This window comes from Alistipes sp. AM16-43, from assembly GCF_003435745.1.
Lineage (GTDB): Bacteria > Bacteroidota > Bacteroidia > Bacteroidales > Rikenellaceae > Alistipes > Alistipes onderdonkii.
In genome coordinates this window covers 600,821-716,163 of sequence record NZ_QTUQ01000001.1, presented here as the reverse complement: position 1 = coordinate 716,163, position 115,343 = coordinate 600,821, and the positions used below count along the sequence as shown (strand labels likewise).

85 protein-coding genes and 1 tRNA gene (2 of these 86 running past the window's edge) are annotated in these 115,343 nt (G+C 60.8%); 38 read left to right on the top strand and 48 right to left on the bottom strand.

From position 1 onward, the window contains the following. The 4 genes from DW189_RS02920 to DW189_RS02895 all read right to left on the bottom strand — a co-directional run. Nucleotides 1–974: the 5' portion of a FecR family protein gene (locus DW189_RS02920; RefSeq protein ID WP_022333192.1), read on the bottom strand. It extends 7 nt beyond the left edge of the window; 974 of the gene's 981 nt are visible here — the first part of the coding sequence; it begins with the start codon at nt 972–974; its stop codon lies off the left edge, out of view. A 40-nt stretch (nt 975–1,014) separates the two neighbouring features. Continuing rightward, complete coding sequence (locus DW189_RS02915) at nt 1,015–1,626, bottom strand: RNA polymerase sigma-70 factor (protein WP_022333193.1); 612 nt, start codon at nt 1,624–1,626, stop codon at nt 1,015–1,017. Between the two features lie 191 nt (nt 1,627–1,817). Continuing rightward, nucleotides 1,818–6,617, bottom strand: coding sequence for a glycerophosphodiester phosphodiesterase family protein (locus tag DW189_RS14565; RefSeq protein WP_232045565.1), 4,800 nt, complete (start codon nt 6,615–6,617; stop codon nt 1,818–1,820). Between the two features lie 15 nt (nt 6,618–6,632). After that, nucleotides 6,633–8,015, bottom strand: a complete 1,383-nt coding sequence (locus tag DW189_RS02895; protein ID WP_232045566.1) for a BACON domain-containing protein — start codon at nt 8,013–8,015, stop codon at nt 6,633–6,635. A gap of 560 nt (nt 8,016–8,575) precedes the next feature. Here DW189_RS02895 and DW189_RS02890 point away from each other — a divergent pair. Genes DW189_RS02890 through DW189_RS02880 form a run of 3 tightly spaced genes read left to right on the top strand, consistent with a single transcriptional unit; the run spans nt 8,576 to nt 15,665 of the window. After that, nucleotides 8,576–12,211, top strand: coding sequence for a TonB-dependent receptor (locus tag DW189_RS02890; RefSeq protein WP_117506808.1), 3,636 nt, complete (start codon nt 8,576–8,578; stop codon nt 12,209–12,211). Between the two features lie 12 nt (nt 12,212–12,223). Next, a complete protein-coding gene (locus DW189_RS02885) occupies nt 12,224–14,056 on the top strand; it encodes a RagB/SusD family nutrient uptake outer membrane protein (protein WP_117506807.1) in 1,833 nt (610 codons plus the stop codon). A 19-nt stretch (nt 14,057–14,075) separates the two neighbouring features. After that, a complete protein-coding gene (locus tag DW189_RS02880) occupies nt 14,076–15,665 on the top strand; it encodes a calcineurin-like phosphoesterase C-terminal domain-containing protein (RefSeq protein WP_117506806.1) in 1,590 nt (529 codons plus the stop codon). A 167-nt stretch (nt 15,666–15,832) separates the two neighbouring features. On the opposite strand, the gene DW189_RS02875 is transcribed toward DW189_RS02880, so the two are convergent. The 9 genes from DW189_RS02875 to DW189_RS02835 all read right to left on the bottom strand — a co-directional run bounded on the left by DW189_RS02875 (nt 15,833) and on the right by DW189_RS02835 (nt 33,681). Next, nucleotides 15,833–17,311 (bottom strand): RagB/SusD family nutrient uptake outer membrane protein, encoded by a 1,479-nt coding sequence (locus tag DW189_RS02875; protein ID WP_174760554.1) that lies wholly within the window; start codon nt 17,309–17,311, stop codon nt 15,833–15,835. A 12-nt stretch (nt 17,312–17,323) separates the two neighbouring features. Next, nucleotides 17,324–20,869, bottom strand: coding sequence for a SusC/RagA family TonB-linked outer membrane protein (locus DW189_RS02870; RefSeq protein ID WP_117506805.1), 3,546 nt, complete (start codon nt 20,867–20,869; stop codon nt 17,324–17,326). A gap of 74 nt (nt 20,870–20,943) precedes the next feature. After that, nucleotides 20,944–21,909, bottom strand: coding sequence for a FecR family protein (locus tag DW189_RS02865; protein WP_117506804.1), 966 nt, complete (start codon nt 21,907–21,909; stop codon nt 20,944–20,946). Between the two features lie 269 nt (nt 21,910–22,178). Further along, nucleotides 22,179–23,120, bottom strand: a complete 942-nt coding sequence (locus DW189_RS02860) for a glycerophosphodiester phosphodiesterase (RefSeq protein WP_022333203.1) — start codon at nt 23,118–23,120, stop codon at nt 22,179–22,181. A gap of 85 nt (nt 23,121–23,205) precedes the next feature. Beyond that, nucleotides 23,206–25,254 carry an FISUMP domain-containing protein gene (locus tag DW189_RS02855; protein WP_117506803.1) on the bottom strand — a complete coding sequence of 683 codons (2,049 nt, stop codon included), beginning with the start codon at nt 25,252–25,254 and terminating at the stop codon, nt 23,206–23,208. A gap of 30 nt (nt 25,255–25,284) precedes the next feature. Next, complete coding sequence (locus DW189_RS02850; RefSeq protein ID WP_022333205.1) at nt 25,285–26,799, bottom strand: RagB/SusD family nutrient uptake outer membrane protein; 1,515 nt, start codon at nt 26,797–26,799, stop codon at nt 25,285–25,287. A 38-nt stretch (nt 26,800–26,837) separates the two neighbouring features. Further along, nucleotides 26,838–30,104, bottom strand: a complete 3,267-nt coding sequence (locus DW189_RS02845; protein WP_232045571.1) for a SusC/RagA family TonB-linked outer membrane protein — start codon at nt 30,102–30,104, stop codon at nt 26,838–26,840. 40 nt (nt 30,105–30,144) lie between these two features. Next, the gene (locus tag DW189_RS02840) at nt 30,145–32,697 is read right to left on the bottom strand and encodes a GLUG motif-containing protein (protein ID WP_162508160.1); all 2,553 of its coding nucleotides are present in this window, start codon (nt 32,695–32,697) and stop codon (nt 30,145–30,147) included. 387 nt (nt 32,698–33,084) lie between these two features. Then, nucleotides 33,085–33,681, bottom strand: a complete 597-nt coding sequence (locus tag DW189_RS02835; protein WP_018696008.1) for an RNA polymerase sigma-70 factor — start codon at nt 33,679–33,681, stop codon at nt 33,085–33,087. Between the two features lie 143 nt (nt 33,682–33,824). Here DW189_RS02835 and DW189_RS02830 point away from each other — a divergent pair, with 143 nt between their 5' ends. The 4 genes from DW189_RS02830 to DW189_RS02815 all read left to right on the top strand — a co-directional run bounded on the left by DW189_RS02830 (nt 33,825) and on the right by DW189_RS02815 (nt 38,555). Continuing rightward, nucleotides 33,825–34,907 (top strand): PHP domain-containing protein, encoded by a 1,083-nt coding sequence (locus DW189_RS02830; RefSeq protein ID WP_117506800.1) that lies wholly within the window; start codon nt 33,825–33,827, stop codon nt 34,905–34,907. Between the two features lie 97 nt (nt 34,908–35,004). After that, entirely contained in the window at nt 35,005–36,180 is a 1,176-nt protein-coding gene (locus tag DW189_RS02825) for a mannitol-1-phosphate 5-dehydrogenase (protein WP_117506799.1), read from the top strand. Continuing rightward, complete coding sequence (locus DW189_RS02820) at nt 36,177–37,175, top strand: glycerophosphodiester phosphodiesterase family protein (protein ID WP_117506798.1); 999 nt, start codon at nt 36,177–36,179, stop codon at nt 37,173–37,175. Before DW189_RS02825 ends, DW189_RS02820 begins: the two co-directional genes overlap by 4 nt. A 21-nt stretch (nt 37,176–37,196) precedes the next feature. Continuing rightward, nucleotides 37,197–38,555, top strand: a complete 1,359-nt coding sequence (locus tag DW189_RS02815; protein WP_117506797.1) for an MFS transporter — start codon at nt 37,197–37,199, stop codon at nt 38,553–38,555. A gap of 146 nt (nt 38,556–38,701) precedes the next feature. Here the strand turns inward: DW189_RS02815 and glmS are convergent, their stop codons facing one another. The 5 genes from glmS to glmM all read right to left on the bottom strand — a co-directional run bounded on the left by glmS (nt 38,702) and on the right by glmM (nt 44,767). After that, entirely contained in the window at nt 38,702–40,546 is a 1,845-nt protein-coding gene (gene glmS / locus DW189_RS02810; RefSeq protein WP_117506796.1) for a glutamine--fructose-6-phosphate transaminase (isomerizing), read from the bottom strand. Nucleotides 40,547–40,751: 205 nt separating this feature from the next. Then, nucleotides 40,752–41,534 (bottom strand): inositol monophosphatase family protein, encoded by a 783-nt coding sequence (locus DW189_RS02805; protein ID WP_117506795.1) that lies wholly within the window; start codon nt 41,532–41,534, stop codon nt 40,752–40,754. Nucleotides 41,535–41,538: 4 nt separating this feature from the next. Beyond that, nucleotides 41,539–42,906, bottom strand: coding sequence for a dipeptidase (locus DW189_RS02800; RefSeq protein ID WP_117506794.1), 1,368 nt, complete (start codon nt 42,904–42,906; stop codon nt 41,539–41,541). A gap of 12 nt (nt 42,907–42,918) precedes the next feature. After that, nucleotides 42,919–43,356, bottom strand: coding sequence for a copper resistance protein NlpE (locus DW189_RS02795; RefSeq protein ID WP_117506793.1), 438 nt, complete (start codon nt 43,354–43,356; stop codon nt 42,919–42,921). Between the two features lie 19 nt (nt 43,357–43,375). Continuing rightward, nucleotides 43,376–44,767, bottom strand: a complete 1,392-nt coding sequence (gene glmM, locus DW189_RS02790) for a phosphoglucosamine mutase (RefSeq protein ID WP_117506792.1) — start codon at nt 44,765–44,767, stop codon at nt 43,376–43,378. 125 nt (nt 44,768–44,892) lie between these two features. Here glmM and DW189_RS02785 point away from each other — a divergent pair, with 125 nt between their 5' ends. The 8 genes from DW189_RS02785 to DW189_RS02750 are packed head-to-tail and all read left to right on the top strand — an operon-like array spanning nt 44,893 to nt 51,979. Beyond that, a complete protein-coding gene (locus tag DW189_RS02785; protein ID WP_117506791.1) occupies nt 44,893–45,771 on the top strand; it encodes a nucleoside phosphorylase in 879 nt (292 codons plus the stop codon). A 40-nt stretch (nt 45,772–45,811) separates the two neighbouring features. Beyond that, a complete protein-coding gene (gene dnaN, locus DW189_RS02780; protein WP_117506790.1) occupies nt 45,812–46,936 on the top strand; it encodes a DNA polymerase III subunit beta in 1,125 nt (374 codons plus the stop codon). Nucleotides 46,937–46,946: 10 nt separating this feature from the next. Then, entirely contained in the window at nt 46,947–47,714 is a 768-nt protein-coding gene (locus tag DW189_RS02775) for a 3'-5' exonuclease (RefSeq protein ID WP_022333219.1), read from the top strand. Continuing rightward, nucleotides 47,711–49,555 (top strand): LysM peptidoglycan-binding domain-containing protein, encoded by a 1,845-nt coding sequence (locus DW189_RS02770; RefSeq protein WP_117506789.1) that lies wholly within the window; start codon nt 47,711–47,713, stop codon nt 49,553–49,555. The genes DW189_RS02775 and DW189_RS02770 overlap by 4 nt, the downstream gene beginning before the upstream one ends. A 10-nt stretch (nt 49,556–49,565) precedes the next feature. Further along, nucleotides 49,566–50,222, top strand: coding sequence for a redox-sensing transcriptional repressor Rex (locus tag DW189_RS02765; protein WP_117506788.1), 657 nt, complete (start codon nt 49,566–49,568; stop codon nt 50,220–50,222). Continuing rightward, nucleotides 50,219–51,046: an FAD synthetase family protein gene (locus DW189_RS02760; RefSeq protein WP_232045574.1), complete on the top strand. Its 828-nt coding sequence runs from the start codon at nt 50,219–50,221 to the stop codon at nt 51,044–51,046. The genes DW189_RS02765 and DW189_RS02760 overlap by 4 nt, the downstream gene beginning before the upstream one ends. A gap of 5 nt (nt 51,047–51,051) precedes the next feature. Beyond that, on the top strand, nt 51,052–51,465 hold the full coding sequence (locus DW189_RS02755) for an acyl-CoA thioesterase (RefSeq protein ID WP_022332075.1): 414 nt from the start codon (nt 51,052–51,054) through the stop codon (nt 51,463–51,465). A gap of 19 nt (nt 51,466–51,484) precedes the next feature. After that, a complete protein-coding gene (locus tag DW189_RS02750; protein WP_117506787.1) occupies nt 51,485–51,979 on the top strand; it encodes a GNAT family N-acetyltransferase in 495 nt (164 codons plus the stop codon). A gap of 161 nt (nt 51,980–52,140) precedes the next feature. Here DW189_RS02750 and DW189_RS02745 read toward each other — a convergent pair whose 3' ends face one another. Continuing rightward, entirely contained in the window at nt 52,141–54,024 is a 1,884-nt protein-coding gene (locus DW189_RS02745) for a thioredoxin-like domain-containing protein (protein ID WP_162851434.1), read from the bottom strand. A 140-nt stretch (nt 54,025–54,164) separates the two neighbouring features. After that, the gene (htpG, locus tag DW189_RS02740) at nt 54,165–56,225 is read right to left on the bottom strand and encodes a molecular chaperone HtpG (RefSeq protein WP_117506785.1); all 2,061 of its coding nucleotides are present in this window, start codon (nt 56,223–56,225) and stop codon (nt 54,165–54,167) included. A 176-nt stretch (nt 56,226–56,401) separates the two neighbouring features. On the opposite strand from htpG, the gene DW189_RS02735 reads away from it, so the two are divergent. Beyond that, complete coding sequence (locus tag DW189_RS02735; RefSeq protein WP_018695988.1) at nt 56,402–56,920, top strand: nitroreductase family protein; 519 nt, start codon at nt 56,402–56,404, stop codon at nt 56,918–56,920. Nucleotides 56,921–57,037: 117 nt separating this feature from the next. Here DW189_RS02735 and DW189_RS02730 read toward each other — a convergent pair whose 3' ends face one another. The 4 genes from DW189_RS02730 to dnaE form a co-directional block, all read right to left on the bottom strand. After that, entirely contained in the window at nt 57,038–58,357 is a 1,320-nt protein-coding gene (locus DW189_RS02730) for a S41 family peptidase (protein ID WP_162508161.1), read from the bottom strand. Between the two features lie 305 nt (nt 58,358–58,662). Then, complete coding sequence (locus DW189_RS02725) at nt 58,663–59,655, bottom strand: aldose 1-epimerase (protein ID WP_117506783.1); 993 nt, start codon at nt 59,653–59,655, stop codon at nt 58,663–58,665. Between the two features lies 1 nt (nt 59,656). Continuing rightward, nucleotides 59,657–59,971: a thioredoxin gene (gene trxA / locus DW189_RS02720; protein WP_018695986.1), complete on the bottom strand. Its 315-nt coding sequence runs from the start codon at nt 59,969–59,971 to the stop codon at nt 59,657–59,659. A gap of 30 nt (nt 59,972–60,001) precedes the next feature. Then, entirely contained in the window at nt 60,002–63,658 is a 3,657-nt protein-coding gene (gene dnaE / locus DW189_RS02715) for a DNA polymerase III subunit alpha (RefSeq protein WP_117506782.1), read from the bottom strand. A gap of 125 nt (nt 63,659–63,783) precedes the next feature. On the opposite strand from dnaE, the gene DW189_RS02710 reads away from it, so the two are divergent. Beyond that, nucleotides 63,784–63,993: a DUF2007 domain-containing protein gene (locus tag DW189_RS02710; RefSeq protein ID WP_055201900.1), complete on the top strand. Its 210-nt coding sequence runs from the start codon at nt 63,784–63,786 to the stop codon at nt 63,991–63,993. Nucleotides 63,994–64,167: 174 nt separating this feature from the next. On the opposite strand, the gene DW189_RS02705 is transcribed toward DW189_RS02710, so the two are convergent. From DW189_RS02705 to DW189_RS02650, 12 genes are all read right to left on the bottom strand, one after another. After that, complete coding sequence (locus tag DW189_RS02705) at nt 64,168–64,893, bottom strand: energy transducer TonB (protein WP_117506781.1); 726 nt, start codon at nt 64,891–64,893, stop codon at nt 64,168–64,170. Nucleotides 64,894–64,912: 19 nt separating this feature from the next. Further along, nucleotides 64,913–65,650, bottom strand: coding sequence for a shikimate dehydrogenase family protein (locus tag DW189_RS02700; protein ID WP_117506780.1), 738 nt, complete (start codon nt 65,648–65,650; stop codon nt 64,913–64,915). Between the two features lie 2 nt (nt 65,651–65,652). After that, nucleotides 65,653–66,594, bottom strand: coding sequence for a DUF368 domain-containing protein (locus DW189_RS02695; RefSeq protein ID WP_117506779.1), 942 nt, complete (start codon nt 66,592–66,594; stop codon nt 65,653–65,655). Nucleotides 66,595–66,717: 123 nt separating this feature from the next. Then, complete coding sequence (locus DW189_RS02690; RefSeq protein ID WP_022331681.1) at nt 66,718–67,032, bottom strand: DUF3276 family protein; 315 nt, start codon at nt 67,030–67,032, stop codon at nt 66,718–66,720. 80 nt (nt 67,033–67,112) lie between these two features. Next, complete coding sequence (locus DW189_RS02685; protein ID WP_117506778.1) at nt 67,113–68,684, bottom strand: S41 family peptidase; 1,572 nt, start codon at nt 68,682–68,684, stop codon at nt 67,113–67,115. Between the two features lie 27 nt (nt 68,685–68,711). Next, on the bottom strand, nt 68,712–70,058 hold the full coding sequence (gene hisS, locus DW189_RS02680; RefSeq protein ID WP_117506777.1) for a histidine--tRNA ligase: 1,347 nt from the start codon (nt 70,056–70,058) through the stop codon (nt 68,712–68,714). A 1-nt stretch (nt 70,059) separates the two neighbouring features. Then, a complete protein-coding gene (locus tag DW189_RS02675) occupies nt 70,060–70,542 on the bottom strand; it encodes a hypothetical protein (protein ID WP_147326488.1) in 483 nt (160 codons plus the stop codon). Nucleotides 70,543–70,598: 56 nt separating this feature from the next. After that, the gene (gene ettA, locus DW189_RS02670) at nt 70,599–72,272 is read right to left on the bottom strand and encodes an energy-dependent translational throttle protein EttA (RefSeq protein ID WP_055201912.1); all 1,674 of its coding nucleotides are present in this window, start codon (nt 72,270–72,272) and stop codon (nt 70,599–70,601) included. Nucleotides 72,273–72,430: 158 nt separating this feature from the next. After that, nucleotides 72,431–73,009, bottom strand: a complete 579-nt coding sequence (rbr, locus tag DW189_RS02665) for a rubrerythrin (RefSeq protein WP_022333609.1) — start codon at nt 73,007–73,009, stop codon at nt 72,431–72,433. A 107-nt stretch (nt 73,010–73,116) separates the two neighbouring features. After that, nucleotides 73,117–74,175, bottom strand: a complete 1,059-nt coding sequence (locus DW189_RS02660) for a CapA family protein (RefSeq protein WP_117506776.1) — start codon at nt 74,173–74,175, stop codon at nt 73,117–73,119. 8 nt (nt 74,176–74,183) lie between these two features. Next, on the bottom strand, nt 74,184–74,492 hold the full coding sequence (locus tag DW189_RS02655) for a DUF4491 family protein (protein WP_022333611.1): 309 nt from the start codon (nt 74,490–74,492) through the stop codon (nt 74,184–74,186). Nucleotides 74,493–74,581: 89 nt separating this feature from the next. Then, nucleotides 74,582–75,937, bottom strand: a complete 1,356-nt coding sequence (locus DW189_RS02650) for a DcaP family trimeric outer membrane transporter (protein ID WP_022333612.1) — start codon at nt 75,935–75,937, stop codon at nt 74,582–74,584. 389 nt (nt 75,938–76,326) lie between these two features. On the opposite strand from DW189_RS02650, the gene DW189_RS02645 reads away from it, so the two are divergent. From DW189_RS02645 to DW189_RS02615, 7 genes are all read left to right on the top strand, one after another. Further along, entirely contained in the window at nt 76,327–77,493 is a 1,167-nt protein-coding gene (locus DW189_RS02645; protein ID WP_117506775.1) for a metallophosphoesterase, read from the top strand. Further along, nucleotides 77,484–78,560: a dihydrofolate reductase family protein gene (locus DW189_RS02640; RefSeq protein ID WP_117506774.1), complete on the top strand. Its 1,077-nt coding sequence runs from the start codon at nt 77,484–77,486 to the stop codon at nt 78,558–78,560. The genes DW189_RS02645 and DW189_RS02640 overlap by 10 nt, the downstream gene beginning before the upstream one ends. Before the next feature lie 110 nt (nt 78,561–78,670). After that, complete coding sequence (locus DW189_RS02635; RefSeq protein ID WP_174760555.1) at nt 78,671–80,125, top strand: TolC family protein; 1,455 nt, start codon at nt 78,671–78,673, stop codon at nt 80,123–80,125. A gap of 15 nt (nt 80,126–80,140) precedes the next feature. Beyond that, the gene (locus tag DW189_RS02630) at nt 80,141–81,130 is read left to right on the top strand and encodes an HlyD family secretion protein (RefSeq protein ID WP_117506773.1); all 990 of its coding nucleotides are present in this window, start codon (nt 80,141–80,143) and stop codon (nt 81,128–81,130) included. Between the two features lie 9 nt (nt 81,131–81,139). Continuing rightward, complete coding sequence (locus tag DW189_RS02625; RefSeq protein WP_117506772.1) at nt 81,140–82,318, top strand: ABC transporter permease; 1,179 nt, start codon at nt 81,140–81,142, stop codon at nt 82,316–82,318. Nucleotide 82,319: 1 nt separating this feature from the next. Continuing rightward, nucleotides 82,320–83,555 (top strand): ABC transporter permease, encoded by a 1,236-nt coding sequence (locus DW189_RS02620; protein ID WP_117506771.1) that lies wholly within the window; start codon nt 82,320–82,322, stop codon nt 83,553–83,555. 144 nt (nt 83,556–83,699) lie between these two features. Next, nucleotides 83,700–83,975, top strand: coding sequence for a hypothetical protein (locus tag DW189_RS02615; protein WP_022333619.1), 276 nt, complete (start codon nt 83,700–83,702; stop codon nt 83,973–83,975). 1 nt (nt 83,976) lies between these two features. Here DW189_RS02615 and DW189_RS02610 read toward each other — a convergent pair whose 3' ends face one another. The 6 genes from DW189_RS02610 to mazG form a co-directional block, all read right to left on the bottom strand. Next, nucleotides 83,977–86,931, bottom strand: coding sequence for an outer membrane beta-barrel protein (locus tag DW189_RS02610; protein ID WP_117506769.1), 2,955 nt, complete (start codon nt 86,929–86,931; stop codon nt 83,977–83,979). Between the two features lie 152 nt (nt 86,932–87,083). Beyond that, the gene (locus DW189_RS02605; protein WP_181969287.1) at nt 87,084–87,512 is read right to left on the bottom strand and encodes a DUF4890 domain-containing protein; all 429 of its coding nucleotides are present in this window, start codon (nt 87,510–87,512) and stop codon (nt 87,084–87,086) included. Nucleotides 87,513–87,640: 128 nt separating this feature from the next. Continuing rightward, a complete protein-coding gene (locus DW189_RS02600; RefSeq protein WP_117506767.1) occupies nt 87,641–88,402 on the bottom strand; it encodes a LytR/AlgR family response regulator transcription factor in 762 nt (253 codons plus the stop codon). Beyond that, the gene (locus DW189_RS02595; RefSeq protein WP_117506766.1) at nt 88,399–89,706 is read right to left on the bottom strand and encodes a histidine kinase; all 1,308 of its coding nucleotides are present in this window, start codon (nt 89,704–89,706) and stop codon (nt 88,399–88,401) included. The genes DW189_RS02600 and DW189_RS02595 overlap by 4 nt, the downstream gene beginning before the upstream one ends. Nucleotides 89,707–89,731: 25 nt before the next feature. After that, the gene (locus DW189_RS02590) at nt 89,732–90,265 is read right to left on the bottom strand and encodes a gamma carbonic anhydrase family protein (protein WP_018695959.1); all 534 of its coding nucleotides are present in this window, start codon (nt 90,263–90,265) and stop codon (nt 89,732–89,734) included. A gap of 105 nt (nt 90,266–90,370) precedes the next feature. Then, complete coding sequence (gene mazG, locus DW189_RS02585; RefSeq protein WP_022333625.1) at nt 90,371–91,147, bottom strand: nucleoside triphosphate pyrophosphohydrolase; 777 nt, start codon at nt 91,145–91,147, stop codon at nt 90,371–90,373. A 166-nt stretch (nt 91,148–91,313) separates the two neighbouring features. Here mazG and DW189_RS02580 point away from each other — a divergent pair, with 166 nt between their 5' ends. Then, on the top strand, nt 91,314–93,473 hold the full coding sequence (locus tag DW189_RS02580; protein WP_117506765.1) for a beta-N-acetylhexosaminidase: 2,160 nt from the start codon (nt 91,314–91,316) through the stop codon (nt 93,471–93,473). A 123-nt stretch (nt 93,474–93,596) separates the two neighbouring features. Here the strand turns inward: DW189_RS02580 and DW189_RS02575 are convergent, their stop codons facing one another. Together DW189_RS02575 and pheT are read right to left on the bottom strand one after the other, a co-directional pair. After that, nucleotides 93,597–94,247, bottom strand: a complete 651-nt coding sequence (locus DW189_RS02575; protein WP_117506764.1) for a lysoplasmalogenase family protein — start codon at nt 94,245–94,247, stop codon at nt 93,597–93,599. Nucleotides 94,248–94,330: 83 nt separating this feature from the next. Further along, the gene (gene pheT, locus DW189_RS02570) at nt 94,331–96,796 is read right to left on the bottom strand and encodes a phenylalanine--tRNA ligase subunit beta (RefSeq protein ID WP_117506763.1); all 2,466 of its coding nucleotides are present in this window, start codon (nt 96,794–96,796) and stop codon (nt 94,331–94,333) included. 571 nt (nt 96,797–97,367) lie between these two features. Here pheT and DW189_RS02565 point away from each other — a divergent pair. Continuing rightward, nucleotides 97,368–98,729: a TrpB-like pyridoxal phosphate-dependent enzyme gene (locus DW189_RS02565; RefSeq protein ID WP_117506762.1), complete on the top strand. Its 1,362-nt coding sequence runs from the start codon at nt 97,368–97,370 to the stop codon at nt 98,727–98,729. Nucleotides 98,730–98,866: 137 nt separating this feature from the next. Here the strand turns inward: DW189_RS02565 and DW189_RS02560 are convergent, their stop codons facing one another. The 3 genes from DW189_RS02560 to DW189_RS02550 form a co-directional block, all read right to left on the bottom strand. Then, the gene (locus DW189_RS02560) at nt 98,867–99,766 is read right to left on the bottom strand and encodes a DMT family transporter (protein WP_117506761.1); all 900 of its coding nucleotides are present in this window, start codon (nt 99,764–99,766) and stop codon (nt 98,867–98,869) included. A 183-nt stretch (nt 99,767–99,949) separates the two neighbouring features. After that, a complete protein-coding gene (lysA, locus tag DW189_RS02555; RefSeq protein WP_026318381.1) occupies nt 99,950–101,110 on the bottom strand; it encodes a diaminopimelate decarboxylase in 1,161 nt (386 codons plus the stop codon). 48 nt (nt 101,111–101,158) lie between these two features. Continuing rightward, nucleotides 101,159–102,043 carry a UbiA-like polyprenyltransferase gene (locus DW189_RS02550; RefSeq protein WP_117506760.1) on the bottom strand — a complete coding sequence of 295 codons (885 nt, stop codon included), beginning with the start codon at nt 102,041–102,043 and terminating at the stop codon, nt 101,159–101,161. 130 nt (nt 102,044–102,173) lie between these two features. Between DW189_RS02550 and lepA the strand changes: the two genes are divergently transcribed. From lepA to DW189_RS02535, 3 genes are all read left to right on the top strand, one after another. Next, complete coding sequence (gene lepA, locus DW189_RS02545) at nt 102,174–103,964, top strand: translation elongation factor 4 (protein WP_022333634.1); 1,791 nt, start codon at nt 102,174–102,176, stop codon at nt 103,962–103,964. A 13-nt stretch (nt 103,965–103,977) separates the two neighbouring features. Further along, nucleotides 103,978–105,885, top strand: a complete 1,908-nt coding sequence (locus DW189_RS02540) for an AMP-dependent synthetase/ligase (RefSeq protein ID WP_117506759.1) — start codon at nt 103,978–103,980, stop codon at nt 105,883–105,885. 65 nt (nt 105,886–105,950) lie between these two features. Next, a tRNA-Gly gene (locus DW189_RS02535) sits at nt 105,951–106,022 on the top strand. A gap of 180 nt (nt 106,023–106,202) precedes the next feature. Here the strand turns inward: DW189_RS02535 and DW189_RS02530 are convergent. Beyond that, nucleotides 106,203–106,769, bottom strand: a complete 567-nt coding sequence (locus DW189_RS02530; RefSeq protein ID WP_162508162.1) for a DUF4251 domain-containing protein — start codon at nt 106,767–106,769, stop codon at nt 106,203–106,205. Between the two features lie 331 nt (nt 106,770–107,100). Here DW189_RS02530 and DW189_RS02525 point away from each other — a divergent pair, with 331 nt between their 5' ends. The 9 genes from DW189_RS02525 to DW189_RS02490 form a co-directional block, all read left to right on the top strand. Beyond that, entirely contained in the window at nt 107,101–108,228 is a 1,128-nt protein-coding gene (locus tag DW189_RS02525) for an acyltransferase family protein (protein WP_022333637.1), read from the top strand. Nucleotides 108,229–108,568: 340 nt separating this feature from the next. Next, nucleotides 108,569–110,062, top strand: a complete 1,494-nt coding sequence (glpK, locus tag DW189_RS02520) for a glycerol kinase GlpK (RefSeq protein ID WP_117506758.1) — start codon at nt 108,569–108,571, stop codon at nt 110,060–110,062. A gap of 12 nt (nt 110,063–110,074) precedes the next feature. After that, a complete protein-coding gene (locus tag DW189_RS02515; protein WP_022333639.1) occupies nt 110,075–110,818 on the top strand; it encodes an MIP/aquaporin family protein in 744 nt (247 codons plus the stop codon). A gap of 455 nt (nt 110,819–111,273) precedes the next feature. Beyond that, nucleotides 111,274–112,182: a tyrosine-type recombinase/integrase gene (locus DW189_RS02510; protein WP_117506757.1), complete on the top strand. Its 909-nt coding sequence runs from the start codon at nt 111,274–111,276 to the stop codon at nt 112,180–112,182. Between the two features lie 421 nt (nt 112,183–112,603). After that, nucleotides 112,604–113,095 carry a hypothetical protein gene (locus DW189_RS02505; protein WP_117506756.1) on the top strand — a complete coding sequence of 164 codons (492 nt, stop codon included), beginning with the start codon at nt 112,604–112,606 and terminating at the stop codon, nt 113,093–113,095. Between the two features lie 208 nt (nt 113,096–113,303). Continuing rightward, nucleotides 113,304–114,473, top strand: a complete 1,170-nt coding sequence (locus tag DW189_RS02500; RefSeq protein WP_117506755.1) for an OmpA family protein — start codon at nt 113,304–113,306, stop codon at nt 114,471–114,473. Nucleotides 114,474–114,516: 43 nt separating this feature from the next. Then, a complete protein-coding gene (locus DW189_RS02495) occupies nt 114,517–114,798 on the top strand; it encodes a hypothetical protein (protein ID WP_117506754.1) in 282 nt (93 codons plus the stop codon). Between the two features lie 54 nt (nt 114,799–114,852). Then, nucleotides 114,853–115,008: a hypothetical protein gene (locus DW189_RS14350; protein WP_153919227.1), complete on the top strand. Its 156-nt coding sequence runs from the start codon at nt 114,853–114,855 to the stop codon at nt 115,006–115,008. Between the two features lie 44 nt (nt 115,009–115,052). After that, nucleotides 115,053–115,343, top strand: partial view of a fimbrillin family protein gene (locus DW189_RS02490; protein ID WP_117506753.1) — the start only. 1,062 nt of this gene lie beyond the right edge of the window; the window shows 291 of its 1,353 coding nt (coding positions 1–291); its start codon is at nt 115,053–115,055; its stop codon lies off the right edge, out of view.

The window sequence follows — 115,343 nt, the reverse complement described above, 5'->3', positions numbered from 1 at the left end:
TTGCGGTAGATGACCTCGCAATGCTCGCCCGTGAGGTATTCGACGATATTGAGCACCTCTTCGAGCGAATTGGATCGCTGGTAATTGAACGTATAGCGTTTGTCGCCGTAGCGTCCCGGCACCGAAAGCCGCACGCCGAAGGTCGTCTCGATGTGCGAGATGATCTCGTGCAGCGTAGCGTCGGACATCGTCACCAGGTCATACTGGGTCAGCACGAGGTGCGAAGCGTTGACCTGCGTAATGGCGAGGTTGTCGTCCGCAGCGTCGTACAGGGCGCGCTGGTCGGGTTGCAGCGTCACCAGGTTGACCCCTGCGGGCGTCTGAAGGCGTACGGAACCGTGTTCGAGGACGACTTCGGCCTGCTGCGAACCTTCGTAGGCCTGCATGCAGAAGGAGGTGCCCAGCACGCGCACGCGCAGTTTGTCGGTGGACACGACGAACGGGGCGGCTTCGTCCCGCGCCACCTCGAAGAAGGCCGCGCCGGCCAGCTGCACGTTGCGCTGCGTCGGGCCGAAGGCTTCGGGCAGCGTCAGTTTCGTACGGGCGTTGAGCCACACATGCGTGCCGTCGTCGAGCGTGACGGTCGTCACCGCATCGCCCGTGTTCTCGTAAACCCGGTATATGTCGGGTGTCGAGAGGAAATGCCATGCCGTGCCGGCGCAAACGGCGAGCAGGACGGCGGCAGCTGCTCCCAGCGTCCACCGCACCAGTCTGCGGCGACGGGTGGATCGCTCGCCGGCGACGATACTCCCGATCCGATGGTCGGTGCTGCGCATGAACGACGCGAAGCGCGACAGGTCGGTGCTCTCCTCGAAGACGCGGCGTGCCCCCCACAGGCTCTTCAGTTCGAAGAAGTATTTGCGGTGCTCCTCCGACTCCTCCAGCCACGCGAGAAGGTACTTTTCCTCCTGTTCCGAAGTCTCCCCGGCAAAATATTTTTGTATGACTGAGTCCATTATAATCGTATCGTCCATTTGTTCTGTGTCCGTTTAGTATACAATCCACGGGAGAAATCTACCCAAGCGGATGGGAATTATTTTGTAAAAAAATGAAAAACAGCAGCAGAATCAGCTCCGATTTCGACAATTTTGCCCGCAGTTGCCTCAGGGCAAGGTAAATATGGTTTTCGACCGTGCTCTGCGCAATCCCCATCTGTTCGCTGATCTCGCGGTGGGAGAACCCTTGCAGGTAACTCAGCGAAAAGACCTCGCGGCATTTGGCCGGGAGGGCTGCGATCGCCTCGTTGATGCTCGTGCGCAGATCCTGCGAGTAGAGCTTTTCGATGACCGGATTCCGGTCGGGATCGTAATAGGCGTAGCCGATACTTTCGATACGTTCCTGGTAGTAGGAGCGGTAGCTGCACGCATGGCGGTGCTTGTTGACGTAGTTGACCGACTGGTTGTAGACCGAGCGGAGCAGGTACCCGTAAAGCGATTGCCCCGGGTCGAGCGCCTCGCGGCGCACCCATACGTTAACGAATACGTCCTGCACGACGTCCTGCGCCCAGTTCCCGTTCAGGAAGAGGCGTGCGTAGGCCGTCAGCGGCGCATAATAACGGCCGCACATCTCGTCGAAGGCTTCACGGCTCCCGGCGCGTATGGCGGATATGAGTTCTGCAGGCTCCATGTTCGTATCGTATGCACAAAGTTAGAAAATATTTGCAGATTGGCGAGCCCGCCTGCCTTTTTTGTTTTCCGCAGGGCAATAAAAACGGCGGCGGGCATGATACCCGCCGCCGTCGGCTGTCGGTCGCGCCTTCAGGGAACTGCGGAGTGCCGGGTGAAATCCCCGGGCACAGGCGCACCGCCCTGCGGCAGTCAGTTGGCCGACACGAATGTCCTGGTGAGGAGCTCCTTCAGGGTCTCGGGGTTGTTGGTGGTGATGAAATCCATTCCCCATGCGATGCAGGTCATCATGTCCTGCACCGTGTCGACCGTCCATACGTTCGTGACCATGCCGTTGGCATGTGCCTCCTTGACCCATTCCGGATTGCCCGAATAAGCCGAGAAGCGGTAGTCGATACCCCCGATGCCGTCCTGCCGGACTGCGGCGGGAGCCAGGTCGCCGTTCAGGTATTGCACCATGGCACCCGGAAGGGCGTTGACGATGCGTTTGCAGGTCGTATAGTCGAAAGCGATGTATTCCACACGGTCGGTCAGCCCCTTTGCCTTTACAGCCTCGATGACGGCATCCGCCGCACGGGCGTTGTTGGCGGCCGAACTGTGCCTCTTGATTTCGAGGATCAGCTTGGTGTCCGCATTTTTCGTGGCCTGCTCCAGGTAATCGTCGAGCGTCGGGAGCTTTTCGCCGTTGGCGAGCGTCAGATCCTTGATCTGGTCGTAATTGACGTTCTCGATCACGAGGCTGCTCCCGGGAACGGTGCTGTCGTGGTTGATGACGACCTTGCCGTCGGCCGTGATCCAGACATCGAACTCCGAGCCGTAGATGCCCAGCTCCTGCGCCTTGGCGAGCGCAGCTACGGAGTTTTGGGCGGCGCCGTCCTTGTGGTAGCCCCTGTGGGCGATCACCCGGGGTTTGGCGACTCGGGCGGGATTATTCGAATAGGTGAGCTGCGTGATGCCCAGCGGGTACTGGTTCTGGCCGCGCATCAGCACCATCCGGTACCTGCCCGAGGCAAATCCGTTCGGGATGCGCACCGAAAGCGACTCCGCTGCGGCCGACCCGTCGAGCGTGAAAGCCCCGGCACTGCCGGCGAGCGGTTCGAAGCGGATCCTGTCCCCGGCAGCAAACCCCTTGCCGTAGAGCGTGTAGGTGTAATCGGCACCCACCTCGCAGCCCGAAAGGTAGAGCAGCCCGGTAATGTTGATCGCGGCGGGCTGCTGGTCGCGTTTGACGGTTTCCCACAGAGCCTTCACCTTTTCGGCCGTGAGCGGGGCGTCGTAGACGCGTGCGATGGCCACGTCGCCTTTCCAGGCGTTCTGACCCACGGTCGCACTGGCGTCGACGCCGATGCCGAACCAGTAGCTCGTCGTGGTGGTGGGCGGCACGTAGTTGCCCGGGGCATCCATCGTACCCTTCAGCTCGCCGTCTACGTAGATGTAGGTCTTGGCCTCCTGCTTGTTCCATACGCCCACGACGTGGTAATAGCGCCCCGCCTCGGGGTTGATGCCGCTCTTCGTCCATACCCAGCTGGATTTACCGGTCGTGCTGACGTTGGGCAGGAAGGTCAGCTCCGTACCCCTGTCGGCCTTGCTGATAAGGAACCCGGTGCCGCCGCTCGACATCGAACTGAACATCTTCAGCTCGGCCGAACCGTCCGACTTCTCATCCAGCTTGAAGAGCGCCTCGAGCGTGTGCCCGTCGGCGAGTGCATCCTGGAACTGCTTGTTGGCCGAGTAGTCGGCCTTGTAGAACCCCTCGTTGACGGACGTGCCCGGCGTGTGGTTGAAATGGGCCGCATACCTCGAGTAGAGGTCGTTGTAATAGGTCATCATCGCCGTACCTTCGAGCGCCCGCACGGGCGTTGCCGACGGGGAGTTGTCCATGGCCGAACCGTCGTTGCGGAACACCACGTCGAGCAGGTCGGCCGTCGGAAGGAGCGGCTCGCCGCCGCTGTCCATGGTCGTGGCGTTCGCCGTTTCCGACCAGTCGGAATCGAGGCTGCCGACCGCCTTGACCTTGGCCCAGTAGGAGGTGTTGCTCTCCAGGTTGGTCAGCTCCTGCGACGTTGCCGTGGACGCGATGCCGGTCTTGTAGGCATACTCGCTTTCGGGGGCTGAGGCCGAACCTTTCCAGTAGGCGACCGTGTAGGAAGTCGCATCGGGGACGGCGTTCCATTTGAGCGTCAGCCTGTCGGCCGCCGCTGCGGCGTCGAACGAAACTCCGCCCGGTGCTGCGGGTTTGGTCGCGGGGGTGATGGCCGTGCAGGTGACGACCACGTTGTCCAGCAGGGCGCGTTTTTCGCTCGTCGAGATCACGATGCGGCAATCGGGCGTCACGTTCGTGAGGGTTGCCTCGAACTCGCGGAACCGGGCTTTGGCAGCCGAAATATCCACAGGGTCGGCCGCGGAGACCTCCGTGACCGTGCCGGTGATGGCGCCCTTTGCGCCGAGCACGGCGCCGCGGACGGCCTTGACGAGGATTTTCCCGGCATCGGCGCCCGAACCGTCGTATTTCTCGCTGTAAGCCTGTGCCGAGAAGCGCACCTTGACGGTCGCCGCATCGGGCAGGGCGGTCAGTTCGGGGGTGTAAAGCGAGGCGGCCGCACTTCCGGCGCCCATCTTGACATAGCCCGGGCGGCCTGCGATGTTGCCCGACTTGCCCCAGGCCGCAAGGCCCGTGCCCTCGGTGTAGGGCGCAGCCACGCCGCCGCCGCTGAACACGTCGAACTCATTGGCCGTACAGCGGGTGGCCGAGAACCCCGAAGGATTGTCGCCCGAAGCTGCGGCGTAAGTCCCGCGGTTCGAGCTCGGGGGATAGTAGCCCGCGGCGAAATTGGCGATGTCGCCGCCGTGGATCACCCTGGAGAAATCTTCCGCCAGGAGGATGTCGCCCGCCTTTGCCGAGCCTGCCGTCGTGGCACCCGCCTGCGGCCCTGCGGCGGCAGTCGCATATGCGAGCGGGTCGGAGAAGAAATCGTTGGTCTTGTCGTCCACGCAGACGTAGTAGGTCGTGGCGGGGGCCAGTCCCGAGAAGGTGAAGCGGAAGCGGTTCCCGGCCGTGATGCCGAAGACGTTCGAGGCATTCCAGCCGACGACCAGATCCTTGCATTCGGCGTCGCTGTAAAGTTTCACGTGGTAAACCTGAGCACTGCTGTTGACACACGCCTGGCCGTCCGCACGGGCCCATTCGACCGTGAGGGTCGAGGAGGTCGCCAGCACTTTCGACACGACGATCCCGGCCTGTACCGGGGCTATGTCCGTCTTCTGCGACACGACGGCAGAGTAGTCCGAATCGTAGTCGGGGTTGTTGTAGCGGCACGCCTTGACCTTCGCGTGGTACTCGGTGCCGGCCTCCAGTTCCTTGAGCAGGTACGAGGCCGAGGTGATGCCCTCCGCTACCGTGGCGTCCTTCTCCTCGGTGCCGTCGGCCCACCATGCCACCGTATAGGAAGCCGCCCCGGCCACTTCGTCCCATTCGAGGGTCAGCTTGTCGGAATAGACGGCTTCGGCGTCGAATTTCACGTTCGCCGGAACGGTGAGTTTCTCCAGCCTGGTCTCACCGTCGTAAACCACGACGATGTCGTCGAGCAGGTAGCGGGTCTTGTTGGCGCCCGCCTGTGCGGGGTTCGAGGAAAATGCGATGCGCGACGTGGGCGAGAGGCCGTCGAGCGTCACCGTGAAGGTTTCGAACCGGCCTACGGCCGACGAGATGTCCACGACCTTCGAAGCCACAACCGTGCCCTTCTTGCTCACGACGTTGTTCGTGCCGAACTCGGCGCCCTCGATGGCCTCGACCACGATGTCGCTGCCATAGACGTTTTCGCCTTCGGCATAGGCGCTGGCCGAGAAACTCACCGTTACGGTCGTGTTCTTGGGCAGGGCCGCCAGCTCGGGCGTATAGAGGATGCCGATACCGCCGCCACCGCCGCCGCACTTGATGTAGCCCGGACGGGTCGAGGTGTTGCCCGACGACCCCCAGCCTTTCATGCCGACGCTTTCGATGTACTCGGCCGACGTGCCTCCGGTGAATACGTTGAACTCCGTCGTCCAGTTGCAGACCGGACGGTCGCCGTCGGCCTGCGGGTTCTCGCCCGTGGCGGGTTCCCACGTCTTGCGGAACTCGGTACCCGATACGGCGTTGTAACCTGCCGCCGAGCGGACGATGTCGCCGCCGTGGATGAATGCCGCGAAATCCTGCGCCAGCACGATATCTCCGGCCTGTGCCGGGTTATTCTGCGAGGCTTTGGGCCCGGCCTTGGCCGTGGTCCCGGCGACGACGGGGGTCATGATGTTGCCGAAGCTGGCATTGGTGACCCGGGCGTAGTAGGTCGTTTCGGGATCGAGCCCCGAGAAGGTGAACCTCACGACGGGATAACCCGCCAGGGCGGTGAAGATGCCTTTGTCCGACGCGAGTTTTCCGTCGGCCAGCCAGCTGACATGCAGTTCGCTGCACGCCTCGTCACGGAACAGTTCGATGTTGTAGAGGCGCGTGGCGTCGGTCGCCGCATCTTCGGTATACGACCACTCGTAGGTGAGCGTCGACCCCGTCGCGGCATTGAGCGTGAGCTTCGGGTCGAGTTCGAGGATACCCACCGAGGCCATCAGCATGGCCGGCTGCTCGTTTGCCGTGACGTATACCCAGTCCGAAGTGGAGGAGTAGGGGTAGTTGGCCCTGACGCGGCCGTAGTATATCCGGTCGGTCGCCAGGTCGGTGAATTCATGGTAGTCGATTGCGTCCGTGGTCTTGCAGAGCGCTTCGCTGACGGGGTTCATATCCCCGTCGACGAGCTGTACGGTGTACGATGTCGCGCCGCGGATGAAATCCCAGCAGATCGTAAGCGACGTGGCCCCGTATTCGAGCAGTTTCACGTTCTTCGGGGTCTTGGACTTGTTGGCCCCCGATATTTCCACGCCGTCGTCCTTGCAGGCCGTCAGCGAGACTGCGGCCGATAGCGAGAAGAGGGCGAACAGAATATATAAAATGCTTTTTTTCATGATTGTTGTCCGGTTTTAGTATACGAGCTTGATATCGTCGATGTACCAGCGGCCCGCCTTCACCGAGGAGCCCGAGAACCAACTGTCGGCCGTGGAGATGAAGAATGCCGGATTGGCTTTCGCGCCGGGATTGGGGATGACGGCCGTGACCTCGACCCACGTGTAGGCGGGGATGTCGAGCGAAACGTAGCTCTTGGTCGAAGCTACGATCTTGTCCAGCGTGCCCTTCGGGATCCAGAACCCGTCGTTCTTCTCGCAGATGCCCACCATGCCCTGGTCGGGGGCTGCGGCCCAGATGGCGACCTTGCAGGTCAGCAGCAGGTCGTAGCCCGCGGGGATGTTCAGCACCGGGGAGATGAGGTTGCCCGGCTGCCCGTCGGCATTGTCGCTCGCGGCGCCCAACTGGATGTAGCCCGGACACATGTAGTTCAGGTAGCCTGTCCACCCCTCCATGCCGATGGCGCGGTAGAACGCCGCGTTGCCGTTGCGTACGGTCGAGGTGATGCCGCCGATGCTGGCGTTGGTGCCCGCCGTAACGCTCACCGTCTCGTTGTCGAGGCTCAGGTTGGCCACGGTCTTGTCGGCCGTCGTGACACCCGCCTTCTGGCCGATGCAGTCGCCGCCCCAGGGGAATTTGCCGAAGTTCTGCGTCAGCAGGGGAAGCTCCTCGCCCTGGGCGTCGAACCCGGCGCGGACGATGGTCGAAACGGAGCCGAAGTCTTTTTCCGCGCCGGCCTCGTCCATAGCCTTCACGGCGAAGGTCACGATGCCCTGGCGGGTGGCGGTGCCCGTCAGGGGTACTTCGATGTAACCGTTGCCGGCCGCCGGGATCGAATAGCTGCCGCTGGCGGCCGTGATCCCCTCGCCGCCGGTCTGCGTCACCGTGACGGTGTATTTTTCCGTGCCGAGCGCCTTGATGTAGGGGATGCGGAGCTTGGCCCCGGCTTCCGCGTTGAGTTTGAGCATACCCGAGACGTCGAACTGCTGTCCGTTGTCGAAGGGTTTCCACTCGAAGATACCGTTGTCCTGCCTGATGGCGATGGCGACGTTCTCTTCGCCGCAGCCGTGCAGGTAGATGGTGGCGTTACGCTCCTCGGAGGTATTCTGGTCGCAGGTGACCGTCACCTTCTGGTAGGTGCTGGGGTCTCCCTTGCCCGAGAGCTGGTCGACATGCACCCAGCCGTAGGCGTTCGTCCACTCGCGGCTGTCGGGGGTGTCGCTGATATACCAGTCCCCCGTGGCGCGGATCGTGAACGTATCGCTCGATTCGACGTACGGGAAACTCATCTCGCGCAGGTTGCGTTTGAGGAACCCCTGGTCGTCGTCGCTGCACGCGGCAAGGCCACAGATCCCGCCCAACGCGAGAACTATCGTCAGTTTATGAATAAATTTCATCATGATTGGATCGTTAGTTTGTTTGTAAAACCAATAAAAAAAACAGAAACCGACTCCGGATACACTGCCGGATGTCAATTTCCTACACGGTTTCTAACGATATCGAATGACTTGCACTGCAAATATAGCAATTTTCCGGGATTCGCAAGAAAAATGTTTAAAATTTTACGAACCTTGCGTCGAAAAACCGAAAAATAAAATATCTGTAATATATAGGTATAAAAATTTGCATTGCAATTTTGTGAAAAAAGCTTCCGGCATTGGGTAGTTTGCCCCGGTCGCTTGTATCTAATGCAGACCGGACGGAAAACGCCGGCCGCAACCGACCCAATGCAAACTAAAAAAACGATTATTAACCGGAAACTTTAAAACAACTTCGACGATGTCTGACTAATCCCTCCCCCTACACCAGCACTACACGGTTTTTTATCGGACGACGGATGACTTGCAAGGTTCTGTCTGCCGTATCGGAACGAATTTCCCCGGAGCCCGCCTGCACGGCGCGGCTGCGGACGTGCTTTGCACGCGGCAGCGGGAAATAACCAATTAACCGAATTGAAACTATGAAGAAATTATTCCATAAAGGACTATGTCTGGTCATGGTGCTCTGCGCGGGGGCTTTCGGCTGCTATGCCGCCCAAGGATCGCTCCCCGGTGCGCAAGGGCAGGGGTATGACCTGAATTTATCCTACTCGCGGACGACGCTCAAGGCCGTTGCCGATGCTATTACGCAACAAGTGGGCATCGCCTTCTCCTACGAAACGGCACTGGCCGGCTATCCGATGGAGAACCTGGAGGTCTCGGAGAAGGGTGCCACCATCGAGGCCATCCTTGCCGCCGTATTCACGCCTCGCGGCATCGACTACCGGGTGGTTGACAAAGTGGTCGTGCTGACGCGCAGCACGCGCCCCGTTCCGGCAGCCAGTGCCGCCGCCAAATCGGAGGTGAAAGGGGTCGTCCGCGACGCTGCGGGCAACCCGATGATCGGCGTGACGGTCACTATCAAGGGGACGCTGGTCGGCGTCTCGACGGGTGTCGACGGCGGCTATGCGATCCCGGCCGACGGGAACGCCACGCTGCTCTTCTCGTATATCGGCTACCGCCCCCATGAGGAGGTGGTAGGGCGCCGCACGCAGATCGACGTCACGATGCAGGAGGACGAGCTGGTGATGGACGAAGTAGTCGTCGTAGGCTACGGCACGCTCAAGAAACGCAATATCGTGGGCGCGGTCGAGAACCTTTCGGGCGACGCGGTCGAAAACCGGCCCAATGCCAACATCACCCGTTCGTTGCAGGGCCAGATCCCCGGCCTGAACATCGTGCAGGTCGACGGTAAGGCCGACCATGCCGGCGAAGTCACCATCCGCGGCGTGAACAACACGTTCAAGGCCCGTGTGAGCGGCGGTGAAAAGACCAACAAACTCGGACAGGGCGGCGGCGCGCTGGTGCTCATCGACGGAGCCGAGGGCGACATGGGTTCGGTGAACCCCGACGACATCGCCTCGATCTCGGTGCTCAAGGACGCTTCGTCGGCCGCAGTATACGGTGCCCGCGGCGCATTCGGCGTGATTCTCATCACGACCAAGGATCCCGAGAAGGGCAAGGTGCGCGTGAGTTACAACGGCTCCGTGTCGCTGCACCGCCGTACGGTGATCTGGGAGGACAACGTGGTCACCGACCCCGTGCAGTGGGTCGATGCCTTCCGCGAGTCGTATCTCAACTCCTCGCCGACGGCGACCGTACCGTCGCTCTTCAACAACTACATGCCCTATTCGAACGCCTGGTTCGAGGAGCTCAAACGCCGCCGTGCCGATCCGACGATGGACAACTACGACATCGACGCCAACGGCAACTACAACTACTACGGCGAGACCAACTGGCTCAAGGAGATCTACAAGTCGGTGAACTATTCGACCACCCACGCCGTCAGCATCCAGGGCGGCCGCGAAGGGGTCAGTTACTACATTTCGGGCCGTTACTACAACCAGGACGGCATCTACAAGGTGGGCGAGGAGACCTACAAGAAGTATAACCTCCGTGCCAAGGGCTCGATCCGCATCCGCCCGTGGCTGACGCTGGACAACAACACCAGCCTGATGAGCAGCAAGTACCACCAGCCCATGGTGCACTACGGCCAGCAGGTGATCTCGCGCCAGATCGACATGTTCGCCTTCCCGTTCGCCCTGCTGAAGAACCCCGACGGCACCTGGACGCAGACCGCGGCCAAGACCGGTTATGCGGCCTTCGCCGAGGGCACCTCGTGGCAGGAGAACAACAAGCTCGAAGTGGCCAACACCACGACGTTCAACTTCGAATTCGTCCCCGACGTCTTCAAGGTCTCGGCCGACGTGACCTACAAGGGCTCCCGCTGGTCGCGCGACCGCATGGAGAACCTCTACACCTACTACACCGGCGTGAACGTTTCGGGGCAGGACAACAGTTTCTCGTCGCTCGAAAACTGGACGTACCGCTCGGACTACATCTCGACGAACATCGTCGGCACGGTCACGCCCAAGCTGGGTTCGGATCACGACCTGAACGTGGTCGCCGGATGGAACCTCGAGGACTACGACTACCGCACGCAGAAGACCTACCGCCAGGGCAACCTCTATCCCTCGAAGCCGAGCTTCACGCTCATGGACGGCGAGTATTACTCGACCACCTCGGGCGGCTACACGTGGGGGCTGGTCGGATTCTTCGGCCGCGTCAACTATGCCTATGCAGGCCGCTACCTGGCCGAAGTGAGCGCCCGTTACGACGGGTCGTCGAAATTCCCGTCCAGTTCGCAGTGGGGCTTCTTCCCCTCGGCATCGGTCGGATGGCGCCTCTCCGAAGAGCCGTGGCTCAAACCGCACGTCGAAGGGTGGCTGGACAACTTCAAGGTTCGCGCCAGCATCGGTTCGCTCGGCAATGCCAACATCGACCCCTACCAGTACCTCGAGACCATGACCGCTTCGGGCAGCGCCTCGATCGCCAAGTCGTCGGTCATCATCAACGGCCAGAACGTACCTTACACGTCGGTGCCCAGTCTGATCCCCGACGACATCACCTGGGAAAAGGTCACCACCTACAACATCGGCCTCGACCTCGACCTGTTCCACAACCGGCTTTCGTTCACCGGCGACTACTACCGCCGCAATACGACCGACCTCTACACCGTCGGCCCGAACCTCCCGCAGGTACTCGGTAGCGCCGCACCTTACGGCAACTACGCCAGCCTCAAGACCAAGGGATGGGAGCTGAGCCTTTCGTGGCGCGACTCGTTCAACCTGGGCGGCAAGCCGTTCAATTACAGCATCAAGGGTATGCTGTGGGACAGCCGCAGCTGGATCACCGACTACTATAACGAAACGGGCGACCTGACGACCTATTACAAGGGTATGGAGATCGGCGAGATATGGGGTTTCCGCACGGCGGGCATCTACGCCAGCAACGCCGACGCCCTGAACGGCCCGGCCTACAACTTCTTCAAGAACGGCGAGATGTTCCGCGCCTATGCCGGCGACCTGCGCTTCGTCGACGTGGACGGCGACGGCATCATGACCAAGGGCAACCGCACGCTGTCCAACCACGGCGACCTGGAGATCATCGGCAACCAGTCGCCGCGCTACCAGTACAGCATCAACATGTCGCTGAACTGGAACGGCATCGGGCTTTCGATGCTGTGGCAGGGCGTGGGCAAGCGCGACTGGTACCCGTGGACGGAGTCCGGATTCTTCTGGGGCAAATGGAACCGCGCCTACAACTCGCTGATGAAGACGCAGACGGGCGACAACGTGGTTAAGATCGACAAGAGCACCGACAACTGGCGCGTCACCAACATGGACAAGAACCCCTACTGGACACGCATGGTATCGCTCGCCGCCAACCGCAACGACGGCCCGCTGACGTGGGAGAACGACCACTACCTGCAGGACGCTTCGTACATCCGACTGAAGAACATCACCGTCGACTACACCTTCCCCAAGCACATCTGCAAGAAGCTGCGCCTCGAGGGGCTGAAGGTCTACCTGTCGGGCGAGAACCTCTTCACCCACTCGCCGATGTTCAAGCACACGGACATGTTCGACCCCGAAGTCATCACCAGCGGCGACTCCGATTTCGCGGCCTCGACCACTTCGGGCCTGAACGGTACGGGTAACGGCTATTCCTACCCGATGCTCAAGACCGTGACCCTGGGTATAAACGTAACATTTTAACCGACAGCAACCATGAGAAAGATACTGCTATATACGCTGATGACCCTCGCTGCTGCGGGAATGGCCTCCTGCGAGGATTTCCTGACGCGCGACACCTACGACCAGATCGGCAGCGACGAGTTCTGGAAATCGGAAACCGACCTGGAACTCTATGCCAACGGTTTCATCCAGAAGATGATCCCCGGCGACGGAACCATCACGCGCGGCGACATCTATGCCGACTACTGCGCCGTGGACATCCCGACCGACCTGCTGCGCCCCGACGGCAACGTCTCGCCCGACAACCAGACCGGATGGGCCGAGAGCAACTGGACGAACCTTCGCCGCGTGAACTACATGCTCGACAATATGCACAAGTGCAAGGGGCGTGTGAGCGACGAGATCTACAACCACTACGAGGGCGTCGCCCGTTTCTGGCGCGCCTGGTTCTACTACGACAAGGTGCAGACCTTCGGCGCCGTGCCCTGGTACGACTTCACGATCGCGGCCAGCGACAAGGAGGCGATGATGAAACCCCGAGACAGCCGCGAGTACGTCATGGACAAAGTGCTGGAAGACCTCACCTTCGCAAGCACCTACTGCCTCTCCGACGCCAAGTTCACCAAAGGCTCGGCGCTCATCAACAAGTGGGTGGCGCTGGCCTTCAAGTCGCGCGTCTGCCTCTATGAAGGCACCTTCCGCAAGTACCACTCGCGCGAGCCGTCGTCCGACAAACCGTGGCAGGCCGAGTATAACGCCGACAACAAATTCCTGCGCGAGGCCGCTGCCGCCGCCAAGGAGATCATGGACAAGGGGCCCTATTCGCTCGTCACGGGCGATGTGAAGACCGCCTACCGCTCGCTCTTCACCAGCGCCGGGCTGCTCACGCAGGAGGTGATCTTCGGCCGCGAGTACAGCAAGGAGCTCTCGGCGTTCCACGAGACCAGCTGGTACTACTATTCGCCGACCTACGGTGCCAAGATCGCCATGACCAAGAAGTTCATGAACACCTACCTCACGACCCGGGGCACGCCGTTCACCGACATCGACGGTTACCAGACCATCGACTTCATCCGCGAGTTCGACGGCCGTGACGCCCGCATGGCGCAGACGGTCATCAGCCCGACCTACAAGATGAAGATCAGCGGCCGCGAACGGCTCTATTCGCCCAACTGGAAAGTGACCCGTACGGGCTACCATCCGATCAAGTGGTCGATCGACGACGATGCCGACAACGTGCTGTCGAAGGCCGCGAGCTGGAATTCGCTGCCGATCCTCCGCTATGCCGAGGTGCTGCTGAACTACGCCGAGGCGAAGGCCGAGCTGGGCGAAATGGACGCCGCGGTATGGGATCAGACCATCGCGCTGCTGCGCAGCCGTGCCGGCGTGACCCCGGTCGTCCCGGACAAGGCCGACCCCTACATGGAGGCCTATTTCCTCAATACCGTGACCGACAAGTGGATCCTCGAAGTGCGCCGTGAGCGCGGCATCGAGCTCTGCCTCGAAATGGGGCTGCGCTGGGACGACGACATGCGCTGGCACATGGGCGACCTGCTCACGAGCGACAACAATCCCTGGACGGGCATCTGGATCGGCAACACGGGCTACACCTACGATTTCACGGGGCAGAGCACCGACGACAACGGCGATCCCGTGCCCGACTTCTACATCCGCCCGGGCGAGGATACCGAACATTCGATCGCCATTTCCAATACGGGGGCCAACCAGACCTTCTCGCTCAACGCCGCGGGGAATATCGTCTGGGAGTACAAGCGCACGTGGGGCGAAAAGAAATACCTGCGTCCGATCCCCCAGACGGCGATCACCCGCAACCCGAACCTCGAACAGAACGCGCTTTGGAAATAAGCAATAAAAAACTCAGGATATGAAAACGAAAATCATGTTATTATGCTGTATGGCGGCGACGCTGATGCTGGCATGCAGCAACGACAAGTCCGGCGGGCATGACGGCGGCGAGGGTGTCGAAACCGAAGTCAACGGCACGCAGCTCGACGGCAATACGACCCTCTACGGACTGGTGACCGACACGTCGGGGAACCCCGTCCCGGGCGTGGTCGTGTCGGACGGCTACGGTTGCGTGGAGACCGATGCCAACGGCGTCTACCAGATGGAGCGCTACAAGAAGGCGCGCTTCGTACATTACAGCACGCCGGCAGGGTATGCCGTCAACACGTCGGCGGACAACTACCCGCTCTTCTACGCCGAGATCGTCCATAAGAACATCGCCGACCGCCACGACTTCGTGCTGACGCCGCTGCCGGCCCCGGAAAGCGATTTCACGCTGGTCTGCATCGCCGACCCGCAGTGTTCGACCACGGCCGAGATCAGCCGCTACGTCAACGAGACGATCCCCGACATCGAGGCTACGGCCGACGCTTACAAGGCCAAGGGCACGCCGGTCTACGGCATCACGCTCGGCGACATCGTCTTCGACACGCCCGACCTGTGGAGCAACATGAAGGAGTCGATGGCCAACCGCAACCTGCCCGTCTTCCAGACCATCGGCAACCACGACCATTTGCAGACCGAGACTTCGGACGACAATGCCGCGGCCAATTTCGAAACGCAGTTCGGCCCGCGCAACTATTCGTTCAACCGCGGCGACGTGCACATCGTGTCGATGGACAACGTCCTCTACGAAGGCAAGAAAAAGTACAAGGGCGGCATCACCGACAAGCAGCTCGAGTGGCTGCGCCAGGACTTGTCGCACGTGGACAAGGACAAGCTCGTGATCTTCTGCGCGCACATCCCGTTCCGCGGGGGTACGAGCGTGACGGACGAGAGCCACGAGAACTACGACGGCGTGCTCGACCTGCTGTCCGGGTTCTCCGAGGCGCACATCATGATCGGCCATACGCATTACCACCAGAAATACATCCACAAGCGTAACGGAAAGACGATCCTCGAACATGTCCACGGCGCCGCCTGCGGTGCGTGGTGGACGGCGAACATCTGCGCCGACGGCACGCCGAACGGGTACGGCGTCTACGAGATTTCGGGCAACACCATCGCCAACCAGTACTACAAGTCGACCAACAAGGAAGCCGGCTACCAGATCCGGGCCTATTCGGCCACGCAGGTGTTCGGCAAGTCGGGCAGCCTCACCTTCGGCTGGGCGGCCAACTCCCCGGCCATGAACGATGCGAAGTGCATCGTGGCCAACGTCTGGAACTCCGACGCCTCGGGCAACTGGAAAGTCTCGCTCTGGCAGAACGGCACGAAGGTCTGCGACATGACCCGCGTCAAGACCTACGACTACTGGGCCTATGCCTACCACGTGCTCTATTACAGCAAGAGCGTGGGCACGACCTGGGGCAAGAACCTCGACCATTACTATTACGGGAACCTGGCGTCGGGAACGCCCGAGACCGCCGATTTCGAAATCGTGGCGGAGGACGGCATGGGCAACACCTACCGCACCTCGAAGCTCCAGACCGACTTCATCGGCTTCTGACCCTCCCGCTCCTAAAAGCGATGCCGCGCCCCGAAAAGGGCGCGGCATTTTTCTTGCCGGTTCACAGGCGCGGTTGCAGGCACGTCGCCTCCCGGGCGCAGGTTCCTCCTCCCGCCTTGCGGGAACCCCGTCGCCGCCCCTATACGGCGGCGTTCCGTCCCGGGCGGTCAATACCAGCCTTCGGTCTGCGTGAGGTTGTAATTTCGGCTCATGGCCGCCTGCGTGATGGGCCATAGCAGTATGTTGGGGTTCTTGTCGCGCTGCGCCGCGATGTCGGCGCTGTACTCCCATATCTTGTCCGTGCGCAGGAGCATCCACCAGGTGCGGCCTTCGCCGACCATCTCCCTGAGGTATTCGTCGACGATCGCCTGCAGGACGGCTTCGGGCGACGTGTCGGTGTAGTAATCCCTCCGCCCGTAGGCCCTTGCGGCCAGCGGTGCCAGGGCTTCGAGCGCACCCGCGTAGTCCTTCCCGTAATACCGGGCTTCGGCCGCCATCAGGAAGGCTTCGCCGTAGCGGTAAAGGATGAAATCCGAGTCGAAGATACGTGTGCCGTTGTCCACGCGCCCCATCAGCTTCTCCGTCCAGCCGATCCTGCGGCCGCCCGTGCCGTAATCGGCCGTACGGCAGGTCAGCGCCGCGCGCGTATCGGCGGGGTCGGCCTGCAGCAGGGCCCGGTAGGTGTCGGTATACCACCACCACTGGTTGCCCCCGGTGGTGGGGACGGGGTTATTGCGGTAGGCCGCTTCGACGTAACTCTCGTTCCAGCCGAGGTAGTAGGCCGGGCCGTTCAGGGCTTCCGACACATCCTGGTGCACGGCGAAAATGACCTCGCGGCCGCATTTGTTCGACGAACTGAAAATATCGGCATACGCGGGCTCGAGCAGGGCGTCCGACAGGCCGAGTTCCCCGAGCGCCTCTTGGGCCATCGCCAGGTAAGCCTCGCCCCCGGCCTGCATACGGTACATCCACAGGGCATAGTCGGCCTTCAGCATCGCCACGGCGGCCGGCGTGGCCACGGTCTTGTCCGACGTATCGGCGACGTACCTTTCCGCGTCGGCAATGTCGCGTTCCACGCGCATCAGCACTTCCGAGACGGGGGTGCGTCCGAGGAACAGCTCCGTGTCGGTCGATTCGTAGCCCCAGAGCGGCAGCGGGGCATCGCCCCAGATGCGTGCGATCTGGAAGAAGCAGTACGCGCGGATGAAGTGGGCGTTCCCCAGACAGAAGGCCCGCGGTTTCTCCTTCAACCCCATCGCAGGGACATGCCTGATGACCAGGTTTGCCTGGTTGACCGTCGTGTAGAGCGCCGTCCAGTCGGCATACTCGTTGACCGAACTCATGGAGCTGGTGCGCACCTGCGACTGGTCGACGCCGTTGAGCGTGTTGTGCGTCCCCGGGCCCCACAGCCCGTTGCGCAGCTCGCCCCAGCAGAGGTAGACGTCGTTCATGCTCTTGAGCGCACTGCGCAGGTAGACGTACAGCCCGTAGGTGGCCGACGTGGCGTCGCTCTCCTCTTTCCACATGTTGCTGGCCGAGAGCTTGTTGTCCTGCATGATGTCCAGGTCGCCGTGACAGCCGCCCGCCCCGTATGCGCAGAACAGCAGCGCGACTCCGGCTATAGTCTTTCCGAATTTCGTTTTCATGGCAGTAGGGTGTCAGAACGTGAGTTTGGCCGTGAAGAGCACTTTGCGCGTCGGCGGGTAGGGACTGAACCCGGTGTCGTAGGTCGACGACGCGGTGTAGAGGCCGCCGGTGGTCGCGGCCTCGGGCGAGACCCCGTGCACGGCCGTCCAGTAGCAGAGCGTGTTGCCCGAGACGGTGAGTGTCACCTGGCTTATGTGCAGTTTGCGCAGCCACGCTTTCGGGAGCGACCACGAGAGCGAAACATCGCGCAGGCAGAGGTAGTCGGCCTTCTCGACGAATATGTCGGACGTGCGCCCGTAGTTGCGGTTGCCCCAGTCCGTATCGTTGGCCGTGAAACGGGCGTAGCGCGTGTCGTCGCCCGGCTGCGACCAGCATTTCTTCACTTCGTTCGTCAGGTTGTAGTTGCAGTTGCCCATCGTCGACTGGAAATAGCGCATCTGCATGTCGTTGCGCACCGAATGTCCCAGGGCATAGTCCATGTAGACGTTCAGCGTCCAGTTCCGGTAACGGAACGTATTGCCGATGCCGCCCGTCGAGTGGGGCAGGGCATACCCCAGCAGGAACTGGTCTTCGGCGTTGATGATCTGCCGGCCGTCCATGCGCGTCGATCCCGGACGGTCTTTCCACTCGTAGTCGCCGATGTCCTTGCGCCCGGCTATCTGCCGCCGGTCGCTGCGCCGGTAGCCGCGCGACTGCGTGTCGTACCGGGCCGCGTCGGCCTCCTCCTGCGTCTCGATGATGCGCTCTGCGACATAGCCGAAGATACGCCCCATGCGCTCGTCCTCGGCGATGCCCCCGAACTGGCTCCCGTCGCCGACCGAGATGCCGTTGATGCGGTTGCGGGGATTGCCGTTGTCGGGCAGTTCGAGCACGCGGTTCATGTTGTAGCTGTACGTAAAATCCGTCCTCCACGAAAAACCCTTGCGGTCGATGTTGACCGACGACAGAGACAGCTCCGTGCCGTAGAACCTGACGCGCCCCAGGTTGGTCGAAACCGAGTTGTAGCCCGTCGTATTGGGGAGGCTGACGTCGAACAGCAGGTCGCGCGTCTCCTTGTTGTAATAGTCGAGCGCCAGCGTGATGCGGTTGTCCAGCAGTCCGAAGTCGATGCCGGCGTTGAACTGGAGGGTCTTTTCCCAGATCAGGCCGTTGTTGGGCATCGTATTGGTCGTGGTGGTCGCGTTGCCGTTGTAGGTGTAGAGCGAGTTGTAGCTGCCGTAGGTGTCGTACAGCCCGATCCCGTTGTTGCCCGTCAGCCCGTAGCTCACGCGCGCCTTGAGCATGCTGACCGCACTATTTTCGGGCCAGAACCCCTCCTTGCTGACCACCCATCCGGCCGATGCCGCCGGGAAATAGCCCCAGCGGTGGCCTGCGGCGAATTTCGACGAACCGTCGATGCGCATCGTCGCGGCGAGGAGGTAACGCCCGCCGTAGTCGTAGTTCACACGCCCGAAATAGGAGATCAGGCACTCCCGCGTGCGGGTACTCTTCGGATAGTTGGCGATGTTCGAAGTCCCGGCGTCGAGCACGGGCAGCTTGTCCGACACGGCGCCCTGCACCCGCACGTCGAAGCTGTTGAGTTTGTCGAGCATGTATTCGTAGCCCGCCACGGCACCCAGGCGGTGCCCGTTGCCGAACGTACCCTTGTAGTCGGCATAGGCCTGGAAATCCATGCGGTTGGTCTCCGAAAAGCCCTCCTTCATGGGCCGTATGTTCGAGCCCGTCGTGGGGTTGTCCTCGACATAGAAATAGCTGCGCGTATGGCGGTTGTAGTTGGTGAACTGCCCGACCAGGCGCAGCCCGTCGAACACCTCCCAGTCGAGGTTGATCGTGGCCGTCGAACGCTTGATCGTCGACCCGGCATTGTGGTAGTAATAGGCGTAGTAGGCGGCCGGTATCGTCGTGTTGTTGGTGCCCAGCGCGGGCGTGCCCGCCAGCTCCTCGCCCGCCTCCTCGCCGTACCAGTCGCGGTGGGTGTTGGGGACGGAGAGCCCGCGTATGACCGAGTTGCGCAGGCTGAGCGGCGCACTCTCGAAGGTCTGCTGCTCGATCTGCGAATAGCCGAATGTCGTCGAGGCCCTGAGCCGCCGCGTCACCTGAAAGGTCGTGTTGCCGTGGAACGTGAAGCGCGAATAGCCCGTCGTGATCCCGATCCCGCTGTCGTCCGTATAACCCGCCGAGGCGGCGTATTGGATGTTGTCGCCGCCCCCGTCGATGCCGACGTAGTAATTCTGCCAACATGCGTCGCCGAACCATTGGCTCTGCTGGTCATTGTCCTCGAAGACGATGATGCGCCCGGGGTTCACCGGGTCTTCGACCCATTGGTAGCCGGCGGGAACCTGCTCGTCCGGCCGGAGGTAACGGGTCGTCCAGAGCGATCTGGCCGTATTGCCCGTGCCTGCCGACTGTTCGCCGCCCAGCACCGATGCCGGATCCATGCCGCCGCAATACCCCTCCATGAGCGCCGGACGCACCGTGAGGATGTAATCGCGGGCGTTCATCAGGTCGAACTTCGTGGCGGGCGACGCCCAGGCCCACTGCCCCTCGAATACGATCCGGGGGCCGAGGTGTTTCGAACCTTTCTTCGTGGTGATGAGGATCACGCCGTTCGACGCGCGGGAACCGTAGATGCCCGCCGCCGCGGCGTCCTTGAGGAACGAAACGGATTCGATGTCGTTGGGATTCAGCCCGGCCATTTCGCGGACTACGCCGTCGACCAGCACGATCGGGTCGTTCGACTGGTTGATCGACGATCCGCCGCGGATCAGGAATTTGGGGTCTGCGCCCGGTGTCGCATCGGTCGTAGCGACCCTCACGCCGGGGACGCGTCCCTTCAGGGCGTCGCCGACCGAATTGACGGGGATACCCTCCAGGAGATGCCCGTCGAATTTGCTGATGGCCGCAGTCACCGTCCTGCGCGACTGCGTGCCGTATCCGACCACCACCACGTCCTTGAGCACGGCTTCGTATTCCTCCAGCACGACGTCGATGGCCGACCTCGTCCCGATGCGTTCCTCCCGGTCGGCATAGCCTATGTATGAGAAAACGAGGGTGGCGTCCGGATCGGCGAAGATCCGGTAATTGCCCTCCGCCCCGGCCGAAACGCCCCGCATCGTATCCTTCACGACGACCGAGGCGCCGACCAGCGGCGTCCCCGAGCCGTCCTTGACGCGCCCCGTCACGAGTACCAGCTGCGAACGCGCGGAATCCGTGTCGTAGGTCAGCACCACGATGCGGTCGACGACCTTGTAACGGAATCCCCGTCCCTTGAAGACCTTTTCCAGGATACGTTCGAGCGGCGCCGCGGTTTCATGCACCGACACGTCGCCGAGCGGCATCTGCGACAGTGCCGATTCGTAGGAGAACAGTACGCCCGTCTGTGAGGTGACGGCCTCCGTGAAGGTCAGCACCGTTGCGGATCCGAGCGTGAGATCCACAGCGTAGGTCTTTTGTGGCGAGGCATTTCTGCCGTCATCCGTAGCATGGGCCTGCGGACACATGCCGGTCAACAGGAGAAGAAATACCAATTCCAGCTTGGGGATGGAATTTTTCTTCATATTTTAAGGTTCGTGAAGCGAGTTCCGGGTTGTGCGGTGCAAAAGGCCTGCGGTGGTCGGCCGCAGGCCCCGTATCATTCGTTGCGGATCACCTCGCAATGCGTTCCGGTCATGAACTCGACGATGTCGACAACCTCTTCGAGCGAATTGCTCCGCAGGTAGTTGATGTCGTAGCGTTTGCCGTCGTCGGGCGACATGATGCGTATGCGTACGCCGTAGCTCTTTTCGATGCCGGCGATGATCTCCGTGATCGTGGCGCCCTTCATCGTGACCAGGTTGTAACGCCTGGTCACATAGAGCGGCGCGTTGATTTCGGCCACCTCCATGTCGCCCATCCGGGCGTCGTACACGGCGCGCTGGTTGGGATGCAGCCGCACGAGGTTGTCGCCGCCGGGGGTTTCGAGGCGTACGACGCCGCGTTCGAGCACCACCTCCGTGAGCGGGTCGCCGGCGAGCGCCCGGACATTGAAGGCCGTGCCCAGCACCCGGATCGCCAGCTCGCGGGTCTCCACGACGAAGGGCTGCCGCGCATCGTGCGACACGTCGAAATAGGCCTCGCCGTCGAGCCGCACGATCCGCTCCCCGGCTCCCTTGCCTACGGCATAGCGCAACTCGGTGCCGTCTTGCAGCCACACCTGCGTCCCGTCCTCCAGATGCAGGACGGCCACGTCGCCGGTATGGTTGGCATAGGACTGGAACCGCCCGGCTTCCGGCAAGCGCAGACCTGCCAGCCAGGCTGCCGCGACCGCGATCACGACCACGGCTGCCGCAGCCGCTGCGGACATCCAACGCCGCCATGCGAACCGCGCGGGGCGCTGCATGGCGCCGTCGGCGTCGATACGCGCGTTGAGCCGCCGTAGCATGGCATCGCAGCGCTCGCCGGTGGCGGGGGAGGCGAGTGTCCTGTGCGCGCTCCATACGGCCGCGACTTCGAAGAACAGGCCGCGGTTCTGCTCCGAGGCTTCGAGCCAGGCATATATCTCCCGGTCTTCGGCCCCGGTCGTCCGCCGGACGAGGTATCTGTATAGCAGTCCCTCCATGTCGGTTATGGTAGGGGTATCTGTATGGCGTTCCAATATGTATACTTTTAGGGTGTTACCTATACTATACAGCCATAGGCGCAAAAATACCTAGTCTGTTTTCACTTTTTTTTCGAAAAAGTGCATTTTTTCTGGAATCCCGGGAAATACGGGTCGAGGACGAAGCTGCGCAGGGCTAAAGGTAATAAAAATATCCGGGCTTCAAAGCCCGGATATCATCCCGGCCGTATCTCCGGCACAGGTGCCGGGCAGGATACGGAACGGTTCGGTCAGTTCCATTTGCCCAGCAGCTTGCGGGGGTAGTTCGTGCAGATGGCGTAGAGCTTGTCCTTGTAGGTCAGGTAGTAATCCATGTCGACATCCAGGTCGGCATTGTATACGCTGAGCTTCAGCCCCGCATCGAGGAATTTCTGCACCGAATAACCGTTCTTGTTCACGGTCTTCCCCTCGAAATAGAGGTTTTCGGTCGAGAGGTTCGCCCACGGATAGCCGTAGGAGATGTAATCGGCCGGGTTGCGGAAGCTCATCCACCCGGCATTGCTGCCCACGGCGCCCGCCGCGGCGAGCGAACGCTGCCAGATGGTGACGGGGCTGCCCGAACTGATTTTCGTCGCATTGCCCGTGACGATGAACTCGCAGAAATTCTGCGCGCCCATCTCTTCGATGATCTCGCACGCCCGCTCACACGCCCTGGCCGAAGCCTCGCGCCCCTCTTCGGTCGATTTGCCGTCGATGGTAATGTTCTTCACGTCGAGCCACAGGCGCGTGGTTCCCGCCTCGAGCACCACGTCGATGAAGTCGGCCAGCGAGGGCAGCTGTTCCCCGTTGTCCAGCGTCCCTGCGGCACGCAGTTCGGCGAGCGTATGCTCCCACGGCTTGAGGTTATTGATGTAACACCCCGCCGATGCGTGCGCCACCACGACATCGTCGTCCTTCGTAAGGTAAATATCGCACTCCGACGCGTAGCAGCCCAGCCCGATGGCATAGTTGAGCGCCGCCACCGAATTGTCGGGGAACTGCCGTGTCCCGGCCTCCGTCGAACCGCCGCGGTGCGCGACGACACGGTTGCCGACCTCGGCCGGAGTTTTGATCTCGGTGCCGGGCTTCGACGGCCCCGTCCAGTCCTTCAGCGGATCTTCGTCGTCGCTGCATCCTGCCGCCAGGCCGGCTGCGACAAGGGTGAGGAGCATAAGCATTTTATCGTATTTCATAGGTTTTTCTTTTTTTATTCGTTGTCGTTCCATGGCCGGAGCCCGGGCCGGACAGGGACGTTCTCCCGTCCGGCCCGCTCCGGATTCAGAAATTCTCGTAATTTTTCACACAGCGCACCGCGGCTCCCGAACCGTTGCCCACGTCGAACCCGTCGTCGAATACCATATCGGCCGAGGTCGTACAGTAGGCGCGCCACAGGGCCATCTTCGAGGCCGTGGTCTGTCCCATCATCGGAATCAGGCAGTAGAAGCGCACGTTGCCCGAGTTGGCGCAGTAGTCATAGCCGCTCTTGTAGAGGCGCCACCCCTGCGGGTAGAGGTTGAAAGCGAAGGCCTCGGCACCGTTCGAAATGACGGTCGCGGGGTTGAACTCGGCGTCCTGCCACTCCTTGCAGCGCAGGTGCGCCGCCACATTGGCCGCATTGCCCGAGGTCATGGCGCCGTACGATGCCGTCGCAGCCGCCACGGGGTAGTCCGAATAGCTCTTCGACGACTCCGCCACCGCGTAGATCAGGTCTTTCCAGTCGGACATGTTGGCGATATGCCAGCCGTAGGGACAGATGCCCTGCACCTGCATCGAGAGCGACGGGTGGTCGGCCTCGGCCTGCGCATTGCCGCCGTCGGAGGCCGCGTAGTCTTTCAGGTCGGCCTTGAGGATCGGTTCCAGCGTGATGCTGTTGCCCACGGCATCCACGACCACCGTCCCGGCGCCTCCCAGCGGGAAAGGCATCAGCAGGGCCGCGCTCAGCGCGCCGGCCGGGTCGCCCGTCAGCGTTTCGTACGAACTGTAAAGGCGTCCGTAGACCGAAGCGCGCGTCGTCACGCCGTCGGGCATCATCAGCTCCTTGAGCGTTCCGCCGTTCTCCTCGGTGTCATAGGCCGGGTTGCGCATCGAATACTCCGCTTCGTCGTAACCGCCCGTCTTCGAGCCCCCGACCAGACCGCTGCCCAGCTTGTAGGTGCCCATCGCCGCGCCGCCGTTCCAGTGCAGGCCGGTCGTCATCCACGTCTTGGTCTTTCCGTTGCGCGTGACGTATTCCTTGGTGGGGTAGCCGACCAGTTCCGATTCGGGCATGCTGTTCACGGTCGAGATGCGCGTGAACTCGGCCTTCGAGTCGGCTGCCACCACGTTGTTGTCGTCGTCGAGCGCGATCGTCACGCGCAGAGCGTTCATCCCCGCAATGCCGAACGCGAGCTCGGGCGCCGCGGCCTCGGCTGCCGCGTCGGCCAGTACGGCGAGCTTGCCGTCGGCGGTCAGCGCATAGCGCGGATAGGCGTCCGGCGTACGCGAAGTCGAGAGGATCACCTTGCCGCTGCGGAAATAGTGGTCGAGGCCGAACACCAGGTCGTTCTTGTTCATCTGTGCGGCATCGCCGAAGGCCGCAAAGTGGGGTACGCCCGACCCGTAAATAAACAGGTAGGTTTCGTTGGCCAGCTGCCGCACCTTGATCTGCCTTGTGGCGAGGCTCGTATCCTCCGTCCCGGCGCTCACGGTCACCGTCGCCTCCCGCATGTCGGTGGGTGAGGTGTTGTCCGAAGCCGCGAGGACGATCGTCCCGGCCTCCCTGTCGAGCGTGCAAGTGAGCCACTCCACGCCCTCTTCCAGCTTGGCCGTGACGGTCGAGGCGGGCATGTTGGTCTCGAAGGTCACAGTCACCTCGGCAGGCTCCATGGCCATCATTTCGATGACCGATTCCGTCGAGAGGGTGAGCGTGGCATCGGGTTTGAGCCCGACCTGCATGATCGGAAAATCGACGCTTTCGCCCGTCTTGGAGAGCGTTACGCGCAGCGTTCCCGTGCGCTTGTAGTCCGTGTTCGCGGAGCAGGTGATCCGCAGCGCCTTTTCGACCGCGCCGTCGGGCGAGGCCGTATGGTAGTCGAGCGTGGCCCAGTCGGTGCCGACCAGTTCGGCATACCAGTCGCTATACATTTTGCCGTAGGGGTTCACCGTCACGATGTATGTGCCGAACGCCAGTCCGTCCGTCGTCCGCCCGTCGGCATCGAACCCGATCGCGGCGGGCGAAATCGAAATGCGCGCCTCCCGGCTCGTGTTGTCCGCATCGGTGCCCGACTCGTAACAGCCTGTGAATGCCGCGGCGGCGATGGCGAGCAGGCCGGATATGAATTTTCTCATAGCTGAATAGTTTTCTGTTGGGTAAATGGATTAAGACCAGCCTTCGGTCTGCCTGAGGTTGCTGTTCTTGTTGATCGCCGAGGTCGAGATCGGGAAGAGGTAGATGTTGGGGTTCGTCGAACCGCCCACGCCGCCCTCGACACCCGTATTGGGCCAGTATTTGAGCGGGCAGTAGGTGTCGATGTAACCCAGGCGGATGTAGGTGAACCACAGGTTGCCCTCCTCGGCGAATTCCCAGCGGTTCTCCGCAGCCAGCGCTTCGAGCACGTCCTGCTGCGTGGCCGAGGTGTAGAAGTCGGCCTTCCCGTAGGCGCGCTGGGCGACCACGTTCAGCTCCCCGAGCGCCTCCTTGTACTGTTTCCTGTAATAGTACAGCTCGGCACGGAACATATAGTACTGCGCATACCGGTAGAGGATCAGGTCGTCGTCGTAGAGCAGCGTTCCCGAAGACCAGTCGCCCGTGAACTTGTTGGGCCATCCGACCTTTTCGTACATGTCGCTCACGCCCGTGCGCTCCATATAGGTCACGTCGCTGCGCTGGTCGTTGTTCTGTTCCTTGTTCCGCTTCAGCTCGCCGATGAATTCGTCCGCATAGCAGAACCACTGGTTGCTCGATACCGGAACGCCGCCCTCGACGTTGCGGTACGAGGCCTTGACCTGCGTCGAGCCCCAGATGAAGCGCTGGATGTAGCTGGCCGAATGCACCTCGTTCGTCGCATCGACATGCAGCGCGAAGGCGATCTCCTTGTTGGCCTTGTTCTTCACGTCGAACACGTCGGCGAACTTGCCGAGCAGCGGCGTGCGCGTAACGGCGTCGAGCGCCTCCCCGGCCATTGTCAGGTAGGAATCGCCGCCTTTCTGTGCGGCGTACATCCACAGCGCGAAGTCGGCCTTCAGCATGTTGATGTTGTCCACCGTGGCATAATAGCAGCCCTTGGCGTTGGATGTGATGTGCGTGAGCGCGCTTTCGATGTCCTGCGCCACCTGGGCGTAGACCTCGGCCCGGGGCGAACGCGAAGGATAGATCTCCCGCCCGGTGCTCTCGGTGGGCGTCAGGATGACGGGCGCGTCGCCCCATACGCGGGCGATCCAGTAGTAGACGTATGCCCGGACGAAATAGGCGTTCCCGAGGCAGTAGCTGCGCGTCTCGTCAGACATTTCGACCGACGGCGCGTACTTTATCACCGAGTTGCACTGGTTGATACAGGTGTAGAGGTTCGTCCAGCTTACCGACGACGTGCCTCCGTTGAGCAGGCTGTGCAGTACTTCCAGCATGTCCGAGTCCATCAGCGAACGGTTCGTACCGCGATCCCACATGGCGGGCCCGACGCGCAGTTCGCCCCAGAAGAACTGGTTCGTGTAATTCTGCCGGAAGGCGTTGCGCAATTCGAAATAGATACCCGTCGTCGCGCCCGTGACATCGCTTTCGTCCACCCACATGTTCGTCGTGTTGAGCTGGTCGGAGTTGACGATATCGAGCTCGCACCCCGCCATCGCCATCGAGGCGGCGCCTATCGCTGCAATATATAGCTTATGGAATTTCATATTCGTATATTCGATTTAGTTGTTGAGAATCATCCCGTTCAGAACGTGGCCTTCAGGCTGAACATCACCTTGCGCGTGGGCGGGTAAATGTTATAATCGGCCGAGCTGGTGTTCACCGCGCTGTACATGCCCGTGCTCGATCCCGAGGAGGCCACCGCCGACTCGGGCGACACGCCCTTGACCTTCGTCCAGTATACCAGCGTGTTGCCCGATACCGAGACCGTCAGGTTGCCCAGCCCGAGCTTGCCGATCCACCGCTTGGGGAAGCTGTACGACAGCGTCACGTCGCGCAGGCAGAGGTAATCGCCCTTCTGCACGTTGATGTCCGAGATGCGCGAATAGTTCTTGTTGCCGCCGTCGGCGTCGTTGGCCGACAGGCGCGCCAGCTTGGTGTTGTCGCCCGGCTTCTGCCAGCAGTCGTTCGCATCGTAGATGAGGTTCCAGTTGCAGTTGCCCATCGAGGTTTGCAGGCCGCGCGTATACATGTAGTTGTAGACCGAGTGTCCCAGCGCATAGTCGACGTAGACCGACAGCGAGAGATTCCTGTACTTGAAGGTATTGTTCATACCGCCGGTGGAATGGGGCGTCACGTACCCCAGCAGGAACATGTCCTCGTCGTTGATCTGCTCGCTGCCGTCCGCCGTACGCGCCGACCCGGCGCGGTTGAGCCATTCGTAGTCGCCGATGTCCTTGCGGCCGGCGATCGAACGGCCGTCCGAACGGCGGATGCCGTGCGAATTGACGTCGTACAGCGCCGCGTCGGCCTGCGCCTCGGTTTCGATGATGTAGGCGGTCTTGTAGCCGTAGATGCGCCCCATGCGTTCGCCGACGGCCGTGCCGCCGAAACGGAATCCCGTCTCCGACATCGTGTACCCGCCGATACGCCATGCATCCTTGCCGTCGACGTCCTTGTACCTGTACTCGTCGGGGAGCGACAACACCTTGTTCATGTTGAACGAGTAGGTGAAGTCGGTCGTCCAGGTGAAGTTCTTGCTCTGGATGTTCACCGTTGAGAGTTCCACCTCGGCGCCGTAGAAGCGTACCGAACCGACGTTCTGCCGGGCCGAGCCGTAACCCGACGTATCGGGCAGCGTGACGCTGAAGAGCAGGTCGGTGGTCTTCTTGTTGTAATAGTCGGCCATCAGGCGGATGCGGTCGTTGAAGAATCCCATGTCGACGCCGATGTCCAGCTGGTGGGTGGTCTCCCATTTGAGCCTCATGTTGGGCAGCGCCGTGGGCAGGATGGCGCTCGCACCGTTGTAGATCGACGTTGCGCCGAACCCTCCGTAGGCATCGTAAAGGCCGATGTAGTTGTTACCCGTCAGGCCGTACGAGGCGCGTATCTTGAAGCTGTTGAAATTGCGCACGTTCCAGAATTTCTCCTCCGAGACCACCCAGCCGGCCGACGCCGCAGGGAAATATCCCCAGCGGTTTCCTTCGGCGAATTTCGACGAGCCGTCGGCGCGAAACGTGAACATGAAGAGGTACTTCTTCCTGTAGTCGTAGTTCAGGCGCCCGAAATAGGAGGAGAGCGCCTCGTTGGTGTTGGTGTCCGCCCAGCCCGTGGCGTCCGTCCCTGCGGCCAGCGTCGGCACCTTGTCCGAATCGGCGCCCGTGACCGTCAGCGAAAGGCCGTTGACCGTGTTTTTCATGTAGTCGAACCCGACCGTGCCCTCGATCGTATGATCCTGCGCGAAGGTCTTGCGGTAGTTCAGGTAGCCCTGCGTGCTGAAGCGGTTGGTTTGCCCCCACTTCTCGTAGGTGCGGCGCTGGTTGGAGATTGCGTTGCCCGCCAGGCGCTGGTTGTCGATCCTGTAATAGTTGTGGTTGGCAACCTGCATCACGGCGCGCAGCCCGTCGACGATTTCCCATTCGAGGTTGAAATTGGCCGTCATGCGGCGTGCCGTGTAGTTGCTCGTATAGTAACGGTCGAACCATGCGGCCGAGATGGTCGTATTGTTGGTTCCCTGGGCGGGCGTGCCGTCGTCCAGGTAGTCGCGGTGCGTGGCAGGCATGAACATGCCGCGGCCCACGGTCGTCCAGTAGGTGGCGATACCCGACGAGGGGAGCGTGTTGCCCTTCGTTTCCGAGTAGTCGAACACGGTCGTCGCCTTCAGGTTCCTGAGTATCTTGAACGAGGTGTTGCCGTGGAAGGTGAAACGCGAGAAATCGGTGTTGATGCCGATGCCGCCGTCCTTCGTGTAGCCGGCCGACGCGGCATACTGCACCTTGTCGTTGCCGCCGTTCACGCCGACGTAGTAGTTCATCCAGTACGAGTCGTCGAACCATTGCTTCTGCTGGTCGTTGTCCTGGTAGGCGATCAGTTTCGAGTGGTCGATGGGGTCGACCATCACCTTCCAGCCTGCGGGGACATCGGCCGGCGTATCCACGAATTTGGGCGTCCACACCGAATTGTCGCCGTTGCCGATGCCGGCGGAGTTGGCGCCCGTCAGGATGCCCGAGCCGTAGGCGTAGGTCGAAGGGTATTCGTTCAGCATCGTGCGCATCGTGCGCAGGTAGTCGCCGCCGTTCATCAGGTCGAACCGCACGGCAGGCGAAGTCCATGCGGCCTGCGCCTCGAATGTCACCTGCGGGCCCCGTGCCATGCTGCCCTTCTTGGTCGTGATGAGGATTACACCGTTCGAGGCGCGGGCGCCGTAGATACCCGCCGAAGCGGCGTCCTTCAGCACCTCGATCGACTCGATATCGTTGGGGTTCAGGCCGGTCATTTCACGGTTCACGCCGTCGATGATGATGATCGGGGCGTTCGACTGGTTGATCGACGAACCGCCGCGGATCAGGAACACGGGGTCGGAACCCGGCTGGTTGTCGGCCGACGATACGCGCACGCCGCCGACACGTCCCTTCAGGGCATCGCCGATGGAGTTGACCGGGGCGCCGGCGAGTTTCTCGCCGTCCACCTTCGAAACTGCGGCCGTGATCGTGCGGCGCGACTGCGTGCCGTAGCCGATCACCACCACGTCGTCCACCATCAGCGCATCCTCTTCGAGCACAACGTCGATCGCCGAGCGGGCACCTACGGGCACCTCCTGTTTCTTGTAGCCTATGAAGCTGAATTCGAGCGTCGCATCGGGGCCCGCCTGGATCGAATAGCGGCCGTCGGCCCCGGATGTCGCGCCGGTTGCGGTTCCCTTCACGATGACGGTGGCGCCGATCACCGGTTCGCCCTTCGCATCCCTGACCGCACCCGTTACGAGGTTGCCCTGCGCCTGCGCGTCCATCCCGCACAACACCAGAGCAATTATACATACACTTTTCAAAAGTGTCGTAAGGACTCTTTTCATAATAGGTTTCTTTCAGTTAAGTAATTAATGATTTGCCGGGCTATTTCTCCCCGAAGGTGATGCCCGACGACGAGCCCCCGTCCTGGAAGCCGACCGCCAGTTCCGCATAGTTCGTCCCGGTGAGTGCCGTGCCGTTCACCGAACCGCCTGCGGCGCTGTCCTCCACGCTTTTCTTGTTCCAGCCCACGAGCGCCCCCGCATGCAGCGCACATGCCACCGCGCCGAAATTCCTGCATCCGGACACGGCGCCCACGTCGTTGCGCCCGATGATGCCCCCGGCCGCCAGCAGCGCCGAAGTGCCCTCGACGGTGGCCTGTACCGCACCGTTGTTGACATTGCCCGTGACGGCCGACTTGTCCTTGGTATTGTAGTCGTAGCCGACGATGCCGCCCGCATAGGAGCTCTTGCCCGCCTGGGCATTGTGCATCCAGACCGCACCGTCGTTGGTGTTGTTGGTCGCATTGCCCGACTTGATGATGCCCGCGATACCTCCGGCGCCGATATTGGCGTTGCTGGAATTTACCGTCGCCCAGACCTTGCCGCTGTTCGTGCAGCCGTTGGTCACCGCCGTGCCGTCCGTGCCGTCGTAGAAACCCACGATGCCGCCTGCGGCCTCCCAGTTGTTGGCCGTCGCCGTATAGGCCAGGGTGATGTCGCCGCTGTTCGAGCAGTCGTCTATCGTGCTGGCGTTGTGCGTACCGACGATACCGCCGATGCGGGTCACCTGCAGTTTGTCGGAGCTGACGGCCGCCCTGTTGGCACAGCCCGTGACCTTCGCCCCGCTGTACGTCTGCCCCGCGATGCCGCCGATGCAGAGGTAACCTGCGCCTGCGGCATTGGCCTGCACGAATTTCACCTCGGCTTCGTTCGTGCAATCCCGGATCGCCGCCGCATAGTTCACGCCCGCGATCCCGCCGATGAAGCAGTTGCCGTTCATGTTCGAGACGACGGTGCCTTTGTTGGTGCAGTTGTCGATCACCAGCGTCGGGCAGCTGTCCACGATATAGGCGACGATGCCGCCGATGCGGTGGGCTGCCGACGCGCCCGCGTTGTCGAACCGGATCTCGCCCGCATTGGTGCAGTTGCTGATGGTCGTATTGACCGCGGTCTTCATCACCGAGGCCGTAATTCCCGCCACGGCGTTGCCCAGCCCGAGCGAAGTCATCACCGGGCCGTGGTTGTGGCATCCGTCCAGCGTGATCGCCCCGGCCGCGTCGCCCGAGCCGTCGACGATGCCCGCGATACCGGCCACATAGCTCGCCACGCCCGCCGTCGCCACGTTGCTCACCGCGCCGTAGTTCCTGCAGCCGCTCATCTTCCCGTTATACAGGCTGCCGACGATGCCGCCCGTGCGCGACTTGCATCGGGAATCCGCCGTGACGGTCACGGGTACGAAGCTGGTCACGCCGGTGAGCGTATTGTTCGATTGTGCGACGATGCCCGCATAACACCACGTATCGGTGTCGGCGCTGTATTTGAGCTCGATGCGGCTCGTCCCGTCATAGGACGTGCCGTCCTTCGACCCGAAAACCACATCCGAGATCGCCCCCTTGGCATAGGCGAAGAACCCGGCATAACGCCCGTCGGCCGATACGTTGATATTGTAGATACGGTGGCCGTTGCCGTTGAACGTCCCCGTGAAATTCTCGATCGGCGTCCACGGGACATTCCGCATGTCGATGTCGGCCTGGAGGTCGACGATGGCACCGCCGTTGTCGTCGGCGCACTCCTGCGCGAAGTTCACCATGTCTTCATAGGTGGCGATCCTCAGCCGGAAGAAAAGCTCGGTCGCGGCTCCGACGCAGTTCCCCGCAAAGGCCACTTCCTGCCCTTCGAACAGGTTTTTGACGAAGACGCTCCCGTCCGTACAGGAGATCGTCGCCTTCAGCCCGCCGTCCACCTTCGTACCGCTGGCGATCAGGAAATTCACCGTCTGGGCCTGCACCAGCGACATTTCGCCGATCTCCATCGTAAGGATGTCCGACACCGCGGCATCCTCGCCGACGGTCACCGCACCCGTCCGGGGATCGACCACGGCCTCCGATACGGCCAGGTGCCCCTCCACACCGTCGGGGTCGACCGGTTCGAGCGTGATTTTCGAAATGGTCTTCGAAGCCTCCTCGCCGATCGTGAGCGACAGCACCGAAGCCAGCGGCTTGAAGTACAGGCCGAGGCTGCCCTGGGCGGGTGCGGCATCGGCCGCATAGGCATACATCGGCAGGGTAGCGCCCGTTTGGTCGGCACCGACCGCAAATACGCCGTCGACGGCCTTGAAATAGGCCGTCACTTCGCCGCGTGCGTCCGCGGGCAGCGAGAGGGCCACCGGATGGAACTCGACACCGTTGCCGGCGTCGTAGGTTTCGTACACATAAGACATCCCCTTGTAGCCGACGATGATCTGGTCGCCTTCCTGCCATAGGGGAGCATACGCCTCTTCGTCCCCGGTAGCGGACGGGATCGCATCGATCGTCGCAAGGATCGTCACGGCATCCGCCGAAGGTTCGTCCACGGGGGATACCTTCGGATGCGTGTTGTCCTCCGAACAGCCTGCGATCGCCAGCATTGCTGCTGTGAAAAGAAAAATTTTTCGCATGGTTTTGTTTTGTTGGTTAAGAAATATTTGGTTGGTGGAAATACGGGTTGCAGGGTTTGCCCGACGCGGGCAAACCTTTCGTCCGGCTGTCGCGTACCGGCTCTGACGGCGGAAAAACACACTTAAAGCCATCGTGCAGGTAAATCATACGATATGTTTATATATCAAATTTATGACACCTCTGCGAATGCGGGTGCGGTGGGCGGCTGAATGCGCCTTCGGGAATGTCGTTTCCATCGGTCGTGTAGTTTAGGCGGTGTTCATAGATACATACAGCCGACCCGCCCAAACCACTTACCGGAAATTGAAAAAATCGGGAGCGGGATCAAACGAAAAAGCGCCGGGATACTATGTATCCCGACGCCTTGGGGTCTGTGCCGCTCCGGCCTATACGCCCCGCATGAAGAGCAGCGAAAGCAGCAGCAACAGTTGTTCCTTGGAGAGTTTCCGGCGCAGTTGCTTGAGCGCCGCATACATGTGGTTTTCCACCGTGCGCGGCGAAATGCCCAGTTGCTCTCCGATCTCGCGGTTCGAAAGGTCTTCGATGTAGCTCAGACGGAACACTTCGCGGCATTTGGGCGGCAGCGACTCGATGGCCGCATCGAGGCTGGCGCGCAGGTCGTCGTTGTAGAGTTTCTGCACGACGGGGCTGTTGTCGGGTGCATAGTACGAGCTGCCCAGCGCGGCGATGCGCTCCCGGTAGTAGGCGCCGTATTCACCGGCGCGCCTGTTCTTGTCCAGGTAGTTGAGCGAGCGGTTGTAGACCGAACGCAGCAGGTACTTGTACAGCGAGTTCGAATCGTCGAGCGTCTCCCGCCGCTGCCATACGTTGTAGAACACGTCCTGCACCACGTCCTCGGCCCAGTCGTCTTTCAGGAACAGGCGGGCGTAGGAAACCAGCATGGCATAATATTTCCGGCACAGTTCGTCGAACGCCTTGCGGTCGCCCGCGCGAACCCGTGATATAAGCGAGATTTTCTCCATCGGATAATCAGATTCGGTACAAAAATAAACATTCTCGCCGAACGAAACAATGTCCGGTGCCTTTTTTAATTTTTTTGTAATCCGGTTAGGTGGTTTCCCGCGATCGGTTGTATTTAATATGACACGACCAAACTACACGACCGATGAGAAAAAACCTTACCCTCGCATTTTTTGCCCTTTTCTGTGCCCTGACCGCCGCCGCACAACTGCATAACGACGATGTCCACGTCCATGAGGCCGTCAGCCGCCAGAACTACCGCCAATACCTCCGCATACCCGACATCGGCGGCTATATCACGCTCAAATGCGATTTCCACGTCCATTCCGACATCTCCGACGGACAGGTGTGGCCCGTCGGCCGGGTCAACGAAGCGTGGAACGACGGACTGGACGCGATCGCCATGACCGACCACATCGAGGTGCACAAGAACGCCGACATCATCCGTTGCGGCCTCAATAAACCCTACGAACTGGCCAAGGCACGCGGCGACATGATCGGGATGATCGTGATCCCCGGTGCGGAAATCACCCGCAAGAAGCCGTTGGGGCACATCTGCACGCTCTTTATCCGGGATGCCGACAAACTCGACGTCGAGGACGAGATGCAGGCCGTCGAGGAGGCCTGCCGCCAGGGCGCCTTCCTGCTGTGGAACCATCCCGGCTACCCCGACCGAAAAAGCGACATCTATCCCGTCCACGAACACCTGATCGCCCAGGGCAAACTCCGCGGCGTCGAGGTGTTCAACAAGACCGAATCCTATCCCCGCGCATTCGACTACGCGGTTCAGTACGGCCTCGTGCCGTTCGCCAACAGCGACATACATTATATGAGCGGGAGCATCTATCCCGTGCGCGGCAGCCGTCCGATGACCCTGGTCTTCGCCACCGCCCGCACGGCCGGGGCGATCCACGAAGCACTCCTCGCCGGGCGGGCCCTGGCCTGCTTCGACGGCAACCTGATGGGGCGCGGGGAGTACATCGGCCAGATGATAGACGCTGCGCTCGAAATCCGCGAGATCCGCCAGGTCAACAAGACCAAACGCACGTTCGAGATCGCCAACAAGTCCGACCTGCGTTTCGCCGTCCGTCCGGCCTCCTACGACTATCCCATGCCCGTCTATGCGGGGCAGGTGCTGCGCATCGACATCACACAGGGCGAGGAGGTCGAATTCACGAACTGCATCCTCGGCAAGGGCAGGTATTACACCCGCATATTCTGGGAATAGGGCGCAGGGCATACGCCGCCGGGGCTCAGCGCTGCGACGGGCCGCGGCAACCGATACGGTATTTTGTTACAGAAGCTATATTTAAACCACGAATGCAATGAAGAAAGCTATTCAATTCGGAGCCGGGAACATCGGCCGCGGATTTATCGGCGCCGTGCTGGAACAGGCGGGCTACCATGTGGTATTCGCCGATGTGAACGAACAGGTCGTCGCGAGGATCAACTCGGACAGGGCCTATACGGTTCAGATCATGGACACGGTCTGCGAGCAGATGCGCATTACCGACATTTCGGCAATGGACTCCCGGAGCCCGGAACTTGCCGCCCAGATCGCCGGGGCGGAACTCGTCACCACGGCGGTGGGGCTGACCGTGCTGCCCCGCATCGCCGGGGCCATCGCGGCGGGTATCGCCGCACGCAGGGATGCAGGCGTCACCGAGCCGCTCAATGTCATCGCCTGTGAAAACGGCGTCCGCGCCACCACGCAGCTCCGGGAGGCTGTCCTCAAGCACCTCGACGAGGCCCAGCGTGACTGGTGCGAGCAGTACGTCGGCTTCCCCGACTGCTCGGTCGACCGCATCGTGCCGCCGGTCAAGAGCGAGAACCCGATCGACGTGGTCGTCGAACGCTTCTTCGAGTGGAACGTCGAGCGCGCCGCATTCAAGGGCGCCGTGCCCGAAATCCCCGGCATGAATCCGGCCGACAACCTGATCGCCTATATCGAGCGCAAGCTCTTCACGCTCAATACCGGCCACGCCATCACGGCTTACCTGGGACGGATGAAAGGCTACATGACCATCTGCCAGAGCATCTCCGACGAACATATTCATACCATCGTGAAAGCCGCCATGCGCGAAAGCGGACGGGGGCTGGTGGCGCTCTACGGCTTCGACCGCGACGCCCACTTCGCCTATATCGACAAGATCATCGGGCGCTTCCGCAACCCCTACCTCTGCGACGACGTGACCCGCGTGGGACGCGAGCCGCTGCGCAAGCTTTCGGCAGGCGACCGCCTCGTCAGGCCCATCCTCACGGCCCGCCGCTACGGTATCGGCACGCCAGACCTGCTGCTGGGCGTCGGCGCCGCGCTGCATTACGACAACCCCGAGGACGTGCAGAGCGTGGAAATGCGCCGTCTGGTCATAAAAGAAGGCGTCAAGGCCGCCCTGGCCCGCATTGCCTCCCTTCCCGACACCGACCCGCTGCTGCCGCTCGCCGCACAAGCCTACGACGAAGTGGAACGTATCATCGCCAAAATCCCCGAAGCACAATGAAAAGACCGAGCCCCCTTCTCCTGCTCCTGGCCGTATGCTGCGCCGCCGTGCTGCCCGCGTGCGCCCAGGCCCCGATACCGCACGCCGTGCGGATCGGGTCGATCGAAGAACTGCAAGCCTATTTCACCTATGACCCCGGCCGCGACATCATCGTCAGCGGACACCGCGGGGGTATGATGCCCGGCTATCCCGAAAACTGCATCGAATCGTGCGAAAAGACGCTGTCGATGATGCCGACCTTCTTCGAGGTCGACTTCAGCTTCACCCGCGACAGCGTCATGGTACTGATGCACGACCTGACGATCGACCGCACGACCACCGGCAAGGGGCGCGTGGCCGACTATACCTACGAAGAGCTGCAACAGTTCTGCCTCGTAGACCGCGACCGCAACGTCACCCCCTACAAGATCCCGCGCCTGAAAGACCTGCTGGAATGGGGCAAGGACAAGGTCGTCTTCAATTTCGACAACAAGTACATCAACACCCGAGGCGTGAGCGACGAGGTGCGCCGCGCCAGCCTCGACTACTATATCAAGCAGTTGCAGCCGGGCGGCGACTGGTCGATGTACCACAACATCATGCTGAGCGTCCGCACCATCGAAGAGGCGCTCTACTACTGGGAGCACGGCATCCGCAACGTCATGTTCTGCGTCGAGATCAGCTCGATGGAACATTTCAGGGCTTACGACGCATCGCCCATCCCCTGGAAATACATCATGGCCTATATCCGCCTGGCCGTGAACCCCGACCTGCAACCGGTCTACGACCTGCTGCACGCCGAGGGCGTCATGACGATGACCTCGATCACCGGCTCGTCCGACAAGGTGAAAAACCCCTACGACCGCCGTGTGGCCTACCTGCGCGAGCTGGTCGCCGAACCCGACATCATCGAGACCGACTACCCGTCGGAATTCATCGGCTTGCCGTGGACGCGCGATGCGATCCACGCCCTGCAGGAAGCTGCGATGCGCAGCCACCGCACCAACCTGAAGTAAAACCCGAACCAACCTGAATAAATGTCTGCAAAACAACTCAATCCGGCCTACGACGGCATGACCGACCAACAGGTCAAGCGTTTCAAATACTGGGAATTCCGCACCATGGCGATGTGCATCTTCGGCTATGCGCTCTTCTATTTCGTGCGCAAGAACCTGAGCATCGCCATGCCTTATCTCAACGAGGAGATGGGCATCTCGAAATCCGACCTCGGCCTGTTCCTCACGCTCCACGGGCTGATCTACGGGCTCTCCAAATTCTTCAACGGCATCTGGGGCGACCGCAGCAACGCACGCTATTTCCTGGTGACGGGGCTCGTCTTCTGCGGCATCTGCAACCTGCTTTTCGGGTTCAGTTCGTCGGTGCTGGCGCTGGGTATCTTCTGGGTACTCAACGGCTGGTTCCAGGGCATGGGCGTCCCGCCCTGTACGCGGCTGATGACCCACTGGATCGTCCCCGAGCGGCTCGCCACCAAAATGTCGGTCTGGAACACCTCCCACTCGATCGGCGCCGGCCTGGCCATCATCTTCTGCGGCTACGTCGTCAGCCTGAACTGGGGCGCATGGTTCGACGCCTCGTCGATCCTCTCGCAGCACTGGCGCTGGTGTTTCCTGCTCCCGGCGACGATCGCCATCCTGGGCGCCGCCGTCGTCTGGGCTTTCGTGCGCGACACCCCCTCGTCGGTAGGGCTGCCCGAACTGAAGACCGGCAAGGCGGCCCCGGCCGACGCCAAACCGCATACCAAGGCCGAAGAAAAAGCCGAACACAAGGCGTTCCTGCGCCGCAAGGTCTTCCTGAACCCGACGATCTGGATCATCGCCGTGGGCAATTTCTTCGTCTACATCGTGCGCTTCGCCGTGCTGGACTGGGGGCCCACGATGCTCAAGGAGCACCTCCACATGGACATCAGCCACGCCGGATGGACGGTCGCGGCATTCGAAATCGCCGGCATCGCGGGTATGCTCGCCGCAGGCTGGGCCACCGACCGTTTCTTCGGCGGCCGCGCGCCCCGCACCTGCGTGATCTGCATGCTGATGACCGCGCTCTGCCTGGTGGGGCTCTATACCCTCAATGAACATACGCCGCTGGCCGTTGCCATCGCCATTCTGATGTCGGCCGGATTCTTCATCTACGGCCCGCAGGCACTCGTCGGCATCGCCGCGGCGAACATCGCCACCAAGCGCGCCGCCGCCACGGCAGGCGGTTTCTGCGGCCTGTTCGGCTACGGCAGTACGATCGTCTCGGGCTGGGGGATGGGTATGCTGGTGCAGTACACCGACTGGAGCGTAGCGCTCTACACGCTGGTCGGCATGGCGCTTGTCGGCACGGCGGTCTTCGCCGCCGCATGGAAGGCCAAGCCGAACGGCTACGACGACTGACGCAGTTTTAGGTTAATGATAATTGTGTGTAGAGAAACCCCCGCAGACTTCCTTGACTGCGGGGGTTTCCGTTGGTTGGATCTCTCGGGCGGGTCGGTTCGCACAGCCGTCCAGACAGCTCTTTTCCGGCAGGCCGCGCCGGGAGGTTATTCCACCGTCACCGACTTGGCCAGGTTGCGCGGCTGGTCGACGTTGCGGCCCTTGTTGACGGCGATGTAATATGACAGCAGCTGCAACGGCACCGACACGACGATCGGCATCAGGCAGTCGGTGACCACCGGCACCTCGATCGTATAGTCGGCACTGCGGCGCACATGCGTGTCGTCGCGGGCGATCACGGCGATGATCTTGCCGCCCCGGGCGCGGATCTCCTCGATGTTGCTGGCCGTTTTCTCGTAGGTGTTGTCCGGCGTTGCGATCGCCACGGTCGGCATCTCGTTGTCGATAAGCGCGATGGCGCCGTGTTTCATCTCGGCGGCGGGGTAGCCCTCGGCGTGGATATAGGAGATCTCCTTCAATTTGAGCGCCCCCTCGAGCGCCGTGGGGTAGTTGTAGCCGCGCCCCAGGTAGATAAAGTTGTGCGCATAGGTAAATATCTTCGAGAGGTCGGCGATCCGGTCGCCCAGCCCGAGCACGTCCTCCAGCACGGCGGGCAGCTCCAGCAGTCCCTTCGCCACTTCGCGGTAATACTCTTCCGTCACGGTGCCCTTTTCGCGGCCTACGGCCAGCGCCAGCATCGCCATGACGGTCACCTGTCCCGTGAAGGCCTTGGTCGAAGCCACGCCGATCTCGGGCCCCACATGGATGTATGCCCCCGAGTCGGTCGCCCGGGCGATGGACGATCCCACGACGTTGCAGATGCCGAAGACGAATGCCCCGGCCTTGCGGGCCAGCTCCACGGCGGCCAGCGTGTCGGCCGTCTCGCCCGACTGCGACACGGCGATCACGATGTCGTCAGCATTGATGATCGGGTTGCGGTAGCGGAATTCCGAAGCATACTCCACCTCCACGGGGATCCGGCATATATTCTCGATCAGGTGCTCGCCGATCAGCGCCGCATGCCACGATGTCCCGCACGCCACGAATACGATGCGGCGGGCCGCGAGGAATTTCCCGCGGTTGTCGATCACGCCCGACAGCTTCACCTCGTACGTGTCGGGGCTTATGCGCCCGCGGATACAGTCTACGATGGTCTTGGGCTGCTCGTATATCTCCTTGAGCATGAAATGCGGGTAACCGCCCTTTTCCAGCTGCGAGATGCTCATCTGCAGCTTCTTGATATCGACCCGGCCCTCGTGGTTGTCGAGCGTGACGATCTTGAGGGGCTTATGGCGGTTGATGACGGCAATCTCGCCGTCGTTCACATAGACGAAATCCTGCGTGTATTCGATGACCGAAGCGGCGTCCGAGCTGAGGAAAAATTCCCCCTCGCCGATGCCAATGGCCATCGGGCTGCTCTGGCGCGCGGCGATGATTTCGTCGCGGTTGCCCTTCTCGATCACGGCGATGGCATAGGCGCCCACGACCTGCCGCAGGGCCTGCTGCACGGCTTCGAGCAGCGTACAGTCGCCCGTGGTGCGGATGTACTCGATCAGGTTCACGAGCACCTCGGAATCGGTGCTGCTGCGGAACGTGTAGCCGTTCTCCTCGAGCGCGTCCTTGAGCACCCGGTAATTCTCGATGATGCCGTTGTGTATCAGTGCGATGTTCTCCGATTCGGAGTAGTGCGGATGGGCGTTCACGTCGTTCGGCACGCCGTGCGTCGCCCAGCGCGTATGCGCGATGCCGATGCTACCGCCCAGTTCCTTGCCCTCGAGGAAATGCTCCAGGTCGGAGACCTTGCCCTTACACTTGTATACGTTGAGCGCACCGTCCTTGCCGACCATGGCGACCCCCGCGCTGTCGTATCCGCGGTATTCGAGCCGGTGCAAACCCTTCAACAGAACCGGGCAGGCCTCGCGCCCCCCGACATATCCTACAATCCCACACATTCGTTCTCAAAATTTTTATCCTGCCAAAAATAAGAAAAAATTTTAAAGACAGATTCCCGCCGTAAATAAAAAAGGACATCTGGGCATAATTTTGCGCCATTTGTCGCAAACGGACAAATGCCTCCGCCCGCAAAAAAACGGGATGCAGACCGCATGTCCGCACCCCGTAACAATTATCTGCCGTCTCAGCGTCCCGCCGCCCGGCCTATCGGATATATTTGAGCATCTCCCCGACGAGCGCCTCGTTGCCCGCGGCCTGCGATACGCCGCGGTTGCGCCTGAAATCGCAGACGACGCCCCCGGCTTCCCGCACGATCAGGTTCGCGGCACAGACGTCCCATTCGTGCAAATCCAGCTCCCAATAGCCGTCCAGCAGCCCCGCCGCGATGCAGCTCAGGTCATAGGCCGCCGATCCCAGCCGCCGTATGTCGCGCACATAGGGTACGATCCGCGCGACGTTGTCGCTGTTGTTGTCCGGATTGACATCCTTGTCGTAAGGGAAGCCCGTGGCGAGCACCGACGTGGCGAGCGTCCGTTTTTCGGAGACCCGGAGGCGCTTCGCCGCGCCGTCGCCGCATTTCATCCATGCGCCGCCTTCTCTGCTCGCCCAGAACAGCTCCCCGAGGTAGGGTGCATAGACCACCCCGACGACGGTTTCCCCCTTGTGCTGGAGTGCGATCGACACCGAGAAGATCGGCAGCCCCTGGCTGTAATTGGTCGTACCGTCGAGCGGGTCGATCACCCAGCGGTAATCGCTCCCCGCCGTGCCCATTACGCCGCCCTCTTCGCCCAGTATCCCGTGACCGGGATAGCGGCCGAGGATCGCCTGCACGATGTAGGCTTCGCTCTCCTTGTCGGCCCGCGTCACCACGTCGTACGCGTTCGATTTGGTCTCTATCCCCAGGTCGTTGCCCCGGAAATAGGCGAGTTGGATCTCCCCGGCGCCCTTTGCGAGCGGGAAGATGAAATCCAGGAATTCGTCGTACATGGCGCTATTTCTCCGCTGCGAAATACTTGTAGAACAGCGGGATGGTCTCCACGCCCCGGTCGAACTGCTCCAGCCCGTAGCTCTCGTTGGGCGAGTGGATCGCGTCCTCCGCGAGCCCGAAACCGATGAGCAGCGACTTGATGCCCAGGATCGACTCGAACCCGCTGATGATCGGGATCGAACCGCCCGAATAGAAGGGCAGGGGTTTCTTGCCGAAGGTCTCGGCGATGGCCTTCTGCGCGGCCTTGTAGGCCGGCATGTCGGTCGGTGCCACATAGGGCATGCCGCCGTGCAGCGATTTCACTTTGACCTTCACGCTCTTGGGCGCTATCGACCTGAAATATTTTTCGAACAGCCTGCTGATCTTGCGGTAGTCCTGGTTCGGCACCAGGCGCATCGAAATCTTGGCCGAGGCCTTCGACGGGATCACCGTCTTGGTTCCCTCCTCGGTGTAGCCGCCCCAGATGCCGTTGACGTCGAGCGACGGGCGCACGCCCGTGCGTTCCAGCGTCGTGTAACCCGCTTCACCCTCCACATCGCCGATCGACAACGATTTCTTGTAGGCCGCAAGGCTGAACGGGGCCTTGTTGAACGCCTTGCGCTCGGCGGGCGTCAGCTCGCGCACGTCGTCGTAGAACCCGGGGATCGTCACGCGGCCGTCCTTGTCCACGAGCTGCGCCACGAGGCGCGTCAATACGTTGGCCGGGTTGGCCACGGCGCCGCCGAACAGCCCCGAGTGGAGGTCTTTGTCGGGGCCCGTCACCTCGACCTCCATATAGGCCAGCCCGCGCAGGCCGCAGGTGATCGACGGGGTCTGCATCGAGATCATCGAGGTGTCCGACACCAATATTATATCCGCCTTGAGCATTTTTTTGTTCTGTTCGCAGAACTTGTAGAGGCTCGGCGAGCCGATCTCCTCCTCGCCTTCGAGCATGAATTTCACGTTGCAGGGCAGGCTCTCCGTGGCGCACATCGCCTCGAATGCCTTGGCGTGCATCCACAGCTGCCCCTTATCGTCGTCGGCACCGCGCCCCCAGATACGGCCGTCCTTTATGACCGGCTCGAAAGGCTCCGTGCGCCACTCCCCGCGCGGATCCACGGGCATCACGTCGTAGTGGCCGTAAACCAATACGGTCTTGGCCTTGGGATCGACAATCTTCTCGGCGTAAACGACCGGGTTGCCCTCCGTCGGGAAGACCTCGGTGCGGTCGGCGCCCGCCTTTGCGAGCGCCGCGGCCAGCCATTCGGCGCACCGCGTCATGTCGGGCTTATGCTCGCTCTGGGCGCTGATCGAAGGAATGCGGAGCAAGTCGAACAACTCACTGATAAAACGTTCTTTATTAGCTTCTATATAACTTTTTACTTTATCCATCCGGCAAGGGTTTTATTCGGTTTTCTTCAATACGTAATTTTCGGCCAGCGCCCCCGTGACGGGTTGTTTGTCGGCGTCGAGCTTGCGCACCTGATTCTCCTCCACTTTGTAGTACTCCGGCTGCCCGTCCATCGGGGTCAGCGTCAGCAGGTTCCCCTTCACCTTGTAGGTGCCCTTCTCGTCGAATTCCGAGTCGCGTTCCAGGTATTTCATGTGCAGGCTGTACGTGCCGTCCTTCTTCAGCGTGAGGCGCATGTCGATCCCCGGGCAGTCCGCCGCCGGGAAAACCCCGGTGTATGTCCCCTGATAGTCGAGCGAGCTCTCCGCATCGTGCATGTCAACCTTCACGGCATCCGCTTTGACCTCTTCCGTTACGGTCTTCTTTTGCTGATTGCCCCCGCAGGCGACAAGCGTTATCGCAGCCGCGAGGATCATGACTTTATTCTTCATAGTCGTTTCGTGTAAATGTTTAAATATTGCATATTTCCCTGATTTCCCCGATGAACCGCTGTGCCAGCGCCTCGGCCTCGGCCATCGACTTCGCCTCGGTATAGACCCGGATAATGGGTTCGGTATTCGACTTGCGCAGGTGCACCCAGTTCTCCGGGAAGTCGATTTTCACGCCGTCCGTATCGTTCACGTTCTCATCGGCATAACGTTCCTTTATCTCACGTAGTACTTTATCCACGTCGATCGCCGGTGTCAGCTCGATTTTATTCTTCGACGCATAGTATGCCGGATAGGTCGCACGCAACTGCGTCATGGTCATCCCCGTCTGTGCGAGCCATGTCAAAAAGAGTGCCGTCCCGACCAGCGCATCGCGCCCGTAGTGCAGCCCCGGGTAGATCACGCCTCCGTTGCCTTCTCCGCCGATCACGGCGCCTACCTCCTTCATCCTGGCCACGACGTTCACCTCGCCGACGGCCGAAGCATAATATTTGCCGCCGTGCCGCTCCGTCACGTCGCGCAGCGCCCGCGACGAGCTCAGGTTGGAAACGGTGTTCCCGCCCGGGTGCTTCGTGAGAATGTAGTCGGCCACAGCCACCAGCGTGTACTCCTCGACGAACATCGAGCCGTCCTCGCTGACCAGTGCCAGCCGGTCGACATCGGGATCCACGACGATCCCCAGGTCGGCCTTCTCGCGGCGGATCACCCCGGCTATTTCGGTCAGGTTCTCCGGCAGCGGCTCGGGGTTGTGGGCGAATTCGCCCGTGGGGTCGCAGTTCAGCTCCACGACCTCGCACCCCAGCCGCCGCAGCAATTCGGGCATCACGATGCCGCCCACCGAATTCACGGCGTCCACGACGACCTTGTAGCGGCGCGCACGGATGGCTTGGGCGTCGACCAGCGGGAGTGCCAGTACCTGCGCGATGTGCCGTTCGTTGAACGGCTCGCGCGAAAGGACGCGCCCGATGCCGTCGACGGTGGGGTATTCGTAATCCTCCTCTTCCGCCATCGCAAGCACCTGTTTCCCCTCGGCGTCGCTGAGGAATTCCCCGTCGGCGTTGAGCAGCTTCAGGGCGTTCCACTGGCGGGGGTTGTGCGAAGCGGTGATGATGATGCCGCCGTCGGCCTTGTGCGTGATGACGGCCATCTCGACCCCTGGCGTGGTGCACAGGCCGACGTTTATCACATCCGCACCGCACGCCAGCAGGGTACCTTCGACCAGGTCGGCGACCATCCCGCCCGAAATCCGTGCGTCGCGGCCGACGACTATGGTAAGTTTTTTGCCCGGGTTGCGGCGGGCGGCGAGACGGGCGTAAGCCGTGGTGAACTTCACCACGTCGGGCGGCGTCAGGTTCCCGGCCTGGGCCCCTCCCACGGTGCCCCGGATGCCGGAAATGGATTTAATCAATGTCATATTTCAAGGCTTTGATGCGGAGTTTCCGCTATACATATATTTATGAAAAATTCCCTTCGAAGTTTTGATATTCGAGGTAAATATATTACTTTTATGCCAATTATGAAAATTTAAAAACGACTATTATGAGAACGATTCCAGCTTCCGAATTGATTATCAACGACGACGGTTCCATTTTCCATCTGCACCTGCTTCCGGAGCAGTTGGCCGATACGGTGATCCTCGTCGGGGATCCGGGCCGCGTGGCCCTCGTGGCGGAACATTTCGATACGAAAGAGTGCGAAGTCGCAAACCGTGAATTCAAAACGGTGACCGGCACCTATAAAGGCAAACGCATGACGGTGCTCTCGACGGGCATCGGCATCGGCAACATCGACATCTCGGTCACGGAGCTCGATGCGCTGGCCAACGTCGATTTCGCCACCCGGCAGGAGAAGGCCCGAAAAAGGCAACTCACACTGGTCAGGCTCGGCACGTCGGGGGCCATCCAGCCCGACATCAAGGTGGGGGAGTTCGTCTTCTCGCGCACGTCGGTAGGCTTCGACGGCCTGCTCAACTACTACAAGGGCCGCAACGAGGTCTGCGACCTGGAGATCGAAAAGGCTTTCATGGAGCATGTCGGCTGGAACGAGCTGCTGCCCAAACCCTATTTCATCGACGCCGACAAGACGCTCTTCGAGCATTTCAGCGACGTGACGCGCGAGGGCATCACCATCGCCGCCCCGGGCTTCTATGCGCCGCAGGGCCGCTGGGTTCGCCTCGAACCGCAGGACGCGGAGCTCAACGCGAAAATCGAATCGTTCGGCTACCACGGCCGCCGCATCACCAATTTCGAGATGGAGGGCTCGGCGCTGGCCGGCCTGGCAGCCCTGATGGGACACCGCGCCGCGACCATCTGCACGATCATCGCGCAGCGTATCGCCCAGAATGTCGACACCGATTACAAGCCCTTCGTGCGCAAGATGATCTCGACGGCGCTCGACAAATTGGCAGTATTGAAATAAGCAATCCATATAACAGAAAATAAAAGAAAGGAAACAACGTATGAAATTTTCAGTATCAAGCTCGGCCCTGCTTTCGCTTCTGGCTACCACCGGCAAGGTTATCAGCAATAAAAACACGCTGCCCATCCTGGATTACTTCCTCATGGAGCTCAATGGCAACGAACTGAAGGTCACCACTTCCGACCTCGAAACGACGCTCATAGGCTCCATCACGGTCGACAGCGTGGAAAGCGAGGGCACCATCGCGGCCCCCGCCAAACTGATGCTCGACTCGCTGAAGGAGTTTTCCGAGCTGCCGCTGACCATCGACGTCAACGACAAGAACTGGGAGATAACGATCAACTGGAAGAGCGGTTCGCTCTCGATCCCCGGCGCCAGCGCCGTGAGCTATCCCGCCGTGCCGCAGCTGAGCGCCGAGAAGAAGGAGCTCCGGCTGGATGTGGACATGCTCGTGAACGGCATCAACAAGACCATCTTCGCCACGGCCGACGACGAGTTACGCCCCGTGATGAACGGCATCTACATCAACCTCGCACCCGGGGCACTGACGTTCGTGGGAACCGATGCACACAAACTCGTGAAATACGAGTCCGAGGCCGAAAACGAGGTCGGCGCATCGTTCATCCTGCCCAAGAAACCGGCCAACCTGCTCAAGTCGGTGCTCCTGAAGGAGGACGACGCCATCGAGGTCAGCTTCGACTCGAAGAACGCCATGTTCAAGCTCAAGAGCCACACGCTCGTATGCCGCCTGATCGAAGGCAACTACCCGAACTACAACGCCGTGATCCCGGCCAACAACCCCAACAAAGTGCTCGTCGACCGCATCGAGCTGGTGAACGGCATCAAGCGCGTGGCCGTCTGCTCGAACCCGACCACCAACCTGATCCGCATGGACATCGGCGACAACCGGATCAACCTCACGGCACAGGACATCGACTTCTCGGTTTCGGCCAACGAGACCATCTCGTGCAGCTACGACGGCGAGCCGATCTCGATCGGTTTCAAATCGACGTTCCTGGTCGAGATACTCTCGAACATGGACACCCCGACCGTGGTGGTCGAACTGGCCGACTCAACCCGCGCGGGCGTATTCAAACCCGTCTACGACGACAAGCAGACCAGCGCGACGCTCATGCTGCTCATGCCGATGATGATCAACGCATAACGTCCGGCAGATGAAGTTAAACCTCAAGCGCCCGATCGTCTTCTTCGACCTCGAAACCACCGGCGTGGACACGGCCAAAGACCGCATCGTCGAGATTTCGATGGTCAAGGTAATGCCCGACGGCGAGCAGATCGTCAAGACCCGCAAGCTCAACCCCGGGATGCACATCCCGGCCGAAGCCACGGCCATCCACGGCATCACGGACGAAGACGTCAGGGATTGCCCGACCTTCGCGCAGGTCGCCAAATCGCTCGAACAGTTCATCCGCGGCTGCGACTTCGGCGGCTTCAACTCCAACCGCTTCGACCTGCCGGTGCTGGTCGAGGAGTTCCTGCGGGCGGGCGTCGACGTGGATTTCAAACGCCGCCGTTTCGTCGACGTGCAGAACATCTTCCACAAGAAGGAACAGCGCACGCTGGTCGCGGCCTATAAATTCTATTGCGACAAGGATCTGGAGGACGCCCACTCGGCCGAGGCCGATACGCTGGCGACCTACGAAGTGCTCATGGCGCAGCTGGAACGCTACCCCGACCTGGAGAACGACATCGACAAACTGGCCGAGTTCTCGACCCGCGGCGAGGCGGCTGACTACGCCGGGCGCATCCTTTTCAACGAAAAGGGCGAGGAGGTCTTTGGGTTCGGCAAGTACAAGGGGCGCCCCGTCGCCGAGGTCTTCCGCGCGGAGCCGAGCTACTACGCATGGATGATGAACGGGGACTTCCCGCTCTACACCAAGAAGGTCATCACGGAGATCCGTATGCGCGAAAAAACGAAATGACGATGAAGCGATTCTGTGCGACAGCCCTGCTGCTCTTGTGGAGCCTGTGCGCCCTTGCGGTGCAGAAATCCGGGACGATCGTGTATATCAACGGCTCGAAATTCTACGTCCACACGGTGCAGCCCGGCGAAACGCTCTACGGGCTTTCGAAGGCCTACGAGGTGGGGGAGAAGGTCATCCTGCAACATAACCCCGCGGCAGCGCAGGGGTTGCGCGCAGGGGAGAGCATCAAGATCCCCTTCGTATCGGACGTCCCCCAGCCTAAGTCGGAGCGCAAGCTGCGCAAGACCTTCGACATCCATACCGTGACGCAGGGCGAAACGCTCTACGGCATCTCGCGCAAATACGAGATCCCGATCCAGACCGTCGTCGAGGACAACCCGAACCTCGACCCGGCGCACCTGCGCCTCGGGGAGCGCATCCTGATCCGCAAGAAGGAGATCGGCTCCGAAGACGAGGCCGGCACGAAGGAGCAGTGGGAGGCTTACCGCAATTCGCTCAACAGCGTGGCCGAGGAGGGCTTCGCCTACCACATCGTGAAGCCGGGCGAAACCTTCTATTCGCTTTCGCGCCGCTTCGGCATCACCGAGGAGCGGCTCGGGACGCTCAACGGAGGGCTGAAACCCGCCGACCTGAAAGCCGGGGCGATCATCAAGGTGCCGGGGTCTGCGGAACAGCTCGCAGCCGCCGAAAACGGCCCGCAGACCGACAGTCTGCAAGTGCAGGACTCGCTCCCGGGAATCTTTGCCGGCAGCAGGCCGAAGCAGGTCGAATTCCGCGCCCTGCGCCGCAGCGCACCGCTCAAGGTGGCGCTGATGCTGCCGATGGCCGTCGGCAACGAGCCCAACGGCAACTACCTCGAATTCTACCAGGGCTTCCTGCTGGGGCTGGACAGCGTGCGGACGAAATACGGCAACTCGATAGACCTCACGCTTTACAACACGGCCCGCAATGTGGATGCGATCCGCGAAATCGTCAAAAGCGACGCCTTCGCCGGCACCGGGCTGATCGTCGGCCCCGTATACGAGGAGGGGCTCCATCCCGTCATCCTCTATGCCGAGGAGCACGACGTCCCCGTCGTCTCGCCGCTGGCCAGCATCACGGGGATGAACAGCGACGCCCTGTTCCAGATGGCACCCGACCCGTCGCACAAATGGGACAAGGTCGCCGACCTGGTGAACGGGGACAAACAGGTGACGCTGATTTACAGCGACAGCACGGACAAGGATTTCGAATCCGAGATCCTCGCCCTGCTGGGCGATTCCGACTACCGGAAGTACACCTATACTTATGTGCACCCGTCGAACCGTTCCGCCAACAATCCGGGCGACCTGACGCCGCTGCTGGATAACGGTCAGGACAATGTTTTCGTCGTCATGACCGACGACGAAGTCGAGGTCGAGCGCATCCTCGCGGCCATCGCCTCGGCCGATACGAGCATCACGAGCCGCGGGCGCACGACTCCGCGCTTCGTCGTGCTGGGCAACACCCGCTGGAATCGCTACGGCAACCTCGACCGCACGGTGTTCTTCAAAGACCGCGTCGTGTTCATCTCCACCTACCACGCCAAGCGCGACTCGCAGGCGATCCTCGATTTCGACCGGGCCTATATCCGCGCCTTCGGCGCATTGCCGTCGCTCTACTCCTACCGCGGTTACGACGCCGCCCTGATCTTCTGCCCCGCGATGTACAACGACATCGAATACGACCTGGAAGGGCGCAGCTATACGCCGCTGCAAACCACCTATCTCTTCGGCCAGGGCGAGCAGCGCGACAACCACGTCAACCGCAACTGGACGCGGGTGAACTACAACAGCGACTTTACGATCACCATCGAATAAAGCGACCCCTATGGCAGCATTGACCAATACGATCCCCGAAAAAACCATCGAGCGGCTGAGCGAATACCGCCGTACGCTCCTGGCCAGCCACAAGCAGGGCATTACGCATATTTTCTCGCACGTATTGGCGGGCATCCACGGCATCACGGCCGTGCAGGTGCGCCGCGACCTGATGCTCATCGGCTTTTCGAGCGATACGAAAAAGGGATACGACGTACAGGTGCTCATCGAGTACATCAGCAAGATACTCGACAGCCCCTCGCAGATGAACATCGCCGTGCTGGGCATGGGACACCTGGGACAGGCCATCACCAAATATTTCAACGGCAAGGGGCTCAAGCTGAGAATCACGGCCGCCTTCGACGTCGACCCTGAGAAGGTCGGCAAGACCATCGACGGCATCCCGTGCTACCACATGGACACCTTCGAAGACATGGTCGAAAACCAGGACATCAGCATCGTCATCGTCTCTTCGCCGACGAAGGTCGCCCCGGGGCTCGTGGTGCCGATCATCAACGCCGGTATCAAGGGCGTGCTCAATTTCACTTCCACGCCGCTGAATTTCCCGCAGGGCATCGTCGTCGAGAACTACGACATCACCACGCTGCTCGAAAAGGTGGCCTATTTCGTCAAGGAAAACGAAGAAAGCAACAGCAGCAACGCATGATGCGACGCGAAGGAAAAGACGCAGCGGAGGGCGGAGAAACAGGCAGCCTCGACATACACGGCGACCTTGCGGAACACCGGCCGGACATGCGGGTTTTTTACGGGTTCGATGCACTCCCGCATTTCGTCCGTCCGACGGTGACCGTCGGATCGTACGACGGTGTGCACAGCGGGCACCTGGCCCTGCTGCGCACCGTTGCCGGGAGGGCCCGCGCACAGGGCGGCGAGAGCGTCGTACTCACGTTCGAACCCCATCCCCGCGTGACGCTCGGTCGGGCCGACGGCCTGCGGCTGCTGACCTCGCTCGAAGAGAAGATTTACCTGCTCGGACAGCAGGGCATCGACAACCTGATCGTCATCCCGTTTGACAAGGCATTCAGCACCCTCGCGCCCGACACGTTCATCCGCGACTACCTCGTGGGGCGCATCGGCGCCGAAACGCTGGTCGTGGGCTTCAACCATCGCTTCGGGCGCGACAAGCAGGGTAGTTACGACTATCTGGGCAGCCACGGCTTCGGGCTGGAGGTCGTCGAGGTCGGCGAATGCGACGTGGACGCCGAAAAGGTCAGCTCCACCGTCATCCGCCGCCTGGTAGCGCAGGGCGACATGGCCCGTGCCGCCCGTCTGTTGTCACATCCCTACCTCATCATCGGGACGGCGGCGGCCGGCCGCATCGGCACCGACGACCCCCTCAAGCTCCTGCCGCCCGCAGGGTCGTACCAAGTCCGCATCGGCGGCCGGCCTGCAAGGCTGACTGTCGACGCATCGCAAAACCTGATAATCCGCGACGGCTGCCCCGACGGGCGTGCCGTCCTAACCTTTTAAGCACCATGCTGAGTTACGATTGCCAAATCCGCGTGTGGTACAAGCACACCGACCAGATGGCCATCTGCCACCATTCGAACTACATCTGTTACTACGAAGCCGCGCGCAGCGAACTGCTCCGCTATCTGGGCATGTCCTTTGCCGAAGTCGAGAAGCGGGGCATCATGATGCCCATCCTCGAGGTGCAGTCCAAATACCACCGCCCGGCTTACTACGACGAGCTGCTCACCGTGCGCATCATGCTCCGCGAACTGCCCACGGCGCGCATCAACTTTTTCTACGAAATCTACAACGAGAAGGGCGAGCTGCTCAACACGGGCATGACGCAACTGGGCTTCATCCACAGCGACACGCGCCGCCCGTGCCGCGTCCCCGACTGGTTCCTGAAACTGGTCGCCGACAAATGGACGGAAGAGTAGAGGCCGCCGCGGCACTCCGATGCTTCTCACGACGGAAAGGCTCCGGATCGTTCCGCTGACACCCCGGCAGCTGTGGCTCTGGCTGCATGACATTCCGGCACTGGAAAATGAGCTGGATTGCCGCTGCACAGCCGGAAGCCCGCGCGGCGACTTCCGCCGGATCGTCGCGTGCAGCGTGCAGCATGCACTTGCCGCCGCCGACCCCGGCAATCACCTCTTCCACACCTTCTGGTTCCTGGTCATACGGGACGGCGGTGCCGGATCGGCCTGCTTCAAAGGGACGGCGGATGCCAACGGAAAGGTAGAGATCGGCTACGGACTGGAAAAGGCCTTTGAAAAACAGGGTTACATGACCGAAACCGTCCGGGCATTGTGCGCCTGGGCGAAGCAACAGCCCGGTGTCCGGCACATCACTGCCGAGACCGAACCGGATAACCGCGCCTCGCATCGCGTCCTGCAAAGGGCCGGGTTCCATCCCGCCGAAGCGGACGCAGCCCGATGGCGGAGCCTGTGAAACCGGGCTGCCACCCGGAAAATACAGAAGGCCGGTTCTGCGAACGGCCTTCTGCATTTTCGTCGATCCGGAAGCGTCGATCCGGAATTCCGGCTTTCCGGGGAGCGGGGCCGACTCGTGGCAGGAAAAACTGATCCCGACGGCCGACCGGCTCCCGCAAATCATTCGAGCATCCCCTTGAGCGTCTTTTTCATCAGGTCGTGGTCGCGGAAGTCGTTACGCAGCTCATAGCTGCCGTCGCGGTCGACCAGCACGTAGGACGGAATGCCGTCGATCCGGAATTTCTCGCAAAGGTATTTCCACTGTGTGTCGTCGAGCCGGTAATGCTTGCCCGCGATCTTGGCGATACTGGTCTTGTAGGCGACCAGCGGCGAGGTCTCGTTGGCGATGTATATCCACACCAGGTCGTCGCTCTTCAGTTCCCCGCTCTTGAGCGGCTCGTTCGCTTTGATCGAAGCCCGGCAGGGGCCGCACCACGTGTTCCAGAAATCGACGAACACCACCTTGCCCTTGTAGGGCGCTACAATCGCATCGAACAGCTTGTCGACGGCAACCTCGGGCGTCGTTTCGATACGGACGTCCTTCACCGACTCCAGCTCCTTGCGTACACGCGCCTGCATCGCCTCGCAGGCCTCGGCGTAGAACGGCTCCTTGAGCGAATGCAACAGGTCGAGGTCTTCCTGCGTAAGGGCGTTGTTCTCGGCCTTGGACGGAAGCTGATATACCTTGGGAAGGTCGGCCAGGATGCCCTCGGTAGCGTGCGCGATATTCGCCCAGCCGATATGTGGGGCGATGATGGAGTAGCAATAGTCCGAGGAGGACATGCCCATCAGCAGTTTCGGGTTATTCAGGTCGAAAAGCCCGGCCAGCACCGCATAATGCTCCGGTGCGAAAACGGCGAATTCGTAGTCGGCCTTCTTGCCGTAATCCCAATCCTCGTGCCGGCTCCGGTAATTGTGTTCCAACAGTCCGGGCCCGTTGGACATGGCCCCGAGCGCCTCCTGCTGCAACGTGAGCAGGGACAATTCCTTCATCATCCCGAACACCGGGCTGCGCGCGATGCTGTCCGCCAGGCTTTCGTATTTCGACACGACCATCTGCGTATACTCGTCGGCACTCATGCGGTAATCCGCGAAATCGCCCGAATAGAGGTTCATGCGGATACTGCTGCCGCCGCTCGCATCCACCAGCGCATTGAGATCCGCATACGCCCCGGTCGTATAGAGCCTGCGCCCGGGCGCAGGCTCGCGCTCCTTGTCGCGGCGCTGCACGACGGCCCGGCCGCCTGCCCCCATATCGACATACATGTCCAGCGTTTCACCGGGGGCAATCCAGCACATCCCGAATACCGGGCCGCACGAAACATAGGCCATGGCCGTGCCGTACTGTTCGAATTGCAGGGTTGCCATGCCGCTTTCGGGGTCGATGGCCGCCGTATGCTCTTCCTGCCCGTTCAGCAGCGAATTGACATACATGGCGACCTCCTTCGCCATTCCCCTGCGGTACCCCAGCAGGCGGACGTTCACGGTGGTCGTCCCCACCGCGAGAATCGGTTCGGGAACGGGGCCGTCTTCGGGGGCCTTCCGCAGTTCGCGGGGTAACCCCTCGGGATAACGCGGATACTCCTTCTTACCCGTCAGGTCGACCCCGTAGAGTTTGAAGCAGTCGTCGCAGTCCGATTCGATGAAATCGAACGATTTGGTTCCCCGCGGCAGCGGCCCGAATTTCAGCACGAACGACGCTTCGCCCGAGTCGGGCATCCAGAAGAGCGAATCGGGGAGGATACCCTCGCTGCCCTGCAACATGTATTTCTGCCCGTCGGCCAGCAGGTAGCTACCCGCGTCGATGCGGATCCAGTTGTGCGGCCGGAAATAGGCATCGACATGCAACACGGTCGCCGTGTCGCTCAGTTCTATTTTCGGAAAGTCGAGCGTCATGGTGTTGGCAGCCCCGATCAGGGGGTTCTCGACGACACGGTTCGCCGGGGTGCATGACGCAAGGAGCATCCCGACCGCCACCGCACCGGAGGTTAGCAGTTTTCTCATAACTCAGGGTTTTAGGTTATGACAAATATAACCTTTTATTCCTTTGCGCAACTATTTCCGCACAAGTATTTTACGGCCCGCCGGCAAATAAAAGGGGGCTGCACCCTGCGGCGCAGCCCCTCCTCATTAACCCCTGCCCGTTACTTTTCGATCAGCGAAATCGAGCGCTGGATGAAATCCGTCAGGCTCTTGCCCTTGAGCATGCCGTTCGTGAGCAACGCCAGGTCGATGATCTGCTTCACGAGCTTGTTTTCACCGCCGATCTCGCGCAGCCGCTCGTTGCGCTCATCGCGCAGCGTGACGACCTTCTTCGACAACTCCTCGCGCATGGCCTTTTCCTCTGCGGTAAGCTCTTCCTCCTTCTTGCCCTTGGTAACCTCCTCGAAGCGGTTCTCCTCGGCCACGGCCGCGTCGATCTTCTTGGTAATGGACTTCAGCTTGTCGCCATAGGCCTTCTCGGCATCGGAGAGGATGTCCGCGACGATGGGGTGGTTGCCGTTCACCGCGATGGTGAAGTTGTCGGGCATCTGCCCGTAGAACTGGCTCATGCCCCCGCCGCCCGCTGCGGCCATCTCCTTCATACGGCGCATGAATTCGTTCTGCGTAATCACCACGGGCGCCTCGTCGGGCGACATCGCCTCGAACGAAATGTTGTAGTGTATCTTGTCGTCCTTGGGCATCTGGCTCTCGAATACCGGGCGCAACAGCTCCTGCTGCGCTTCGGTGAGCGACATCCTGATGTTGTCCTCCTTCTGGATGAGCTTGTCGATCACGTCGCTGTCCACACGCACGAAACGCGTCTCCTTGTTTTTCGACTCGTACCAGTTGACGTAGTGGTTGTCCAGCTGGCCGTCCATCAGCAGCACGTCGTAGCCCTTGCCCCTGGCGGCTTCGAGGAACGTGTGTTTTTCCACGGGGTCGTCCACATAGAGCAGCACGACGGTCTTGTTCTTGTCGGTCTGGTTCTCCTTTACCTTTTCGAGGTACTCCTTGGGCGTGAAATACTTGCCCTCGACGTTCTTCCAGAGCATGAAATCCTGCGCCTTCTCGGCGAATTTCTCGTCGGTGAGGATGCCGTACTGGATAAAAATCTTCAGGTCGTCCCATTTCGACTCGTAATCCGGGCGCATCGTGTTGAACAGCTCCTGCAGCCGGTCTGCGACCTTGCGGGTGATGTAATTCGAAATCTTCTTCACGTTGGCATCGCTCTGCAGGTAGCTTCGCGACACGTTCAGCGGAATGTCCGGCGAGTCGATCACGCCGTGCAGCAGCGTCAGGTATTCGGGCACGATGCCTTCGACCTGGTCGGTGACGTAGACCTGGTTCGAGTAGAGCTGTATCTTGTTCTTCTGTATCTCGAAGTTGTTGTGTATCTTCGGGAAATAGAGGATGCCCGTCAGGTGGAACGGGTAGTCGATGTTCAGGTGGATCGAGAACAGCGGTTCGTCGCTCATGGGGTAGAGCTCGTGGTAAAATTCCTTGTATTGCTCCTCGGTAATGTCGGCCGGCTTGCGCGTCCACAGCGGATCGACGTTGTTGATGACGTTGTCCTTGTCCGTGTCGACGTACTTGCCGTCCTTCCACTCCTTGACCTTGCCGAAGGCAATCGGGATCGGCAGGAAACGGCAGTACTTGCGCAGCAGTCCCTCGACTTTCGAATCCTCGGCATATTCGAGCGCATCCTCCGACAGGTGCAGGACGATGGTCGTACCGCGGTCATGCGCCTCGTCGGTCTCCTCCATTTCGAATTCGGGCGTCCCGGTGCAGCTCCAGCGCACGGTCTTGGCACCCTCCTTCCAGGATTTCGTTATGATCTCCACCTTGTCGGCCACCATGAACGACGAGTAGAAACCCAGTCCGAAATGCCCGATGATCGCCTGGTTCTTGTACTTCTCCATGAACTCCTCGGCCCCCGAGAAAGCGATCTGGTTGATGTATTTGTCGACCTCTTCGGCCGTCATGCCGATGCCGCGGTCGGTTACGGTCAGCGTTTTGGCATCCTTGTCCGCCGAAACGCGGATCGTCAGGTCGCCCAGGTCGCCCTTCATTTCGCCGATCGACGAGAGGGTCTTCAGTTTCTGGGTTGCGTCGACAGCATTGGAGATCAGCTCGCGCAGGAAAATCTCATGATCCGAATAAAGGAACTTTTTGATTACGGGGAATATATTCTCCGTCGTTACTCCGATTTTTCCGTTTTTCATAGTTTTATCGTTGTATTTTGATTCGATTCGTCTCTGTCTTGTTTCAACAAACCGTGTGCCAGCCCCCGATTCCTGCCAAACTGTCAGTTGCGCATGACAGCATATGCCGAAAAAAAGTTGCCGCAGCGAGAGTTTTGCCTTATATTTGTATGGCGAATTCAAACACACGACCAACTATGGATTTCCTCTCGTTAGCCAAGAAACGGTATGCCTGCCGTAAATATACGGCCCAAAAGGTCGAACAGGCAAAACTCGACACGATCCTCGAAGCCGGCCGCGTGGCTCCCACGGGCGCCAACCGCCAGCCTCAGCGGCTCATCGTCGTGCGTTCCGAAGAAGGCATGGCACGCCTGGCACGCTGCACGCGCGATTTCGGGGCGCCCTGCGCCATCATCGTATGCGCCGATACCGGCCAGGCCTGGGAGCGGAAATACGACGGCAAGGTGATCGGCGACATCGACGCTTCGATCGTCACCGACCACATGATGCTTTGCGCCGCGTCGCTGGGGCTCGACACGCTGTGGATCTGCATGTTCAAACCCGAAGCCGTACGCGCGGAATTCAACCTGCCGGAGCATGTCGAACCCGTGAATATCCTGCTCGTGGGCTACGGCGCCGGCATCCCGGCCGACCCCGGCCGCCATGAGCTGCTGCGCAAGCCGCTGTCGGAGACGGTCGTCGAAGAACGATTCTGAGCCCCCGTCCCCAAGAGCCGGATCGGCTCCGAATTCATCCATGCCGGCATCCGACACCCCGATAATCCCTGAAAAACGGGCGCCGCAAGGTTCATACCGACCTGCGGCGCATCCGTATTACCGGAACCGGGATCCGGCTCGGGCAATGCGACTCGATTGATTCGCCCGGCCGGACTCTATCACGGCCAGTAGTTTGTCGAGCACCGCATCGCGGCCCGACAGGTAATCGGCCGCGGTATAAGGGATCGCAATGTCGGGTGTCAACACCCCGCCGACCGCCTCAGTATATTCCTCGAACTCCACGGTCGAAACGGACGGCCACAACAAACAAGTCAGATAAAGCCATCCCTCCGTCACCTCGCCGTACTTCATGGCATTGTGGCGGAGCGGCTCGCCGACGAGTTCGGCCGCCCCGTTATATTGCATGATATTACAGAACGACGAGGCGACCGACCCGGTGTCTTTGTCCATCATCACATAATACCGCATACCGGGAACATACATTTTTTTCTTGAGTGCAACTTCCCTATGGATATATTTGTCGGGCATGTCGATAAGTTTCCCGAGCAGACTGTCCGTCAGGAAGTCGTAGTCGGGCAGGGTTTGTTTCGAAACCTTCAGTCTCTGGCTTTTCAGGTACGGAATGGCCGGCTTGTCGATGAAGATCGAAAGCAAATCGTCGAATGCGGAGCCGCTCCCGCCGGGGTTGCCCCGCAGGTCGAGGATAAACGAATCGCAACCCTGTTTTTTGGCTTGCAGGATAGCCTTACGTAATTTTTTTATCAGCAGGCCGTTGTCCGGGTAAAACTCGGTGATCGAAAAGTATCCGGCTTTCGCCTCCTCAAATATGCACGTCCTGAATTCCTGTTGCCGGAGCAGCCCCAAGTACACCTCCGACCACGGCATCCCCGGGGTCGTCACCTCCTGCACCTGCCCGTTGCGTTCCAGCCTGACTTTATAATCGGCAGCGGTGACGAGCGCGTAGTGGTAGTTTTTCAATAATATGAACGGGTATATATACCGGTCGTCATAGCAGTACTGCAAATATTCCGAAACAGGAACGTCGTTGATCGCAAGTATCCGGTCGCCGCGTTCGAACACCGGGTCGACCGAACGGCTCACGACGAGCGTGTCGTTGACATCGAGCAATAGGAACCCCGGGGTGGGAATATTGCCCGCCTGCTTGCGCACCTTTGCGGATCGTACCGGGAAAACGGGCTGGGGATCGACGCGCAGATGCGGATCGAGATACTGCAACCATATCAGACCTGGACGCAATACCCGGAACAATTCGGCACTCGTCAGCGAATCCTTGCCCAAAAGCCGGTTCCGTTCCGCAATCTCCTCATACAACGGGGCGGGGATCGAGTCCCCGGCAGCAGGGTGCCAGGCCGGAATGTGGAGGCATTTTTCCACCTCGCAGGCAGGTGTTTTCACATCAAAAATGCTGATTTTCCCGTCGACCCTTGCTTCGCGGCTTTTCCGTACCAGCAACAAGCTGTCCTGGCTGTTATTCCGTACTTGCAAAAGGCTGTCCGAGGGGTGTTTTCCGGAACCGGAATTCGCGTATGCCGCAATGCTGTTCAGCATACACAACAGGGCGAAAGAACCGCATAATACTGTCTTTTTCATACCAAAGTAGGTTAGGGTTTGCCATAAGCACAGGAAAACAAAAAAGCGCCCCGCAACAGGAGGCACTTCCATGCTGTCCATCCATTTGCCAAACGCTTCACCCACAGGGGTTATTGTGCGTACAACCGGAATTTCATGCTCCACGTGCCGCCCGGGGCGATCGACCGGAAACCTTCGGCTTCGGGGTCGGGCATGTTCGGGGCGTTGGTCGTCCACGACTGCGGCTCGGGGCAGCAGTAGGGAACCTTGCCGCCGTTGTTCCAGATCGTCCAGCAGGTCGTCTGCCCGTCCACTTCGTAGCAGGTACGGACGCCCGTGCGCAGGTTCTCGACCAACGCGCCGCGGAACGGCTTGCCGTCCACCTCGATCTCGCGCACCGTGAAAGCCGCCTCGATCGGGTCGCAGTCCGTTACCTGCAACCCTGCGCCGCGCAGCCGGGCAAATTTCTCCGACAACGGCAACTTGCGGCCGGTCGGGATGTTACGTCCGCTCAGCTCAACCTGTTCTCCAACCGCCGCACGCATCACGTAATCGCCTGCCGCCCCTCCGGCGAAAGGGATCCGCATCGGCGTATGAAACCCCACGCCGACGGGCATCGGCTCCGCGCTGCGGTTGGCGAACATCACCTCCTGTTCCAGCCCCCGGGCCGTGAGGCGGTATACGATCTTGCACTTGAACTCGTGCGGGAAATCGCGGAATATCGCATCGTTCCCCGCATTCGAATAGTAGCGGCATTCGACCAGCACCTCGTCCGCGGTTTCCCACGCCTTCGACACGGCGAAAGGCTGGCTCTTGAGAATGCCGTGGTGATAGTGGCCTCCTTTCGCGTCGGTGATCGGGAAGCGGTAGGTGCGCCCGTCGAACGTGTATTGCCCGTCTGCAATGCGGTTGGGCGGGAAGAGGATCGGCAGTCCGAACACATGCGGGCGCCGCCGGAACTCTTCGACCTCATCCCCGGCGGGTGCACGCAGGATTTCGATACCGCGCCGCGTGTCCGCCAGCCGCACGAGGTTGGCGCCCATGTCCGGAACCAGCAGGGCCGCGTAGTCCCCTTTCGAAAACTCCACGGCCCGCATTCCATGCCACGCTATGCTGCGCAGCATCTTAGAGCAGCTTTTCGATCTTGGCGACCAGCGCATCCTTCGATGCGGCGCCGACCTGCTTGTCCACCAGTTCCCCGCCCTTGAGGAAGATAATGGTGGGGATGTTGCGCACGCCGTATTTCGCCGTGATCTCATCGTTCTCCTCCACGTCGCACTTGGCGATCAGAACGCGGCCCTCATACTCGGTGGCGAGCTCGTCCACAATGGGGGCTACCATGCGGCAGGGACCGCACCATTCGGCCCAGAAGTCGATGACGACGGGCAGCTCTGACGAAAGTACTTCCTGAAAATTCTCCTTTGTGATTGCTAAAGCCATAATTACAAGGTTTTTAATTGTTTGTATAGTTTATGCGATCGAATACTTTATGTCGTTGTCCTCCAAATATCCTACCAGCGACTGCGTGAGGCTGACCTTGTAGCTCTTCGAGAAGAGGCTCAGCGAGACATGCGCGTCGCGGTCGTAGACATTGACCCGGAACAGGGTTTCGCCCCGAGCTTCGCGGACACGTTCCGACAGGTCGCCGATCAGCTCCTGTGTCACCTCCTGCACGGGCAGCTGCACGTGCAGCTCCTTGATCATCGTGTCGCGCATCTCCGAGAGCTGCACCATCGAGATGATCTTGAATTCCAGCTCCTTGTCGTTATAGGGCTTGGGCTGCACGCGGCCGCGGATAAAGAGGAAATAGTCCGAGAAGAGGTATTTGCGGAAATTCTCGTAGTCCTTGCCGAACAGCGCGAATTCGTGCGTGCCGTTGTAATCCTCCAGCACGAACTTGCCCCACGGCTTGCCGGTTTTGGTCATCAGGTTCTGCACGCTCACGACCATGCCCGCCACGGCGATCTCCTGCCCCTTGAAAGGTTCGAGGTTCTCCAGCTCCGTGAGCTGGGTCTTGCACATGTGGTTGATGATGACCTTATAGTCGTCCAGCGGGTGTGCCGACAGGTAAAGGCCGATCATCTCGCGCTCCTTTGCAAGGGTCTCCAGCTGCGTCCAGTCGGCGCACGCCGGCAACACGGGGCGCTGGATGTCCACCTGCCCGCCGCCTCCGAAAAGGCTCTGCTGGGCGTTGTTCTTCTCGGCCTGGAAACGCTGTCCGTAACGCATCAGCTGTTCGATGAAGGTAATGCCGGTATTGTCACGTGCATCCGCCCCGAAGAACTTGCCCCGGTGGAAGCCCGATATCGAATCGAACCCGCCGGCATAGGCCAGGTTCTCGAAGCATTTGCGGTTCACGGCCGTGAAATTCACCCGTTCCATCAGGTCATATATATCCTTGAAGCGGCCGTTGGCATTGCGTTCGGCGATGATGCTCTCCACGGCGGCTTCGCCGACGCCCTTCACGGCCCCCAGCCCGAAACGCACGTCGCCCGACTTGTTCGACGAGAAGGTGCGCATCGACTCGTTGATGTCGGGCCCCAGCACCCGGATGCCCATGCGCTTGCACTCGTTCATGTAGAGCGTCAGCTGCTTGATGTCCGCCAGGTTTCGGCTCAGCAGCGCCGCCATGAACTCCGAAGGGTAGTGCGCCTTCAGGTAACCGGTTTGGTATGCCACGTAGGCGTAGCAGGTCGAGTGCGACTTGTTGAAGGCATAGGATGCGAACGCCTCCCAGTCGCCCCAGATCTTGTCGCAGATCTTCTCGTCGTGCCCGCGCTCCTTACAGCCGTTGATGAACTTGGGCTTCATTTTGTCCAGCACGTCGCGCTTCTTCTTACCCATGGCCTTACGCAGCGTATCGGCCTCGCCGCCCGTGAACCCGGCGAGCTTCTGCGACAGCAACATGACCTGCTCCTGGTAGACCGTGATGCCGTAGGTGTCGCTCAGGTACTCCTCCATGTCGGCGATCTCGTAGGTCACCGGCTCCTGCCCGTGTTTGCGGGCGATGAAATTGGGGATGTACTCCATCGGGCCCGGACGGTAGAGGGCGTTCATGGCGATCAGGTCTTCGAAACGGTTGGGCTTGAGGTTGCGCAGGTGCTTCTTCATGCCCGGGGACTCGAACTGGAACAGACCGGTGGTATCGCCGCGGGCAAAGACCTCGTATGTCGGGGCGTCGTCCAGCGGGATGTCGTCGATGTCCACGTCCACGCCGTGCACCGCCTTGACATTCTCCACGGCGTCCTTGATGATCGACAGCGTACGCAGCCCCAGGAAGTCCATCTTGATCAGGCCGACGCTCTCGACCTCCTTGCCCTCGAATTCCACCACGTTCAGCTCGGCGTCCTTGGCAATGGCCATCGGCGCGAAGTTCTCCAAATCGTCCTGGCCGATAATCACGCCGCAGGCATGCACGCCCGTCTGGCGGATCGAGCCTTCGAGCTTCTCGGCGTATTTGAGCGTATTGCGTATCAGCTGGTTGGGCGACTCGCGCTCGGCGGCCAGTTCGGGGGATTCCTTGTATACGAAATCGAACGGCGTCTCGCCGTGTTTCTTGTCGGGCGTAACCTTGTCGGGCACCAGTTTCGACAGGCGGTCGCTCTCCGAGAGGGCGAGCTTCTGCACGCGGGCAACGTCCTTGATGGCCATCTTGGGCGCCATGGTGCCGAACGTCACGATCTGGGCAACGCGCTTTTGGCCGTATTTCTGCACGCAGTAGCGCAGCACGTCGGCGCGGCCGTCCTCATCGAAGTCGACGTCGACATCGGGCAGCGAGATACGCTCGGGGTTGAGGAAACGCTCGAACAGCAGGTCGTATTTCAGCGGGTCGATATTGGTGATCTTCAGGCAGTAGGCGACCACCGAACCCGCGGCCGAACCACGGCCGGGGCCCACCGAGACCCCCATTTCGCGGGCGGCGCGGATGTAGTCCCACACGATCAGGAAGTAGCCCGGGAAACCCATCCACTCGATCGTATCCAGCTCGTATTTGAGCCGTTGCTCGACCTTCTCGTCCAGCACCTCGCCGTAACGACGGTGCGCGCCCTTGTAGGTGAGGTCTACGAGGTAGCAATATTGCTTGGCGACCATCAGCCTGTCCGACAGCTCCTTGTCATGGGCGACGAGCCGCTCCAGCTCTTCGACCGACGCACAGGCGCTGATCCTGGCCAGCAACTCCGCGTCCTCGATCTTCTTGACGAAGGATTCGCGGAGCTCCGCGAGGTCGATCTTGAAATCCTCCGGCGGCGGGAAGTTCGGCATCAGGGGGGCGTGCGTGAGCTTGTAATCCTCGCATTTGGCGGCGATCTCGAGCGTCGTGGCCAGTGCCTCGGGGTGGTCGGGGAACAGCGCGGCCATCTCCTCGGGTGATTTGAGGTACTCCTGGAACGTGTAACGCATACGGTTCGGGTCGTCCAGGTCGCGCCCCGTATTGAGGCATATCAGGTGATCGTGCGCCACGGCATCCTCCGCGAGGATGAAGTGCACGTCGTTGGAACAGATGTACTTCACGCCGAACTTGGCGGCCAGCTCCAGCAGCGCCTTGTTCACCCGCAGCTGGTTCTCGTAGACATCCGCATCCTTCTGCGGGTCGCCCGAGGGATGCAGCTGCAATTCGAGATAATAGTCGTCGCCGAAGACCCCCTTGAACCACTGCACCACGCGCTCGGCCTCCTCCATGTCGTTGTGCATGATGGCCTGGGGCACCTCGCCGCCCAGACATGCCGAGCAGCAGATCAGCCCTTCGTGGTACTGTTCGAGCAGTTGCTTGTCGATGCGCGGCTTGTAATAAAACCCCTCGGTAAACGAGTAGGAGACCATCTTGCAGAGGTTGTGGTAGCCTTCGAGGTTCTTGGCCAGCAGGATCAGGTGGTCGCCGGCCTTCTCGTCCTTGTCCTTCTCGAAACGGTTTTTCACCACGTAGACCTCACAGCCGAGGATCGGCTTCACCCCGGCGTCCGTAGCGGTGTCGTGGAAATTCTTGACACCGTACATATTGCCGTGGTCGGTGATGGCGATAGCATTCATCCCCAACGCTTTGGCGCGTTTGATGAGCGGCTTGATGGCCGCGGCGCCGTCGAGGATCGAATATTGGGTATGTACGTGCAGATGGACGAATTCAGGCATGGTCGTAACTCTTCAAATTTATCGCACAACAAAGATAGGGATATTTCCGCAGAATTCATGGCAGGGCTCTTGCATTTTATCAACAAAATTCCTAACTTTAGGTATCCAACAAAAACCGAGAGATTATGCAAGACGAAACCATGGTTGTATTGGCGGAATACAACACCATCACAGAAGCCGAGATCGCGAAATCCATGCTCGACAGCGCAGGGATCTGGTCGATGATCCGCAACGAATATATGTCGGCCATTTACCCCATAGGCACCATGCCCGCACAGGTCGTCGTGCGTCCCGAGGACGTCGAAAAGGCCAGGGCGATGCTGCAACACAGATAAAAACGGCGCCGCCCGTCCTGCGCCAGGCAGGCTGCCGGCGGCAGCGGAGGGCTGTTCGGAACGGCGCGTACCGGCATCGCGTCCGGGAAGGCCATGCATCGAAAAGGGTGTACGTGCAGGTTGCACGTACACCCTTTTCGATTTTACGCAGCACGCAGTCCGGTGCCGCACGGGTCAGGTGAAGTTGATCCGGTATTCGTAGGCCGTCCGCTGCGGCACGCCGCGCACGCGGCGGGGCACCCAATGGCCTTTGCTGGCCCGGATGACGCGGATAACCTCCCTGGCGAGTTTTTCGTCGGGCGACGAGAGCACCTCGCCGATCGTGACCTTCCCGTCCGGTTCGATGTAGAAACGCACATGCACCAGCCCGGCCACGCCGCGCGCGGCGAACCGCTCGTCGTAACGCAGCCGCACCCGCGCCCACGCATGGAAGGTCTCGTCGGGGTCGCCGCCCATGAACAGCAACGGGTCGGCCTCCTGCCGCTTGGCGATCTTCTCCACAGGAAGGCGCATCGTCAGCCGCCAGGTATAACTTACGGGCAGACCGTCCTTCCGGGCCGGCGTCCACGCTTCGAGGTGCCCCAGCGCTTCGGTCACGAGCTGCTTCGTACGCTCCGTCGCGGGCTCGGCATCGCATTTGTCGCGCCCCTGACAGGTATTGTCCAGGAAACGCCACCCGTCCACCCGTCCCGCCGTGTCCACCGTAAAGGCGACCACGACCTGCGGCGAAAGCTCCGACGCCGGGATTTGCTTCTCTATCGCCAATTTCTCCGCTTCGCCCATCAGCCTTGCCATGAAGCGTTTGGCATCGGCGCCCTGGAAACGGGGCGGCTGGGTCTGCTGCGCCGCGGCACCGCACCACAGGGCCAGTGCCGCCAATAAGATCGCTGTACGTTTCATATGCCCTTCGTTTTAAGGTTTATTCGTTCCATATCCGCCACGAAGCCTCGGCCTGCCGGCGGAACATCACCTCGCCGTTGAGTATGCGCGCCCCGCGCTGGCGCCCCAGGTCGAGGAACCGGGTCAGGGGCGGGTTGTATACCAGGTCGAGCAGGTAGTGCCCGGGCGTAAGGTAGCCGTAGGGGATTCGCGGCGCGGCATCGACGGCGGGGTAGGTTCCCACGGGCGATGCGTTGACTATGAGGCGGCTCTGCTCCACGGCCTCGCACGGCAGGTTGTCGTAGGTGTAGTTGCCCTTTGCGGCGTCGCGTGACACGAGGTCGAACGGGATGCCCCGCTCGGCGAGCACATATTGCACGGCCTGCGATGCCCCGCCCGTACCCAGTACGAGGGCATGCGAGGGCTGTTCGCCCCCGAGCAGGCAGTCGAAGGCGGCCCGCAGGCCGATGACATCGGTATTGTGTCCCACGAGGCGTCCGCCCGCCGTACGGCGCACGCAGTTCACGGCGCCGACCAGCCGCGCATCGTACGACAGGTCGTCGAGCAGCGCCATGACCTCGCGTTTGTAGGGGATCGTGACGTTGAAGCCGCACAGGTCGGGAGTCTCCGCCAGCAGGCGCTCCAGCGCCCCGATTTCGGGCAGTTCGTAGAGGGAATAGGTGCAGTCGGCAATCCCCTCGCGTTCGAATTTCGCCGCGAAATAGGCTGCCGAGGCGGAGTGCCCCAGCGGCCGGCCGATAAGTCCGAAACGCCGCATGGCTATTCCTCCCGTTTTTTTACGACGATGCGCGCCGCGAGTTCGATGCAGTAAATCGCCAGGAATCCCACGATGCAGAGTACGATGGCCTCCGCGAGCAGTGCATCCTGCTGCGTGAGGGCCTCGAAACGGCCGGGCGCGACGTTGCTTTCGACGAGCGGCATGATCTTGCCGTGGCTGTCGGTGTAGGTTTCTACGACCTCTTTCCACGGCCACACCTTGTTGAGCGAGCCGACCATGAAACCCATCAGCACAGCCACCGTCACATCGTGCCAGTGCTTGAGCAGCCACGACAGCAGGTGCGAAAAGCTGATGATGCCCGCCACGGCGCCCACGACGAAGATCACGATGACCGGGATATTCAGGTCGCCCACGGCCTGCATGATGAACTGGTACTTGCCCAGCAGGAGCAGGATGAAGGCGCCCGAAATGCCGGGCAGGATCATGGCACAGATGGCGATGGCGCCCGACAGCATGATGAACCACCACGTGTCGGGGGTCTCGGTCGGCGTGGCGATGGTGATCCACCATGCGGCGGCCGCGCCGACCAGGCATGCGGCGACAGTCCGGACGTTCCAGTGCCCGATCTGCCTGGCCACGAGCAGCGCCGAGGCGACGATCAGCCCGAAGAAGAACGACCAGATGGCGATCGGATGGTGCGTGAGCAGGTAAGTCATCAGCCGCGCCAGCGAGAAGATGGCAATCCCGATCCCGATCAGCACGGGCAACAGGAAACGGCCGTTGACGTGGCGCCAGAACTCCTTCAGACGCAACGTGCCGAGCAGCCGCAGGGCGGTGCCGTTCACGCTCTTGATCGACTCGATCAACTCCTCGTAGATGCCCGAAATAAAGGCGATCGTTCCTCCCGATACACCGGGAACCACATCGGCCATGCCCATGGCGCAGCCCTTCGCTGCAAGCAGCAGATATTGTGTAAATTTCATATCATCGGTATTTAGCCCACAAATATAGCGAAATTGCGGGAATCTGCTAAACGAAGGTGCACGATTAGGGGAAATTCCATAATCGTGCACCTGTTTTCTGCCGGGGGATTCCGCCGTCGGCCGTCATCCTTCCGCGGGTTCGGGCTTGCGCTCGAAAAATTCGGGCTTGCTGCGGCGGATGAAATCGACGGCCTCGGACAGCCCTTCGGAGAATTTGGCGAAATCCTCCTTGTAGAGGAAGATCTTGTGCCGGTCGTACGAGAAACTCCCGTCGGGGTTCTGCATCTTGCGGCTCTCGGTGATCGTCAGGAAATAGTCGTCGCCGCGCGTGGCACGCACATCGAAGAAATAAGTGCGGCGGCCGGCTTTCACGGCTTTGGAAAGAATCTGGTCTCCATATTCTTCCGCATCCCGGCGGGATGGTTGGTGAGGGGTCATGGGGCAGTAGGTTTGGGTTATTTTCGGTTGAACGAATATAAGCAAAATAAACGTGCAATCCAAAAAAAACCTGCCTAATCTTACGGCGCCAGTAGGGATTCCCCAGTGTGCTCCCAATCGGCGAGTATCTCCAAGGCGCGGCGGTAGGCCTCGTTCTGCGCCGGGTTCATCACCCGGTAGAACGCCGCCGTGTCGAAAAGCCGCTGCGCCACGAGCGCCTTGAGCTGTACGCGCATCAGCGGCGCCGAGGCTGCGAAACCCTCCCCGTCGAACTCCACGCCGCGCTGTCCGCCCAGCCCGGTAAGCCCATCGAGCATCGCGTCGCCGGCTTCGAACTCCTTGTCGAAGGCCTCGAACGTGGGGTAGGCCTTTTCCAGTGCGGCCCGTTCCCTGTCCATATAGGAAATGACGTATTCGTTGACCACGCCACGGCGGATCAGGTTGGCATAGTAAGCCGAGAATCCGGCCGTATCGGCCTCGACCAGGATGTCGGGACGGATGCCGCCCCCGCCGTAGACCGTACGCCCCGTACGCAGGGTGCGGTACTCCGGCGCCCCGGCATCGAGCGAATCGCGCACCGGGTCGTCATAGCGGCGCAGGTGGTCGAGGTAGTATTCGCGGCGCTTGCCCTTCTCGTAGGGCCGCTGGATGACGCGCCCCGAAGGGGTGTGGTAACGGGCTACGGTGATGCGCACGGCCGAGCCGTCCCCCAGCCCGATCTGGCGCTGCACCAGCCCCTTGCCGAAACTCGGGCGGCCGACGACGATGCCCCGATCCCAATCCTGCACGGCACCGGCGACGATCTCGCTCGCCGAAGCCGAATTTTCGTCGATCAGCACCACCAGCCTTCCCTCGAGGTCGTCGCCGTTGACCGGCGCGCTGAACGACATGGGCGGCACGGCACGCCCCTCGGTCGAGACGATCAGGGCACCGCGCGGCAGGAAGAAACCGGCCATCTCGACCGCCTGGTCGAGCAGCCCGCCGCCGTTCCCGCGCAGGTCGAGGATCAGCGCCCCGGGTTTCCCGAGCTTGCGGTACGCCTCGCGGAACTCGGGCATCGTCGTGCGGCCGAAGCGGTTGACCTTGATGTATCCCACGCCGTCGGCAGCCATGTAGGCGGCATCCACGGTGTTGAGCGGAATCTTGTCCCGCACGATCACGAAGTGGAGCGGTTCCGGTTCACCCTGGCGCACGACGTCGATCTCGACCTTCGTGCCGGTCTTTCCGCGCAGGTACTTGGGGACGTCCGTCTGCTTGAAACCCACGGCATCCAGCGTGTCTATGCGCACGATACGGTCGTTGGGCTGCACCCCGACGCGCTCGGCCGGGCCCCCGACGATCGTATTGACCACGATGACCGTGTCGCGCAGGATGTTGAATTCGACGCCGATGCCGCTGAACTCCCCTTCGAAGCTCTCCTGCACGCCTTTCATCTCGTCGGCCCCGATATAGGCCGAATGGGGGTCGAGCTCTTCGAGCATCCCGCTAATGGCACTCTCGACCAGCGGCTGCATGTCCACCTCGTCAACGTACAACCCGTCCAGGTAACGGTAAACCTGCGTCAGCTTCTGCAACTGCCGCACAGCCCCGGCATCCTGCGCCGAGAGGGGCAGGACGAAGAGAACCGATATAAATGCAAAAAGCTTTCGCATAGTTTATTCTGTCGTTTATTTAAATCCTTATTTAAGATACTCTGCCAGCTCACCGAACGGCACCTGCCGCTGCTCGCCCGAGCGCATGTCCTTCACCGTGGCGGCCTTCGCCTCCAGCTCCTGCGAGCCGACGATCACCACGTAGGGGATACCCCGGCGGTTGGCATACTCCATCTGCTTCTTCATCTTGCCGCAGTCGGGGTAAATCTCGGCGGCGACGCCCGCATCGCGCAGCTCACGGAGCAACCCGAGCGCCGCGGCCTGCTCCTCCTGCCCGAGGTTGGTGAAGAATACCCGCGTCGAGAAGTCGACCTCCTCGGGGAAGAGCCCCAGCCCCGTCATTACGTCGTAGATCCGGTCTGCGCCGAACGAAATGCCCACGCCCGACATGTCGGGCATGCCGAAGATGCCGGTCAGGTCGTCATAGCGTCCGCCGCCGCAGATCGAGCCGATGGCGAAGTCGAGCGACTTGACCTCGAAGATCGCCCCCGTATAGTAGTTCAATCCGCGTGCCAGCGAGAGGTCGAGCTCCACGTCGAGCCCGATCCCCAGACGCTCCACATAGCCCAACACGGTTTCCATCTCCTCGATGCCTTTCAGCCCGGTTTCGGAAACAGCCAGCACCTCACGCAATTTCATGAGTTTTTGCGCATTGTCGCCGCTCAGTTCGAGTATCGGTTGCAGTTTGTCGACCGCCTCCCGGCTCAATCCGCGCTCCAGCAGCTCGGCCTTCACGTTGTCCAGCCCGATCTTTTCGAGCTTGTCGATGGCGATGGTGATGTCCATCATCATGTCGGCATGGCCGATCGCCTCGGCGATGCCGAACAGGATTTTGCGGTTGTTCATCTTCAGCGCCACGCGGATGCCCAGCGCCCGGAACACGCGCTCGACGATTTCGACCAGTTCGACCTCGCACAGCAGCGAGCGGGTGCCGATCACGTCGACGTCGCACTGGTAGAATTCGCGGTAACGGCCTTTCTGCGGCCGGTCGGCGCGCCATACGGGCTGGATCTGGTAGCGCTTGAAGGGAAACGTCAGTTCGCCCTGGTGCTGTACGACATAGCGCGCGAACGGCACCGTGAGGTCGTAACGGAGCCCCTTCTCGCAGATTTTCGACGCCTGCCGCACCTCATCGCCGGACAGGCCGGCGGCGTAGTCGCCCGAATTGAGTATCTTGAAGAGGAGCTTGTCGCCCTCGTCGCCGTATTTGCCCAGCAGGGTCGAAAGGTTCTCCATCGAGGGGGTTTCGAGCGGCGCGAAGCCGTAGGTGCGGAACACGCCCCGAATCGTATCGAAAATATACTGGCGGCGCATCATCTCCGCCGGGGAGAAGTCGCGCGTACCCTTGGGTATGGACGGTTTTTGTTGAGCCATATTACATAAATTTTTGTTTTATTTCCAAGTATTTCTTCCACCCCGCGTTATCCCGCGCATCCATGTATTTCCGCTGTTTCCCGAGCAGACGGTTCAATGCGCCCTCGTCCCGGCGGAAGAAAAGGACAACCATCTCACGAAGCGTCTCCATTTGGTCGACCTCATACATATTCACATAGCGCGGGGCGCGCACTCCCTCCTCTCCGGGATAGATATATCCGATGAAATAGCCCAATTCGTCCTTTTCGTCCACAGCGGACGAAATAAAAAAAGAACGGTCGGTTTTCAAATCCGTCACGGAGAGCGTCGGAGAGTTTTTCTTGTATCTCAAAGCTTCACGCGCTTGCTCATGCCAGGGGAAACGGTCTATCTCGGACAGGAACCCGTCAAGATCGCACGTCCCGGCCGGTTCTACTTTGTCCGGGTCTTCGTGCGCCCGGAGTTCGTCCCAAATAAATACATCGACCGGACGGTTCGCCTGCATACCGCAGGAGAAAAGCCCCTGCAAGAGCGAAAAAAAGGTCACAACACGCATCTTTGTCAAGCCATCAGTTTTTTGTACCTCACGCGGTGGGGCTGGGTGTCGCCGCCCTGCGCCTTCTTCCACTCCTCGTATTCGCTGTACGAACCCTCGTAGAAGACCACCTTCGAGTCACCCTCGAACGAGAGGATGTGCGTGGCGATGCGGTCAAGGAACCAGCGGTCGTGCGAGATCACTACGGCACAGCCCGCGAAGTTCTCGAGGCCCTCCTCCAACGCACGCAGCGTATTGACGTCGATGTCGTTGGTCGGCTCGTCCAGCAGCAGCACGTTGCCCTCCTCCTTGAGCGCCAGCGCCAGGTGCAGGCGGTTGCGTTCACCGCCCGAGAGCATGCCGCACTTCTTCTCCTGGTCGGCGCCCGAGAAGTTGAAGCGTGCCACGTAGGCCCGGGCGTTCACCTGCCGGTTGCCGAGCATGATGAGGTCGGCGCCGCCCGAGATCACCTCGTAGACGGTCTTTTCGGGATCGATCGACTTGTGCTGCTGATCCACATAGGCCAGCTTGACGGTCGGGCCCACGCGGAACGACCCGCCCGTAGGCTCCTCCAGCCCCATGATCATGCGGAAGAGGGTGGTCTTACCCGTGCCGTTGGGCCCGATGACGCCCACGATGCCGGCCGGCGGCAGCGAGAATTCGAGGTGCTCGTACAGCACGCGGTCGCCATAAGCCTTCGACACGTCGTGCGCCTCGATCACCACGTCGCCCAGGCGCGGGCCGTTGGGGATGAATATTTCGAGCTTCTCCTCCTTCTGCTTCGTGTCCTCGTTCATCATCTTGTCGTAGGCCGACAGACGCGCCTTGGACTTGGCATGACGGCCCGAGGGGGACATGCGCACCCACTCCAGCTCGCGCTCGAGGGTCTTGCGGCGCTTCGACTCCTGTTTCTCCTCCATGGCCATGCGGGTGGTCTTCTGGTCGAGCCAGCCCGAGTAGTTGCCCTTCCAGGGGATGCCCTCGCCGCGATCCAGCTCCAGGATCCAGCCCGCCACGTTGTCGAGGAAATAGCGGTCGTGGGTGACGGCGATCACCGTGCCCTTGTACTGCTGCAAATGTTGTTCGAGCCAGTCGATCGACTCGGCGTCGAGGTGGTTCGTGGGCTCGTCGAGCAGCAGCACGTCGGGCTGCTGCAACAGCAGGCGGCACAGCGCCACGCGGCGGCGCTCACCGCCCGAGAGCACCTTCACCGACTGGTCGGGGTCGGGGCAGCGCAGGGCGTCCATGGCGCGTTCCAGCACGCTGTCCAGCTCCCAGCCGTTGACCTGGTCGATCTGTTCGTACAACTCGCCCTGGCGCTCGATGAGCCGGGCCATCTGCTCGTCGTCCATCGGCTCGCATAGCTTCATGTTGATCTCTTCGTACTCCTTGAGCAGCGCCACGGTCGCGGCGCAGCCCTCTTCGACCACCTCGCGGACGGTCTTCGAGTCGTCGAGCCGGGGTTCCTGTTCGAGGTAACCCACCGTGTAACCGGGCGAGAAAACCACTTCGCCCTGGAAATTCTTGTCCAGCCCGGCGATGATCTTCATGAGCGTCGACTTACCCGAGCCGTTCAGGCCGATGATGCCGATCTTGGCGCCGTAGAAGAATGAGAGGTAGATGTTGTTGAGAACCTTTTTCTGGTTGGTAAACGTCTTCGAAACGCCCACCATCGAAAAGATGATTTTTTCGTCTGCCATATCGTATTCGTTATTCGGATTTTCCTATCCGGCAAAGATAGTAAAGATTCCGCAATCTACCGCCATACGCGAAGATTTTTGGGCAGGCGCCCGTAAATAAAAAAACGCAGGGACACGGCCTGAGCCGCGTCCCTGCGCCGTGTTTGTCCCGGCAGAAATTAATAGTTCTCCTTCTTGGGTTCGAAGTAAGCCTGCGGATGCTTGCAGGCGGGGCAGAGCTTGGGAGCCTCCTCGGCCTCGATGACGAAACCGCAGTTGCGGCACTGCCACCAGATCTTACCGTCGCGCTTGAAGAAATTGCCGTCCGTGAGGCGGCTCAGCAGCTTCAGGTAACGGCGCTCGTGCTCGGCCTCGACGGTGGAGATCATCTTGAAGGCCGTGGCGATCTCGACGAAGCCCTCCTCCTCGGCGACTTTGGCGAATTCGCGGTAGAGGACGTCCCACTCCTCCTTCTCGCCCTTGGCTGCGGCCAGCAGGTTCTCGGCCGTGGTGCCGATCGGGCCGGTAGGGTAGCTGGCCGTGATCTCCACGTCGCCGCCCTCGAGGAACTTGAAGAAACGCTCGGCGTGCTCCTTCTCCTGCTCGGCAGTCTCGGCGAAGACACCGGCGATCTGCTCGTAACCCTCCTTCTTCGCCTTGCTCGAGAAGAAGACGTAACGGCTGCGCGCCTGGCTCTCACCGGCAAACGCCTTCAGCAGATTCTGTTCAGTCCGTGTTCCTTTAATGCTCTTTTCCATAATCCTGTATGTTTAATGTGTGTGTTTATTTTCCGATAGCAAAGATAATAAAATCCCGGACATAAAGCCAAAAATCGGCATTGTTTGTTTTTATAGGGCTATTCGGATTACTTATAGGCCCCGCCGAGCACCTCCGCCACGTCTTCCCGGAACAGCGCATAGGCTTCCGGAAGCGCCATCGTGTCCCCGACTTCGGACGGGACGACGCGGTAGCCCGGCATCGCCACCCAGACGGGCACCGCCTCAAGCGAATAGGACATGCGCCCGTCGGGATGCCGCACGGCCTCGATTTCGGCCACCAACCCGCCGTCGCAGTAGCGCCGCCGCTGGTTGGACACGAAGTTCCCCAGCGAATAGAGCACCACGTGCGACGAATCGGCGTCGAAGGGCTGCACCACGTGCGGGTGGCTGCCCACGACAAGGTCGGCGCCGTGCCTGCGCAGGAATTGTGCCAGGTGCCGCTGCACGGCATTCTCCCTCCGCTCGTATTCGTTGCCCCAGTGGATGCAGACCGCCACGCAGTCGGGCGCCCCGCGCCGTGCCGCAGCCAGGTCGGCCGCCATGCGCGCCGTGTCGATCAGGTTGACCTCCACTCCGGCGGGAACCGGAATGCCGTTGGTGCCGTAGGTGTAGTTGAGCAGCGCGAACCGCACGCCGTAGCGCTCCACCCACAGCGGGTTGTTGGCCGCGCGGTCGAGGCTGTCGGTAAAGACGCCGGTATGCAGGATGCCGCAGCGCCCCAGTTCCGCGACGGTCGTACGCACCCCGGCAGCACCGCCGTCGCAGCAATGGTTGTTAGCCAGCACGGCCACGTCGACCCCGGCGTCGCGCAGGGCATCGGCCAGCGCCACGGGCGAGCGGAAACAGGGGTAGCCCGTGTAGCGATCCGTGCGGGTGAGCGTCGTTTCGAGGTTCACGACCACCAGGTCGGCGGCATGAAACCGGCGGCGCAGGTAAGCGAATACCCCGCGGTAATCGAACCCGTCCCCGCGTCGCGCCGCCGTGACCTGCGGAAGATGCTGCATGACATCGCCCGCGAACAGCAGCCGGACACGCACCGGGGCGGGTTCGGACACGGGGCGCTCCACGCCGGCGCGTTGGGCCGGGACGCAGCACGCCGCCGCCAGCACCAGCCACGGGAGGATATGTCTCAGGCCCGGCTTCATCGTGCGGGTTATTTCCCCTGCCGCTTGGGGTTGGCTGGGAACCAGCCTTTGGCCACGCGCTGACGCTGTTCGAACAGTTCGCCGATCGACCAGAGCGACGAGGCGCCCCACACGGCCAGCAGAGTGGACCACAGGATATGGCGCACGGCGACCGACGCGGCGATCGCCACGATCCCCATCACGAGGAAAACCCACCAGCAACGTACGCCCAGGTAGTATTCTCCCTTGACCACGAGCGGGTGGAACAGTCCGATGATGAGGAACGTCGCAATGCCGATCACCAGCCCCGTGAGGTTGTATTCCGTAAGAAATTCCATAGTTCACGATTTTAACAGTGAGGCAAATATACGAAAAATGGGCGGTTCCCGACACGGGCCGCCCATAATAAATACCGATACCGGGATCATCAGAAATTATACTGTACCATCACGTTCACGCGGTTGGCATGGTTCTTCATGCTGTTCATGTCCTTGCGCGAACCGTAGAGGTACTCGGCGGCCACCTTGCAGCGCGGGGTGAGCGAGTAGAAGATGTTGCCGAAGATATACTGCCCCTGTTTGTACTGGTCGGCCGTATAGTAGCCCTCGCTGCGCTGCACGCGCACCGTCGAGTAGCCGCCCGACACGAACAGGCGCGGCGTGAAGTTGATCTGCCCGGCGGCCTGCACGCCCCACATGGGCATCATGCGCACGAGCGTGGGATCCGCGGGGTTGGGCGTGAAGTCGAGCCCCGAACCGGTCAGATCCTGGATATAGGGGGTGATGCCCTTGCCGTAGACGCCGTTCATGAACATGCGGAACCAGTCGCAGCACTTGATCGTGCCGCTCAACTGCACGCCCCACCCGAAGAGCGACGTGGTGGCATCCTTCGATACTTTATACATGTAAGGATTGCGGAGCACGGCCGAAGCGCGGAGGTGGCTGCTGCGGTCGGCGCCCCAGGCATATTGCAGGTACATCGGGAAGTCGGGTACGCGCTGGTGGATCGGCTTGAAGTTCTCACCGTAGGTGGCGCTCACGCTCGGCAGCTCGGCGGCGACGCCGAAGGTCATGTGCCTACGGGCGAACGACACCTCGTAGCGGATCAGTGTCGCGAAGTTGAAATTATAGGCGTTCGGCCCCTGGAAGTCGATGGTCGTGGGGGCGGCGGACAGGTCGCAGAAGGTCGTCACGTCGCGTCCGAGGGTCAGCCCCTTGAACGACACGTAGGCCGAACGCAGGCGGGGCGTATAGCTTCCCTCGGCACCGCCGCGGAAGTCGGCGTCCATGTAGATCACCACGCGCCCCAGCGCCCGGGTGTTGGTAATGGCCTTCAGGAAGAGGCGCGAGGTCGAGGCGTCCATCATCAGCTTCTGCTTGGAGTTGTAATTGCCCGGAACCGGGATGTCGTAGGGCACGAAGTCGATGTTGTCGACGATGCCGTCGAAATCATAGCCCGCGCGCAGGCTCACGAAGCCGCCTATCGAGAACGAGAAACGGTTGTTCTTCGAGGCGAATACGAACTGGGGCTTCTCGGTCTGCTGGAAGCCGGGGCGGTGCGTGTCGATGTAGTCCTGCGTGGCGTTGCCGACGGCCATGCGGTTGAGTGCCGCAGCCTGCTGTGCCGCACAGCCGCCGCAGTTGTAGATGGTATCCACCTCGTGTACGGAGATGAGGTAGACCGTCGGCGAATAGTCGCCGCCACGGCGTTCGCCCCGGTGGTGCTGGGCGGAAGCGGAAGTCGCAAGGAGCAGGGAGACAATCAGAAGTCGAAATGTTTTCATAAGCCGAATAAAATTTGGTTTTTTGGTTAAACTTGCTTGGTTCGGTATGTTTTGTTTTTGGGACACAGGCAGTTAATATTCACCCCGGGAATTAGCAAGATATATGCCAAAAAAACCTGCACGGAATTTGATTCCGCCCGCCAGCACCCGATTCCCGTGACCTCCGCGGAGGAGAAGGCGCATCCCTGAAAATCGGGGAAGGGCACGGTTTACGTACGAATCCCGCTATCTTTCCGGCAAATAGGATGCCCCCGGGAAGTTGAAAAATAAATTTTAGAATCCCCTCGGCTTTCACTATCTTTGCCCGAGCCGGATAAACGGCGCCCGGCAGGACACGGGGATGTGCACAACCTGCCCGCTCCCCATACATTACATAAAAAAAGAAGTATATGCTGCTCTGGATAATCTCCCTGCTGACGCTTGCGGCCGCGGCCGCCGACGTCATTCATTACCGCCGCATGCGGCGGCGTGCCCCGGGCGTCCGCCACCGGGTATTCATCGTCGCGGCGGCCGCGACCGATGCCCTGCCGGCCGTGATCGCCGTCGCCGGGGCCGTCGCACGCGACAACACCACGGCGTTCATGACGTTCGCCATGTGGGCGTTCTGGGCCTGGATGGTGACCGTCCTGCCGCGCATGGCCTGCTATTTTTTCCGATGGACGGGACTGCCGCGGGTCGGCATCGCAGCAGGGGCAGGCGTCGCGGCACTCTTCATCTGGGGCGCTACGGCCGGGCGTACGACCATCCGCGTGACCCGCACGGAGGTTTGCTCCGAACGCCTCCCGGCCGGGCTGGACGGGTTCCGCATCGCCCAGATCACCGACACGCACCTGGGCACCGTCGTGCGTCCCGAAGCGGAGCTGCGGCGCCTGGTGGACAGCGTCAACAGCCTTCGCCCCGACCTGATCGTCTTCTGCGGCGACCTGGTGAACATCCGCAGCTCGGAGCTCGACGCCCGCGCCCGGCAACTGCTGGGAGGCCTGCGTGCCCCGTACGGCGTCGTTTCGGTCACGGGGAACCACGATGCCGGGCTCTATATCAAGGACACCGTTGCGCAAAGCCCGGCGGCGAGCCTTGCGGAAGTGATCGCCCGCCAGCGTGCAATGGGGTGGAACGTACTGGAGGACACCACGGTTTACCTGCGCCGGGGCGGCGACAGCATCTCGCTCACGGGGCTTTCGTTCGACCCCGCGCTGCGGCACATGCGCCACGACCCCGACCTGCCGCCCGCCGACCTGAGCGGGGCCTACCGCGGCGTCCCCGATTCGCTCTACAACATCACCGCGGTGCATATCCCGCAGCTTTGGGGGCAGATCGCCGACGCGGGCTACGGCGACCTGACGCTCGCCGGGCACGTACACAGCATGCAGATGAAACTGCGCCTCTTCGGCCGGGCATTTTCCCCGGCGCAACTGCTCTACACGCGCTGGAGCGGACGCTACGACGAAGGCGGGCGTACGCTCTATATCAACGACGGCACGGGATACGTGGCTTTCCCGATGCGCCTGGGAGCCTATCCCGAAATCACCCTGATAACCCTGCGAAGATGCGAGTAACCCTCTCCGCCGCGGTCACGGCCGACGGCTACATGGACGACGACAGCCCCCGGCGGCTGATTATCTCGACCCCGGGCGACTGGGAGGAGGTGTACCGCCTGCGGGCGGCCCACGATGCGATCCTCGCCGGCGCCGAGACCCTGCGGCGCGACGACCCGTCGCTGCTCGTCCGCGACCAGGCGGCACGCGCACGGCGCGTGCAGGCCGGGCTGAAGCCCGACATCGCCAAGGTCACGCTCACCCGCTCGGGCGGCCTTTCGCCCCGCCTGCGGTTCTTCACCGCAGGCGATGCCGACCGCTACGTGTTTTCGCCGGAAGAAATAACTGGGTTGCAAAATATTGCAACAGTCATCTCAACCAGTGAAGCAATTACCGCCAAATACATCGTCACCGAACTCGAAAAACGGGGCATAGAACGCCTGATGGTCGAGGGCGGGGCGGAGGTGCTGCGCATGTTCCTCGACGAAGGGATGGCCGACACGCTGCGGCTGGCCGTCAACCCGCGGCTGCGGCTCGGCGGGCGGGGCGGGGCAAGCCTCGACGCAGCGCCGCTCCAGAGCATCCCGCACACCTGCGAGCAGGTCGACGGCATGGAGGTGACGACCTATACGCTGCATCCCGACACGACGGGGGAAGACCTGCGTTACCTGCGGATGGCGGTCGACGAAGGCCGCAAATGCACCCCCAGCCCGACGTCCTACTGCGTCGGGGCGGTCGTAGCCACGGCCGACGGCCGGATATTTGCAGGTTACACGCACGAAACTTCCGCAACGCACCACGCCGAGCAGGAGGCCATCGCCAAGGCGCTGGCGGCAGGCGCCGTGCTCCGCGGCGCCGCGATGTACTCCTCGATGGAGCCGTGCTCGCGTCGGGCGAGCGAGCCCGAAAGCTGCACACAGCTCATTATCAGGCATGGTTTCGCCCGGGCGGCCTTCGCACTCTACGAGCCCGACTGTTTCGTCTGCTGCCGCGGAGCGCTGACCCTGCGCGAAGCGGGCGTCGACGTCAGGGCATACCCGGCGCTGGCCGGGGGCGTATGGGAAGCCAACGCGCACCTGAAGCGATGAATCGGGCGTAAATTGTGTCCATAAGGGCCTAAAATTGGCCTCTTTTTCCGGAAAATCGCGCAACATATCGGGATAACTTATATATTTGCCCCATAAACGCATTGATTAATATGAAAATAGCAGTCAGAACCCTCCTTGCGGCGGCGGCACTTGCGACCATCGTCCGGCTGCCTGCGCAGGAGGCCAAGCGTACGCTCTCGCTCGACGAAGCGATCGCCGTGGCGCTCACGGAAAACCCCGCGATGAAAGCAGCCGAGTTCGAGGAGAAGGCCGCCACCCAGGAACGCCGTGCGGCCATCGGCCTGCGTATGCCCAAGATCAGCGTCATGGGCGCATACGCCTATATGTCCAAGGATATAGGATTCGATTTCAACGAGATGAAAGGCCCGGCCAAAGAGCTCGCCGGGCAGATACTCGGCAGCGGGCTCATACCGCCCGAAATGATCCCGTCGATCAACGGGCTGCTCAATCCGCTGATGAACGCCGACTGGTTCCTCAAGGTGCAGGATCAGAGCCTCGGGTTCGTGGGCGGGCAGGTCTCGGTGCCCATCTGGCTGGGCGGCAAGATCAACGCCGCCAACCGCGCCGCCAGGATCAACGAACGCACGGCGGAGGAGCAGGGCAACCAGACCCGCAATGCGCTGATTTCGGAGCTCGTGGAGCGCTACTTCGGGCTGGCACTCGCCATGCAGGTCGTCGAGGTGCGCCGGCAGGTGGTCGACGGCGTACGCCGCCACCTCGAAGATGCCGTCGCGCTCGAAAAGAACGGCATGATCGCCCAGAGCGAACGCCTCTACGTCGAATTCAAGATGGCGGAGGCCGAGCGCGAGCTGGCCAATGCCGAATTGCAGGCCCAAACCATCGCCAGCGCTCTGAACAGCACGCTGGGGCAGGACAACGCGTGGCAACCCGTGACGTCGATGTTCATTGTCGACCGGGTCGAGGAGGTGGCCTATTACCAGGATCTGGCACAAGACCGCAACCCGCTGCTCAACCAGGTTTCGCTCAAGCGCCAGCTGGCCGAAGAGGGCGTGCGCGCGCGGCGCGCCGACTTCCTGCCGCAGGTGGCGGCCATCGGCGGCGGTTCGTTCTACAACTACCAGGTCGCAGGGCTCGTACCCCGCTGGGCGGTGGGCGTGGGGGTCAACATCAAGATCTTCGACGGCCTGAACCGCGAGTATAAATATTCGGCGGCCAAGCAGACCGTACGCCGGGTCGGCGCCCTGCAGAACAAGGCCGGAAAGGACATCTCGGTACTGGTGGAGAAACTCTACAACCAGATGATGAACTACCGCAACCAGATGACCTCGATCGACGCCTCGCTCGCCTTCGCCGAGGAGTACCTCCGCATGAAGAACGCCGCCTTCCTCGAAGGCATGAGCTCGTCGACCGACCTGATCGATGCCGAACTGAACCTCGCGGGCGTGCGCACCGAACGCCTCCAGGCGGCTTACAATTTCGACCTGCTGCTGGCGCAACTGCTCGAAGCCGCGGGCATCAGCGACGAATTTTCGGCGTATGCCCGCCGCGCCGACGCCCGGCCGATCCTGTTCGATAAAAAGTAAAAAATATAGAATCCTATGAAGCGAAGCAACATTATCGGAATCATCGCGGCCGCAGTGGTCATCATCGTCTCGGTCGTACTGATCAGTTGGTACCTCCGGAAAACGACCCCGATGCTGATACAGGGCACGGTGGAGTGCACGACCTACAAAGCCTCGTCGAAAGTCCCGGGGCGCATCGACGACATGAAGATCGCACAGGGCGACCGCGTGGAGAAGGGGCAGCTGCTCTACACGCTCTCGACCCCCGAGCTGGAGGCCAAACTCCAGCAGGCCGAGGCCGTGAAGAGCGCCGCCTCGGCACTCGACCAGGCAGCCTTGGCAGGCGCACGCATCCAGCAGATCGAAGCCGCCCTGAACATGTGGGAGAAGGCGCAGGCCGGGCTGGAACTGGCGCGCAAGACCTACGACCGCGTGAAGAACCTCTACGACCAGGGGGTAGTCCCCGAACAGAAGCTGGACGAGGCGTCGGCCAACTACAAGGCGATGGAAGCCACGGCACTGGCCGCCAAGGCGCAGTACGACCTGGCGTCGGACGGAGCCCGTAAGGAGGACAAGGAGGCCGCTGCGGCACGTGTCCGCCAGGCCGAAGGAGCCGTGAGCGAGGTCGAATCCTACATCGGCGACGCGATGGTCTATGCGCCCGTGACGGGCGAGGTTTCGACCATCATCGCCGAGCAGGGCGAACTGGTGGGCAGCGGCTATCCCGTGGTGGCCATCCTCGACCTGACCGACCTGTGGGTGACCTTCAACATCAAGGAGACCCTGCTCCCGGGGATCGGCATCGGCACCCGCATGAGCGGCTATGTCCCGGCGCTGGACTACGACGTCGAGTTCGAGGTGACCTACATCTCCGCACAGGCCGACTTCGCGACATGGGCGGCGACGCGTACGCAGGGCGGTTTCGACATCCGCACCTTCGCCGTCAAGGCCAGGCCTGTGTCGCATGTGGAGAATATGCGCCCGGGCATGAGCGTAATCGTGGACTGGGACGAAATCCGGAAATAGGAGGGGACGATGCCGGGATTCCTGCATAATACCTACGCCGTCCTGCGGCGCGAGCTTGTGCGGCTGACGCACCAGCCGATGTATTTCGTGCTGATGCTCGTGCTGCCCGTGGTGTCGTTCGCGTTCTTCGCGCTGCTGTTCAACAAGGGCGTGGCCCGCGACATCCCGATAGCCGTGCTGGACGAAGACCACACGTCGCTCTCGCGCAAGGTCACGCAGATGATCGACGCAACCCCGACGGCCCTGGTCGCCTACGAAATCCAGGACATGGACGAAGGCGAGCGGCTGATGCGCGAAGGGAAGGTCATGGCCATCGTGCAGATCCCGTCGTTCTTCGAGAAGAATATCCTGAGCAACAGCCAGACGCACATCGAGAATTACGTTTCGGGGACGAACATCACGGTCAACGGACTGCTGTCGAAAGACATCCAGACCGCCGTGACGACCTTCACGGCCGGCATCCAGCTGCAACTGCTCACCAAACAGGGGCTCAGCGAGAAGCAGGCCATGGCGCAGCTGATGCCCGTGCGGTTCAGCCGGCACGTATTGTTCAATCCCTATATCAATTACGGCTATTACCTCTCGCCGAGCTTCATGCCCATGATGCTGCTCATCTTCGTGGTCATGGTGACCGTCTTCACCATCGGCACCGAACTCAAGCACGCCACCGCGCGCGAGTGGCTCGGCACGGCCAACGGCTCGGTCGGCGCGGCGCTCACCGGCAAGATACTGCCCGTGACGGTCATCATGTTCCTCATGTCGCTGGTGATGTTCCTGATTATCTTCAAGGTCGTGGGCGTACCGCTCAACGGCAGCCTGACGGTCATCCTCGTGAGTACGCTGCTCTTTATTTTGAGCTACCAGGCCATCGCGGTGTTCATCGTGTCGCTGCTCTCGAACCTGCGCCTGTCGCTCTCGATCGGCGGCGGGTACTCGGTGCTGGCCTTCACCTTCTCGGGCCTCACGTTTCCGATCATGGCCATGTGGCCCGCCATGCGGTACCTGAGCAGGTTGTTCCCGTTCACCTACTACACCGACATCTTCGTCGACCAGATGCTGCGGGGCGCCCCGGTAGCCTGTTCGCTGCCCGACATGGGCTACATGTCGTTATTCATCGTCATACCGCTCCTGTGCCTGCCGCGCCTGCGGACGATCTGCACGGAGGAAAAATACTGGGGGAGGTTATAACATGGGTAGGTTCACACATCAGATGGCATCCTACCGGCAGCAAATGCTGTCGGTCATGCGCAACGAATTCCGCTCGATATTCACCGATGCGGGCGTCGTCCTCATCCTGGTACTCGCGCTGATCATCTACGCCACGGTCTACTCGATGGCCTACGGCGCACAGGTGCTGCGCAACGTGCCGATCGGCGTGGTGGACGAGTGCCGCACCCCGACCAGCCGCAGCCTCGCGGCAACGTTCAACGCCGGGCCGAATACGTACGTGGCCTACAACCCGACGAACATGGAGGAGGCCAAGGAGCTCTTCTTCAACCGCAAAATATACGGCGTGGTCTATATACCGTCGGACTACGAGGAGAAACTGCTCGGGGGCTCGCAGGCCAACGTGGCGATCTACGTCGACGCCAGCTACTTCCTGATGTACCGCCAGGCGTTCCAGGAACTGGTGACCTCGATCGGCAGCACGGGCGCGATGGTGGAGTTCCAGCGCCTGATCGCCAAGGGGGCGGACATCCCGCAGGCACAGGCCACGACGCAGCCCGTAATCTACCAGTCGCACAACCTGTTCAACCCCTACCTGGGATACGGTACCTTCGTCATGCCGGCAATCATCATGGTCATCATCCAGCAGACGCTGCTCATCGGCATCGGCATGATCGGCGGCACGTGGCGCGAATTCGGGCTTTACCGCAAACTCTGCCCGCCCGACCGCAAACGCATGTCCACGCTGCCCATCGTGCTGGGCAAGGCGACGGTCTACGGGCTGATCTACGCCGTGACGACCTTCTATATCCTCGGATTACACTACCGGCTGTTCCATTACCCGATGAACGGCGCCACGGGCACCGTCGTGGTCTTCATGCTGGCATACTTGGCCGCCTGCATCTTCCTCGGCATCGCCATCTCGACGCTGTTCCGCTACCGCGAGAATTCGCTGCTGCTGTTGTTGTGGACGTCGATCCCGCTGCTGATGCTCAGCGGCGTGTCGTACCCCCGCGAGGGTATTCCCGACTGGCTGTTCAACTTCGGGCAGCTGTTCCCCAGCAGCCACGGTGTCGACGGCTTCATCCGCATCCAGAGCATGGGCGCATCGCTCGGCGAGGTACTGCCCGAAATCCGGATGCTCTGCATCCTTACGCTCATCTACGGCGGGCTGGCCTGCATCGGCATTCACCAGGTGATCGGCCGCGAACAGCGCGAACGCCTCGCGCAGAGGATGAACGACAAAGAAGAGTACTGATTTTTCGCCGCAACCGAAAAGTCGGGACAGACATGAAAAACCGGGGTGAATACCCCGGTTTTTCATATTTTTTTATACCCGCCATTGCTTGCGAACGACGGAATTTATATTACCTTTGGACTGAAACCCCAAATATCTTGCAAAATGATTCCGAAGTGGCTTTATTATCTGCTCAACGTTACGGCCTATCCGTTAGCGATCTATCTTGCAATCTGGCTGTCCAACAACGTTCGTTACGACCCACAAGGCATGGCCGGCGGATACCAAATGTTGTATTATGCAATGGTGGCTGTCGTCATCTGTTTTATCGTCAGCCTATTCGCATCGTACAAACTGGTCGGCAGCTGCTGGCCTGCAGTGATCGTTCTCATCGGATTTATCGTCATGCTTTTTCTGTGGTACAGCATCATGACGAGCTGATTTACCGAGGGCCGTGGAACATTCCCGGAGGAGGGCCGCCCGGGCCGCCGGGCCCCATGCGGCGCGATCCCGAAGGTTGTGCCACGCCGTCGTAATCCTTGATGTTTTTCGACCCCTTCTTGCCGAACCGGCGCAGGTTGTAGGTGAACTGCACCATATAGTAGCGGCCGATCACGCTGTTGGTCGAATTCTGCGTCCACCCCGAGCCCGTCGAACGGGCGAAGGCCTTGTTCTGGTTGAAGATGTCGTTCACGCCGACCATGATCTCGCCGCGCTTGTTCTTGAAGACCTTTTTGCCGATCCAGGCGTTGCACAGCAGGTAGGAATCGTCGTAATCGTTCGTAAAACCGATGTACTGCGTATAGGCCACGCTGCCCGTGAAGGTAAAGCCCAGCGGGAAGACGAACTTCATGTTGCCCTGCGCCGTATGGTTGAAATAACGGTTCTTGGAACCCGATTCGCCCAGCGAGTTGGTCGCCTCGTTATAGGTACCGGCCCACGAAAGGGTGAAGTCCACGTTCTCCGAAATGTTGCTGCCCAGCACCGTGCGGAAGTCGTAGCCGATATTCTTGGTGTCGTTGCGCTCGCCGCCCGTGATGAACCCGTCGCTGTCGACTGTGCCGCCCAGCATGCTCGGGGTCTTGGTGAAATTGACGCCCGCCATCACGTTGAAGTTACTCTTCAGGAACCCGATGGGGAACCCGTAGCTCAGGTGCGTGCGCAGGTTCCAGTAACCGTCGAGGTTGACGGGGGTGGAGTAGTAGTTGGGGGTGTACTGCTCGCCGCCGAGGGTGATCGTACCGGGGTTCGACACCAGGTGGTTGGCGTTGTAATCCGACGTATTCTGCATCGAGAACATCCACATGAACGTCCGTCCCTTCTCCACGTTGGAGTTCGTATAGTGGAAATTGACCCGGTGGCTGTACGACGGGTTCAGGTTGGGGTTACCCTTGGTGATGTTCTGCGCGTCCGACACGTCGGCCACGTTCTGGAGGTCGGTGATCGAGGGGTTGTCGGTATAGGACGAGACGAACAGGCGCAGCGAATTCTCGCGGTTGATGTTCAGCTGCCCCATCATGAAATAGGTCACGTCGTTATACGAATGCCTGATCTTGTCGGCGGCATCGCGTACGATCTGCCCGTCGAGCGTGGCATGCTGGTAATAGACGTTCGCCACGAACGTGTTGCGCTCCTTCGAATAACGGAAGCCGGGGCCGGCGCTCTGCGTCAGGTAACCGCTCTTGTAAGAGTTGGAAAGCGCCCCGTCGGGGAGAAGCCCTGCGACCGAATAGTCCGGCCCGGTTATGAACGACCTCTTGTCGCGCTCCTGATAATCATAGCGGATACGGTACTGCACGCTCACCTGGGCATATTTGGCCACAGGTTCCGTATAGGTGAACTGCCCGCGCAGGCCGTAGCTGTTCGAGGGGGCAAGGTTGCGCAGGTAACGCAGACGGGTATAGCCCGTCGTGTCCCAGCCCCACGGGCCGTCGGCCCCGTCGGGGCGGACGGACGAAATCGGCAGGACGTTCGAGAAGGAATTCGAGTTGTTGGTATTGTCCGAATAATTCACATTGCCGTCGAGGGTGATCGTACGGCCGTCCTTCCCGAGCTTGGCACGGTAGACGGCGCTCGTGCGCAGGTTGTAACCGTGGCGCAGGCCGTCGTTGAAATTCTCGGTGCGGCTGTAACCGCTCTGACCGAACTGCCAGCCCTGCGTCGTGCTCAGGGGATCGTTGGACTGGTAGCTGAAACTGGGGCGCACCATCAGGTTCTGGTTGTCGGAGATCTTCCACTCCAGGCGGGCGTTGAAACGGTGGTTGTAGGCCTCCGTATTCGAATAGCCGCGCGTCGCGAGGGTGTCCACCGGCATGGGGGATTCATACCACTTGTCCACCGTGGACTGGTTCTTCGTATCGGTATTGTTGAAGAAATAGCTGCCCTGGAACGACACCTGGTCGCGTTTGCCCCATGTGTCGGAGTAGTTGACGCCGATGGCGTTCACCGACGCCACGCCGCTCTGCGGGCGCACCATGTACTGTCCGACACCGCCGCGGCGGCCGCCGCCGGAACCCGATACGCCGAGGATGTCCTCGAACGAGAAATTCTGCTGGTTGATATTATTGAACAGGCCGATGACCGACACGCGGCTGTCGCCGCTGAAGATATTGGCATTACCGCCTATGACATATTTGTTTTTGGCCTCGGTCTTGGTATCGGCATCGTAACCGTAACCGGCGTACAACTTACCGAACTGTCCCTGCCGCATGTTGGTATGGGTGACGATGTTAAGCGCCTTATAGCCCTCGCCGTCGTCCATGCCCGAGAATTCGGCGGCGTCGCTCAGTTTGTTGTAGACCTCGATGCGGTCGACAGCCTGTGCCGGCAGCGACTTGATGGCCGTCGTCACGTCCTCGCCGAAGAATTCCTTGCCGTCGACGAAAATCTTTTTGACCGACTCGCCCTGTGCCTCGACCGTACCGTCGCTCACGGTGATGCCCGGCATCTTCTTGAGCAGGCCTTCGACGTCGGCATCGTCGGTGACCTTGAACGCCCCGGCGTTATAGCTTACCGTATCGCCCTTCTGGGAGGTGCGGAGCGCCTTGGCCTCCTTGACGACGGTTTCGATCTGCACGCCCGGACGGAGTTCGATCTTGCCGATGTCCTGTTTGGCGGCCGAGACCTTGAAGGTCGTTTCCGCGTTGTTGTAGCCCAGGAAAGAGACTACGAGTTTATATTCGCCGTATGCGAGCGAAGGGATCGACACGGCGCCCTTGAAGCCCGAAGTGGAGTACTGTTTCTTGTCGGGGGCGCCTGCCGGGGAAAATTCCAGCACGGCACCCGCGACCGTTTCGCCGGTCTCGGCGTCGACCACCGTACCCGTGACCGTCCCCTTCTGGGCAAAGGCGGCGACGGCGAAAAGCGTAAATAAGGTTGAGAGTAGCAGTCGTTTCATCTTCAGATTATATATATACGTTTATTTTTTGCGCTTGCGAAGATAACTTTTTTATGGCAGACTTCCCCTCTGCCGCGGGTGAATCGACAAAAAAGGGGTGCCAGTCGACCAACCGACACCCCGGCTGTGACAAGCCGTTCAATGACCTAACCTCACTTCCTGCCCTTTGCGGGACGGGGCTTGTCACATTTCCTGCCTTCCTTGCAGGCGCATCCCTTTCCATCCTTCATCTGCGGGCCGGGCCCCATGCCGGGCTTCGGGCCCTGCATCTGCTTCCTCTGCTCGAACTGCTCGGGCGTAAGGATCTTTTGCATCTTCTCGGCCTGGGCCTTGCGGGCGGCGCGCATCCGTTCGTGCTGCGCCTGCATATCCTTTACCTCCTGCAGGTTGAGTTCGTAGAGCTGCTTAGACTGATCCTCGTTGAGGTTCAGCTTTTCGACCATGCGGTCGGTCTTGCGCTGGGCCATCTGCTCGGCCGTGGGGCGTTCCTTTGTCCTCGGAGCACGCCGATCCTGCGCAAAAGCGCTCGTTCCCGCCCACAGGCAAAGGGTCATTGCAACCGCAAAAATTCTCTTTTTCATAGCATTAAGATTTTTGTTATCCGTTCGCCGAAACACCTTCGGCTCGCAGTACTGATGCAAAGGTAAAGCCAAACCGGCACGGCGGTGCCGACCCGGGGGCCAAACGACTGAAAGGCAGGGTGAACCGACTATTCGGCGGGTTGAACGGAGGTGAGCCAGGCCTTGAATTCGGGGACGCGGGCCTTGGAAATGACAATGCGTTCGGGGGTCTCGACCGTCAGGTGGAGTGCCAGACGGCTGCCGAACCACACGGCGATCTCCTTCACGGCGCGGCGCGCCACGATGAACTGGCGGTTGGCGCGGAAGAAATCCGCTTCGGGCAGGATGGCCTGCAGGGTTTCGAGCGTCTTGTCGAGCGGGTAGGAAACGCCCTCGTAGGTACAGGCGGTGACTTTCTCGTTGCTGGTATAGCAATAGGCGATCTGCTCGCGCCGGAGCGGGATGATCCGGTCGCGGACATGCACCAGGAAAGCCTGCTCGTGCCGTGCCGCAGCCATCGTCCGCACCCGGAAGCCGTAATCGCGGCGTTCGCCCCTGGACAGGCGTTCCAGCTTGCCCAGCGCACGCTGCACGTCGGCGTTGTTGATCGGTTTGAGCAGGTAGTCGATGCTGTTGACCCTGAAGGCTTCGAGCGCATACTGGTCATAGGCCGTCGTGAAGACCACCGGAGCGGTAATCTCCACGGCGTCGAAGATGCGGAACGAATCGCCGTCAGCCAGGTGGATGTCCATGAACAACAGGTCGGGCTGGGGGTTCGCACGCAGCCACCCGATGCTCTCCTCGACGCTTTCGAGCGTCCCGATGACCTCCACGCCGGGGGCCACCTGTTTCAGGATGGCCTCCAGGTTCAGCGCGGCGGCGGTTTCGTCCTCGATGATCAGGGCCTTCATCCTATGACGGGTTTTTGCAGCGGCATGCGCACGACGAACTCCTTGTCGGTGTCGATGATCTCGATGTCACGGCCCGTAATCAGGTGCCAGCGGTTGCGCAGGTTTTCCAGTCCGATGCCCGTCGACGGTTCGGGTTCGATCTTCGGCACCTTGGGATTGGCGACCACCAGCCACCCCTGCTCGGTGCGGATCGAGATATGGAACGGCTTGCTGCGGGTTATGGTATTGTGTTTGACGGCGTTGCCGATCAGCGGCTGCAACGACAGCGCCGGGAGTGTCCAGGAGCGGTACTTGTCGTCGACGTCGATGTCGAAGAACAGTTTGTCGGCATAGCGTATTTCGAAGAGGTAGCTGTACGCTTCGATGAATTTCAGTTCCTCGTCGAGCGTCATCAGCGTGCTCTGACCGTTCTGGATGATGTAGCGGAACGTATACGACAGCTGGTCGATGTAGGTCAGCGCCTTGTCGTCGTGCTTCTCGCGCACGAGCATCGCCAGCGAATTGAGCGAATTGAAGAAGAAATGGGGGTTGATCTGCCCGACGAGCATGTTGTAGCGGGTCGTGAGGTTCTCGTTCTTGAGCCGTTCGTTCTCCATGACGACCGCCTGCTGCTTCGAGTTGAGCACGTAGACCCAGCCGTAGAGCATCGACACGGCCACGGCGAACGAACACTTGAGCAGCAGCATGTAGTCGAAGATATGCCCGCTCATGAAATTCAGGACGATCTGCCCCGAATGCCATTCGCGGACAGGGGCGAAGATATAAAGCGCCGCGGCCGCCACGAGGCACCCCATGCAGTGGAGGGCGAAACGCCCCGCCTTGTAATTGCGGCGTGCGGAGGTCAGGATCGAGAGCATGATGAACGATACGACCAGGTAGTAGATCAACTGCAACGTCAGCTCCGAAGTCCTCGACGGCCGGTTGTAGAGCGTGCTGTAATCGAACTCCTCGCCGTTGCGCATACGCAGTTCGTTCATCACCGGATGGGCGCCGTAACGGCGCGGGGCGACCACGTCGACCACCAGCCGGTCGCCGTCCGAAAGATCCATCCGGCGGATGCGCTGCATCGGCACGTAGATGCTGTCGCGGTTCCCGTAGACGATGTACCCGTGGCCGTCGGGGCTGACGTGCAGCACCCCTTCCTCGCTGCGTGTGACGACGCTCGCCCGCGCCGGCCGCGGCTGTCCTTCGCCCTTTTGCTCGACGATCAGCAACAGCACATAGGAAAAGTTGACCACCAGGCTGATGGCCAGCGCAACCAGCAGGTTGAGCATCAGGTCGGAATATTTCGATTGCAGGTTCATCGCATCTCCTTACGCCCCGGCAGGGTCATTCATCCTCCTTGAACCACGAGGCATAGAGCATGTAATCGTGCGCCGTGCGGCGGATGATCTCCTCGCGCTGCTCGGGCGTCACCTCCTTGACCTTCTTGGCCGGGACACCCGCATAGACCGAATTGGGTTCCAGCTTGGCGTTCGACAGCACCAGCGCATTGGCCGCGATGATGCAGCCCGAGGGGACGACGGCATTGTCCAGCAGGGTAGCGCCCATACCGATCAGGCAGTTGTCGCCGATGACAGCGCCGTGGACGATGGCGTTGTGGCCCACCGACACGTCGTTGCCGATGATGGTCTGCGACGGGTGTTTGGCCTTGTCGTAAATCGTATGCAGCACGACGCCGTCCTGGATGTTCGTACGGTCGCCGATGACGATTTTGTTCACGTCGCCGCGCAGCACGGCGTTGTACCAGATGGAGCAGTCGCGGCCGATGGTCACGTCGCCCAGAATGACGGCCGTCTCGGCCAGGAACGTATTTTCTCCGATCACGGGGGTGTGTCCCCGCACTTCTTTAATCAATGCCATAATTCCGTAATAAAATTTCTTTGTTTCACATGTATATTTCCCTGCATGACCCGCCACCGTACGGTGGTGCCCCGGACATGGACAGCGCTGCCGGAAGGCAATCTTTTATTCGCCTTTTTTGGCTTCCTGCCACAGGGCCTCCATCTCGCCGAGCGAAAGGTCGTGCAGCGAATTCCCTTGTGCGGCAGCCTGTTCCTCCATGTAATTGAAGCGGCGGATGAACTTCTTGTTCGTACGCTCCAACGCAGATTCGGGATCGACGCCGTAGAGCCGCGCAGCGTTGACCAGCGCAAAGAACAAGTCGCCGAACTCGGCTTCGAGGTTCGCCTTGTCGCCCGAGCGCATCTCGGCCTCGACTTCGGCGGTCTCCTCCTTCACCTTGTCCCACACATCCTCGCGCTTCTGCCAGTCGAAGCCCGTCGCCGCGGCCTTCTCGCCTACGCGGAATGCCTTGACCAGCGCCGGCAGCGAGCGGGGAACGCCGCCCAGCGTACCGCTCTTGCGGTTCTTTTTGCGGAGCTTGAGCGCTTCCCAATTCTCCTTCACCTGGTCGGGCGTATTGGCATGGATGTCGCCGTAAACGTGCGGATGGCGGTATACCAGTTTGTCGCACAAGGCATTGGCCACATCCGCATAGTCGAACGCCCCGGCTTCCTCACCCAGTTTGGAGTAGAACACCACATGCAGCAGCAGGTCGCCCAGCTCCTCCTTGATCCCCTCCATATTGTGGTCGGTGATGGCATCGGCCAGTTCATACGTCTCCTCGATCGTATTGCTCCGCAACGAGTCGAACGTCTGCTCGCGATCCCACGGGCACTCGCGGCGCAGCGTGGTCATCACGTCGAGCAGGCGGGCCGTAGCCTCCAATCGTTTATCTTCCATTATCCGGTTTGTTTTTTCCGCCGTCATGCAGGGCGCAAACTGCCCGAGGCGCCGGGTCGCCCGGCCGCAGCAGCATGCAGCCTGCACGGCCGCAATTTATCCCCTGCAAAGTTAGCACATTCGGCGGAAAATAGTAACTTTGCATCGAACAAAATTCCGCAACCTCATGAAACTACGCTACCTCGCGTCCATCCTGGGCGCCCTTTGTAGCCTCCTCCACGCCCATGCGCAGCCGCTTCCGGCGCGCCAGACGACCCTTCCCGGCACATACCGCATCTCGGCCGGCACGCAGCTCAGCTACGAGACGCCGCTCGCGCCGCTGGCCGGCTACCTGCGCGAATACATCAACGTCGGAAAGGCCAGCGACAGTATGTCGGCCGACGACGCGATCGTGCTCACGACAGACCCGACGCTCGGCCGCGAGGCCTACACGCTGGCCGTGAAACCGCAGCGGATCGAGATCACGGGAGGCGACTACGGCGGCGTCTTCAACGGCATCCAGGCGCTGCTGCGGCTGTTGCCGCCCGAGGTCTACGCCAAGGCGTGCCCGCTGCCCGTCGAAGTCGCCTGCACGCGGATCGACGACGCCCCGCGCTTCGCGTACCGGGGCATGATGCTGGACGTGGCCCGCACTTGGATCGGAGTGGATGGAGTAAAGCGTTACATAGACCTGCTTTCCTACCACGGGATCAACAAATTACATCTCCACCTGTCGGACGACGAAGGGTGGCGGATCGAGATCAGGTCACACCCCGAGCTGACCGAAATCGGCGGCTTCCGCGGCGGCGACTCGCCCGTACGCCCCGTCTACGGGAAATGGGACGAGAAATACGGCGGCTTCTACACACAGGACGAAATGCGCGGGCTGATCCGCTATGCCGCCGTGCGCAACATCGAGATTATCCCCGAGATCGACCTGCCCGGGCACAGCCGCAACATCGCCTCGGTACACCCTGAAATCCGCTGCAATTACCCGCCCGACACGCTGTCGACCAACGGCTACGACTACCGTTCGGCATGGTGCGTGGCACGCGAGGAGAACTACGCGCTGCTCGCGGACATCCTGGGCGAACTCTGCGCGCTGTTCCCCTCGGAATACATCCACGTGGGCGGCGACGAGGTCGACATGACCCAATGGAAGCGCTGCCCCGACTGCCAGGCGCTGATGCGGCAGCGGGGCATGGCAGACCCGCACCAACTGGAAGACCTCTTCATGCAACGCATGGCGGCGATCCTCGGCGCCAACGGCAAACGCCCCGCCGTGTGGAACGAAGCGGTGGCGACGGGCGACCTGGCGCACGACAGCCGCGTCTACGGCTGGCAGAGCGTCAAGGCATGCCTCGACGCCACGGCCAAGGGATACGAGACCGTAGTGATGCCGGGCGAATATTTCTATTTCGACATGCGCCAGACCCCGCACGAGGACGGGCACGACTGGGCGGCGATCTTCGACGCGAAAAAGGTCTTCGGGTTCGACTTCACGGACAAGGGGTTCAGCCCGGAGCAGATGCGCAACGTCGTCGGGTTGCAGGCGGCATTCTTCAGCGAAGCCTACGTCTCGCACGAGCCCGAGAAGCCCGACTACCTCGACTACATGTGTTTCCCGCGTATCTGCGCACTCGCCCGCATCGCCTGGCGCGGCAACGGCGAAGGCTGGGACGCCTATTACAAAGGGCTCGTGGAGAAGCATTACGACCGCATGGCAGCCATGGGCATCCGTTTCCGGCTCTTCCCGCCGAAGGTGAGCTATAAGGATGGCGCATTCACCGTGACGGCCGACGACGGGTCGGAGATATACTACACGGAAGGCGACGCGCCCGAAGAACACCGTTATTCCCGCCCCCTAAAGACCGGAAAACCGCACCTGTACCGCTTCTTCACCCGCTACAAAACGGGGCGCAGCCCCTATGTTGCCGACAAATCCTACTACCGCACGCTCACACCCGCCGTGGCCATCACCACCTCGATGGGCGAGAGCAGGCAGTTCCCCCTTGCCAATGCCGCGGGTTACAAGGGGCTTTCGCGGACGGCGCGCGCCTGCCGGCAGCAGGACTGGGTGCTCTACACCTTCGAGCAGCCGGTGAAATGCCGCGAAATGTACCTCCAGACCGGGAACCGCCAGCTGCCGAAGACCATCATAACCACAGGTTATGCCGAGGTGTCGTACGACGGTGCGACGTATGAGCGGGCGGGCGACCTCGAAAAGGGAAGCATCACCCTGAAGCCGGGGCGCGCGGTGAAAGCCGTGCGGATCGTCTCGACCTGCGACGACAACGGCACGCCCTATGTGACGATCCAGCCGCCGCAGATCAAGCCGGTGCTGTAACGGCGGCCTGCTCCGGCCAGCAACGGCGCATCGGTGCGGCAGGACTGCGGCACATGGATGAAAAGGCTGCAAGCAGGATGCCTTCGGGCCATCGGCGGACGGACGCACGGGCGGAAGCAATCTTCACACGGATCGGCCCTCAGACGGGAGGGCGGGAAGCGATTTTACGGCAAAGCAGAAGAACAGGCACTGCGCCAGGTAGTAGGGAACCATCACGACGTAAGTGCGCCCGGGAACGGCCCCGATGAAACGGCTCCAGGCGATCACGCCGTCGGAAAAAACGAACAGCAGGGCCGCGAAGCGGAACCATGCGGCATACGCCCCGCGATAGCGGAGCACGCTGTAAAGCATCCCGGCGATGACCGCACCGTAAACGGCGACGCCGATCCGTTCGGCCGGATCCAAGACCCGGGGCACGACCCCGGCGAAGAGCAACGCGAGCAACGCCGCGGGAAGCAGCCATGCGGCAGGACGGGCAGGAAGTCCCCCGGCGCAGAGGAAATAGCGGATATAGGCGCCGTGGGCCAGCGCGAAAAACAGCATCTGCGGAATGAACAGTCCCTTCGCACCCGCCGCATCGCCCAGTGCAGACAAGAGGAGTGCAGCCCCGACCGGAAGCAACGCTTTCCGCCGGAGGCAGAAAACCGCCACGGCCAGCAAAAGCACCGGATAGGCCACCTTGTACGGAAGAGCCGCCGCCTTGGTGAAGAACAGGGCGGCGCCTGCGGCAAAAAGCAGGGTAGTCAGGGCCAATATGCGGGAAGTCCGATGCATCGTTTCAGGAAAAATCATTTCAGGGAAAAAGCCGCCCGTCAGAAAACTGGCAGGCGGCTTCGGTTCTTATCCGTCACGACGGGTCATGCACGGACATGGGCGCCGCACTGGCGCTCGAACTGCGCCGTGAGGTTCTGCATGGCCCGTTCGATGGCCTTTTCGTCCAGCGTGCGGGTCTTGTCTTCGAGGATAAAGCTCAGGGCATAGGATTTTTTGCCTTCGGGCAGCTTGTCGCCCTCGTAGACGTCGAACAGCGAAACGCTCTTGAGCAACTTGCGCTCCGTAGCGAACGCCACGTCGCGCAGCGCCGAGAAGGTCACCTGCTTGTCCACGAGCAGCGCCAGGTCGCGCTTCACCTCGGGGAACTTCGACAGCTCCTCGGCCACGATCCGGTGCTTTTTGGTCGATTTGACAAGCGCCTCGAAGTTCATCTCCAGATAGAAGACATCCTGTTTGACGTCGAGTTTGCGGCGGATATTCCGGCTGACCGTACCGATCTGCAACAGCTCCCTGCCGTTGAGCGCCATCGTGAGCGCCTCGCCGAAGAGGTCGCTTTGCAGCGTTTCGGTCTTGAGCGCATAGATGTCGATGCCGAAGCGGCGCAGCAGTTTTTCGGCCACGGCGCGCAGCGTGAAAAACGATGCGGCCTGCGGCTGCGCGTTCCACGAAACGGGCACGGCGATGCCCGTCACGGCGATGGCCAGGCGGTACTCTTCGGAATAGGCCGCCAGGGGGTTTTCGTCCGAACGTTTGGCCTCGTCGTAGAAATAGCAGTTGCCGAACTCGTAGAGTTTCAGGTCGCCGTTGCGGCGGTTGGCGTTGAGCTGCACGGCTTCCAGCATGTTGAACAGCAGCGTCTGGCGCATGACGCTGAGGTCGGCGCTCAGCGGGTTGAGGATGCGCACGCAGTGCTCGGGCTTATAGCTCTCCAGCCCTTCGTAATAGGCCGCCCTGGTCAGCGAGTTGGACATGATCTCCGTAAAGCCGTTGGCCGATAGGTAGTCGGCGGCGAGGTTCATCAGGCGGTTGCGGTCGGGTTTGGGCGCATAGGAAAGCGTCGAACGGACGCGCGAGGGTATTTCGACGTTGTTGTAGCCGTAAATGCGCAGGATGTCCTCGATCAGGTCGGCCTCGCGCTGCACGTCGACCCGGTAGGGCGGCACGGCCACGCTCAGCACGCCGTCCTTCTCGTCCAGCACCTTCACTTCGAGCGCCGCGAGGATCGCACGGACGGTCTCTTCGGGGATATGCTTGCCGATCAGCGCGTCGATGCGGGCGAACGAGACGTCGAAGCGGAAATCTTCGATCGGCGCGGGGTAGATGTCGGTGATGTCGCTCGAAATCTCGCCCCCGGCCAGTTCCTTCATCAGCAGAGCGGCACGCTTGGCGGCATAGACCTGCAGGTTGGGATCGACACCGCGCTCGAAACGGAACGACGAATCGGTGTTCAGGCCGAAGCGCTTGGCGGTTTTGCGCACCCACACGGGGTTGAAATAGGCGCTCTCGATGAACACGTCGGTCGTGGTGTCGCTGATGCCCGAATCCAGGCCGCCGAAGACGCCGGCGATGCACATCGGACGCTCGGCCGAGCAGATCATCAGGTCGTCCGCCGTGAGCTTGCGCTCCACGCCGTCCAAAGTCACGAAGGGCGTACCTTCGGCGCAGGTGCGCACGACGACCTCGCGGCCCTCGATCTTCGCCGCGTCGAACGCGTGCAGAGGTTGTCCCAGTTCGAAAAGCACGAAATTGGTGATGTCCACCAGGTTGTTCTTGGGGTTGATGCCCGCGGCACGCAGGCAGTTCTGCATCCACTCGGGCGAGGGGGCTATCTTGCAGTTTTTTACGGTCACGCCCGCATAGCGGGGCGCTGCCTCGTGGTTCTCGACGCGGATTTTCACGCCGAGGTCGTGGTTGTCCGGGGCGAAAGCCGACACGTCGGGCATCTTCACCGAAACATCTTCCCCCCGGCTGCGCAGATAGGCCGCCAGGTCGCGCGCCACGCCGATGTGCGACGCGGCATCCACACGGTTGGGCGTGAGCCCCACCTCGATCAGGTAGTCGTCCTCGATGCGGAGGTAGTCCCTGGCCGTCGTACCTGCCACGGCATCGGCGGGAAGCTCCATGATCCCGTCGTGCGAGGCTCCGATGCCCAGTTCGTCCTCGGCACAGAGCATGCCGAGCGACTCCACGCCGCGGATCTTGCTGCGCTTGATCTTGAATTCCTCGTCGCCGCCGCCGGGGTAGAGCACCGTGCCCACCGTCGCGCAAAGCACTTTCAACCCCGCGCGGCAGTTGGGGGCGCCGCAGACGATCTGCAGCGGTTCGCCCGTGCCGACGTCGACCGTGGTGACATGCAGGTGGTCGGAATCGGGATGATCCTCGCAGGAGAGCACCTCGCCCACCACCACGCCCGCAAGGCCGCCCTTGACGGTCTCGATCTTCTCGAAGCCCTCGACCTCGAGTCCGATGTCGGTCAGTATCCGGGCGACCTCTTCGGCCCCGAGATCGGTGTCGATGTAGCGTTTGAGCCAGTTATACGAAATATTCATATCGTTGAATTTGAGAATTAGCTAAAATCGAACAAAGATAGTGAAAAATTGTTAATTCCGACCGGATAAACGCATGAAACCCACAGCCGGTAAAAAATTATCCGCCGCCGAGGCCGGCACCATGCACTTCGCGGCATACGGCCCGGAGGACTGCATCCGGCGCTCGGCCGCGGGGCTTCCCTGAGCGTCGCCGGGCAAGGGCACGGGAGCCGCAGCGGCGGGGCAGGGCAGGGGACGACAGGGAGGACTGCCCCGCCCCGGTTTCCCGCAGGACACGCCCGGATGCGGAATAACTCATATATTTAGGTGTCGAAAATTTATGGCGAAAAATTTGGTTTTACGGTTGCGACCCGTTATATTTGCCAAAACGAAACAGGAATTTATGATCCGGAACTTTAACATACAGGCATGGTGGTGGCGCTCGTTGACTCTCGTGGACAATGAGTGCGGCTCAGTGCGTGTATAGTTGAAAGCATAACGAACACACAAGCCCGTTGTTTACGAGAGAGTAAACAACGGGCTTTTTCTTTTGCATCACATTTTACCGAACACAGAAATAGACAAAAAAAACATGGAAACAAAGAAATTCTGCCTGACCGAGCGTCAGATGCCCACACAATGGTACAACATCGTGGCCGACATGCCCAACAAACCGCTGCCGCCGCTGCATCCCGCGACCAAGCAGCCCGTGACGAAGGAGCAGATGAGCGCCATCTTCGCCGAAGAACTGATCGACCAGGAGATGTCGACGGAGCGTTTCATCGACATCCCCGAAGAGGTGCAGGAGATCTACAAGATATGGCGGCCTTCGCCGCTGGTGCGCGCCACGGGACTGGAAAAAGCCCTCGGCACCCCGGCAAAGATCTATTTCAAGAACGAAAGCGTATCGCCCGCCGGGTCGCACAAGCCCAACACCGCCGTGCCGCAGGCCTACTACAACTACAAGCAGGGCATACGCCACCTGACGACCGAAACGGGCGCCGGGCAGTGGGGCGCGGCCATCGCCTTCGCAGCCAAGCACTTCGGGCTCGACGTACAGGTTTTCATGGTGAAGGTCAGCTACGAACAGAAACCCTACCGGCGGCTGATGATGAACACGTGGGGCGCCGAGTGCATCGCGTCGCCCAGCACGATCACCGCCTCGGGCCGCGCGGCGCTCGAACGCGACCCGAACTGCTCGGGAAGCCTCGGGCTGGCGATCTCGGAGGCCGTGGAGATGGCTCTGCAACACCCGGAGGACACCCGCTACTGCCTGGGCAGCGTGCTGAACCACGTGATCCTGCACCAGACCGTCATCGGGCAGGAGGCGGTCACGCAGATGGAGATGGCCGATGCCGAGCCGGATGTGGTGATCGGGTGCTTCGGCGGCGGCAGCAACTTCGCAGGCATCGGGTTCCCGTTCCTGCGCAGGAACCTTGTCGAAGGCAGGAATATCCGCATCGTGGCCGTCGAGCCGTCGAGCTGCCCGAAACTCACGCGCGGCACGTTCCAGTACGATTTCGGGGATGTGGCCGGGTTCACGCCGCTGCTGCCGATGTATACGCTGGGACACGACTTCCAGCCGTCGGACATCCATGCGGGCGGCCTGCGCTACCACGGGGCGGGTTCGATCGTGAGCCAGCTGTTGAAGGACGGGCTGGTCGAGGCCCGGTCGCTGCCGCAGACCGAGACCCTCGCGGCCGGCATCCTCTTCGCCAAGACCGAGGGGATCATTCCGGCACCCGAGTCGACCCACGCCATCGCGGCGGCAATCCGCGAGGCGTTGCAGGCCAAGGAGGAGGGGACGCCGCGGACGATCCTGTTCAACCTCTCGGGCAACGGCGTGATCGACCTCTACGCCTACGAGCAGTACCTGGCCGGGGCGCTGCGGGACTACGTGCCGGGCGACGACGAGATCGCAAAGACGGTCAGCCAGTTAAGCAAGATCATCTGACGGGCGGAACCATCCGCGACCGAAAAGGATGCCGGCCTTCGGGCGGGCATCCTTTTTTATTCCCCGTGCCGCACGCGTCGGGATGTATTACGAAGGGGAGGGGCCGACGCAATACACAGCAGCACCCGGAACGCAGGCTACCGCGACCCGAGCCACAGGAAGACCATGCCGACCAGGATGAGGACGAGATCGACGGCCTTGGCACGCAGGTTCCGTTCGCGGAAGAGCAGGGCACCGCAGGCGAACGAAACCACGACCGAGCCGCGGCGCACCATCGACACGACGGAAATCATGGCGTCGGGATCGCGCAGGGCCATGAGGTAGGCGAAGTCGGCCAGCGACAGGAATACCGAGATCAGCGGGATGGCCCAGCTCCAGTGGAAAGGCGCGGAGGCGTGCCGCTTCGGCCACCATACCACGGCAGTCAGGACGGCCATCATGAAGAATTGGTAAAGGTTGTACCAGCTTTGCACGAAGACCGGGTCGAGGCGCGCCATGATATATTTGTCGTACAGCCCGCTGACGGCACCCATGACGGCGGCCAGGGCGATGCAGAGTATCCAGACGTTGTGCGCGAAATCGACCCCTTCGCGGCGGCTCGAACGGCTCAGCATGAAGAGCGACACGAGTGCCAGTAAGACGCCGGCCCACTGGCAGGCGTTCAGCCGCTCGCCGAAAACGAGCATGGCCCCGACGAGCACCATGACGGGGCGCGTGGCATTGATCGGCCCCACGATGGTGATGGGAAGGTGCTTCATGCCGAAATAGCCGAAGATCCAGGACGTAAGGACGATGACGGATTTGAGCACCACCAGCCCATGGGCATGGAGCGTACCGGGCGACGCCTCCAGCACCGTACCTTCGAACCACCCGAGTCCGCATTCGGCCGAGAGGAGCGCCGGAAGGAAGACGAGCGACGAAAAGAGGGTGTTGAGCAGCAGCACGGGCAGTACGGCATTGCCGGTGAGCGACTTTTTCTTGGCCACGTCGTAGAAACCCAGCAGCGCGGCGGATGTGAATGCGAGGGTCAGCCACATAATGTAAGTTCGGCGGGAATGAGGTTCATGGAATTCGGGGGCGGTAAGAGCGGCAACCCGCAGGGTTTGCATTACGGCGTCTGCGATGTTGTCCGAACGGAGAATTCCCCTGAACCACCACCGTTTTCAAATGGCGATTCGGGGGAATGTCCTTCCAACGGTTCCGGTATCGGGAAAAACCGATTATTGAATCTCGTCGCTGTAAACGGCGCCGGGCAGGTCGTGGAGGTTGTAACGCGAAGCCATCGACATGCCGTAGGCTCCGGCCGACTTGATCGTAAGCAGGTCGCCGCGGCGGGTCTTGCGCAGGGTGACGTTCTCGTCGAACACGTCGGTCGATTCGCAGGCCGTGCCCACGATGGTATATTTGTCGCGCGCCTCGTCTTCGGAGGTGATGTTCTCGATGTTGTGGTACGAACCGTAGAGCGCCGGACGGATCAACTCGGTCATCGAGGCGTCGACGATCACCAGCTTGCGGCCCGTGGCGGTGGTCTTGTTGAAGAGCACCTTCGTAATCAGCTCGCCGCATTCGGCGACGATCGAGCGGCCGAATTCGAAATGCACTTCGCGGTCGCCGACCGAGAGGTGGTTGTGCACGATGGAGAACAGCGAGGCGAAATTGGGGATCGGTTCGTTCTCGGGCACGTCGTAGTTGACGCCCAGGCCGCCGCCCACGTCGACGAAACGGAACGAACAGCCCAACTTTTCGAGGTTCTCGACGATGACGTTGACTTTGTTGCACATGTTCTCGAAGACGTGCAGCTCGCGGATCTGCGACCCGATATGCAGATGCAGGCCGATTATATTGATATGCTTGAGCGCGCGGATCTCCTTGGCGTGCTCGAGTACCTCTTCATAGGAAATGCCGAACTTGCTGTCGGCCTGTCCCGTATCGATGCAGTGGTTGGTCTTGGGGTCGATGTCGGGGTTGATGCGCAGCGCCACGTCGGCCACGCGCCCGGCCTCCCCGGCCAGAGCATCGACCAGCTCCAGCTCCTCGATCGACTCGCAGTTGATGGCCAGGATATCCTGCTCGATGGCGTAGCGCAGCTCCTTGTCGCGCTTGCCCACACCGGCATAGACGATACCCTTGGGGTCGAAGCCCGCCTCGATGGCCTTGCGGAGCTCGTTGCCGCTGGCACAGTCGATACCCAGCCCGTATTCGCGGATGATCGCCAACAGGTGGTCGTCGTAGTTGGCCTTGATGGCGTAGTGCACCTTGTAACCGTATTTTTTCGACTCGTAGACGACGCTTTCGAGGGTCTGGCGCAGCAACGCCGTATCATAAAGATAGAAGGGGGTTTCGTAGCCCCGGAGCTTTTGTGCAATTTGTCTGCTTAGCATTTTACCTAACTTTTAACCTGTTGAAGTTGCAAATATAAGCGATTTGGTTTATTTGAGCAAATCCACGATCACGCCCGCAGCGAGCGAGAGACTCGCCAGGCCGTTGAGCGTCCCGAAGGCGATGCCGATATTGCGCTGCCGCGCGGGCGTGACGAGCAGGTGTTCGAGCACCAGCAGCCCCGTGAAAACACCCGCCCCGAGCCAGAGCCACACCGAACCGGGGCAGTAGGCCATGAACCAGCCGAGGGCGGCAATGCTCACCGCATGCAGGCCGCAGCTGACGCCCAGCGCCGAACGCGCCGAAAAACGCGCGGGGATGGAATGCAGGCCGTGCCGACGGTCGAATTCGGCGTCCTGCAACGCGTAGATGATGTCGAAGCCCCCGCACCAGGTCGTCACCAGCAGGGCGAGGATGAACGGTTCGACGACGACGTGCCCGTCGAAGACGACGTGCCCGGCCGCGGCGATAAAAGCCCCGACGGGGGCGATGCCGAGCGAAAGTCCCAGCACGAGGTGCGCCAGCGGCGTGAAGCGCTTGCAATAGCTGTAAACGAGGATGACGGACAACGCCACGGGCGACAGGATGGCCGCCAGGCGGTTGATCGTCGCGGCGGTGAGGATGAAGAGCAGGGCATTGACGGCCACGAACCACAGCGCATGCCGCGCCGGGATTTTGCCTGCGGGTATTTCGCGCCCGGCCGTACGCGGGTTCTCGGCGTCGATGCGGCGGTCTGCCCAGCGGTTGAAACCCATGGCGGCATTGCGGGCGAAGACCATGCACAGGATGACCTGCACGAGGACGATGTACGGCCAGCGGGGGTTATGCAGCGGGGCGTAACGGAGCCCGTAGACGAAGCCCACCATGGCAAAGGGCATGGCGAAGACCGTATGGGCGAACTTGACGAGCGAAGCGTATTTCAAAACGGCATTCATGTGCGGAAACGGTATTTGAGACCGCAAAGATAGGAAAAATTCCGCTCCGGCGCATTTGCGGCCCGAGGGCGGCCGCACCTTCCGTAAATCCAAAATATTTCGTATATTTGCACACATTTTTATGCGATTTATGAAAAACATCCGCAACTTCTGCATCATAGCCCACATCGACCACGGCAAGAGCACGCTGGCAGACCGCCTGCTCGAAAAAACCAACACCCTGAACCAGCGCGAAATGCAGGCGCAGGTGCTCGACGACATGGATCTCGAACGCGAAAAGGGCATTACGATCAAGAGCCACGCGATACAGATGGAATACACCGCCCGCGACGGGCAGCAATATACGCTCAACCTGATCGACACCCCGGGACACGTTGACTTCTCGTACGAAGTGTCGCGCGCCATCGCCTCGTGCGAAGGCGCGTTGTTGGTCGTCGACGCCACGCAGGGCATTCAGGCGCAGACCATATCGAACCTCTACCTGGCCGTGGGGCACGACCTGGAAATCATCCCCGTGCTGAACAAGATCGACATGGATTCGGCCATGATCGACGAGGTGAAAGACCAGGTGATCGACCTGATCGGCTGCAAGGACGAGGATATCCTGCTGGCCTCGGGCAAGACGGGGCTCGGCGTGGAAGAGGTGCTGGAGGCCATCGTGGGGCGCATACCGGCGCCGCAGGGCGACGAGAACGCCCCGTTGCAGGCGCTGATCTTCGACTCGGTGTTCAACCCCTTCCGCGGCATCATCGCCTATTACCGCGTATTCAACGGCACGCTCCGCAAGGGCGACCACGTGAAGTTCTTCAATACGGGCAGCCAGTACGACGCCGACGAGGTGGGCGTGCTGAAACTCAAGATGCAGCCCCGCACGGAGATCAGGGCGGGCGACGTGGGGTATATCTGCTCGGGCATCAAGACCTCGTCGGACGTCAAGGTGGGCGACACGATCACCTCGGTGACCGCCCCGGCAAAGGAAGCCATCGCGGGCTTCGAGGACGTGAAGCCGATGGTCTTCGCGGGCGTCTACCCCGTGGAGGCCGACCAGTACGAAGACCTGCGCGCCTCGCTCGAAAAACTGCAGCTCAACGACGCCTCGCTGACGTTCGAGCCCGAAAGCTCGCTGGCGCTCGGCTTCGGGTTCCGCTGCGGGTTCCTCGGGCTGCTGCACATGGAGATCATCCAGGAGCGGCTCTACCGCGAGTTCGACATGGACGTGATCACCACCGTGCCCAACGTCTCGTACCGCATTACCACGACGCAGGGCGACGTGGTGGAGGTGCACAACCCCTCGGGGCTGCCCGAGGTGACGAAGATCGCCAAAATCGAGGAGCCCTATATCCTGGCGCAGATCATCACCAAGGCGGAATTCCTGGGCAACGTCATCAAGCTCTGCATCGACAAGCGCGGCGTGATGAAGAACCAGACCTTCATCACGCAGGATCGCGTAGAGGTGAATTTCGACATGCCCCTTTCGGAGATTGTTTTCGACTTCTACGACAAGCTCAAAAGCATTTCGAAAGGCTATGCCTCGTTCGACTACCACCGCACGGGCTACCAGCCTTCGAAGCTTGTCAAGCTGGACATCCTGCTCAACGGCGAGCCGGTCGACGCGCTCTCGTCGCTGACCTATACCGACCATGCCTATGATTTCGGGCGCAAGATGTGCGAGAAACTCAAGGAGCTGATCCCGCGCCAGCAGTTCGACATCGCCATACAGGCCGCGATCGGCGCCAAGATCATAGCCCGCGAAACGGTGAAGGCCGTGCGCAAGGACGTGACGGCCAAATGCTACGGCGGCGACATATCGCGCAAGCGCAAGCTGCTCGAAAAACAGAAGAAAGGCAAGAAACGCATGCGTCAGATAGGCAACGTGGAGGTGCCGCAGTCGGCATTCCTCGCCGTTTTGAAAATGGATTAACCGGGAACAGACCATGAAGAAGACCATCATCGACCTTTTCGAGGACTCCGTCGTAAAGTACGGGGCAAAGACATTCCTGCTGGAGAAAAAACACCGGGCATTCGAACCCACGACCTATGCCGAGACCAGGGAGCAGGCGCTCGAGACCGGCGCGGGGCTGGCCGCGGCGGGCATACGCCCCGGGGACAAAGTGGCGATACTCTCGGAGGGGTGCAATGCATGGATCACTTCGGAACTGGGCGTCTTCTATGCCGGGGCGGTCAGCGTGCCGCTGTCGGTGAAACTCGAAGAGTCGAACGACCTGCTGTTCCGTATGCGTCATGCCGAAGTCAGGGCGCTGTTCGTATCGAAATACCAGCTCTCCAAGATCCGGCGCATACGCGCGGAGCTGCCGCAGGTGGAGCATATCATCGTCATCGGGCATATTCCGCTCGAAGCGGGCGAGACGGCGCTCGGGACGCTCCGGCGCATGGGCCGCGACTACCTGGCGGCAAACAGGGAGGAGTTCCTCGCAATCGGCCGTTCGATCCGCAACGACGACTACGCGACAATCACCTACACGTCGGGCACCACGGCCGACCCAAAAGGCGTCGTGCTGACGCACCGCAACTACACGGCCAACGTCGAACAGTCGCTCTCGCGCATCGACATCCCGCCATATTACCGGACGCTCATCATCCTGCCGCTGGATCACTGCTTCGCGCATGTCGTGGGGTTCTATATCATGATCGCATGCGGGGCGACGGTCGCAACCGTGCAGGTGGGCGCCACACCGATGGAGACGCTCAAGAACATCCCGCAGAACATCCGCGAGGTGCGGCCGCATTTCCTGCTGTCGGTGCCGGCGCTGGCCAAGAATTTCCGCAAGAACATCGAATCCTTGATCCGCGCCAAGGGGCGTTTCACGGAACGGCTCTTCAATTTCGCGCTCCGCACGGCCTATGTCTACAACAGGGACGGGTACAGCAAGGGACACGGCTGGCGCATAGTGCTCTGGCCGCTGGTAAAACTCTTCGACGCGGCGCTGTTCCGCAAGGTGCGGGAAGCGTTCGGCGGGAGCCTCAGGTTCTTCGTGGGCGGCGGCGCGCTGCTCGACGCGGAGCTGCAGCGGTTCTACTACGCCATCGGTATCCCGATGTTCCAGGGTTACGGCCTCTCGGAAGCGACGCCCGTCATCTCGACCAACTCGCCCAAGTACCACTGGCACCGGTTCGGGTCGTCGGGCAAGATACTGATCCCGCTCGACCTGAAGATCGTCGACGAAACGGGACGGGAGCTTCCCCGCGGACAGAAAGGCGAGATCGTGATCCGCGGCGAGAACGTCATGGCCGGATACTGGAAAAACCCCGAGGCGACGGCCGACACCCTGCGCAACGGATGGCTGCACACGGGCGACATGGGGTATGTCTCGGAAGACGATTTCCTCTATGTGCTGGGGCGTTTCAAGAGCCTGCTGATCGCCAGCGACGGCGAGAAATACAGTCCCGAAGGCATGGAAGAGGCGATCGTGGACAAGTCGCCCTACATCGACCAGATCATCGTACACAACAACCAGAGCCCGTTTACGGGCGCCATCGTCGTGCCGAACCGCGAGGCCTTGCGGCGCGAACTGGACAGCCGCGGGGTAGCGGCCGAAAAACGGGCGGAGACCGCGGCGGCGATCCTCGGCGGCGAAATAGACCGTTACCGTGCGGGCGGCATCTTCGGCGGGGAGTTCCCCGAACGGTGGCTGCCGGCGGGGCTGGCGATCGTAGACGAGCCTTTCACCGAACAAAACGGATTGGTAAACAGCACGATGAAGGTCGTACGCAACAAGGTCGAAGAACACTTCCGCGACAGGCTGGAATACCTCTATACACCCGAGGGGCGCGACCTGAAAAATCCGAAAAACCTGGCATCGCTGAAAAAAATTGTCGATTGATGTGAATTTGATACCCGGAAAACTTGAAAAATAAAAAAAAGCGGAGTATATTTGTACTCCGAAATGCGGGAGTAGCTCAGTGGTAGAGCATCAGCTTCCCAAGCTGAGGGTCGCGGGTTCGACCCCCGTTTCCCGCTCAGAAGAGGCCTCAAGGGGTCTCTTTTTTTGTGCACGGCGCCACGGCACAGCATGAGGCTGTCCTGCGAGTAGCCCAAAACAAAAATCACCCCCGTCCGCAGCATGTTCGGACGGGGGTGAAGCCGTAAATCGGGGACTTGTTACGCAGTCCCGTTCAATGGCAAGGCAATGTCGGCCTGTCAGAAAGTGCGGCCCTGGAAAATATTACCCTCGGAGAGCGGCAGGAGTTCGCCCCGCAGCGTGATGCGCCGCGAGTTGAAATTAGGCGAGATGTCCACGCTGGCCTGGTTGCCCCCGTTGGGAAGGTTGATATAGACCTGTGCGGAAATCCCCGTGCCGATGACGTTCATCGATACACGGATGTTCCCCTTCTTGTCCACGCTCTGCCTGTAATCCGAGGTGCTGCCCGAGACCGTTACGCCGCCAAGGCCGTTGGGGCCGCTCACGGGGATGTCGAAAGCCACCTGCACGACGGCCTTGTCGCCCTGCACGGCGACGAAATTGGTATTGGACGAAACCTGCGCCGTCGAACCCGACTTGAAGCTCACCTGGTCGGCTTCGAGTACGAAATCCTTGGCCTCGATAGCCTTCCTGGCCTCCTCGAAAGCGAGCCGGTCGCGTGCGTCCTGTTCGGCCTTCATCTGCTTGCGGGCCATTTTCCTGGAATTCGCGTCCTGCGACTGGGCATAGCCCGTACCGGCACCGGCAAGCAGGATTGCAACGGTTAAAATCATCAGCTTTTTCATATCCGTTCTGTTTTAATCTATTCTCTCTCATATACAATAGCGTTGCCGGAGTCGGATTTATTATATAAAAAGTCGATTTTATTGCCGGGACAACGGGCGGGAGTGCCGCCGGGAGCTGAAACCACATGCCGCAAAACCTCGCTGCCACCCGTCCGTTGGCGGCAAGTACAACAGAGGCGGCAGAGGCGGCAAGGGCGGCAAGGGCAACAGAGGCGGCAAGGGCGGCAAGGGCGGCGACAGGGACAGTGGATTATGCCCGAAGCGATTATTTGATTATCTTTGCCCGGTCTGCCGGGAGTTTCGGCAGGCGCGAACTACTAAACACAAACCGATGTCAACGATTTCGGCGGCGGCATTTGCGGACACGAAGCCGCATTACGACATACTCGACGGATTGCGCGGAATTGCGGCGCTGACCGTCGTGTGGTTCCATATTTTCGAAGCCTTTGCGACCAGCCACCTGGATCAGAGGATCAACCACGGCTATCTGGCCGTCGATTTCTTCTTCATACTCTCGGGGTTCGTAATCGGGTACGCCTATGACGACCGCTGGAAAAAGATGACGGTCACGGAGTTCCTCAAGCGCAGGCTCATCCGCCTGCATCCCATGGTCGTGATCGGTGCCGTGATCGGTGCCGTCATGTTCTATTTCCAGGGCTGCTCCGTCTGGGACGTGACCAAAGTCACGGTGCCGATGCTGCTGGCGGCGACGCTGATGAACGCCTGCCTGATTCCGGCAAGCCCCGGCACGGAAATCCGGGGGCTGGGCGAGATGTACCCGCTCAACGGCCCGAGCTGGTCGCTGTTTTTCGAGTACGCCGGAAATATCCTGTACGCCTTCTTCATCCGCAAACTTTCGACCGGGGCACTTTCCGTCGTGGTTTTCCTGGCCGGGTGCGGGCTGGCGGCATTCGCCGTCTGGGGGCCGCTGGGCGACATCTGCGTCGGGTTCGCCATGACCGAAGAAAATATGATCGGCGGTTCGCTGCGCCTGATGTTCGCGTTCTCGGCCGGTCTACTGCTCTCGCGCGTATTCAAACCCGTGCATATCCGGGGCGCCTTCTGGATATGCGGCCTGTGCGTCGTCGCCCTGCTGTCGGTTCCGCGCATCGGCGGCAGTGAGAATTTGTGGATGAACGGACTGTACGATACGTTCTGCGCCGTCGTCGCCTTCCCCCTGCTGGTTTTTCTCGGGGCGTCGGGCAAGACCACCGACAAAGTCACCGCCCGGGTGTGCAAATTCCTGGGGGACATATCCTATCCCCTCTACATGGTGCACTATCCCTTCATATACCTCTACTACGCCTGGGTCAAGAACGGCGACCTCACGTTCCGGGAGTCGCTGCCAGGTGCCCTGGCACTTTTCTTCGGTTCGGTAATCCTGGCATGGCTGTGCCTGAGGCTGTACGACGAACCGGTGCGCAAATTTCTGTCGAAGCATCTGCTGCGGAAGGGATAGCCCAGCAAGCGCCCCGGCCGGGAGCCCTCCCGCAACGCCGGGGAATTCCCCGCAAAGCCACCGGGTTTTGCGGGGATTATATATGTATATAGGTACACGGCGGACGGGAGAGGGCGGCAAGGCGACACGAGAAAGCGTACGGGAAAAGCGACTGAAGAAGGCGGATTGGAGAGGAGGATAGGGAACGCCCCACGGAAGGTTTCGAAAAAAAACTTATCGCTTTCGTTTCGAATCCCGGATATTTTTTATAGATTTGTAAAGGCCGCCGCAGGGTAGTCTCCGGCACGGGAACGGAATGCGGACAAAAGCGGCAACGACGCATCTATAACAACTCGAATATATGGAACAGTACATTTTGTCATTGGATCAGGGGACGAGCAGTTCCCGTGCGATCGTATTCGACCGGAAAGGGCAGATATGCTCGATGGCACAGCGGGAGTTCACGCAGATATTCCCCAAGCCGGGATGGGTGGAACACAACCCGCACGAGATATGGTCGTCGCAGGCTTCGGTGATCGCCGAGGCGATCGCGTCCATCGACATCAACGGCCTGAACATCGCGGGCATCGGCATCACCAACCAGCGGGAGACCACGATCGTGTGGGATTCGGAGACCGAAGAACCGGTCTACAACGCCATCGTCTGGCAGGATCGCCGCACCTCGGAGTACTGCGACCGGCTGAAGGCCGAGGGGCAGACCGAATTCATCCGGGAAAGGACGGGGTTGATCGTCGACGCCTATTTCAGCGCCACGAAGATCAAATGGATCCTGGACAACGTGGCCGGGGCGAGGGAGCGTGCCGAGAAGGGCAAACTGATGTTCGGCACGGTCGACTCGTGGCTCATCTGGCGCCTCACGCGCGGCGAGGTGCACGTGACGGACGTGAGCAACGCCTCGCGCACGATGCTCTTCAACATCCATACGCTGCAATGGGACGAGGAGCTGCTGAGGCTGTTCGGCATCCCCGCTTCGATGATGCCCCAGGTGAAGTCGTCGAGCGAGGTATACGGCGCGACGAAGACCACGATCTTCGCCCACAAGGTACCCATCGCGGGCATCGCGGGCGACCAGCAGGCAGCGCTGTTCGGGCAAATGTGCGTCGAGCCCGGGTCGGTGAAAAACACCTACGGCACGGGGTGCTTCCTGCTGATGAACAGCGGGGAAAAGCCCATCACGTCGTCGAACAACCTACTGACGACCATCGCATGGAAGATCGGCGACAAGGTCGACTACGCGCTCGAAGGGAGCATCTTCGTCGGCGGGTCGGTCGTGCAGTGGCTGCGCGACGGGCTGGGGATCATCCGCTCGTCGTCCGAAGTCGAAGCCCTGGCCGCTTCGGTACCCGACACCAACGGCGTCTATTTCGTGCCGGCGCTCACGGGGCTGGCGGCCCCGTACTGGGATCAGTATGCCCGGGGAGCCATCAGCGGCATCAGCCGCGGCACGACGGCCGCGCATATCGCCCGCGCGGCGCTGGAGGGGATCGCCTACCAGACGCTGGACATCGTGGGCGCCATGCAGCGCGACTCGGGCATCACGCTCCGGGAACTGAAGGTCGACGGCGGCGCGGCGCGCAACAACCTGCTGATGCAGTTCCAGTCCGACCTGCTGGACACGCGCGTCATACGCCCGGGCGTGACGGAAACCACGGCGCTGGGTGCGGCTTACCTGGCCGGACTGGCCGTAGGCTACTGGGGAAGCATCGACGAAATCCGCCAGCAATGGCAGGCGGAGCACGTATTCGAACCCACGGCCGACCGCTCGCAGATCGGGAAGGCCGTCGCAGGGTGGGAAGACGCCGTACGCAGGGTACTGCGCAACAGCAAAGACTAAAATACCGGGATTATGGAAATCACACTGTTTACCAAGTGCCTGTTCGAATTCATCGGGACACTGGTGCTCGTACTGCTGGGCGACGGGGTCGTCGCATCGACGGTACTGAAACAATCGAAAGGTTTTAACGGCGGATGGGCCGTAATCACAATCGCGTGGGGCCTGGCCGTGATGTGCGGCGTGCTGATCGCGGGCCCCTATTCGGGGGCGCACCTCAACCCCGCGGTCTCGGTCGGGCTGGCCGTGGCGGGGTCGTTCCCGTGGGCGTTCGTGCCCGGGTACATCGCGGCACAGCTGCTGGGCGGTTTCTGCGGGGCCGTACTGGTCTATGTCTATTACAAAGACCACTTCGACGCCACGGACGACCCGGCGACCAAGCTCGGCGTATTCTGCACCATGCCCGCGATCATGGACAAGCCGCGCAACCTCTTCTGCGAATTCCTCGGCACGTTCCTGCTGGTGTTCGTGATCCTGGCCATCGGCAACGAACAGAACACCCCCGAAATCGGGATGGGAAGCCTCGGAAGCCTGCCCGTGACGATGCTCATCATGGCCATCGGCATGTCGCTGGGCGGCACGACGGGCTATGCCATCAACCCGGCGCGCGACCTGCCTCCGCGTGTGGCCCACAGCATCCTGCCCATCAGGGGGAAGGGCACGAGCGGGTGGGGTTACAGCTGGGTACCCGTAACGGGGCCCGTACTGGGCGCACTCGCCGCAGGGCTGATTTACGGATGCGTCTATATGTGCGGCTGACGGCAGCAGCCCCCATACCTCCTCCATGGCCGCTCCTGACAGGGGAGCGGCTTTTTCGTATCCGGCAGGAAGCGGGGAGGGGAGGCCGAAAGCGAATAATCATCATAAACCGTTACCGTGCCGGACATGACCGCGACGGAAACCGGTTTCCGGGGTGAATATTTCATTTAGTCCGCTAAATTTCAGATAAATAAAACAGGAGGTGGATCCGGAGGCAAATCCGGGCATTAAATATTGCATTATCAGTATATTATATATAAATGACAGTCCCTGCAAATACGCTTCAAAGGCCACTAAAGCACACAATATCATCGACATAAATGCGGATAATTGGCTATAATTTTGTATCTTTGCACCCAGTGACCAACTCTTCTTATTAAATTTACTTGATTATGTATTCGCCAGATTCCGCCTTTACGGGGCGGCATCCGGTTGTCGGGCCATACCCGGCCAGGATGACACGCACCCGTAATTATGAATTCGACTTCATGTCGTGTTTCTCGAAACACATCTCCGACTACGAGAAAGCCGGGCGCAAAGGCTCGGCTGCGAACTACCGGTCGTCATACAGGCTGCTGCTGAGTTTCCTCGACGGCCAGCACCTGACGTCGCAACACCTCTCGGCCCGCTGGGCAGAGCGTTACGAACGCTGGCTCAGGGCACGGGGCGTGACAACCAACACGGTGACGTTCCACCTGCGCAACCTGAGGGCAGTCTACAACCGATCCGTAAAAAAACGGCTCATACCGGCCTCGTTCCCAAATCCCTTCACCCATCTGACCGTCAGGCAAACCGTAACGCGCAAACGGGCGCTGTCACGCGAAACCATCAAACGGATATGCACGGCCGACTTCTCGGCGCTGCATCCCAAGTACTCCCTCGCACGCGACATCTTCATGTTCAGTTTCTTCACCCGCGGCATGTCGTTCGTAGATATGGTCTACCTGCGCAACAGCGACATCCATGACGGCGTATTGACCTATGCACGCCACAAAACGGGGCAGATGCTCTCGATGCGCATCGAGCCGCAGCTGCAGCACATCATCGACCGTTATAGCAATGCTTCGCCCTATATACTCCCCGTACTGGCAAAAGACGACAGCTATGACAATTACCGCCAGCAGCAGCGCGAGCTGAATAAATTTATCCGAAAAATCGGAGTCCTGCTCAATATCCCGGAACCGCTGACATTCTATGTCGCACGACACTCATGGGCAACTCTGGCCCGTGATTGCGGCACACCGCTCACGGTGATCAGCGCCGGGATGGGACACACGTCCGAACGGACGACGCGCATCTATCTCGCACAACTCGACCACAACATCATCGACAAAGCCAATCGAAAAATCATCGACCTACAGTAAAAGGCGGTTTCGTAAAATATCCGGATTTTTTGGTTAGAAGGAATAGAAACAGGCAACAAAAAAATCAAGACCCATTATTACCAATAATGGGTCTCTTTTGGCGTATGTGCTTGGTTACCAGTCGGTAAATACGCTGTTTGGACACTTTCCCGAAGGCATGGTGGGGGCTTTCAGGACATTTTCGGTCTGTCCGGATGAAAAAGATAAATAAAACGATACAATATTCTTATTTTCAGTTTATTACGCTGAGGTGTGCGTTTTTTCCTCCTGAAAAATTTGGTTATGAATATAATTAATTCTATTTTTGCAAATGAATTGAAACGTCTATAATACAACTTATTACGATTTCAAGATACATTATTGGTAATAATGGGTCACGAACAATGCACACAAGCCACTGGTTACTAACAATTTACATTCGATGTTTTCCGCAAGAATCCTGTGGGCGGTAAAGATACTGCTCGTACTGCACAAGGCGTCGGAAGCAGGGACTCCCCTGATGAAAGGACGCGAGTTGCAGGCTGCATGTGTAGGCCCCGATACGGACACCTATATGTACCGCCGTACTTTACGGGAACTGGCGGCCAAAACGGACTACCTGATTTGCGTATTCCAGTCGGGAAGAACCTTCTACCAATGGAACCCGAACCACCGCCCGACGCTGTACGACCTGATCCGCAGGCTGGACGGTGGCATGCATGAAGTCTCGCACACGTTCTGGACATACGAAAATACACGCACGATGCAGCCCCTCCAGAAAGTGTGCAAGGAGTACGACAACCTCATTCAAACCTATCTATCAAAGATATACATAGAAGAATTGGAATCACCCGCCCTGTTCAGGCAAAGCCGGTTCCGGTTGCCGCAGGCAACGCCCCAGGTCACAGGGGAGACAGGAACAGGCTCGCTTTAGCCCCCTCACGTCAGCGAACAAAAACACATTCATGGAAAAACAAACAACCACCGACCATTTTCATCCTGTCGCTACCGGCAATCGCCGCCCCGGCATTGGCGGTAGCCGTAGCCTGCCACATGTACCGGACACGGCAGATAACACGAATAACGGACTCGCAACGAGACCATAGATACCGGGAAATTTCTAATCACTAAAACATTCAAACATGAAACGCCTCTATCTTATTGCCCTCTTTATCATCGTCAGCCTTACAGCCACGGCACAGGAAAACGGCAATCGCGATGCGCAGAACCGCATCGTGCGCGGCCCCTATGAAACGAACCGCTTTTTCGACAACATCTTCGTCGGCGTCGCCGGCGGTGTAAATATCTATTTCGGCGAACACGATTCCTACGGCAAATTCGGCAAACGCATGGCCCCGGCACTCGACGTCCATGTCGGAAAATGGTTCACGCCCTCGGTCGGCGCACGCGTCGGATACTCCGGCCTGCAGGCCAAAGGGTGGACGACCGCAGGCACCAAATACGCAAAGGGTGCCGACGGCAGCATGTTCAAGGAGAAATTCGGCGTGTCGTACCTGCATGCCGATGCAATGTGGAACTTCTCGAACGCCGTGAGCGGCTACAAGCAGACCCGCACCTGGAATTTCGTACCCTTCGTCGGAGTGGGTTGGGCGCGTTCCTACGGCAACGGCACCCACGACAACGAAATCGGCTTCGACGCAGGTCTGCTGAACGTAGTGCGCCTCTGCGATCTGCTCGACCTGACGCTCGAAGCTCGCTGCCTGCTGGTCAACCAGCGTTTCGACGGCGTGGGCGGCGGCCGCATCGGCGAAGGTATGCTCTCGGTAACGGCAGGGCTGTCGTTCAACCTGAACCGCCGCGGCTTCAAGCGAGCCTCGCAGGCTCAGCCCGTGGACTACACGTCGTACCTGGATCGTATCAGGCGGCTCGAAAACACCAACGAAGAACTCGCATCGCAGAATTCGGAACTGAGCAACGAGAACGAGAAGCTGCGCAACATGCCGCCCAAGGTAGTTGCCGCGCAGAAGGTATCCGCATCGCCCGTAGCGCTCTTCTTCAAGATCGGCAAGGCCACGCTCGACAAGAAAGAACTGACCAACCTCGAATTCTACGTGAAGAATGCCATGAAGGCCGACAAGGACAAGACCTTCACGCTGATCGGCTCGGCAGACAAGGATACCGGCACGAAAGAGATCAACCAGCGGCTGAGCGAACAGCGCATGGAGTATGTCTACAACCTCCTGAAGGACAAGTACGGCATCGACCCGTCCCGTTTGGTCAAGAAAGCCGAAGGCGACACCAACAACCGGTTCGCAGAGCCGGAACTGAACCGCGCCGTAATCGTGGAATAAGCAAGACAAATGGAGATTGGCAAACCCTAACGGACTTTACCGCATGCCCCGGACAGAGACATCGACCGCAGCGGGCGAAACCACCGGATCCGGCCGGGCGCCGCACTACCTGCTCGCCTACCTGGAAGAAGGCCGGGTTCGCGTATACGCCTCCGGCAAACCCGGCCTATGGGTCGGACGGCAGCTTCCCGAAGCGGAAGAGGCGCGCGTCGAAGCGGAACTGCAGCGGATCCACCGAACGGGACAAAGGACAGGCATCGTCGAAATATGCCTGTCCGCGGCGGGGGTGCAGCGCGGCATGCGCGTGCTCTGCGTAAGGGCGTAGCGCCAACCCGAAACGGACATGGAATAAAAGCAACTACACATAATAAAAAAGACCATGAAAAAACAAACTATGACTTACGAAGCACCGGAGCTGTACCTGATCTCCGTATGCGTGGAAAAAGGATTCGCGGCAAGCAGCAGCATCGAACCGGGAACCGACGGCGGTGAGCTGGGCGGAACCAGGTCGCTCTCTTACGATGACTACGAATAGCGACGCATCCATTGGGAATTAACGACAAAAACAGAAAATGCACCATGAAAAAATTATTCGTTATAGCAATGCTCGCAACGGTCGGCATGGCCGCGTGCAGCAAGGACGATACGGCTCCGGCCGGCTGCCCGAAAAAGTATGTCCAGGTAACCATCCCCGAGGAGATGGTTTCCGGGGAGACCCGTACTTCCATCGACGGCACCACGACCAACTGGGTGGCCGGCGACAAAGTCGCCGTGCTCCTCTACGACGGAGCTGCGACGATGACATGCGAGTTCACGGCCGACAAGTCGGGCCCGACCACGACGTTCTCGGGCGAGGTGCCCATCGGTTCC

Excerpts from the sequence above, each read along its gene's own strand:
- DW189_RS02785 (WP_117506791.1), top strand. The coding sequence starts at position 44,893 with ATGAGAACGATTCCAGCTTCCGAATTGATTATCAACGACGACGGTTCC.
- DW189_RS02645 (WP_117506775.1), top strand. The coding sequence starts at position 76,327 with ATGCTGCTCTGGATAATCTCCCTGCTGACGCTTGCGGCCGCGGCCGCC.
- DW189_RS02915 (WP_022333193.1), bottom strand. The coding sequence starts at position 1,626 with ATGGAGCCTGCAGAACTCATATCCGCCATACGCGCCGGGAGCCGTGAA.
- DW189_RS02530 (WP_162508162.1), bottom strand. The coding sequence starts at position 106,769 with ATGAAAAAGCTGATGATTTTAACCGTTGCAATCCTGCTTGCCGGTGCC.
- DW189_RS02630 (WP_117506773.1), top strand. The coding sequence starts at position 80,141 with ATGAAGCGAAGCAACATTATCGGAATCATCGCGGCCGCAGTGGTCATC.
- DW189_RS02575 (WP_117506764.1), bottom strand. The coding sequence starts at position 94,247 with ATGCATCGGACTTCCCGCATATTGGCCCTGACTACCCTGCTTTTTGCC.
- DW189_RS02695 (WP_117506779.1), bottom strand. The coding sequence starts at position 66,594 with ATGAAATTTACACAATATCTGCTGCTTGCAGCGAAGGGCTGCGCCATG.
- DW189_RS02495 (WP_117506754.1), top strand. The coding sequence starts at position 114,517 with ATGCCCCGGACAGAGACATCGACCGCAGCGGGCGAAACCACCGGATCC.
- DW189_RS02580 (WP_117506765.1), top strand. The coding sequence starts at position 91,314 with ATGAAACTACGCTACCTCGCGTCCATCCTGGGCGCCCTTTGTAGCCTC.
- ettA (WP_055201912.1), bottom strand. The coding sequence starts at position 72,272 with ATGGCAGACGAAAAAATCATCTTTTCGATGGTGGGCGTTTCGAAGACG.
- DW189_RS02875 (WP_174760554.1), bottom strand. The coding sequence starts at position 17,311 with ATGAAAACGAAATTCGGAAAGACTATAGCCGGAGTCGCGCTGCTGTTC.
- DW189_RS02675 (WP_147326488.1), bottom strand. The coding sequence starts at position 70,542 with ATGCAGGCGAACCGTCCGGTCGATGTATTTATTTGGGACGAACTCCGG.
- DW189_RS02705 (WP_117506781.1), bottom strand. The coding sequence starts at position 64,893 with ATGAAACGTACAGCGATCTTATTGGCGGCACTGGCCCTGTGGTGCGGT.
- DW189_RS02840 (WP_162508160.1), bottom strand. The coding sequence starts at position 32,697 with ATGCGAAAAATTTTTCTTTTCACAGCAGCAATGCTGGCGATCGCAGGC.
- DW189_RS02690 (WP_022331681.1), bottom strand. The coding sequence starts at position 67,032 with ATGACCCCTCACCAACCATCCCGCCGGGATGCGGAAGAATATGGAGAC.
- DW189_RS02800 (WP_117506794.1), bottom strand. The coding sequence starts at position 42,906 with ATGGATAAAGTAAAAAGTTATATAGAAGCTAATAAAGAACGTTTTATC.
- DW189_RS02710 (WP_055201900.1), top strand. The coding sequence starts at position 63,784 with ATGCAAGACGAAACCATGGTTGTATTGGCGGAATACAACACCATCACA.
- DW189_RS02550 (WP_117506760.1), bottom strand. The coding sequence starts at position 102,043 with ATGAATGCCGTTTTGAAATACGCTTCGCTCGTCAAGTTCGCCCATACG.
- DW189_RS02745 (WP_162851434.1), bottom strand. The coding sequence starts at position 54,024 with ATGAGAAAACTGCTAACCTCCGGTGCGGTGGCGGTCGGGATGCTCCTT.
- lepA (WP_022333634.1), top strand. The coding sequence starts at position 102,174 with ATGAAAAACATCCGCAACTTCTGCATCATAGCCCACATCGACCACGGC.
- DW189_RS02880 (WP_117506806.1), top strand. The coding sequence starts at position 14,076 with ATGAAAACGAAAATCATGTTATTATGCTGTATGGCGGCGACGCTGATG.
- pheT (WP_117506763.1), bottom strand. The coding sequence starts at position 96,796 with ATGAATATTTCGTATAACTGGCTCAAACGCTACATCGACACCGATCTC.
- DW189_RS02725 (WP_117506783.1), bottom strand. The coding sequence starts at position 59,655 with ATGCTGCGCAGCATAGCGTGGCATGGAATGCGGGCCGTGGAGTTTTCG.
- DW189_RS02885 (WP_117506807.1), top strand. The coding sequence starts at position 12,224 with ATGAGAAAGATACTGCTATATACGCTGATGACCCTCGCTGCTGCGGGA.
- DW189_RS02505 (WP_117506756.1), top strand. The coding sequence starts at position 112,604 with ATGTTTTCCGCAAGAATCCTGTGGGCGGTAAAGATACTGCTCGTACTG.
- mazG (WP_022333625.1), bottom strand. The coding sequence starts at position 91,147 with ATGGAAGATAAACGATTGGAGGCTACGGCCCGCCTGCTCGACGTGATG.
- DW189_RS02620 (WP_117506771.1), top strand. The coding sequence starts at position 82,320 with ATGGGTAGGTTCACACATCAGATGGCATCCTACCGGCAGCAAATGCTG.
- DW189_RS02830 (WP_117506800.1), top strand. The coding sequence starts at position 33,825 with ATGAGAAAAAACCTTACCCTCGCATTTTTTGCCCTTTTCTGTGCCCTG.
- DW189_RS02735 (WP_018695988.1), top strand. The coding sequence starts at position 56,402 with ATGGATTTCCTCTCGTTAGCCAAGAAACGGTATGCCTGCCGTAAATAT.
- glmM (WP_117506792.1), bottom strand. The coding sequence starts at position 44,767 with ATGACATTGATTAAATCCATTTCCGGCATCCGGGGCACCGTGGGAGGG.
- DW189_RS02685 (WP_117506778.1), bottom strand. The coding sequence starts at position 68,684 with ATGCGAAAGCTTTTTGCATTTATATCGGTTCTCTTCGTCCTGCCCCTC.
- trxA (WP_018695986.1), bottom strand. The coding sequence starts at position 59,971 with ATGGCTTTAGCAATCACAAAGGAGAATTTTCAGGAAGTACTTTCGTCA.
- DW189_RS02590 (WP_018695959.1), bottom strand. The coding sequence starts at position 90,265 with ATGGCATTGATTAAAGAAGTGCGGGGACACACCCCCGTGATCGGAGAA.
- DW189_RS02510 (WP_117506757.1), top strand. The coding sequence starts at position 111,274 with ATGACACGCACCCGTAATTATGAATTCGACTTCATGTCGTGTTTCTCG.
- DW189_RS02595 (WP_117506766.1), bottom strand. The coding sequence starts at position 89,706 with ATGAACCTGCAATCGAAATATTCCGACCTGATGCTCAACCTGCTGGTT.
- lysA (WP_026318381.1), bottom strand. The coding sequence starts at position 101,110 with ATGCTAAGCAGACAAATTGCACAAAAGCTCCGGGGCTACGAAACCCCC.
- DW189_RS02855 (WP_117506803.1), bottom strand. The coding sequence starts at position 25,254 with ATGAGAAAATTCATATCCGGCCTGCTCGCCATCGCCGCCGCGGCATTC.
- glmS (WP_117506796.1), bottom strand. The coding sequence starts at position 40,546 with ATGTGTGGGATTGTAGGATATGTCGGGGGGCGCGAGGCCTGCCCGGTT.
- DW189_RS02750 (WP_117506787.1), top strand. The coding sequence starts at position 51,485 with ATGCTTCTCACGACGGAAAGGCTCCGGATCGTTCCGCTGACACCCCGG.
- DW189_RS14565 (WP_232045565.1), bottom strand. The coding sequence starts at position 6,617 with ATGAAAAAAAGCATTTTATATATTCTGTTCGCCCTCTTCTCGCTATCG.
- DW189_RS02540 (WP_117506759.1), top strand. The coding sequence starts at position 103,978 with ATGAAGAAGACCATCATCGACCTTTTCGAGGACTCCGTCGTAAAGTAC.
- DW189_RS02525 (WP_022333637.1), top strand. The coding sequence starts at position 107,101 with ATGTCAACGATTTCGGCGGCGGCATTTGCGGACACGAAGCCGCATTAC.
- DW189_RS02610 (WP_117506769.1), bottom strand. The coding sequence starts at position 86,931 with ATGAAACGACTGCTACTCTCAACCTTATTTACGCTTTTCGCCGTCGCC.
- DW189_RS02815 (WP_117506797.1), top strand. The coding sequence starts at position 37,197 with ATGTCTGCAAAACAACTCAATCCGGCCTACGACGGCATGACCGACCAA.
- DW189_RS02500 (WP_117506755.1), top strand. The coding sequence starts at position 113,304 with ATGAAACGCCTCTATCTTATTGCCCTCTTTATCATCGTCAGCCTTACA.
- DW189_RS02860 (WP_022333203.1), bottom strand. The coding sequence starts at position 23,120 with ATGAAATACGATAAAATGCTTATGCTCCTCACCCTTGTCGCAGCCGGC.
- DW189_RS02615 (WP_022333619.1), top strand. The coding sequence starts at position 83,700 with ATGATTCCGAAGTGGCTTTATTATCTGCTCAACGTTACGGCCTATCCG.
- DW189_RS14350 (WP_153919227.1), top strand. The coding sequence starts at position 114,853 with ATGAAAAAACAAACTATGACTTACGAAGCACCGGAGCTGTACCTGATC.
- DW189_RS02835 (WP_018696008.1), bottom strand. The coding sequence starts at position 33,681 with ATGGAGAAAATCTCGCTTATATCACGGGTTCGCGCGGGCGACCGCAAG.
- DW189_RS02765 (WP_117506788.1), top strand. The coding sequence starts at position 49,566 with ATGGCAGCATTGACCAATACGATCCCCGAAAAAACCATCGAGCGGCTG.
- DW189_RS02870 (WP_117506805.1), bottom strand. The coding sequence starts at position 20,869 with ATGAAGAAAAATTCCATCCCCAAGCTGGAATTGGTATTTCTTCTCCTG.
- DW189_RS02565 (WP_117506762.1), top strand. The coding sequence starts at position 97,368 with ATGGAAACAAAGAAATTCTGCCTGACCGAGCGTCAGATGCCCACACAA.
- DW189_RS02795 (WP_117506793.1), bottom strand. The coding sequence starts at position 43,356 with ATGAAGAATAAAGTCATGATCCTCGCGGCTGCGATAACGCTTGTCGCC.
- DW189_RS02755 (WP_022332075.1), top strand. The coding sequence starts at position 51,052 with ATGCTGAGTTACGATTGCCAAATCCGCGTGTGGTACAAGCACACCGAC.
- DW189_RS02635 (WP_174760555.1), top strand. The coding sequence starts at position 78,671 with ATGAAAATAGCAGTCAGAACCCTCCTTGCGGCGGCGGCACTTGCGACC.
- DW189_RS02650 (WP_022333612.1), bottom strand. The coding sequence starts at position 75,937 with ATGAAAACATTTCGACTTCTGATTGTCTCCCTGCTCCTTGCGACTTCC.
- DW189_RS02655 (WP_022333611.1), bottom strand. The coding sequence starts at position 74,492 with ATGGAATTTCTTACGGAATACAACCTCACGGGGCTGGTGATCGGCATT.
- DW189_RS02805 (WP_117506795.1), bottom strand. The coding sequence starts at position 41,534 with ATGTACGACGAATTCCTGGATTTCATCTTCCCGCTCGCAAAGGGCGCC.
- DW189_RS02775 (WP_022333219.1), top strand. The coding sequence starts at position 46,947 with ATGAAGTTAAACCTCAAGCGCCCGATCGTCTTCTTCGACCTCGAAACC.
- DW189_RS02850 (WP_022333205.1), bottom strand. The coding sequence starts at position 26,799 with ATGAAATTCCATAAGCTATATATTGCAGCGATAGGCGCCGCCTCGATG.
- htpG (WP_117506785.1), bottom strand. The coding sequence starts at position 56,225 with ATGAAAAACGGAAAAATCGGAGTAACGACGGAGAATATATTCCCCGTA.
- DW189_RS02660 (WP_117506776.1), bottom strand. The coding sequence starts at position 74,175 with ATGAAGCCGGGCCTGAGACATATCCTCCCGTGGCTGGTGCTGGCGGCG.
- DW189_RS02640 (WP_117506774.1), top strand. The coding sequence starts at position 77,484 with ATGCGAGTAACCCTCTCCGCCGCGGTCACGGCCGACGGCTACATGGAC.
- dnaE (WP_117506782.1), bottom strand. The coding sequence starts at position 63,658 with ATGCCTGAATTCGTCCATCTGCACGTACATACCCAATATTCGATCCTC.
- glpK (WP_117506758.1), top strand. The coding sequence starts at position 108,569 with ATGGAACAGTACATTTTGTCATTGGATCAGGGGACGAGCAGTTCCCGT.
- hisS (WP_117506777.1), bottom strand. The coding sequence starts at position 70,058 with ATGGCTCAACAAAAACCGTCCATACCCAAGGGTACGCGCGACTTCTCC.
- DW189_RS02770 (WP_117506789.1), top strand. The coding sequence starts at position 47,711 with ATGACGATGAAGCGATTCTGTGCGACAGCCCTGCTGCTCTTGTGGAGC.
- DW189_RS02760 (WP_232045574.1), top strand. The coding sequence starts at position 50,219 with ATGATGCGACGCGAAGGAAAAGACGCAGCGGAGGGCGGAGAAACAGGC.
- DW189_RS02600 (WP_117506767.1), bottom strand. The coding sequence starts at position 88,402 with ATGAAGGCCCTGATCATCGAGGACGAAACCGCCGCCGCGCTGAACCTG.
- DW189_RS02700 (WP_117506780.1), bottom strand. The coding sequence starts at position 65,650 with ATGCGGCGTTTCGGACTTATCGGCCGGCCGCTGGGGCACTCCGCCTCG.
- DW189_RS02605 (WP_181969287.1), bottom strand. The coding sequence starts at position 87,512 with ATGAAAAAGAGAATTTTTGCGGTTGCAATGACCCTTTGCCTGTGGGCG.
- rbr (WP_022333609.1), bottom strand. The coding sequence starts at position 73,009 with ATGGAAAAGAGCATTAAAGGAACACGGACTGAACAGAATCTGCTGAAG.
- DW189_RS02845 (WP_232045571.1), bottom strand. The coding sequence starts at position 30,104 with ATGAAAAGAGTCCTTACGACACTTTTGAAAAGTGTATGTATAATTGCT.
- DW189_RS02825 (WP_117506799.1), top strand. The coding sequence starts at position 35,005 with ATGAAGAAAGCTATTCAATTCGGAGCCGGGAACATCGGCCGCGGATTT.
- DW189_RS02895 (WP_232045566.1), bottom strand. The coding sequence starts at position 8,015 with ATGATGAAATTTATTCATAAACTGACGATAGTTCTCGCGTTGGGCGGG.
- DW189_RS02865 (WP_117506804.1), bottom strand. The coding sequence starts at position 21,909 with ATGGAGGGACTGCTATACAGATACCTCGTCCGGCGGACGACCGGGGCC.
- DW189_RS02625 (WP_117506772.1), top strand. The coding sequence starts at position 81,140 with ATGCCGGGATTCCTGCATAATACCTACGCCGTCCTGCGGCGCGAGCTT.
- dnaN (WP_117506790.1), top strand. The coding sequence starts at position 45,812 with ATGAAATTTTCAGTATCAAGCTCGGCCCTGCTTTCGCTTCTGGCTACC.
- DW189_RS02515 (WP_022333639.1), top strand. The coding sequence starts at position 110,075 with ATGGAAATCACACTGTTTACCAAGTGCCTGTTCGAATTCATCGGGACA.
- DW189_RS02560 (WP_117506761.1), bottom strand. The coding sequence starts at position 99,766 with ATGTGGCTGACCCTCGCATTCACATCCGCCGCGCTGCTGGGTTTCTAC.
- DW189_RS02820 (WP_117506798.1), top strand. The coding sequence starts at position 36,177 with ATGAAAAGACCGAGCCCCCTTCTCCTGCTCCTGGCCGTATGCTGCGCC.
- DW189_RS02890 (WP_117506808.1), top strand. The coding sequence starts at position 8,576 with ATGAAGAAATTATTCCATAAAGGACTATGTCTGGTCATGGTGCTCTGC.